A 115343-nucleotide genomic window follows, 5' to 3' on the forward strand; every position below is an offset into this window, starting at 1 on the left:
ACGAAATTAACTCAATTAAGTTATTCTAAGGATAAAGTCGAAATCCAGGCTGAAAACTTGAGAAAAATGTTTTTGGCAATGGCAAAAGATATCCGCGTTATTTTAATAAAATTAGCGGATCGTCTGCACAATATGCGGACACTTCAATATCAAACTCCCATTAAACAAAAAGAAAAAGCAAGGGAAACCATGGACATCTATGCACCTATAGCACAGAGACTTGGTATATCCAAAATTAAAATAGAATTAGATGATCTATCTTTAAAATATCTGGAACCGGAAATTTATAATGATTTAACGGAGAAAATAAACTCCAAAAAAGGGGAAAGAGAAGAAATCATTAACGGAATTGTGGAAGAAGTCAGATACCATATTCAGGCAGCTGAAATCGATGCCAAAATTGACGGACGTGTGAAACATTTCTTCAGTATATATAAAAAGATGGTAAATCAAAATAAGACACTGGACCAGATTTTTGATTTATTTGCTGTTCGTATTATTGTGGAATCGGTGAAAGACTGTTATGCTGCACTTGGCGTTATACATGAGATGTATAAACCAATACCTGGCAGGTTTAAAGATTATATTGCCATGCCGAAGCCGAATATGTACCAGTCTCTTCATACAACATTAATCGGGCCCGGAGGACAACCGTTCGAGATACAGATTAGAACGTATGAGATGCACCGGACGGCAGAATATGGTATTGCTGCCCATTGGAAATACAAGGAAGGACAGGACGGAAAGAATACCCATGATACGGAAGAGGCTAAATTAACCTGGCTGCGCCAGATTTTAGAGTGGCAGAGGGACATGTCGGATAATAAAGAATTCTTAAGTCTGCTTAAGAGTGATTTGGATTTATTTTCCGAAAGTGTGTATTGTTTCACGCCTACCGGTGATGTCAAGAATTTGCCGAATGGATCTACTCCCATCGATTTTGCTTACAGCATTCATAGTGCAGTAGGCAACAAGATGGTTGGAGCCAGAGTAAACGGTAAATTAGTAAATATTGATTATGTCATTCAAAACGGTGACCGGATAGAAATTATTACATCCCAGAATTCCAAAGGACCCAGCAGAGACTGGTTATCTTTGGTGAAAAGTACTCAGGCGAAAAATAAAATCAACCAGTGGTTTAAAACCGAATTAAAAGAAGATAACATCATCCGCGGTAAAGATATGATTATAGCTTATTGTAAGACCAAGGGTATTAACCTCAGTGATTTATTAAAACCTGAGTTTATGAATAAGGTTATGTCTAAGTATGGTTTCCGGGATTGGGATTCTATTTACGCAGCCGTTGGTCATGGTGGTTTAAAAGAAGGCCAGGTAATTAATAAGCTCAAAGATGAGTACGATAAAAAACATAAAAAAGAAATCACCGATGAAAACGTATTAGACACCATTTCCGATATAAAGGAGAATAAACCTGCTGCTTTTACAAAATCAAGAAGCGGCATCGTAGTAGAGGGAATACATGATGTTGCAGTTCGTTTTTCCAAATGCTGCAGTCCCGTTCCCGGTGATGAAATCGTTGGCTTTGTAACCCGCGGCCGCGGTGTGTCCATCCATCGTACGGACTGTATTAATCTCATGAATTTATCCGAAGAAGACCGTGCCAGATTAATTGAAGCGGAATGGAATGTATCCCCGGATAAAATGCAGGGAGAACTTTATACTGCGGAGATCAAAATCTATGCAAATAACAGAAGCGGCGTATTGGTTGATGTGTCTAAAATCCTAACGGAAAATAAAATAGATGTTACTTCAATGACAGTCAGAACCAGTAAACAGGGAACAGCAACCATTAGTATCGGCTTTGAAATTAACGGAGTCGAACAGTTAAAATATATTGTTGCTAAATTACGAGGTATAGAAAGTGTATTGGACATTGAACGTACCACCGGCTAAAAGCAGGAAGCCGAATAACATCTATGATACCTTTTTATTAAGATAAAATAGACAATTACGAAACTATATAGTATTCTGAATATACCATAACAAATAATACTACTTTCTGGCTGCAGTTGCTTTCAGGCAGGATTCAGCTCTGGAATTGTATTATTTGCATGAAATACAATGACCTGGTTTCGCAATTACCTATGAGATAAAAGGCAGATGGAGGCAGATATGAAAATTCAGTCTTACGTATTGGGTGTAGTAAGTACCAATTGTTATATAGTATCCAATGAAAATACAAAGGAGGCTATTATTATTGACCCCGCAGACCAGGCCTCAGTTATAACGAATTTGCTAAAGGAACAGGGCTTACATCCCGTTGCCATTCTGCTGACACATGGTCACTTTGACCATATTATGGCGGCAGAAGAGGTGGCAAAGTATTATCATATCCCTGTTATAGCCGGTGAAGCAGAAAAAGAACTGCTTGCAGATCCTGATTTAAACGGCGGTTATATGATACGCAAAAATATTACTTTAAAGGCAGATCAATTGATTCAGGATAAAGATCAGATTACGTTAGCCGGTCTTAAGATACAGATGATTCATACTCCCGGACACACTGCCGGGGGTATGTGCTATTATTTTGATAAAGAGAAAATTCTAATCAGCGGGGACACTTTATTTTTAGAGTCGGTAGGAAGAACGGATCTTCCCACCGGTAATGCAAAAACTCTTATAGAATCTATTAAGCAGAAGTTAATGGTATTACCGGATGATGTTATGGTTTGTCCCGGACATGGAGACCGGACAACCATTGGTTATGAAAGAACTCATAATCCTTATGTTGGAGATAATGATTTTTGGGATTGATAGGAAGAAGATAGGAGCCGTCATGATACAGGTTTATTTATCAAAAGACGAATATGAATATGATATACATTCTTTAGTAAAGGCATTTTATCCTAATGATCAGATAAAAGTGCATAAGGAATTTCCTTCGGATCAGAACTCGAAGAAAGATTCAATAAATGGGAATCTATTATGGGATATAAAGGGGCAAAAGGACTTATATACCTCCTTGGTATGGGATAATGTGGAGATATTTATTGATTTCTTGGATCCGTTCATCGAGATAAAAGCGATTGAAAAAGAAGTTTTATTATATTCAGAAAAACGAAGTTATGCAAATCTCCAGGACAAAATTTTAATAGATTATAATAGGAAAGCCGGGCCCGGTTCAAATAAAGTTAAGCGGAATCATTTAAAAAGAATGCTGTATTGCTGCTTATCCCATATAACCGGCAGGGAATTGCCTTGGGGAACCTTAACCGGCGTTAGGCCGACAAAAATAGCTTATGAAAAGCTGGAAGAACATATCCCTGAGGAAGAGATAATTGATTATTTGAAAAAAGAGTATCTTTGCTCGGAGGAGAAAACTGCATTAAGTCTTCAGGTAGCAAAAAGGGAGATAACTCTATTAAATGAGATGGATTACAGGAAAGGATACAGTATTTATATCGGGATACCATTTTGTCCGAGCACTTGTCTGTATTGTTCTTTTACCTCTTATTCTCTGGAAAAATATGAATCTGAGGTCGAATCGTATTTAGATGCTCTATATAAAGAAATAACATATGCCGGAAGCTGTAATATAGATAAAAAATTAACGACTGTTTATCTGGGGGGAGGGACCCCAACCACTTTAACTGCCAGGCAGCTGGATGGACTGTTAACACATATAAAGAAAAATTTTGATTTTACAAGTGTTTTGGAATATACGGTGGAAGCCGGAAGACCGGACAGTATAACTTCAGAGAAATTAAAGGTATTAAAAGACCATGGTGTTACCAGAATCTCAATTAATCCTCAAACCATGAATCAGAGGACATTAGATTTAATAGGCAGAAAACATTCTGTTAAACAGGTAATAGAAGCATTTCATATGGCAAGAGATTACGGCCATACTAATATTAATATGGATATCATTATCGGACTTCCCGGTGAGAAGTCAGAAGACGTAGCTTTCACTTTAGAAGAAATGGATAAATTAACACCGGACAGTTTAACGGTCCATACACTGGCTATTAAACGGGCAGCCAGATTAAACATTCAGAAAGAAGAGTATCAGGATATGGTATCCGCAGATACTACCAACATGTTAAAATTAACATCTGATTATACGAAACAGGCAGGTTATCTGCCATATTATCTCTACAGGCAGAAGAATATGGCAGATAACCTCGAAAATATAGGATATTCTAAATTCGGAAAAGAAGGTTTATATAACATCCTGATTATGGAAGAGAAGCAGACAATACTCGCTTTAGGTGCAGGTGCACTTTCCAAGTTTGTTTTTCATAAGGAAAACCGTATAGAACGGGTCGAAAATGTAAAGAGTTTAAAAGATTATGTGGAACGTGTAGATGAGATGATAGAGAGAAAACGTATCTTCCTTAAGGAAAATTCTTGTTTTATCTAATTGGATGTTCGTGCCATAGGTGAAATACCGCGAGTGGCAGCGCATAAACGCACAAAAGATAGTAGTCTTTGGAATTATTTGGTCAGCGCAATATCTGGCTAGACTGGCTCTTTGATATAGAAAGGAAATTTGTATGCTGTTACAGGAAACTCTAGATTTATTTATACCGGAAAATGAAACTGCTATGGGAGATGATCTGGAAGAGGCAATTGACCATGGAATCCTGGTAAGTAAATTAGCTTTTCTTTTATCAAAAGAAATGAAAATGGATGCAAACTTCTGTTATTCTATGGCAATAGCAGGAATGGTACATGATATCGGAAAACTAAAATTAGGGCAATTTTTATACAAACGCAGCGATAACGCATTAACAGTGGAAGAAATGAAATATATCCGTATGCATCCTGCAATCGGTTATGAGATATTAAAAAATATAAATATGACGACACTATATTACAATCCGTTTACCATCATCATGAAAATTATGACGGGTCCGGTTATCCGGATAATCTCAAGGAAGATTCCATACCAATTGGCGGAAGAATTTTAAGGATATGCGATGTGTATGCAGCTTTAATATCAGACAGAAGATATCGGTCCGCTTTTAATCAAGAGACTGCCATAAATTTATTAATTGAAGAAGTGAAGAACTTTGATATGAGGATATTCCTTGCGTTTTTAAGAGTGGTTCATTCTGAGGAATTTTCCGATGTTAACGAGTTCGTACGACAAATAAATAAAAAAAATTATTCATGGAGAAAAATACTCCATGATGGTTATTATTAAAATATAGGATAGATGTGGAGGTATAGACATGATTACGCAAAGACCTAAAGGTACACAGGACTGGTTTGGAAGTAATATGTACAAAAGAACCCGGATAGAAGAACTTGCGAGAGAGTTATGCAGGAATTATAATATAAAAGAAGTGATAACACCTGTATTTGAACATACTGTCTTATTTCAACGGGGAGTAGGTGAAACTACAGATGTAGTACAAAAAGAAATGTACACCTTTGAAGATAAAGGAAAACGCAGTGTTACCTTAAAACCGGAGGGAACTGCAGGAGTAATACGTGCCTATCTGGAGAATAATCTGTATGCGGAAAGTCAGCCGACAAAACTGTTTTATGTAACACCTGCATTCCGCTATGAACAGCCTCAAAGCGGAAGACTTCGCCAGCATCATCAGTTTGGTGCAGAGTTTATTGGTTCTAAAAGTCCTTTGGCTGAGGTGGAATTAATCACTTTAATTACTACTTTTATAGAGAAGATAGGGCTTAAGAATGCCAAACTCCACATTAACAGCATTGGCTGCAGTACTTGCAGAAAGACTTATAACGAAGCATTGTTAGGTTATTTGAAAGAGCATGAAGAACACTTGTGCCCGACCTGCCGGGAAAGAATGCTTAAAAACCCGTTAAGAGTATTGGATTGTAAAGTTCCGACCTGTAAAGAGATAGTAAAAGATGCACCAAGAACCATACAATATCTGGATGAAGAGTGCAGAACCCATTTTGAGGAATTACAGGATTTATTAACGGAATTAAATATTCCTTTTGAAATAGATACCGGTATCGTCAGAGGTTTGGATTATTACACGAAAACCGTATTTGAATTTGTAAATGAAGAAGGCTTTACCTTATGCGGAGGCGGCCGTTATGATAATCTGATTCATGAGATTGATGAGAAGCAGGATATCCCATCCGTCGGTTTTGGTATGGGTATTGAACGTATTATTTATTTCCTTGATAAAGAAAATGTAGAACTGGAACCGGAACCAGCTATTGAATTATATGTTGGTATCTTAGGTAAGGAAGCCAAAGCGGCTGCTTATAAAGTGGTAAACCAGTTAAGAAATGCAGGAATTATTGTAGAAACGGATTATATGGACCGCAGCGTAAAAGCACAGATGAAATATGCGAATAAACTCGGAGCAAAAAATACAATTATAGTCGGTGCAGATGAATTAGCCGGTAATAAAGTTAGTATTAAGAATATGGAAAACGGGGAACAGACAGAAATTGCATTAGATAAGATTTCAGAATTTTTTATTAAATAATAAAATTTAGTTTAATAGGGGTACAAAAATCATTTTTTATATCAATTGAACGATGATAAAAGAAACCGTTTATTGGATAGTTGAAAAGCAACATGTATAAGTTATCCTGTTTAAAAAACAAAGAGCGGATGATAAGGAGCGTATGAAAGGTTCTTATAATTACAAGTTAAAACAATAAGTCAAAATAGAAATTAATTTTTATATAACGGAGGATTATAATTATGGTAAAGCATATCGTTATGTGGAAGCACGGAGATAATTTTACAAAAGATGAAAAAAAAGAACATGCAAAAATTATTAAAGAAAGTCTGGAGGCTTTAAAGGATAAAGTGCCAGGTGTTATTTCCATAAAGGTAATTACGGAACCCCTGCCGTCCGGTTCCGGTGATGCGGATCTTATTTTAGACAGTTCCTTTGAGAGCGTGGAAGCATTAAATAATTATCAGGTTCACCCGGAACATGTAAAAGCCGCAACCTTTGTAAGATCTGTTGTGAAAGACCGGAAATGTATTGACTATTATGAATAATCAGTGATATGATAGCAGAGGAGTTTTGGCGTATCATTTGATACGTAAAAATAGGAGGTCAAAATGGCAGAATCAATGAAGGGCTTGCACAGAAGCCACAGATGTACAGAAGTAACCGGTTCCAATATCGGAGAAGTAGTAACCGTTATGGGTTGGGTTCAAAAAAGCAGAAATAAAGGCGGAATTATCTTCGTAGATTTAAGAGACCGTTCCGGGCTTTTACAGGTTATATTTGAAGAAGGAGATATAGGTGCAGAAGGATTTGCGAAAGCTGAAAAATTAAGAAGTGAATTTGTTATCGCGGTAGTAGGTAAGATTGAAGCACGTTCCGGAGCTGCCAATGAAAATCTTGCAACCGGCAGTATTGAACTTAGAGCTACCGAACTTCGTATTCTTTCCGAAGCAGAGACACCGCCGTTCCCAATAGAAGAAGAGAGCAAAACCAAAGAAGAATTAAGACTAAAATACAGATATCTGGATTTAAGAAGACCGGATTTACAGAAAAATCTGATTATGAGAAGTAAGGTTGCTACGTTAACCCGTCAGTTCTTAGCAGAAGAAGGATTCTTGGAAATAGAAACCCCGATGCTTACGAAGAGTACTCCGGAAGGCGCAAGGGATTATCTGGTTCCAAGCCGTGTTCATCCGGGTAACTTTTATGCACTTCCCCAGTCACCGCAGATTTTTAAGCAGTTATTAATGTGTTCCGGTTATGACCGTTATTTCCAAATCGTAAAATGCTTCCGTGATGAAGATTTACGTGCGGACAGACAGCCGGAATTTACCCAGATCGATATGGAATTATCCTTTGTGGATGTAGATGATGTAATTGGTGTTAATGAAAGATTACTCCAGAAATTATTTAAAGAAACCATTGGTGTTAAGGTATCACTTCCTATCCAGAGGATGACCTACGCCGAAGCAATGGACCGTTTTGGTTCCGATAAACCGGATATCCGCTTTGGAATGGAATTAAAAAATGTATCCGAAGTTGTTAAAAACTGTGGTTTTTCCGTATTTACAGGAGCTTTGGAAAAGGGCGGATCCGTTCGTGGTATCAATGCAGAGGGACAAGCTGAGATGCCAAGAAAGAAAATCGATGCGTTAGTTGAATTTGCCAAAGGATTTGGTGCAAAAGGCTTAGCTTACCTTGCTGTTAACAGTGACGGTACTTATAAATCTTCTTTCTCTAAATTTATGACGGAAGAAGAACTGGCAGCTTTGGTAGCCGCAATGGCAGGTAAACCAGGCGACTTATTATTATTTGCCGCAGATGAAGATGATATTGTATTTGATGTGTTAGGAAACTTACGTTTAGAGATTGCAAGAAATCTTGATTTATTAAAGAAAGACGAGTATAAATTCCTTTGGGTAACGGAGTTCCCGTTATTGGAATACTCCAAAGAAGAAGGAAGATTTACCGCAAAACATCATCCGTTCACCATGCCTATGGAAGAAGATCTGGATTTATTAGATACTGACCCTGTAAAAGTAAGAGCGAAAGCTTATGATATCGTATTAAACGGAACTGAAATCGGCGGCGGCAGCGTGAGAATTTTCCAGAACCATGTTCAGGAGAAAATGTTTGAAGTATTAGGCTTCACCAAAGAAGATGCCTATGACCGTTTCGGATTCTTATTAAATGCATTTAAATATGGTGTTCCGCCCCATGCAGGTCTTGCTTATGGTTTAGACCGCCTGATTATGCTTATGGCAAAAGAAGACAGTATCCGTGATGTAATTGCTTTCCCTAAAGTAAAAGATGCTTCCTGTTTAATGACGGAAGCCCCGAATGTAGTAGAACAAAAACAATTAGATGAGCTTGGAATCGGAGTAGTATCCCAAGAGTGCTAGTTAATAAACCAAAAGAGGTAATAAAGTCTTAATATTGGGCCTTATTACCTTTTGCTTTATCTTATTGGAAATTGCGTCCTACCGGATAAAACACTCTGCTTAGGATCCCACTGCGGCGGTACTTTTTTAACGACTAGATATATTATGTTATTAACTACAGAATCGAATTAGTCATTTTTATATTAATTATAGAATTGAATTACATTTTGATTTATCCTATAATAGTATTGTTAAATCATTTACTTAAAGCAGAGGTGTTTATGAATCGAATACCAAACAATTTTGAAACCAAACGTAGGAACAAGATAAAAATAGTCAAGTTTATATATAAAAAAGGTGAAACGTCCAAACAGGAGATTTCCAGAGAGTTGGGCCTTAGTATGCCCACCGTATTGCAGAATGTGAAAGAACTGCTGGAGAATGGTATCATAATAGAAGTCGGAAAATATCAATCTACCGGCGGAAGAAAAGCCGGTGCCCTGGCATTGGCAAAAGGTCACAAATATGCGGTAGGTATTGATATTACAAGTAATCATATCAGTATGGTTCTTGTCGATACCAGCGGAACTGTTTCCGTTAATAAAAGAATAAAAAGTTTTTATGAGGACACGATTGGATATAACGAAGAGTTAGGTGTAGAATTAGAAGCATTTTTAACGGAAAATCAGATAGATAAAAATAAGGTCCTTGGGGTAGGAATATCCATACCCGGAATAGTAGACACATCAAATTCCATTTTACTGCGAACCCATGTTTTTAAAGTTAGTAATTTAAGTCTTAAAAAGTTCAGCCAATTTCTGAAATATGATGTTGCATTCAGTAACGATGCCAATAGTGCGGCATATGCCGAGCTTAGAGAATCAGCTAAGAACAGCATATATTTATCCTTGAGTAATACGGTCGGCGGTGCTATATACGTTAACGATGAAATATATATGGGAGATAATTTTAAAAGCGCTGAGTTTGGGCATATGGTAATAGAACCTAATGGCAGAACCTGTTACTGCGGTAAATGCGGCTGTATGGATGTTTATTGTTCTGCATTGAATTTATCGAAATATACCGATGAAAATCTGGATTTATTTTTTGATAAATTAAAAGAAAACGACAAAGAATGTAAGAATGCTTGGAATGAATATATCAAATATCTTGCAATAGCAGTATCCAACTTAAGAATGGCATTTGATTGTGACATAATATTAGGCGGATATGTTGGCGGTTACATGGAGGAATATTTGATTGAACTGGGACAGACAGTTTTGCAGTATAATAATTTTGATTTAGATTCCACCTATATCAAAAGCAGCAAATATAAAAAAGAAGCAGCTGCAGTAGGAGCAGGTATACAATTTATAGAAAAATATTTTAATTCCATCTATTAAATGAAATAACTTATGACTTAATATAGAGTCATAAGGCTTTTTTGAAGGGAAGCGTCATCTCTAGAGTCTGGTAAGTCAGACTCTTTTTTATTTCCGCGAAAGCAAAGTGAGAATTAGCAAACTTGTTTGCAATAATTCGAACGCGCACGCGAACATAAGAAACACGCAAAGGGTGTTTCTTATGTCATAATAAGCCCAACCGTGCGGGAAGAAATTATATTACCATGCAATTCGTTTGGAACGAAAGTATCGGAATGCTGACACCATGCCTGGCAATAAATAAATAAATAAAAGTCTAAATTGACTTGACTTTTTATCATAAGAATGCAATAATATAATAACTTTAATAAAACATTTTATAAAAGTAGTGTATTAATATTTAGGAGGTTACTATTATGGACGGAATGATGAAAGTCGCGGTAATGAATGGTATTGGAGAAATGGGCTTTGAACAAAGACCGATCCCAAGCCCTAAAAACAATGAGGTACTTGTTAAACTGGAATATGTGGGAATCTGCGGATCGGATCTGCATTATTATGAAACAGGAAGAATCGGGAATTACATAGTAGAACCGCCCTTTGTACTGGGACATGAGCCAGGCGGTGTTGTAGTAGAAGTCGGTGCGGATGTAAAACATTTAAAAGCAGGAGACCGCGTAGCGCTGGAGCCGGGTAAAACATGCGGGCATTGTGAGTTCTGCAAAACAGGAAGATATAATTTATGCCCTGATGTCGTTTTCTTTGCTACCCCGCCGGTAGACGGAGTTTTTCAGGAATATGTGGCTCACGAAGCTGATTTATGTTTTAAACTTCCGGATAATGTAAGTACCTTAGAAGGTGCTTTAATAGAACCTTTGGCTGTGGGATTCCATGCGGCTATTCAGGGAAATGCCAGAGCTGGTCAGACAGCAGTTGTTTTGGGGGCAGGATGTATCGGTCTGGTTTGTATGATGGCATTAAAAGCTATGGGAGTAATGAATGTATATGTAGTAGATATTATGGAAAAAAGATTAGAAAAAGCGCTGGAGCTGGGAGCTACTGCCGTAATCAATGCGGGTAAAACAGATGCCGTTAAAGCTATATTAGAGTTGACTGCCGGTGAAGGTTGTGATTTGGCAGTCGAAGCAGCAGGTACTGAGATCACTACAAAACAAGCTGTTTCTATGACAAAGAAAGGTTCCAATATAGTATTGGTAGGTTACAGCAAGAGCGGTGAGATGACACTTCCAATGAGTCTTATCTTAGATAAAGAACTTACCATAAAAACCGTATTCCGTTATCGTCATATTTATCCCATGGCAATTGAAGCAGTGGCAGCAGGCAAGGTAAATCTGAAAGGAATTGTTACCAATGAATTTTCTTTGGATGAAGCACAAAAAGCCATGGATTACAGTGTTAATAATAAGGCGGAGATCGTAAAAGCAGTTATTAAAATAGGATAAGAAATACGTCTTTTCTTACATAAAGATATAATAAAAAAATTATTATATTTGATAAAAAATGCGGATGAAATATGGCTATCCGCATTTTTTGTATGAAAAGCTACTGCCATAATAAAACAGATAATACGATTACATAATTTAAATATTTATTGACATAATTTAAATTACCTTGTAAAATAAATTTAAATAATTTAAAAGTTTAAATTTATTTTACAAGGTGGGGTATAATGAAACTAAAAGCAAAAGATATTGCAAGAGAACTGGGCATCTCCACAGCTACCGTATCACTGGCACTGAATAATAAGCCTGGTGTAAATGAGCTGACAAGGAATAAAATACTGAATTATATAAAGGAATCGCAGGAAAACGGAGATAGTACAATAGAGCGAAAAGAAAAGACCATCCGCATGTATAATTTTTTGCAAAAGAGCGGATTAATTGATGCGGATGAAAATGCCTTGTTTTATATGGGATACTCGGAAGCTTCAAGAAGAGCCAGGTCGGCAGGGTACAAAATGGATGTGGTATTTGTAGACCATAGCAAAGATGACTTCGTAAAATTACTGAAAGAATGTGAAGAAGAAGATGATGTTGCAGGGGTCTTTCTAGGTGCTACTTATATGACGAAAGAAGACTATCAATGTCTGCGCGGTTTTAAAATTCCATATATAGTATGCGGACATAATTTTGAAGATATGCGCACCGATAGTATCGCATTGAATAACCGGCAGGGCGTTAAAACAGGATTAACGTACCTTTACGAAAGCGGACACAGAGATATCATGTATCTGCGAAATTCCAAGGACTTTTATAATATGTATGAAAGAAGAAGTGCCTGCAATTCCTTTATGAATGAAAAAAGACTGCAGCAGGCTGAGAATGAACGAATTCTGGATATTGGCGATACTACTCAGGAAATATATGATAATATGTACACTTATATAAAAAATAAAGGGCATATTCCCAGTGCCATCTTTGCTGAAAATTACGAAGTAACCATAGGAGTATCCAGAGCATTGCAAAGTTTCGGATATCGGATTCCGGAGGACGTATCCATTGTAGGATTTGATGAAATTCCCGGTGCCGCCATATTGGGATTTCAACCTACCTTTCTTAGGGCATTACATGGTAATGTCGCAAATATAGCGGTTGGAAGATTATTGGAACGTATCAAAAGAAGAGCAAAAGAATCCATACAGATATTGGTCAATACAGAATTTGTTATTGGGAACAGCGTTATAAATAAAAAGTAAGGTATCAAAATAAAGAAATTTTTTTAATAAGATTAAGTTTAATAAGAATAAATTTAAAAAGATGAATCTGTTTAAAATGGTTTCGTCTTTTTTTAATATTAAAATTTAAAAAATAAATAGTATATCATTAATAAGATATAATTTATGCACAAATCAATTTATTTAATTGTGAAAATAATAATAAAATTATATAAAATACTTGAAATCTGGTTTAAAATATGTTAAATTAAATTTAGATAAAGTTTAAATTATTAAATTAATTGGGGGAATTAATTTAAATTTAAACCGAGTCAATTGAATGTGCGCACAAAACTGTAGGAAAGTAATTTATCATTAACCAAGGGAGGATAACCATGAAATTCAAAAAATTAACAGCATTATTATTGACGTCTACAATGTTACTGGCAACTTTTTTATCCGGTTGCGGTAAAGATGGTGCAACTACGGCTGGGAACACCAATACCGGTGAAACCGGAACAGCCAAAACAGAGGGGACCAAAACAGAAGCGGAAGAAACAAGTTCCGGAGAACCTGTAGAAGTATCATTCTGGACGTTATCTACCAGACAGGCAGCAGTAGATCCCATCGTTGAAGCTTTTAATTCAGAGAACAGCAATATAAAAGTTACAGTTTCCTATTATGATACAGATGGAATTAAAGATGCCTGTAAAGTAGCAGCTACAGCTAATACCTTACCCGATATGTGGTTTAACTGGGGTGGAAGTTTAGGCGGTTTTTATGCTCAGAACGGACTTACATATGATTTAACGAATTATGCAAAAGAACATGATTGGGCAAATAAATTCAGCGCAGGTGCATTAAATCTCTGTCAGTTAAACGGCACCTTAGCAGGATATCCTACCAGTTATAATGTTTTGGATGTTTATTACCGCAAAGATATCTTTGAGAAATATAACATTGCTGTTCCTGCTACATTTGAAGAGTTTGAACAGGCCTGTGCTACGTTAAAAGAAAACGGCATCGTGCCTATTTCTACTGCAGGGTTAAATGGATGGCATGTAATGAGATTTGTTGAACTATTAATTGAACATTATGCAGGTGCTGAACTTCATGATAAATTAAATACATTTGAAGAAAGCTGGAATAATGACGCGGTTATTAAAGCACTTACAAAATATAAGGAATTCTGCGATAAAGGTTACTTCCCGGAGGGTTTTGTAACGGCAGATCCTAATGACACTCTTATGAATATGGCATCAGGAGTAACTGCAATGGATATTCAGGGACAGTGGTATGACGGCACCATTGAACAAAATGATGTAGATATTAATTTATTTTCTACCTTTGCATTCCCATCAGGAGGTACAAACAGATTATCTTCTTTTGCTGAGATGACTCAGTTTAATAAAAATCTCACAGATGAAAAATTAGACGCATGTATTAAATTTATGGATTATTACTATAGTGAAGAGAATGCCAAGAAGTATGCAGAATATTATAATTTACCGCTTCCTTTCAATAACACAGCTATGCCGGAAGGAAAACCGAATGTTGAGCAAATGATTAAAACAAGTAATGATAATGGTACCTTTACCATCACAGATCAGGCGCTTCCTACAGAAGTTGCAGATGTTTTATTCGATGCCCAGGATGCAATTGCATACGGAGAAATGACTCCGGAAGAGGGAGCCGCCAATATTCAGGCAGCAATCGAAGCTTACAACAATAAATAACGGGTTTTTGTGCTTTAGCGCAATAGCTGGGTAATTAGCTATTGTGCAAAGCCATACTGACTGGAGAAGTAAGGTTGAAAGAAAATAGTATAAGTGAAAGGAAGCCACAAAAGTGATTCTTTCAGCCTGTTTTATTTTTGTCACTAAAATGCAATCCTGCCGGCATTCTAGTGTAAGTGGCAGTGGGGTTGCTGCATTTTCTTTACATAAATTTTGCGAAAGCGCAGATTAAAAACTTGAAATCATGCAGCAGCCCCATATAATGGGTAAAGATATGAAAAAAGAGAATAAATTTGATTTTAGTGCATATGCCTTTTTGATTCCGGCAGGTATTATATATCTTTCCGTAATCGTTGTTCCGGTCTTTTATTCTTTATATATCAGTTTATTTAATTGGAACGGTATTGGGAAAATGAAGTTTATAGGACTGGAAAATTACCTGAAGCTGTTTACTGAAGATAAAGTTTTCTTCACTGCACTGAAAAATAATTTAATCTGGATTGTGTTAACCATTTTAATGACTATGACAGTCTCTCTTGGACTGGCGTTGCTCCTAAATAATAAATTTTTGGGAAGAACGTTTTTTCGAGGATTTTTTTATTTTCCGTGTGTCATTGCTCCCATTGCAGTAGCAATCATCTGGAGATGGATTTATAACCCAAACGTAGGATTTATTAATCAATTATTTAAGGTATTGGGCAGTGATTTTTCACAAAGCTGGATTTCCAATCCAAAGTATAGTTTATATGCAGTATTTGCCGCATCCCTCTGGCAGGCTGTGGGGCAGCCCACACTTCTTTTTTTAGCGGGATTGCAGTCCGTATCAATCGATGTGTTAGAGGCAGCAACGATTGACGGTGCAGGGGCTGTTAAAAAATTCTTTTATATTACGGTGCCTTTAATGAAAGAAACATTCGTAATAGTCATTGCAACATTAATTGTATCAGCGATGAAAGTTTTTGATGTTGTACAAGGGCTAACAGGAGGCGGTCCTAATAATTCCACCCAGATGTTATCCACCTATATGTATTCTCAGACGTTCCAGTATAATAACGTAGGGATTGGAACTGCAGTGGCCTGCATCATGGTTATTATGATGCTTGTAGTAATCGTTCCGTATGTAACATTTACGGCAAAAGAAAATTAAGGAGGACAAGATAATGGAAGGAAAACAGAAAAAAACAGCAAAAAAGATTTTACATTATTTGGTTCTGATAATTTTAGCCTTAATTTGGATTGTACCTATGTTTACTTTAGTTGCTACGGCACTAAAAAGTAAACAGGATTTTTACAGCGGAATCAGTCTTTTTAAACTGCCGGATAAGATTGCCTGGAGCAATTTTATTAACGCTATGGTGAAAGGACGTTTATTCACCTATATGAAAAATGACCTGATTGTTACCTGTTTAAAGGTACCTTTAGGTATTTTTATTGGTGCATTGGCATCCTTTGCTTTAACACGGTTAAAAATTAAGCATAGAACAGGACTTTTTATATTTTTCCTGATTGGTATGATGCTGCCGATGCAGGCGGCTTTGGTACCCATTAACGTAATATACAGTAAGCTAAAACTTCTTAATACCTATTTTGGTTTATTTTATGTATACGTAGGTTTTGGTATTTCCTATGCCATATTGATTTTAAGAGGATTCATGAACGGAATCCCAAAAGATATTGATGAAGCTGCCTATATTGACGGGTGTAATAAGTGGCAGCTTTTTATCCGGATTATTTTCCCGATTTCCAAACCGGCAGTCGCGACTCTTTTGATTACCGATTTCTTGGCAACCTGGAATGAATATCTGTTAGCCAGTGTTATTATCAATGATAATGCGAAAAAAACGATACCGGTAGGATTAATGACATTTGTTGGAGAACATGGAACGGATTATGGATATTTGTGTGCGGGGGTTCTCATATCCGTAATTCCCGTAATAATTGTATACTTGGTATTCCAGCGGTATTTTGTGGAGGGTATGGCAGGAGCGGTAAAATCATAATGAATTACTAGGAAGGATGAGACAATGAGAGAGATAATTTATGCAAAAACGGTAGAAAAGTGGGATGTTTTTGAAGTGACTGTACCAGGTTACACTGAAAATAATCCATTTACCGATTATAAGATTCAGGGAAGATTCTGCAGTAAAAATGAAGAAAAGTGTGTTGACGGCTTTTATGACGGTGGCGGTATCTATAAAGTAAGATTTATGCCGTCCTTTGAAGAAGCTTATACATTTGAGATAAAAGGAAGTTTTTCAGAGGAAATATATAAAGGAGCCTTTCAGGTAACAGTACCAGGTAAAAATAATCATGGACCGGTCAGAGTGGCGAATACCTATCATTTTGCATATGAAGACGGTACTCCGTATTACCCAGTGGGAACAACCTGTTATGTATGGAGTCTTCAATCGGAAGAGTTACAGGAATTGACCTTACAAACGCTGGCAGACAGTGCATTTAACAAAATACGGTTTTGTATTTTTCCAAAACATTATGATTATAATTTTAATGAACCAATCAGTTATCCATATGAGGGAACTCCATGTGATAACTCGGTTTTAACGAAAGATAATTTTCATGAATTTGTGGGAACTGCTCCCGGCAACAACTGGGATTACAAGCGTTTTAACCCGAAACACTTCCAATTGTTTGAAAAACGGATAAAAGATTTAATGGAACTGGGCATTGAGGCAGATATTATTGTCATGCACCCTTATGACCGCTGGGGATTTAGTATGATGGCTAAGGATGAGGACGATTTATACTGGAATTACGTGATAGCAAGATTCAGTGCTTACCGGAATGTCTGGTGGTCCCTTGCCAACGAATACGATTTGATGTTCTGTAAAAAATTAGAAGATTGGGAACGTTATGCAAAAATAATCTGCCAAAAAGATGTCTATAACCATTTACGCTCCATTCATAATTGTAAATCATTTTATGATTATGCAAGGCCATGGATTACCCATTGCAGCATACAACGTCAGGATACCTACAAATCAGCGGAATATGTGGACGAATGGAGAACCCGCTATAAAAAACCTGTTGTGTTGGATGAGATTGCCTATGAGGGTAATATCCAGCATGGATGGGGAAATATCAGCGGACAGGAGCTGGTACGAAGATTTTGGGAAGCATCCTTAAGGGGCGGATACGCCGGACATGGAGAAACTTTTATGGATGAGAATGATATTTTATGGTGGTCCCATGGCGGAAAACTACATGGTGAGAGTCCCGAAAGGTTTCAATTTTTATTAAATATTTTAAAAGAAACGCCTGGTCTGGGCTTAGCACCCATGGAAGCTAAGTGGGATGAAGTGGCTGCTAAGGTTGAAAGTGTTCCATTCCATGATGGGGGCTACTACTTATACTATTATGGATTTAACAGACCGTCTTTCCGTGAATATTATTATGATGATATTCATATGTATGAGGCAGAAGTCATTGATACCTGGAATATGACCATAACCAAAGCGGGAATATTTAAAGGTAAATTTATTCTTGATTTACCAGGAAGAGAATATATGGCTGTTCGTATCCGGCGTATAGAAAGTAAATAAATTTGTGGATAAAACTCCTCTCCGCTTATGTTGATATATAATAATTTTCGTGTTAAAATTAACATATTTATTCTGTTAATTTTACTATAATATAAGTTAATACAAGTAATTTTATATTTTGGGGAGGTTATATGCAGCAAATTTATCAGACAGAAAGACTTTACTTAAAGGTACTGGACAAATCAAATGCAGACCAGGTATTGGATTACTATAGGAGAAATAAAGATTTCCTGGAAGAATGGGAAGCTGTGAGAGATGAATCTTTTTATACATTAGCTTGTCAGGAAAAACTGTTGGAAAAAGATTTAATGGACATGGATCAAAATGTATCCCTGAGGCTCTGGATATATAAAAAGAAGAGCCGGATAAAGTGGTCGGAACAATTGCATTTACCAACATTGTAAGGGGAGTTTTTTTATCCTGTTTTCTTGGGTACAAACTGGATAGATTCGAGATTAATAAAGGATATATGACAGAAGCCGTAAGCCGGGGAATTGAAATTATGTTTCAAGATTACAGACTTCACAGGATTGAAGCCAACATAATGCCTAAAAATGTGCGTTCCTTAAAGGTAGTAGCAAAACTGGGATTTTATAATGAAGGGATAGCACGTAATTATTTAAAAATCAATGGAAAATGGGAAGATCATATACATATGGTTTTATTAAATGAAAAGGATGAGATTAAATAAGGAAGAAATGAAGTTAAACAATAAAATTATTTTAAGGTAGTAATTTAATAATGGGCCATTGAGAAAATAATATTTTTTTCAATGGCCCATTTTACGTTAACAAAGCATATTTTATAATTTATTTATGCTTTTTGAGAGGAACACAATTAATTTGTCGGGAATATATTATAGTACAATATAAATAAAAACTTGGTTTTGTTTCATTATAAAAATTCTATTTTAATATATTTTACTGGAGAGGAGGGTGAGTAATGGGTATAGAAGGAATCCAGAAAACTATAGCAGAGCAGAAAAAGCAGCTTGAGAAAACTGCTGAAGAATTAAAAACGGTTCCGGAAGATATAAAGTCAAGACAGGAGAAAATACTTGATCTTGTGAAAGAAGAATTAACAGCCATAGAAAAAGAATTGGATAAATATTCTGATAAAAAATAAGGATTAATCAGTTTATGTGAGTTTCAGGAGTTATTGCAAAATGTAGCAGCTTTTGCAATAACTCCTTATTATGTCCATTCCCTGCGGAATACATTAGGGGTTACCCCTTCCCGTTCTTTAAATAAGTTAATAAAATGACTGACATTATTGATACCACAATGATAGGCAATTTCAGAAACGGCTAATTCCGAATATTTCAGTAATTCTTTTGCATGACTGATTCTCCGGTCGATTAAATATTCATTGATTGTAATACCGGTATACTTTTTAAATTCTTTCGACATATGAAATTTACTGATATTAAACTCAAGAGCTAAATCGTCCAGACGAATTGGATTAATGTACTCTCTATTTATCTTGTTTTTTATCAGGTTGATGTACTTGGGAATATTATAACTGAAATAATCCTTGGGCATGCTAAGTAATACCAATTCCGTTAACAAACTGACAATTAAATGATTGGTTATCAGTTCACGGTGGACATCCTTCCTTTGATGCAGGGAAATAATACGTCGAAGAGTACTCTCCAACATAAAAGTGTCGGTAAGGTTAATAAGGCCAAAACCATATTTCGTTAATTCTTCATAAAAAACAGAAGCATTGAAACCGTTAAAGTGAATCCATAAGATTTCCCAGGGTTCATCCTTAGAGGATTCATAATAATGATGATTCATACAATTAAGAAGAAATACGGTTCCTTTACCTAAAATATACTCCTTTTCTTCATAAAGCAGACGTCCATTACCGGATAGGGTATAAACCAGCAGAAAGGAATTCAAATTCTGCCGCTCTGTAAAATAAGGGTATCTTGTTTGAAAATATCCGGCTTCCTGTATATACAGATAATTATTTTTAGCTGTCTGGCTGGCTGTTTCGATTAAACGTATTGAATTTTCGGATAAGGTAAGTGAGATACGTTCTAAATAATCTTTCATATTACACCCCATGTATTTTCCAATTTTATTAATTTAATTAAACAAGATACTATTATTTTTAGCCAATATACTTGGATGTATATTTCTTAATATGCTGATATAATCAGTATATCAGCAATCAGTAACATTTACAAGATAATATGAAAAACAGGAGGATATCATATGTCAAAAATGATGCATATAAAAGAAACAAAAAAGCCGAGAATCGGATTATATACCGTAGGGCTAAAAACTTATTGGAGCCAGTTTCCCGGATTAAAAGAAAGAATGATGGAATACGGAAAATTTATTGAAAATAAAATGGCCGGATTCGCCAATGCGGAAATTTTTAACTATGGGTTAGTGGATACCGCAGATTCCGGAAGAAATGCCGGTGATTATTTTAATGAAAACAAGGTGGACTTGATCTTTTGTCACAGTGGTACTTATGTTACCAGTGACTGTGTACTTCCGGTACATCAGGCTTCAAAGGCACCGGTTGTTGTACTTAATTTACAGCCTACAGCACGAATTAATTATGAAAAAACAACCACCGGAGAATGGCTCGCTTTTTGCGGAGCCTGTGTGGTACCGGAAATTTCCAATGCATTTAACCGTGCAGGTATAAAATATCGTGTTATAAATGGTTTACTAGGTCTTAATTATACAACTGATATTTCTCTGACCGATGAAGTAACAGAAAATAGACCGGAAGCAGTACGTGCATGGAGAGAGATAGAAGAATGGATAAAAGCCGCAGGCGTAAAAAGTGCATTAAGCCATGCCAGATTTGGTTTCCTAGGTAATACTTACAGCGGAATGCTTGATATGTACAGCGATTTTACTATGGTACAAGCCCAGACAGGTGTTCATATTGAAGTATTGGAGATGTGCGATTTAGACCGTCAGATGAAACTGGTAACAGAGGAGGAAATTAAAGATAAAATATCGGAAATATATAATATGTTTGAAATCAGTGAAGATTCTGCGGCGGATCCCATTGCAAAAAAACCTACCGAGGAACAGCTTTATTGGTCAGCTAAAGTTGCTGCTGCTCAGGAAAGATTGGTAAAAGAATATAATCTGGATTCATTAACCTATTATTACCACGGCGCACCCGAAGGTGAATATGAAAAATTACAGGGTGGTTTTATTGTTGGACATTCCTTATTAACAGCAAAAGGGATACCTTGCTCCGGTGAGGGTGATTTAAAAACAGCCCTTGCTATGAAAATTTGTGATATTTTAGGTGTCGGCGGAAGTTTCTGTGAAATAGTTGTTACTGACTATGTGGACGGAACGATACTTTTAGGACATGACGGACCATTCCATCTGGAGATTGCTAAAGGAAAACCGATTTTAAGAGGAATGGGGCTTTATCATGGGAAACAGGGCACAGGCGTTTCCGTGGAAGCAAAGGTAAGAACAGGAAATATTACAACTTTAAATATGACACAAACCGGTGACGGCAAATTAAAGATGATATCCAGTGAAGCAGAATCTACCGATGGTACGATTATGACCATTGGAAATACACAAACTCCGGTTAAATTCAAAAAAGATCCGGATACCTATATGGAACAGTGGTTTACTGAAGCGCCGACCCATCATTTTGCGATGTCAGTTGGCCATAATGCCTCACTTTTCCGAAAGGTTGCTGATCTTTTAAATATAAATCATATAGAACTCAAATAACTATTCTATACTTCTGTTTCTGCTATATAAAATATGGAACTCTTTAAGGGGCTGCCTAAAAATCTTACTACAGCTTAACTTGCATAAGATTTAAGCAGCCCTGGAATTTAAATAAATCTCTTGTTTTAATTTTGATTCCATTCTTCAGATAGAATTGCGTATTCATAAGCATCTATCCAGATGGGAAGATTCTCTTTATCCATTTTAAAATATCTTAGTTTACGGTAATGACCTTCCCTCCTCATATGTAGACGTTCCAGAAGTTTCCATGATGCCGTATTCTTCGTATCGCATCTTGCGACAATACGTCTTGCATTAAGATTATAAAAGGCATAATCCATAATAGCCCGTGCACTTTCCGTAGCGTAACCAAACTTCTGGTAAGCGGTATGAAAGACATAACCGATTTCCCAAGTTTCAAATTCCTGTTTTTCAAAATAAATATTTCCGATTAATTTATTATTTTCTTTTAATATAACAGCCCAAAAAGCGTCGTTGCCGGAACGGTTAATAGCTTCCTGCCTGCTTTCTTCTTCCGTATATGTTTCATAAGGTTCGAATTTTACCACATCTTCATCGGAAAGATATTCATGTAAATCTTTCCAGTCTTCAGGTCTGAAGCTGCGGAGACGTAACCTTTGCGTTTCTATTTCTTTCATGCTATCTCCTTTATGCTTTTATTATGATTTCAATTGTATGGCTCAGAATACCGCCTTTATCTGAAATCAAAAAAACTATTTCCAATAAGATTATATTCTGTAAAATTATAACAAGCAACGGAAATAATAATTATAGTAATTTTTGCCTGGACTTTATTTCCACACCAATGTAAAATAATTAATGGATTGGTAAGTTAATAGAAGAACTATAAAATATAAAGAGATAGCGGTAAGAAAGGAATAAAGTAATAAATGAAACTACTTTTTTTAATTTGTATCGTATATTTAACTGTAATTAATCTCGCAGGTTTCCTGGTTATGGGTATTGATAAGCAGAAAGCTAAGAAAAATCAATGGCGGATAAAGGAGAAAACACTTTTTACTTTTGCAATAATCGGAGGAAGTGTCGGATCCATCTTAGGTATGTTCCTCTTTCATCATAAAACGAAACATTACCGTTTTATGATTGGTATGCCGGCAATCTTGATTATACAGGTAATACTGATTATTTTTTTGCTCACATTATAAGAATGGAGTTTTTTTAAAGCCTAAATCTTTCTGTATAAGGAAGAAATGACTTACATAAAAATATATATGGCAGATTTTAAATGTCTCATTGAAAACAAAACTTATCTAGAGTATAATAAATTTAACGCACTAAAGCTGTGATGTTTAAACGCTTTAAACCGTAACACAGCAAAGCGCAACAATTTATTATATAAGGAGAAGGTATATGGAGTACATAATCTGCTTAGTTGTTTATTTAGCAATCATGATGGGGGTTAGTTTCTATTCGAAAGCCCGTACGAAAAATGTCAATGATTACGCTTTAGGGGGGCGTTCCATTCCGTCATGGATGTCGGCATTTTCTTATGGTACGGCTTATTTTTCTGCGGTTATTTTAATCGGACATGCAGGTAAAAACGGATGGACCTTTGGACTTGGAGCATTTTGGATAGTAATCGGTAATTCACTGTTAGGTACATATTTAGCATGGAAAGTACTAGGAGCAAGGACAAGAGAAATGACACAAAGGCTGGGAGCAGCCACCATGCCTCAGTTTTTTGGTATTCGTTATAAAGATCCGAAACTTAAGATTATCTCTTCCCTGATTATTTTTGTCTTTTTAGTTCCGTATGCAGCGTCTGTATACAAAGGACTGGGATATCTGTTTCAAATTACGTTTAATATGAATGAAAGAGTAATTATGTTAATTATGACAGTAATCACAGCCTTATATTTATTTACAGGGGGATTTATAGCCGCATCCATAGCTGATTTTATACAAGGTGTTATTATGATAATTGGTGTTTGCCTTTTAATATATTTTATCGTGGCAGCTCCTGAAGTAAATGGAATTACCCACGGTATCGAGGGTCTAAAGAATATTGACCCGGATTTAATTAAACCATTAACGAAAGATACCGCGTTGCCTATTTTATCCCTGGTAATAATGACCAGCTTAGGAACCTGGGGACTGCCGCAGATGGTTAGTAAATTCTATACCATAAAAAGCGAAAAATCCATTCCTACTGCAAAAATCGTTTCCACTCTATTTGCGGTAATTATTACAACGGGAGCATATACAATGGGCACCATGAGCCGTTTAATTCTCAATAATGACGAAAATAAATTTACAGTAGATGGTAAATTGGTTTATGATAAGATTGTACCAATGGTAATTAACCAAACGCTTCCAAAGATTGTTATCGGAATCTTATTAGTTGTTATTCTGGCAGCGTCCATGTCAACCCTGGCATCCATAGTGCTTGCGTCCAGTACGACTTTTGTAATGGATTTGGTAAAACCTATAACCGGTGATAAATTAAACGATAAAAATACAGTTACCCTGCTTCGGATATGCTGTATCGTATTTGTAGCTGCTGCTTATTTTCTGGCTACGGGTAACAGCCCTATATTAAGTCTGAATTCCCTTTCCTGGGGAGTGGTGTCCGGCTGTATGCTGGCTCCGTATTTAATGGGTCTGTATTGGAAAAACGCAACGAAAACTGGTGTGTATGCAAGTATAATATCCGCAATAATAATAATGGCAGTGGGTGTTATGAAATATTCCATCAACAGTCCTATGATTACGACGGTAAGTGCCTGTGCAATGATAATACCGATTCTGGTATTATATGTTGTAAGCCTGGTAACAAGGCTTTATGAACAAGCACATATTGAATATATATTTAACAAAACCGAAAATATGGAGGCTGATTTATGATTTGGGCAAAAGAAGAAAGTTTGCCGAGAGCTGAACTGGAACAACTTCAGCTGGCAAGATTAAAAGAAACGGTAAAGCGTGTATATGATAAGGTTCCGGCTTATCGTATAAAGATGGAAGAAAACGGGATAAAACCGGAACATGTTCAATCACTGGAAGATTTAAAGAATCTACCATTCACTAATAAAAAGGATTTAAGAGATAATTATCCCTTTGGCTTATTTACAGTACCAAAAAGTGAGTTGGTGCGTATACATGCTTCTTCCGGTACAACCGGGAAACCTACCGTAGTTGGTTATACCAGAAAAGATTTAAAAGTCTGGACCGAATTAGTCACCAGAATAGCGGTATTAGGCGGTGCCACAAAAGAAGATGTGGCGCAGATCTGTTTTGGCTACGGGATGTTCACAGGAGCTTTGGGACTTCATTATGGTTTGGAGAATTTAGGTGCCAGCGTCTGTCCTACTTCATCCGGTAATACACAAAAACAGATTATGTATATGAAAGATTTTGAAACCACATTATTGGTTGCCACTCCCTCCTATGCCTTACATATCGCAGAAGTTGCAAAAAATATGGGGATTGATCCGGCAACGGATCTAAAGGTTAAAATAGGTTTATTTGGTGGTGAGGGTATGACGGAACCTATGAGAGAAGAGATGTATAAACTTTGGGGAAGAAATATGAAGGTAACCCAAAACTATGGTATGAGTGAGTTAATGGGTCCGGGTGTTTCCGGAGAATGTCTGGAACTAAAGGGAATGCATATTAACGAAGATCATTTCATTCCTGAAATAATTGATCCGGCAACCGGTGAAGTATTACCTCAAGGTTTCAAGGGCGAATTAGTTATTACCTGTATCACCAAAGAAGCTCTCCCATTAATCCGTTATAGGACAAAGGATATCACAAGACTTATGTATGAACCCTGCAAATGCGGAAGAACTACGGTAAGAATGGAGAACTTATCCGGCCGTTCCGACGATATGCTGATTATAAGAGGAGTTAATGTATTTCCTTCCCAGATAGAAGAAGTATTATTAAAAACTTCTGAAATCGGTCCTCATTATGAAATTATTGTAGATAGAAAAAACCATCTTGATACAATGGAAATTAAGGTAGAATTAGTAGACGATACCTTACTAGAATCCTATGCCAGATTAGAAGAGTTAAATAAAAAAATTCACGGTAACTTAAAAGTTGTTCTGGGTCTGGATGCTAATATTAAACTGGTAGCGCCAAGAAGCCTGCAGCGATTTGAAGGTAAAGCCAAGCGAGTCACAGATCTGCGAAACTTAAGTTAAAGAGCTTGGCTTTGCCAAGCGGGTCACAGATCTGCGAAACTTAAGTTAAAGAGCTTGGCTTTGCCAAGCGAGTCACAGATCTGCGAAACTTAAGTTAAAGAGCTTGGCTTTGCCAAGCGAGTCACAGATCTAAGAAATTTGAGTTAAAGAGCTTGGCTTTGCCAAGCGGGTTTCATTAATATACACATGAAAGGCAGATTGAGGCTATAAGAATTCGTATCAGTTGGTATATTCGAAAAATTACATAGTTTTGCAATTACCAATAAAGCCTCATTAAATGAAAGGAGACATTATAGTGAAAGACAAAGTAATCATGTTGGGAAATGAAGCATTTGCCAGGGGTGCCTATGAAGCAGGAGTTAAAGTTTCCGCGGCTTATCCCGGGACACCAAGTACAGAAATAAGTGAAAACATTATTAAATATAAGGAGATTTATGCTGAGTGGTCACCCAATGAAAAAGTGGCTATGGAGGTAGCCATAGGAGCCTCCATGAGCGGTGTCCGTGCCATGGCTTCTATGAAACATGTTGGGTTAAATGTAGCGGCAGATCCCTTATTTACCGTTTCCTATATTGGTGTTACAGGTGGATTGGTTGCAGTAGTTGCCGATGACCCCGGTCTTTATAGTTCCCAGAATGAACAGGATACCAGAGCAGTTGCCAGAGCTGCCAAAGTACCGGTCTTAGAGCCGTCCGACAGTGCGGAAGCAAAAGAATTTATGAAATATGCTTTTGATTTAAGTGAAAAATATGATACGCCGGTAATCGTACGCAGTACTACAAGATTATCCCATTCCCAGGGTATGGTGGAATTAGATGACAGGTTTGAACCGGAGGATAAACCCTATGAAAGGAACACTGCAAAAAATGTTATGATGCCGGGAAATGCAAAAAACAGGCATGTGGTGGTGGAACAAAGGGAGATTGCATTAGCGGAAGATGGGTGCGGTTTTCCGATTAACAAAGTAGAATATCAGGATACCGGAATCGGCATCATTACCTCTGGAATTCCGTATCAATATGTAAAAGAAGCATTGCCGGATGCTTCCGTATTAAAATTAGGTTTAGTGAATCCTCTTCCAAAAAAATTAATTGAAGAATTTGCAGCTAAAGTTGATAAATTATACATAGTGGAAGAATTAGATCCAATAATTGAAGAGCAGGTTAAATCCTGGGGAATTAAAGCAATCGGTAAGGAAATCTTTACGCTTCAGGGTGAATACAGTGCCAATTTACTGAGGACAGCCATACTTGGAGAAAAACTAAAATTAAATAAACCGGAAGAAGTACCACAACGGCCGCCGATTCTGTGTCCGGGATGTCCGCACAGAAGCGTTTATTCTATATTAAATAAATTAAAAATACATGCGGCAGGAGATATCGGCTGTTATACTCTTGGTGCAGTAGCTCCGTTAAGTGTAGTAGATACCACGGTATGTATGGGAGCAAGTATCAGTACCTTACATGGAATGGAAAAAGCAAAGGGTAAGGATTATATCAAAAACTGGGTGGCTGTTATCGGTGATTCCACTTTTCTTCATACAGGTATTAATTCATTAATGAATATGGTATACAACCAAAGTACCGGAACCGTATTAATTCTGGATAATTCAACCACAGGTATGACCGGTCATCAGGATCATGCTGCCACCGGTAAAACTTTAATGGGAGATGTAACCTATTCTATTGATATTCCAGGACTTTGCAGGTCCATAGGAATTAACCATGTGGTAGTGGTTCCGGCATTTGACACGGATCAGCTAACAAAGGTTATAAAAGAAGAGACTGCCAGAGATGAGATTTCTGTCATTATCACAAAAGCACCTTGTGTGTTATTAAATAAGAAAAAAATAAGCAGTCAGTACAGAGTAAAAGCTGAAGCATGTAAAAAATGCGGAATGTGCTTAAAACCCGGTTGTCCGGCCATTACGAAAAAAGAAGACGGTACTACCGGAATAAATGAAACCATGTGTAACGGTTGCGGATTATGTTATGGCTTATGTAAATTTAATGCGATAGAGAAAGTAGAGGTGTAATGACATGAAAACTAAGAATATTATGATTGTTGGTGTCGGTGGTCAGGGAACTCTGCTTACAAGCCGTATATTAGGCGGTATTACCATGCAGGCAGGTTATGACGTAAAATTATCCGAGGTACACGGTATGGCTCAAAGAGGCGGAAGTGTTGTTACTTTCGTGCGTTTCGGGGATAAAGTTGCAGAACCGATTGTAGAAGCCGGTCAGGCAGATGTGTTAATCGCTTTTGAAAGGCTGGAAGCTTTAAGATATGCTCATTTTCTGAAAGAAGACGGTGTTTTAATCATAAATGATCAAAGAATCGATCCCATGCCTGTGGTTATCGGAGCTACAGAATATCCGGAAAATATTATAGAGAATCTTTCCAAGAAATTTAAGGTGATTCAGGTAGATGCCATTAATGAAGCCAAGAGATTGGGTAATACAAAAACGTTTAACATAATCATACTGGGTATAGCAGCTCAGCACATGAACTTTACGAAAGAAGAATGGCTGAAAGTAATTGAAAATACCGTACCGCCGAAAACAATAGATATTAACAAACAGGCTTTTGAAGCAGGATATAATCTTCAAACCCTTTCATAAAAGGAGGAAATCATGCTGAAACAACTCTCGGTTTTTGTAGAAAATGAAATTGGCAGTCTGGCGAAGATAACAACAGTATTAAGAGAGAATGGAATTAATTTAAGAGCCATATCTTCCTTTGATTCTCCTGAATTTGGTATTATGCGTATGATTGTGGATAAACCGGAATATACGAAGGAGATTTTAACCAGTAAAGGGTTTGTAGTTAAGATTACGGATGTATTAGCAGTAGAATTGGAAGATAAACCGGGGGATCTTGACAGGGTACTGAATATTATTTCAATTGCCGGTTTAACTATCAACTACATATATTCCTTTGTAATCAGGGACGGCAAGTCTCCGCTTATGGTAATTCATTTGGATAATATGGAAAAAGGTTATTTAACCTTAAAGGCAAATGGGGTTAAAGTGATAGACCAGGAAGAAATAGTGTGAATAGTCTCGCCAACAACATGCGAGCCATTAAAAGAATAGCAAAAGACGCTATTCTTCACGATTTTTGCCCAAAGGGCATGGGCGTTAGTGTGAATGAACCAAAAAGCATAATTATGTTAGGCAGTAATACATCTGCCAACAGATGCGTTATGTATGAGAGTTAGGTAGCTAGGTTGAAGAAAATATAAGAAAAGAAAGGAATGCCATAAATAGATTCTTTCAACCTGTGAAACTTGTTGTTTCACATTTTATGGCAGTAACACATCTGTGAGCAGATGTGTTATGCAATGGGTTTAATTATGATATGGAATGAAACAAAAGAATGTATGGGCCGCGATGAAATGAGAAATCTTCAAAGTGCCAGACTTGTTAAAATGGTAGACAGAGTTTATCATAATGTTGAATTTTATCGTAAAAAAATGCAGCAGTTAGGTTTGGAACCCGGTGATATCAGGGGTATTGAAGATTTAAATAAACTTCCCTTTACTACAAAAAATGATTTAAGAGATAATTATCCGTTTGGTTTATTTGCAATTCCACAGTCTGAAATTGTAAGAGTACATGCATCTTCCGGTACAACGGGTAAAGCTACTGTTGTAGGGTATTCCAGAAGGGATATTGAAATCTGGCAGGAATGTGTTGCAAGAGTATTAGCTATGGCGGGCGTCGGAAAGAGTGATAAGATACAGGTATCCTATGGATATGGTTTATTTACAGGCGGACTAGGGGTACATTATGGTGCGGAAAATCTGGGAGCAACCGTAATACCCATGTCTTCCGGAAATACAAAAAAACAGATAACCATGATGGAAGACTTTGGATGTACGGTTATTGCCTGTACCCCGTCATATTTACTCCATATAGCAGAAACGTTACAGGAAGCAGGCAAAATTGATAAAATTAAACTAAAAGCGGCTATTCTCGGCGCTGAACCCTGGACTGAGAACATGCGTAAAGAGATTGAAACGAAACTGAATATTAAGGCTTATGATATCTATGGATTAAGTGAGATTATGGGACCGGGTGTTGCAGCTGACTGTGAATACCATAATGGACTTCATGTCTATGAAGATCATTTTATACCGGAAGTTATTAACCCGGAGACATTGGAACCCGTTGCAGAAGGTGAAACAGGAGAGCTGGTATTTACCACTGTTACCAAAGAGGCGCTGCCCTTATTCCGTTACCGTACCAAGGATTTAACCAGCATAACTTATGATAAATGTGAATGTGGGCGGACATTAGCCAGAATCTCCAGATTTAAAGGACGTTCCGATGATATGTTAATAATTCGAGGAGTTAATGTATTTCCATCCCAGGTGGAAGCAGCACTTTTGGAAATCGGAGAGACCAGCCCTCATTACCTGCTTATCGTTGACAGGATAAATAATTTGGATGTTTTGGAAGTATGGGTAGAGGTAGAAGAGAGATTCTTCTCAGATGAAATTAAAATTCTGGAAGACTTAACAAAAAAGATTGCACATGTACTCCAGGCCGCGCTTGGTCTGGCAGTTAAAGTTAAACTGGTGGAGCCGAAAACCATTGAGAGAAGTGAAGGAAAAGCCAAACGTGTAATCGACAAGCGTAAATTGATATAAAATTATATAGTACAAATACCCGCATTTCCTTGAAACCAAATTGAACTTTTCACACTCAACCCTTAATAAAATTATAAAAGAGGTGTTATATGTTGATTAAACAGTTATCAGTATTCATTGAAAACAGAGAAGGCAGACTGGAGAAAGTAACGGAAACTATTAATGAGAACAATATTAATATTATTTCAGCCAGTTTAGCGGATACGTCCGAGTATGGAATGTTTCGAATGATTGTATCAGAGCCGGAAAAAGCCAGAACAGTATTAAAAGAAGCAGGTTTCTCAGCAAGTTTGACGGAAGTCATAGCAGTTAAACTTCCCCACAAAGTCGGGATGCTTCACCAATTATTTAAGGTACTGGCGGAAGCCGGTATCAGCGTAGAATATATGTATGCATTATCCTCCAGTGAAATCGGTTCCATGGTACTAAAAGTATCCAATAGCAAGACGGCTCTGGAAGCATTACATAAGAATAACTTTGAAATGTTAACTACAGAAGAAGCTTATCATATAGATTAAGTTAATAAAATATTTAAAAAGTAAGCTGCTGCTTATTCCGGTTTATCCATAAATAACATTTTGTAAATAGTTTACAAGTAATATTTATGTTTGAAATAACTTGAATGAGCAACAGCTTTTTCATTTATATATTTTATTATTGAATAATCGATATCATTTATTATTTTTTTTGGTTTCATTTACTTTTAACTCCAACGTAGCTAATAACTCTTTTTTTTCAGCAGAACTTAATTTACTATAAAGGTTAAATAGTTTTTTTTCATCACTGGTTAATTGAATTACACGTGATGGTGTGTTATTTGGTTTCAGGTTACCAGGCTTTATGGTATAATCTACATTTTCATGAAGAGTTTCATGTATAATCGGCGTAGTTTGGTTATTGATTAAATCTCCGATATCTACTTGATATAACTTGGAAAGTTTTAAAAGTGTATGATAATCGGGATTTCGTAAGCCTGCTTCATAATGGGCATAACCCTGTCGTGTCATATTCAGGTATTGGCCGACTTTACTTTGGGTTAAATGCATTCTGGTACGCAATTCGCGTAATTTGTCTTTCAATAATAATTCAGACATGCCAAACCCCCTTGCGAATTTATATACTTTTCTTTTAATTGAAAGTTGATATTACATTAAGTATTCAATTATAATATATTCTAGTGTTTATATGGCATTATCTCTTTCATCAGTAGTATTAAGTACTTATTAAATTATACCAATCTATCTATTATATCAAGTTGATTACAAAATATCTGATAAAGCAACAAAATGTAGCTTTAGTACAATCGTATACTGTTTATCCTAGAGAAATTATGTTATAATAACTCATTTAATTATTATAATCTATTTCAATAATATATAAAAAAACAAAAAAATTCAAACAAAAAATATTTGAAAAAGGTATAATTTCGCATGAAAATCTACAAAATAATATTTGACAGAACAAGTAATAAGTGATATGATTAATGTGTTGCAGTAGATGCAATTCGATTATAGCTGTCACTATTATGTAACAGTAATTTTAATTTATTTGGAGGAATTAACATGAACAAAGGTACAGTAAAATGGTTTAACAATCAAAAAGGTTTTGGATTTATCTCTGATGAACAAGGCAATGATGTATTCGTACATTATTCAGGTCTTAACATGGAAGGATTCAAGTCTTTAGAAGAAGGACAAGAAGTTGCTTTCGATGTTGTTCAAGGAGCAAAAGGTCCTCAAGCTACTAACGTAACTAAATTATAATCAACATAGTTTTCAGTGTACCTTTTTCTATATATATAAATTTTAAGAATTATTATTTTTAACATTTTTATACAGAAATAAGCTATATTGTTAGGAACGAAATTGATTAAAGGTTATCCCTTGGGATAACCTTTTTTAATTTGTTATTATATTATTGCCTCTCCTTGTCAGCTGCTCTACAATCTTATAAACCGGTTTAAACAGTACTAAAGCCACTGCAAAATTAACAATGCCATGTGCAATATCAAAAGGAATTCCGGCTATCCAATAAGCAAAAGCAGATTGAAAGCCATTTCTTATCGTACCTCCCGATAATCCCATAAAAAAATATGGGATAGAGCATAATGCACCAAATGAAAGTCCATAACCACCGGAGATAATTGCCCACTGTAAGGAAGAACTTTTTTTTTGGAAAAATGCAACTAATAAGTACAGGATAAACCATACATAAAGATAATTTATCCACCATAACCCAATACCGTAGAGAAATCCCTCCAAAATAATAAATACGGTAATGATATAAAGGGCTTTTTTATGCAATGTCAATGTAAATACGATTATTAATAAGGAGACCAGTTCAATATTAGGAAGGAAAGCCAGGCTGTACTGTACGGTAACTAGTAAAGCACTGAACATACCTATTATAGCGATATCTTTTATTTTCATCTTTATACCCATTCATATCGCAAGCCAGCTTACGATAATGCCCAAATAAGGAGTGTGAAAGGGGCTGTTGCAAAATTCAAAATATAAAGCATATTCTAGACACAAGTTTAGTAAATTGACTATTTTGAAACAGCCCCTTTTAGACTACCAACCTACTGTTAAAGTAATTTCATAATGATCTCCGTCTTTTATTGGAGTTGCATCCACACTGGTATTAATGGTTCCGCCATTTAAGGTAAAACACCACCATTCCTGCTTTGATTCATCTGTAGTTTTACCATCCACTGTAGTTACATAAAGACCATATTCGGATTCTGTTCCTGAAATAAGTCCGTTTTTTTCCAAGGCACCTCTAAGATATTTCTCATCTGTATTTATATCATAGGATTTACTTGTACCGTCATCAAGTATAACTTCTGCAACGATATGTTTTGTACCTTCTACCGATTTTAATTTAAAGTGGTTATAAATTAAAAACATAACGGCAGCGATTATTACCAAGCCCAGTAAACCTAATATTACATTTCTTATATTCTTTTTATTCTCCATATTTTCTCCCTTTCTTATTATTAATTGGATTTGAGGGTCAAAAGGTCTCTCGTATCGAATTTCATAGCTTCAGCTGCTTTATGGGCAGGATTCAGTTCCCAAATTGCATTAAATGCATAATAGTTTGTTTCGAAAGTATCTATTATTAATTAAAATAGATACAATAAAAAAAGCTCCTATGCCAGGAGGGTTAGGAACTGATAACAGATACAATACGATTGGAGAATATTAATGTTCGGGTAAAGGAGATAACAACAGAATTACAGAAATAACAAAATAAAAAATCCATTTACAGGTAACAAAAATAAAATACCAATATATTATTGTACTTTTTCCCAAATCCTCGTGGATAAATCAGTACGATTATCAAGCAGGTATTCTGACTCATGTATCAACATTTACTGTGGATCTTCCCAAGTAAAAATACTCAGTGATTTTTACAGTTATATACTGCCTCAGTAAACTCCTCATATACAGCGGCGAGACCGTACAGGCTTTCAACCTGTTTCCCTATTATGTCACTTACCTGTCATTAATACGGATATGTCAGATAAGCAACCACTTGAAATACATTATATTCAAAATTTTCATATAAACCGTTATGAAAATTTTATATAATTATTCTAATTCTATAGATGCTTATTTGGATAGTTGAAGTATAACATTACCTATTTTACTTGTCAATCCTGATTAAAAAATACTTGATTTTTATACAAAATTATCTTGCACTTTTTTTCAAAGTGGATTATTCTAGTAATTAAATAAATGTTTGTTCGCAGAAGGAGAAATTACCATGAGTATACAGAAACAGTCATTTGGAAAAACCAAAGAGGGAGTAGAAGCTTCTCTTTTTATTTTAAAAAATAAAAATGGCATGACGGTCAGCTTTACCAATTTTGGTGCTAATATCGTAAATATCAACGTTCCCGATAAAAACGGTAATTTTGATGATGTAGTTTTAGGATATGATGATGTAACCGGTTATGAAATGAATAAACCAGGATTTGGTTCTTTTATCGGACGTCATGCTAACCGTATTGGCGGAGCCGCTTTTGAATTAAATGGTAAAAAGTATGAACTGGAGAAAAATGACGGACCGAATAACTTACACGGTGGTTCCAAAGGATATAATAAATTTATTTATGAGGTTGAGACTTTTGAAGAGGAAGATTCAGATTCCATTGAATTCTCAAGACTAAGTCCTCATATGGAACAAGGTTTTCCTGGAAACCTGGATATCAGTGTAACATATACCTTAACGGATGATAATGAATTAGTGATTGAATATCTTGCAGTTTCCGATAAGGATACCATAGTAAATTTGACCAACCATTCCTATTTTAATTTAGCAGGACATAAATCCGGTTCCGTATTGGATCAGCTGGTTATGCTGGATGCGGACAAATTTACCCCTACGGATGATGTACTTATCCCTACCGGTGAATTAAGTGATGTTACAGGAACACCTATGGATTTTAGAAAGTTAAAACCTATCGGACAAGATATCGATGCAAATTATGGCCCTTTAAAGCAAGCCGGAGGATATGATCATAATTTTGTTCTGAATATCAGCGGAAGTGAAGTGGAAAAAGTCGGCGAATTAGTCGATGAGAAGAGTAAAAGGAAGATGGAAGTATTTACGAATATGCCGGGAATCCAATTCTACACTGCGAATTTCCTGAGTGCGGAAACCGGTAAAGGTGGTTTTGTATATGAAAAACGTGCCGGAGCATGCTTTGAAACTCAGTATTTCCCTGATTCCTGCAATAAACCGGAATTCCCATCCTGTGCATTAAAAGCAGGTAACGAATATGATTTTGTTACAGTTTTCAAATTTTCAACCATATAAATAAGTAGATTTATTATAATTTATCAGAAACTAAAAGTGCTTATCGTCCATTTTACCTGGAGATAAGCACTTTTTTAATATTAATGGTATATAATTATTTAGTACCGTAGATTCTGTCACCAGCATCACCAAGTCCGGGAAGGATATAACCATGCTCGTTTAATCTTTCATCCAAAGCACCAATATAAACATCAACATCCGGATGAAGTTCAGTTAATCGTTTTACACCCTCCGGTGCAGCAATCAGACACAAGAAATGTATTTTGCTGATTCCTTTATTTTTTAATAATGTAATCGCGGCACTTGCTGAACCACCGGTTGCCAGCATAGGATCCACAACGAAAATCTCTCTTTCATCAGCATCTACTGGAAGCTTACAGAAATATTCTACTGGTTCAAGGGTTTCTTCATTACGATATAAACCAATATGACCAACCTTAGCATTAGGAATCAGGTTCAATATACCATCGGCCATATGAAGGCCTGCTCTTAAAATCGGTACAATACAGAGTTTCTTTCCTGCTATCTCATGTGCTATGGTTTTAACGAGAGGTGTTTCTATCTCGATATCAGCAAGAGGAAGTTCTCTCGTTGCCTCATAGCAAATCAACATGGCAACCTCGGAAACCAAATCGCGAAACTCTTTTGTTGAAGTAGTTTTGCGCCTCATAATGCCGATTTTGTGCTGAATTAATGGGTGATCCATAATAATAACTTTAGACATAACATTGCCTCCAAAAATTTTTGACTTAATATACTTTTGTTCCTATAAATGAACAGAATTATTTACTTTAAAAATCATTATAACAAAGTTTAATGTCTAAGAAAAGTGCAAATTTAAATTTATTGTAATTTTTAAAATATCAATGTAATCGTAACATATGGAATGAGTAAATTTGTAATAATATTAAATATATTAAAATTATTTTAATTATTTTGATATTTAAAGACAGTTATTATGGGAACTCACCGTTGAAATTTAGGGAAAAAATACCGCAAGACAGAGGAGAAGCCCGGTAGAGGGGGAGGGTAACTACCAGGCTTTGTTTTATGAAAAAAATTATCTTATTAGCATTATTATGTGTAACTCAATTACCATATTTCTATTATAATAGACATATATGTTTATTGTATGGATGATTTATGAACATTTTGTGAATATTTAAATTTAAAAATTTTCTTATAAAAGGCAGAATTCTCAGGATTTACAGAGGCTACTTTTCACGAAGATACAAATACTATGAGAAACATCTAATATCTAAAGCATAAAAAAATATTTGTGTGAGTCATAAAATAGATGAGAGGATGGTATCAGCATGGCAAGCATTTTTAAAAAATTAATAAGCAAAGAACTTGGCGAAAATAATTACAATAAATACTTCTTTGTCTGCCAGAAGAGTATACAAAACAAGGCTTTTGACAGTAAAGAAATATACAATGATATTTATGAACATCTGAAAAATAAAGATAGAATTGTAATTAAGAAGATGCAGGAGCGTTTAAATGATACCATGTTTTTAGCTATGCGTATCTGCAAAACGTATTTTTTTTCATTTTTATTTTTTATAGGAGCTATTTTTTATATATTAACAAAGGATATTCAACCGCTTATAACATTTTTAAGTATCCTTTTAATGAGTTTTTGTTTTATCGGTAAAACCTATCAGTTTATTGTAAATAAATATTGTTTTATCGATGCCCAGATAGTGCTGGTATACAAAACGGTTTTGGATAGAATTCTTCTCATAAACGAACGTGAGCATTCTTAGATATAAGATGTTTTGCTGATTTTAAATTCTGATGTATATGTATTATACATCAGAATTTTTGGTGTATAGACAGAGGAGAAGCCCGGTAGGGGGAGGGAAACTACCAGGCTTTATTTTATGAAAAAGTTTTCTTATTAGTAATTTTGAGTGTAACTGAATTTCTATGATTTTATTATATCAGTCATATATGTTTATTTCGTGGCTGAATCATGAACATTTCGTGAATATTTTTTACTTAAAAATTAATTGAGAATACATAAACCTGTATGGAATCCAAATACTGGATTAGACTTTTGACAATCAAATTATTAATAAATCTTAACCCAAAGAATAATCGGATTAAATTTACCAATTACGGAATCCGGGTTCGGTTCGGAAAATATTCACTTGCCAATCAGATCTATATCATGAACAATGATATAGAAATAAACGGATTAAAAATTGGTGACCCTATAAGTGGATTTGAAAAGAAATTTGGTGAACCGGTAAAAGATAACAGTGGGAATGCACACTTTAAATATAAATATATTTATCTGTCGGGTAAATTATGATACGGATACAAAAGAAATTTTCGGCATTTACATTTTGAAAGTAGATTTTTAATATATATATGATTTTAAGACAAGCTTTTTTTAACATTCTGACCAATTTCACATATAATTACATAGATTTATATAAGAATTTAACCTCCGTGAGATTAGAAGAATTAAATTTCCAGGGAATTGTTGAATTTTAAGGAAAATGAAAGGTAAATCCATGAAAAAAAATTGGTAATTTAAAAAGACAAATTAATAATAAATTTAAGATAATATCTTTCAATCATGAGAATTGTTTCGTATAAAAGTTAAAATCCTTAAATATTAAATTTTTTGTAATTTATTAAAGAAAGATGTAGAAAAAATGAAATTTTAATAAAATAAACAGTTGATTTCATAGTATTACGGATGTATAATAGTCGGAGTTGGCAAATTTTGATTACACAAATATTGAAGGCGAGGTCAAATGTATGAAGTATCTTAAAATATTATTGGTTTGTGTTCCACTTTCTTTTTTAGGCGTTTTATTCCATTGGAGTGCAAGCATTATGTTTGTCTTAACTTGTATTTCCATAGTACCATTAGCAGGATACCTAGGTAATGCCACCGAAGAAATTGCTGCATATACAGGTCCTAAATTTGGGGGCTTTTTAAATGCTACCTTTGGTAATGCAACAGAGCTTATTATTACTTTTTTTGCCATAAGAGCCGGCTTGTTTGATGTTGTAAAGGCATCTCTTGCAGGGTCTGTTTTAGGAAATATACTATTAGTTTTAGGATGCAGTATATTATTTGGTGGATTAAAACATAAAGAACTGAAATATGATGCCCAACTTGGTACTTTCACTGCTACTATGCTGTTATTTGCTGTTTTTGGTTTGGCAATACCCGCCGTATTTACTTCTAATGTACCGGAAAACCTTATTTCTTCTAAATATGAAAGTTTTAGTGTTATAACAAGTGTTATTTTACTTTGTATTTATGTAATCGGTATGATTTATTCATTCCGCTCACAAAAAGACCTTTATGGTGTAGAACATGCCGAAGATATTGATTCAAAATGGAGTTTACCTGTAAGTATTTTTGTACTTGGTGTTGCAACGGTATTAATTGCAATTCTTTCCGAATTATTGGTTGACAGTATTGAGCCTATGACACAGGCTGCCGGAATTCCTGAAATGTTTGTCGGTATTATACTTATTCCTATCGTTGGTAATGCTGCCGAACATAGTACGGCTGTAATTATGGCATTAAAGAATAAGATGGATATTGCAATAGAGATAGCAGTCGGATCCAGTTTACAGATTTCATTATTTGTAATTCCTGTAGCAGTACTTATCAGTTTATTCTTTACTCCTATGAGTATTATATTTAAACCAATTGAATTATTCTTGTTTGGTTCCAGTGTCCTTATAGCAAATCAAGTTGTTAAAGCGGGCAGAACGAACTGGATGGAAGGGCTGAAACTGATATCCGTATATATTATTGCTGCCGTTGGATTTTTCATCGTAGGTTAATAGATAGTAAGTGAATTGATATGTATTTTTAATATGAATATAGGATTGGAGAAGGTATTGGCGTTCAGTGTTCAATACCTTTTTGTTATTTTCCACCTTATTAAATCAAAACCATTAATGTAACATTTTTATATAGAAATGATACATTTTTTGCTTTATACTTAATATAAAATTAAAAAGATCTTTAATTAATTTAATAATAAAGGATGATTACACAATGACAGATATATTTATAAACTATGGTACCAATTTACAGAAAATGACATATGAGTTAATGGAAGCTGCTAATATAGCCGGCAGATTAAATACAACCATGAAAATAGGTATTAAACCTAACCTTGTCGTATCCCGCCCTGCTGATGGCGGAGCTACTACACATCCTGAAATTGTGGAAGGTATCATTCGGTATCTGCAGGCTTACGGAATAAATAATATTACCATTCTGGAAGGCTCCTGGGTGGGTGATAGTACACAACTTGCATTTAAAAACTGCGGTTATACAGCACTGGCAGAAAAGTATGGTGTAAAATTGCATGATACTAAAAAAGACAAAGCAGTTCAGGTTAAAAGTAAGGGCACTTCCCTGAATGTTTGTGAAAGTGCTCTTAATATGGATTATTTGATTAATGTTCCGGTGCTTAAGGGACATTGCCAGACCGGCATGACCTGCTGTATGAAGAATCTGAAAGGGTGTATACCTGACAGTGAAAAAAGGCGTTTTCATACCATGGGACTGGACAAACCCATAGCACTGTTAAATACGGTTCTGCGTCCGGATCTTCATATTGTGGATTCTGTCTGTGGTGACTTATCTTTTGAAGAGGGTGGAAATCCTATCGTTGCAAACCGTATTATGCTTGGATTTGATCCCTTATTACTGGATTCTTTCGGTGCGCAGTTAATGGGATTTAAACCGGATGAAATTGAATATATCCGCATTGGAAAAGCTTATGGTATTGGTAAATATGCGGATGCAGATACGAAAGAACTGGAACTTGGTACAGAGAACCGGCCAAAGACGGGTGTGAGCCACAGTAATACGGTAAAGAAATTAAGCAAATTTATTGAAGCAGACAGTGCCTGTTCAGCCTGTTATGCTGCACTTGTATATGCACTTGATAGAGCCGGTGGAATTAGAGGAGAGAGTATAAAGATTGGCCAAGGGTACCGGGGGAAAAAATGTGCCGGAATCGGTGTAGGCAACTGTACAAAAGGATGTCAGACTTATGTAATGGGCTGCCCTCCCAAGGCCAGTGATATTGTGGATTTTATTAAAAATAACCAAAATAACATATTAAAGGATTAAAACCCTGATTCTATAATCGTATGAGGGGCAAGAACAGACTCTTTTATCAGAAGTTTGAAAAGCAACATCTTATAAAATTTATTATCTGAATTCTGAAATAAGATAGAGGTATAGTTATTCACTTAAATAAATATACTAATATTGACAATATTTTCTATGGTGTAGCTATGGATAATGAACAACAAGATAAATTAAAATTCTTTATTAAAACAGGAATTGCTGTTTTATCCTTCCTTGTTCTAATGGTATTAGGCATTAAATACATACCTGCTGCAGTCACAGTTACTAATTCTGCAAATTCAGAGAGATTACCTATCAACTGCGTAGATCAGAAAGAAAATAAAGTAGCCTTAAGCTTTGATGCTGCTTATGGGAATGAGGACACTGAGGAGATTCTGGAAACACTGGCTTTACATAATGTAAAGGCTACATTCTTTTTGACCGGCGGCTGGATCGAAAAATACCCAGGGGATGTCAGAGCGATTGCCGAAGCAGGTCATGACCTGGGAAATCACAGTGAAAACCACAAACATATGTCACAGCTTACCAAAGAGGAATGTAAGGATGAAATTATAAAAACGCAAAACAAAGTTAAAGAATTAACTGGAATAGAGATGAAATTATTCCGTCCGCCATACGGCGATTTCAATAATACCTTAATTGAAACGACAGATGAACTGGGATATTACTGTATTGCGTGGGATGTGGATTCCCTGGATTGGAAAGATTATGGGGTCGAATCTATTATTGATACCGTCTTAAATCATAAACATTTAGAAAATGGATCAATTATATTGTTTCATTGTGGTTCTAAATTTACTAAGGATGCCCTGGAGGGTATTATCGTCGGTTTGGAGGATAAGGGTTATAAAATCGTACCTGTTTCCCAACTTATTTATACCGATGATTATTATCTTGATGAAGAGGGCAGACAAATTAAGAAATAAAAAGTGAAATGACTTAAGAATTTGAAACAATCCTTTTCACTATATCCGTTTTCAGGTATATTCTATTAATACTTTAATAAGATTCGCGGGTCAAAAGCCCTCAAATAAATTGGGCTTTTGACCCGCGAATCTTATTATATTTCTTACGGTTAATATTCCGGAAGGACTTTTGCAATTTCATATTGTGAATTAATTACCAGCCACATTTGGGCAAAAAAGGTCATTATATTCCAGATTCCGGCACCCTGGATACCATATTCCGGTACGAAGTTCATTAATGCATCTATACTCCTGGCATCTTTAAACCAGACAATATAATTTACTTGTGAATCGGATAAATGTTCGGTGTATTCAAAATAGGGAGCCTGGGAATTATTATCAAACATAATAGTAGCATTATTCTGAACTGCTAGTTCTATAGCTGCATTCGTAGTAAGGGAATTGGCAGTCGATATACCAAAGATATAGGGTCGCTGCCAGACATAACCGATGATTGAAAGACCGGTAAATAATTTTTCATATGGAATCATTGTTATGGCATAATCTAAAAAAGTTTGGTTCATAAAGGTAGGGGTTGTAGGGGAAGGAGGGCCTACAGTCAACCCCCATGCATACGATAAAATTAATAAATAATCTGCTGCCTGACCTAAAACAGTATAATCCACCCGTTCAAATGATATTTCATTCGAGCTGATAAAGGTTCTGGGTTAATAGTAATAAATAAAATGAAACCTTCCGATTTTAAGCGACTGGATAATCTGGTAATATAATTCTCGTGGCCCTGTCTGTTTTCCTGGTTTAAATTCGTTAAAGTAATATTTATGCCGTAATACCCTTTCGATCTCAAGATACTAAGTATGTTTTCAATATGTTGGTTTAAAATTGATTCGTTATATAATATACTGTTTACAACTTCAATATCACTGGTTCCTTGATAGGTTAACGTAGATAAAGACATGATGGGAGCCACACCATATTCTTTCGAAATCTGTATGACTTCGGTTTCATCATTTCCGACAATTTCACCGTTTTCTATAGCCCTATAGTTAAATATGGTCAGATAAGTAAGATACGGTAAAGTCTTTCTAAGTACATCTCTATTTATAAACGGATATGCATAAGCATTGATGGAAGTTCTGTTCTGAGTATCGTAGCTAATGACAATTGTTTCTCCCTGGTAAATAACATCCCGATCCGATAAAAAGGGATTATTTCTTAATAATTGCATCCTTGTCACACCAAATGCCTCTGCTATACTTGACAAAGAATCTCCCGCTTGTACTATATAAACCTGGCTGGGATAGGTTATTACAATTGTTTGCCCAACAACTAAGTTCTCGGGATTTATTAATCCGTTTTCTTCAACCAATCTTGTAACTGATACATTGTATGTTACGGCAATGCTATATATCGTTTCACCGGGCTGTACTACATGTATAATCATAGTTATCCTCGCTAATTTACTTAATTTAATATATGATTACACTATTTTAATGTTCGGTATTTAATGATTTAATCTTTTGCAATGGCTGATATATAATTACCGGTTGTACAATTCAATCCTGAATAAGATGGTAAGAAATTTATAGATAATGGATATTTTATTAAATTACAAATATATGGAAAATATGTTATGATAAAGATGTTCCAGGAAAACACATTTTGAAAGGGGGATTAGGTTGTGAAATTGAAGAAATTGGTTTCACTATTACTAATTGTTACATTGATGATTGTATCGCTTATGGCATGCAAAAAAGGTGGAGATACACAAAAAACTTCATCCACACCAACACAGGAAGCTGCAGGTGAAAAAACTGCTGAAACGAAAGAGGCCGCCACGGAGGCTGATACAACACAGGAAGCTGCGACAGAAGCACAGACGGAAGCTACGGATACCGCCGGTGGCAAGTTACAGGTTCCGGATAAGGATATAACAATAACTTTATGGGACATTGCGACAGAAGATCCGGCGAATGGAATTCAACAAGGTGCCGTAGACCGTTTTATGAAAGATCATCCTAATGTTAAAGTGAAAACAACACACATTCAGAATGATACCTACAAAGAAAAATTAATTATCGCTATGAGTTCCGGACAATGTCCCGATATGTATATGCATTGGGGCGGAGGTCCTATGAATGAGTATATTGAATCCGGTTTTGCTGTACCGTTAACCGATTTAATGAATAATTATTGTGAAATTGATTTCTTAGATGCTGCAATTGCACAGAGTTCCTATAAAGGGGATATTTATGCAGTCCCTTATGGCGGCATCGGTGGAAGCGGTATTTTCTATAATAAAACTATTTTCTCAAAATTAGGTTTACAGGTTCCTGCTACAATTTCTGAGTTAGAAACAGTTGCAAACACGTTAAAAGAAAATGATTATATTCCTTTTTCTTTAGCAAACCAGAATAAATGGACCGGTTCCATGTATTTTATGTATTTGGCAGCCCGTTATGGCGGTGTTGAAGAATTTAACGCTGCTGTTGATGGTACAGGTTCATTCGAATCTGATGCATTTCAATATGCGGCAGATACCATTCAAAAATGGGTGAAAGCAGGTTATTTCCCGGATGGTGTTAACAGTCTGAATACGGATGACGGTCAGGACAGAGGATTAATGTATACGGAGGAAGCAGCAATGATGCTTCATGGTTCCTGGCAAGCTGCATCTATGAAAAATGATAATGCAGATTGGTATACTCAGAATATTGGTTATTTTGCATTCCCTAAATTAGAAAACAGTAAAGCAGATCAAAGTATCGTAGTAGGTACCTCCATTGGTAACGGATTTTCCTTTAATACAGGAGATGACCAGGATAAGTTAAAAGCAGCTTTTGTACTTGCAACCCAATATTACAATGATGATACTTATAATAAAGCTCAATTAGCAGCCGGTACAATTCCCTCTATTAATGGAATGGGTGATACCATACAGGATCCTTGTATGCAGCAGATTTGGAAAGATTTCTCCAGTGCAAGTAACGTGCAATTATGGTATGACCAATACTTACCGCCGGCAGTCAGTGAAGCACATCAGTCAACCTGTCAGGAATTATTTGGTCTTACTATGACACCTCAGGAAGCAAATAAGACATTACAGGATGCAATGGCAAAATATCTGGCTGAGTAGATTTACCCTTACAAGCAAGTAGCGTAATGGATTGCGAAAATCCGCTTTGACGCTTAACAAAAATCTGGCATAGATTAATAGCATGTAAACAAGAAAATGGCTTAGGTAAATAATTCTGAAACAGGGGCTGCTGCAAAATTTTTAAATTCGCGGGTATGTTTATTTATAGCGAGGTTTAAGAGTGTTAATTTTGCAGCAGCCCTAAATTTAAAAGATGAAATCTTACATGCTGCCATTTCGTGTATTGCTAAAATGTATTGGAGGTAAGTATTCGTGAGAAATAATCAAAATCAATCACTCTTAAGGTATAAACAGAGAAGTACACGTGTTGCAGCAACTGTATTTCTTGCACCTGTTATATTAATGATGCTGGTATTTATTGTATACCCTATTATCTCTACTTTTAACACCAGCTTATATGAATGGAACGGGATTTCTTCCGATAAAATTTTTATTGGATTCAGTAATTGGAAAGATCTTTTTGTTGATATTAACTTTTGGGTAGCCTTTCGTAATAATCTGATCCTCATGGTATGTTCCATCTGTATTCAGATTCCGTTAGGAGTAGCTCTTGCAACTTTTTTGGATGCAGGAGGCAAGAAATTAAATGTATTTAAAGTAATCTGGTTTTTACCTCTCTTAATGTCCTCCGTGGCAATCGGTTTTTTATTTTCCTATGCATTAGCGACTACCGGCGGTATTATTACTACCATCTCAAAAGCTTTAGGGGGCGGCAAGATTGACTTGTTAGGCCGGGCTCCGCAGGCACTTTTCGCTGTTATCGGAGTTATTGCCTGGCAGTATACACCGTTTTATATGGTATATTTTATGGCTGGTTACAGCGGTATCGATTCTGATATTTATGAGGCGGCTATTATTGATGGAGCAACGAGAGGTAAATATTTTAAGTATGTAGCGCTTCCTTTATTAATGCCTATCGTTCGCACAGCGTGTATCCTGTCCTTAATTGGATCCCTCAAATATTTTGATTTAATTTATGTTATGACCGGCGGCGGTCCGGGTACGGCTACGGAATTAATGGCGACCTACATGTATAAATTATCGTTTACTCACTTTAAAATGGGTTATGGGTCCACAGTAGCCGCAGGTATGTTTATCCTGGTTACAGGGATTGCACTGATCATTCAGAAATTAATTAATAAGAAGGAAGATTATAATGGATAAATATAAGAAAGAAAAATTAAAAAGCAGAATTGCCTGGACACTGGCATTTTTATTTGCCTTAATCTGGGTTTGCATTACCGGACTTCCATTTTTGTTTATGGTACTGAATTCTTTTAAAGAACAATTTGAAATGCTGCAAAAGGGTGTATTTCAACTCCCGGATTCCTGGTATCCGGCTAACTTTATTGAGGTATTAACGAAAGGTTTTTTAAATTATTTCTTTAACAGTGTATTTGTATTGGCAATATCCCTGTCCGTCCTATTATTCATAACAGCCTGCGCATCTTATCCACTTTCCAGGATGCAGTTTAAATTAAGGAATCTGATCTATGTATTAATTGTCGCCTGTATGTCCGTTCCTATGCATGTAACTTTGATACCCGTATTTAAGATGACTACAAAACTTAAAATTTATGATACTCTTTGGTCACTCATTGGTCCGAATATTGCATTTGGAATACCTATTTCCTGCTTTATTCTGACTACTTTTATGTCAACCATCCCGAAAGAGATTGAAGAATCTGCAGAAATAGACGGCTGCGGTAAATTTAAAAACTTTTTTACAATAATATTACCCTTATCCAAAGCGGGGATATCCACTCTTGCCATATATAACGGAGTGGGAATCTGGAATGAGTTCTCTTTTGCCAATACCCTTACCCAGTCAAAAGCAGCCAAAACTCTGCCGTTAGCTATTTCGGCCTTTCAGGGAGAACATTCCTTAAATATACCGGTAATTATGGCAGTTTTAGTTTTAACTGTTCTACCTATGATTATCATGTTTATTATTTTTCAGGATAAATTAGTAAAAGGTATTATGGCAGGAGCGGTTAAAGGATAATTACCTGAAGTAAATACAATAATTTAATTAACGATAGGAACCTGCAATATGTATTTTGGCGGTTCCGGAAAAGAGGTTGGCTTGAAAGAAAATGCGAAATGCAATAAGGAATATCGCCTGTCTTTTACGGACAGAGCAAAAGAAATTGTGGAAAGTCTGACACTAAACGAAAAGGTTTCCTTAATGGGTGGAAATTGGAGCCTGGAAAAAATGATGTCGGAAGCAACAGCCAATGAATCGGATAATCATTATAATAAGGTGCCTTATCCGGCAGGAGGTATTGAGGAGAAAGGCATTCCTCCCATGCTGTTTGTGGACGGTCCCAGAGGAGTTGTTTGCGGTACCGGAGAAAGTACCTGTTTTCCTGTATCCATGTTACGGGGTGCTACTTTTGATACCGGCCTTGAAGAACGGATAGGTCAGGCAATCGGGGAAGAAGTCAGGGCATTCGGTGGAAATACGTTTGCCGGTGTCTGCATTAATCTTCCGTATAATCCGGGATGGGGACGCAGTCAGGAGACATATGGGGAAGAATCTTTCCATTTAGGACAAATGGGTGCTTCCCTGGTCAAAGGAGTGCAAAGTAAAAATGTTGCTGCCTGTGTCAAGCATTATGCTTTTAATCAAATGGAAATATCCCGGTTCAAAGTAAGTGTAGATTGCGATAAACGTACGGAACGGGAAGTATTTTTACCGCATTTTAAGGATTGTATCGATGCAGGGGCTGCCAGTATAATGAGTTCCTATAACCGGTATAAGGGTACCCAGTGCGGACATCATGATTATTTATTGAACCAGGTGTTAAAAGAGGAATGGGATTTTGACGGGTTTGTAATGAGTGACTTTATTTGGGGTGTTAAAGATACGGTAGAAGCCGCCAATGGAGGACAGAATATAGAAATGTGCTGTACCCGGTATTTTGGTGATAAACTGGTTAAAGCAGTCCAGGACGGCCTGGTTCCCGAATCCAGGATTGATGATGCTGCATTTCGAATTATCCGCACTTTGTTAGCTTTTACCGAGGCAGATAAAGAGGATTATCCCAAAGAAAAATTTGCAGGAAATAAAGAACATATTGCCCTGGCGAAAGAGGCAGCAAGAAAAGGAATTACATTACTAAAAAACGATCATCAGGTTTTACCTTTTGATAAAGCAACTGTTAAAACCATCGCTCTGATCGGCAAACTTGGAAAGAAAGAAGTGATTGGTGACTGGGGATCCAGCCGCGTATTTCCGGCCTATGTGGTAACACCTATCGAAGGACTAAAAAATGTGGCAGCAGATACACAAATTTTATATTGCAATGGGAGCAATCCGGAAGAAGCAAAAGAAATTGCGAGAAAAGCAGATGCCGTTGTTTTTGTGGTAGGTTATGATCATGATGATGAAGGTGAATATATTTCAGAGAGTGAAAACGACGGATATACCGGTGCAATAGGCGGAGACCGGTTAAATCTTGGATTACATGAGGATGAAATACGGTTAATAAAAGAAGTAGGGCCGGTAAATTCGAATTCCGCAGCTGTTTTAATGGGCGGTAATATGATAATGATGACAGAGTGGAAAGACAGTGTCAATGCTATTCTTATGGCATATTATCCGGGGATGGAGGGAGGAAATGTAATCGCCGAAATATTATTCGGTGATGTAAATCCCAGTGGAAAGCTCCCCTTTGTGATTCCATATAAGGAAAGTGATCTGCCGCAGGTAAATTGGGATACTGATTCTCAGTGGTATGATTATTATCATGGTTATACGAAACTTGAAAAAGAGGGTATCGAACCATTATTTCCTTATGGTTTTGGTCTCTCTTATACGGAATTCTCCCTAACTGACGCGGTTTTCTTTGCAGATTCCGAAAATGTATTCGCAGGTTGCAAGGTAAAAAATACTGGTCTTAAAGAAGGCAGCCAGGTAGTACAGATGTATGTGGGATTTAAAAATTCTGAAGTAAACCGGCCGGTAAAAATTCTCCGTGGATTTCTCCGGGTTGATTTAAATGCGGGGGAAGAAAAAGATGTAAGGATCTCGTGCCCGGTGGAAAAATTAAAATGGTATAACCCAGATACCTCCGGTTGGGAATTAGAACATATGGAATATGAAATATATATAGGAACCAGCAGCGATCAAAAAGATTTACTGGAGGGCACAATTAAGTTGTGAGAATTTTTCAGTCGAGTTTTGTTTAAAACACGATGCAAAAATATGGAAAATCCAGATGCCAGTTCATTTAAAATATGATACAATAAATGATAGTAAGAATATGGGCATGTATCCAAATAGTCATGCCCTATATTCTTAATCAAATATATTTTTCCTTAAAAGTTATTTTCCAAATTTGATGAAACGGATAATTAAAAATTTTATCAGTTAAAGAGGTGCCATTATGCGGCATCATAACAGGAAGGTTGAAAATAATGAAAAAATATATAAGCAGCTGGAATCTGGATAAAAAGATTTTTTTTATTATTACAAGTTTAATTTATGGTATTTCCGTAATCATGCTCGTTTTTTTTACAGCCTTTTATATTAATTCATTTATCAGGCAATCCAATAATATAACCAAAAACCAATTATCCGCACTTGCTTCTAATTATGAAAAAACATTAGACGATTATCATGAATTTGCAATCGCTATGATTATTGATGATTCTATTCAGGAATTTTTAGAAAGCACGGGAAGAGCCGATAATGATTACTTTAATCTTGTGAATAATGCGAAACAGACCCTTTTAAATGCAATAAATATGCATTCCAGTATGAACTACATAGCCATAATCAGTTACAATTTTAATGATATGGTATATAAGGGGAATATCACTAAGATTGCCAAAAATTTCAATCAGGCTTATAAAACGGATTATGCTGAAAGTCTGTTCTGTTATGAATCCGGAACAATGCGAATGAGTTTTAATGATGTCTACCTGGGAAATGGCCATAATACATTAAATATCTATTTTCCTGTTTATTCCATAACTAAGATGATTAAAGAAACCGGTCTGTTATGTATGATTTTTGAGACCAGCTTATTTGACGGACTGTCAGAAAACAGTATTACAGAATTTGATTCGGAAGTATTTATGGTAGACAGTGACTATGTGGTGGTATCCAGTACGGATGATTCTTCGATTGGAACCAGGTTTACCTATGCAGACAGATTAGACGGAGATAATGCTAATTTTAGGGTTTTGAATAACTTATACAGTTATCAGAAAATCGGAAAATGGAATTATTATCTGGTCAGCAGGATTCCATTAATAAATATGTACAGGGATAATATCATCGTAGTAGTTCTGTTATTTTTTATGACTGTGGCGATTACCTTCTTTGGACTGGCAATCTGTAAGAAAATATTGAAAAAGACTTATGAACCCTTAGATTATGTGGTAAAGGAAATGAAATATGCAGCTGAGGGTAAATTAGATGTAAGAATTAATATGGAAAATGTGGGAACCGATTTCAAGCAATTAGCGTATGGATTTAACTATATGATGAAGGAAATTAATTCCCTTATGGAGCAGGTAAAGCTGGAACAGCAGCAAATGAACCAGATTCGTTTCAATGCACTCCAATCACAGATTCAGCCGCATTTTCTGTATAATACTCTGGATTGCATTCACTGGCAGGCGATGGCTGAGGGTAATAAAGAAATATCAGTACTGGTAAAAGCATTGGCGCAATACTATCGGTTGTGTTTGAGCAGAGGAAAAGATGTAATACATTTGGAACAGGAGATGGAGCACGTTAAGAACTACCTTATTATCCAGAATATCCGTTATGACAATATTATTGAAAGTGATATCAGAGTGGATGATTCGTGCAGGAACATTCTTATACCCAAGATTACTCTGCAGCCCCTTGTGGAAAACTCGATTTATCATGGGATTAAAGTAAAGGAAGGAAAAAAAGGAAAACTTTGGATTACGGTTGAGAAGATAGAGGATGAGGTATTTATTACGGTTTCGGATAATGGAACCGGAATGACGGAAGAAGCGATTCAGGAAATGAATAATTCCATATCAGAGTATGATAAGGATTTTGGTTATGGAATCAGGAATGTAAATAAAAGAATTGAGATATTATTTGGAAAAGAATATGGAATTCATTATGAAAAAAACGACCTGGGTGGTGTTACGGTTATCATACATCTGCCATGCCGGGTTGTAATGGACTATGAAGAAGTTCTGAATTGTAAATAATTCGTAAGCAGGGGCGTATAAACTTATGTATAAGGCGATCATAGTAGATGATGAAAAAATGATAAGAATGGGTATGAGAAAAGCAATTCCCTGGAACACCCTGGGGATTGAGGAAGTTTATGTTGCAAAATCCGGTAAGGAAGCAATGGAGATGATAGAAGAAAATAAACCGGAGATTATGATTACGGATATTAATATGGATGAAATGTCCGGACTCGATTTAATTGACAGGGTGAAGAAGCTTTTGCCGGATATCAGAATTTTAGTATTAACCGGCTATGATAAATTTGAATATGCCAGGCAATGTATCAAGTTAAAGGTACATGATTTTTTCCTGAAACCGATAGATGAGACTCAGTTAATTGAGGCTGTAAAAAAGCAGGTAGCTTACCTGAATGAGAAAAAGGCAGAAAAAGTAGTTAATTTTAATATAAACAGGGCTCAGGCTGTTGCAGAGCAGATGAATATAGAGAGATTTCTCAGGTGTCTCGTTCACAGAAGAGTACAAAACCTGGAAGAGCAGATAACTGTATTCTGTAATAAATATAAATATATATATACGCAGCCGATGCAGGCAGCTATACTGGTACCAACCCTGTATATGGATAACGGAAAGTATGAAGAGAATTTTATAGCCCTTTCTGTTAAAAATATCTGTATCGGTATGGTGGATGCCCTAAACCGCGGATTGACTTTTATTGATGATTACGAGCGGATTGTTATAGCTTTTTTTCTTGATAAACAGAAAGGAAGCATTTTAGAATGGATACAGGAATTAAATGATATTTTAAGCGATGAGTATAATAAGAAACCAAAAGTGGTGGTGGGCAATCCGGTTATTGGATTTGAACACTTATATATATCTTATAATGATGCGGTTTCTTTATTAAAATATGAAAAAGATGACTTAGGTGAAATCATACAGACCCAATATGCCAAGAATCGGGATAATTTATACCGGGAAGTATTTGTGGAAATGAAAAATGCCATGTGTGTGAATATTGGGGATTCCGATAAAGTATTATATATTTTTAACCGTTTCAGACAGGCAACGGATTCTTATAATCTTTCAGATTCGTATATACGTAAAAGCTGTTTTGAACTGGCTTCCTCTATCTATTATACCTTTATATGCAATACCGGAGAAGAAGCGGACTCTCGTCTTAGTATTCTGTTAAAAAGCCTTATGAATGTGAAGGGGAATGAATTATTTGAACTGTCAAGACAATTCTTCATAAAATTACTTGCAAATAAAGAAGATCAAAATGTCCATGAAATTATAGATAAGGCAAAACATTATATTAAGGAAAATTTAGCCGATGAGTTATCGGTTTCTAATATTGCGGCTGTATTATATATTTCACCCAATTATTTTTCCAGGTTATTTAAGAAAGTAACGGGGGAGGGCTGTAATGAATATATAGTCCGCAAACGTATTGAAAAAGCAAAATTGCTGCTGGAAACCACTAATTTTAAAGCCAGTAAGATTGCTATGATGGTAGGATATAGAGATACCAATTATTTTTCGCTAGCAGTGAAAAAAAATACCGGTATGTCGCCGACTAAATACAGAGAAGAGTTTCAAAAAGTTTGAAAATAATTTATAATTATAAGATTTTAGCATATTCTTCTCAGGTTTAAGTTTAAAATCTTTAAATTCGAAAAACTAATCATCATTTATGTAAACCTTTATATAGAATGCTTTATTTTCTTGTTGTAATATATTGCTTTCCTATATTGCTTAAACTATATATCATGTGATAAAATTTGATTATAAGTCAAATTATGTGGAAAAATATAACAATTAAATAAGGTGAATTAGATAATCATGATGTTTAAAATATTAACCGCTATTTCCGCACTTATTAGTTTATTGCTTACAATCCATGCTTTTTATATGAAACATTCAAAATATACGGTTATATTTGCCATGCTTATGTCAGAGATTACAATATTCACCTTAGGTTCCAATAAAGAATTAATGGTAAATGATATCACCGGAAAAGTTTTATGGAGAACAGTTAGTCAGACAGGTTTTTTATTAGTGGTACCTACCATATTAATTCTTATCATTATTTACATAGGTAAAGAAAATAATTTAAAACCGATCATAATACTGGAAATTTATTTCTTTCCGGTTTTAGCTATTTTATTAAAATGGACGGATCCATACTATCACCTGATGAGAAAATATATTTATTTAGATAAAGGCAATTTGGTAGTTATCAGTACTCCATTTGCTTTGTTTATTATGTTATTGGAGTTAAATATAATACTGATATCATTAATTTTATTATTCCTATTTTATAAAAAAATTAATGCTCAGTATAAAAAACAAACCCTCACTATGGGAATAGGAATACTAATTCCACTAATCGCTTCTTTTATTAAAGTCGTAAGACCTGATTTAGAATTTCATGCACCGCTTATTGCCGTTACCTTTACAATAACCGGTATCATACTTTTCTGGAGTATTTTCCGGTATCAGTTATTTTCCATTGTACCAATCGCCCGGGATAAAATATTTGAAATCGTACAGGAGGGAATTATTACTGTAGATAAATATGGTGTTATTATTGATAAAAATAATGCAGCGGATAAGTTCATTTATGATACGACGGGTGAAAATCGAGATCTGATTGGTGAAAAACTGGAAGACTTTCTGATCAATTGGCCTAGATGGTATCAATCCTGTAAGAATATGATGAGGGATGAATTTGAAATAGATACACTGAAATGGGGCAGGATAAGATACTATTATGTAAAAGTATATCCTATATTTAAAAGTAACAGAAAAAAACGTGGTACGGTATCTGTTCTTATAGATATTACAGATCGTAAAATCAGAGAAGAAGAACTGCGTGATGTTTCGGAATTAAATAAATTACAACTTGCCAATCTTTCCGGAGAGTTAAGCTCTCAGAAAGTGCAGATGGGTAATTTATTATCTGACACAGAACAGTTGAAATCAATGAATGCATTAAAAGATAAACTTTTTACCGTATTTACTCATGATATAAGAAATCCGATTGCTACCATGGTAAGTCTGGTGGACATTCTGGAGCAGGATAATGATTGGTATAATACAGATTGCAAGGAAATATTAGAAGAAGTGAAAAAGCAGATAAACTATACATATAACATTATTGAAAATTTATTGGAATGGCTGAACAGTCAAAGGGAGGGGCTGGTTATCAAACCATCACTTTGGAATCTAACTGAAATTTTAGAGGAAACTATCTCCATGTACCTGGTTAGTGCAGGGGTAAAGAAGATAAGCATATCCTGTAATGTGGATGACAAGCTGACAATATTTGCTGATAAGGAGGTACTGGAACTGGTACTCCGTAATCTATTATCTAATGCGATAAAATTTACGGAATCCGGAGGAAATATATGGGTAGAGGCGCATTTTACAACAGAAGAAACAATTATTTCAGTAAAAGACTCAGGCATTGGTATGGATAAAGATAAAGTAAGTCAACTTTTTGATGAAGGGTATGTAAATTCTACTTTAGGAACGGCGGGTGAAAAGGGAATCGGCTTGGGGCTTTTAATTTGCAAAGAGTTTATTATGAAAGGCGGAGGAAAAATATGGGCGGAGAGTAAACAAGGAGTGGGAAGCACATTTTATATTTCATTATTAAATTCCAATAAAAAATTATCGTAAATACTATTATATTAAGTCAGTTATTTTTTATCTAATAGGAAATTACATCCTATAAGATAAAAAAGCCCTACCGGGCAGGATGCACACCTCGCGGAAAGGAAGTATATTGCTGCAGCGTCCGCTGGGGTGCAAAAGTGTCAGCGCGCTGACACTTTGTTAAATTCGATTATATATAAGTTATTTACCAACGAGGGTACATATATATGCTTAAGAATTATTATTTAAGTACAGCTTGTTTCCTTATCATGTGTCTTATCAATAATTCCTTTATTTCGTTAGCTTCTTTAAAAATAGGACCGTGGTATATAAGTTATATCATTTATTTTAGCTTTGTAATTGTAATTTGTTTCGTTGTTTTTTGGATAATATTTATAAAAGCGGGAAGTTTTTTACGAAAACAAATCATTGTTCTGGGTATAGGTATAAGTAATTCCTGGATTTTAAATATTATATATATATGGAACAGTACAAAATTATCTTTAATTTTAACCCTCGTAGGTTTAACGATTACCGGTATCTTAATCATTTGGGTGTTTTATCAGTATAAGCATAATATTTTTCATATTACACCTATAGAAATTGATAAAATACTTGAATCAATATCCGACGGGGCAGTCGTATTTAACGACAAGAATCAGATCATTTTATATAATAAGCCGGCGGGTATATTAATTCCTGAATTAAATGAAATAACACCCCGTAATAATGATATTGAAATAATATTTACCAGTTATCCGGTAGTGATTGAAACCTTAAAAAGTAATGAATTAAAGGAGATACAATTCCATGTACCTAAGGAAGATATTGTAAAGGTTTACAAAATGAAATTAACCTTTATTAATAACAAAAAGGCTTATTTAGGGAAAGTTCTGATATTATCAGATATAACTACAAATAAAAAGAATCTCGAAGATTTAACTTCTACATCAGCCCAATTGGCAACCCTTAATACATTAAAAGACAGGCTGATAAACATAGTGGCAAATGATATTAGGGAGCCTTTGGATATGCTTATTAATCTGACGGATTTTTTGGACAAGCAGCAAATAAATCAGTACGATAACAAATTATTGGTAAGGGAGATACAGAAACAGGTAAAAAATATCTTTTTAATAGTCGATAGTATGTTGGAATATTTTCAAAGCAAGCAGACCAGTAATATATTTTTGCCTATGAAATGGAAATTAGCTGTGTTGGTACAGGAAACAGTTAATAGTATAGCAGCTAAAGCTGATAATAAAAAAATTACAATTGATACCAGTATACAGGGTGATCTTTTCGTATATGCAGATAAGGGGATGTTACAGATAGTCTTGAGGAATCTTCTTTCCAATGCAGTTAAATTTACAAATCGAAATGGAAAGATAATAATAACAGCACAAAAAGAGAACGATTCTGTAATTATATCGGTAAGAGACACTGGGATAGGTATGAAATCAGAAAAAGTACAACTGCTTTTTCAGGATGTGGAGAGCACTCCAACCATCGGCACAGAGGGAGAATTAGGTATTGGTCTTGGATTATTATTCTGCAGGCAAATCATTCAACGTAATCATGGGGATATATGGGTGGATAGTACATTAGGTGAAGGGAGTAATTTCTACGTTTCAGTGCCTTCAGGGAATGAAGGGTACAGATAAGAAAGAAAAAATACAAGGTGATAAAATGAAAGTAATTCTTTTAGATGATGAGAAATCAATGTTAATCATTATGAAAAAATGCTGTCAAAAATTAAAGATATCGAATTAGTAGGAAGCTTCCAAAGTCCAAGTGAAGCATATGCGTATATACAAGAAAATAAGGTGGATATGGCATTTGTAGATATTAATATGCGGGAAGAAAACGGTCTTGATTTTGTCAGAAGAGTAACAGCGCAGTATAAGGAAATTGCTATATTTTTTCTGACCGCTTATAAAGAATATGCGCTGGAAGCCTACGGAATGCATGCATTTGATTATATCGTAAAACCAATTACATTCGAGAGACTTGAAAATTCCATTCAAAAAGCAAAAGATACTTTAATTTTTTTACAACCGTCTAACCGGAATAATAAAAATAAAATATTATTTAATTGTTTAGGTGGTTTGGATGTAAAAAGTACAAGTGGCGGCAGTATACAATTCACCTCATCAAAAAGTTCGGAATTAATGGCTTATTTAGTAATGCACAGGGGGAGATTAGTTTCAAAATGGAGAATTATGGAGGATGTTTTTAATGGTATGGCGCAGTCAAATGCAGAAACTTATTTAAATACCACTGTATATAAGTTAAGAAAAGCTTTGGAACCCCACGGTATGAAATCGGCAATCATTTCAGCGGAAGAAAGTTATAAGATAGACTTAAACGAAGTTTACGCAGATATCATTGATTTTGAAGACCGCATCACATCCATTTATCAACTGGATGAATCCAATCTGGAAAAAGCTATTCAAACTGAAAAGCTTTATTCAGGAGAACTTTTTGGGGAAAAAGATTATAGCTGGTCATTACCGGAAAAAGAACGAATATCCGAAGTATATTTTAGTTTTGCAAAAAAGCTGGTAAATTATTTAATCGATAATATGAAGTTAACAGTTGCATTACACATAACAAAAAAACTAAATAATTTTAATGAATTAGATGAAGAAATCAATTATCTATTAATGAAAATTTATTCATTACAAAAAAACAGGAGCCTGTTGGAACGGCAATATGAAAGATACAAAAAAATATTAAAAAGTGAACTTGGGCTTTCACCGGATAATTCAATGGTGGAGTTATATCACCTATTGATTAAATCTTTTGGGTAATTAGTCTCACTTTTACCTGCATTAGTTAACTTGTGCAGGTTTTTTTTGTATTTTGTCAGAATTCCGTCAGTAATGTCGTATATGATATATATAAATAATTTGTCTTTATATTATACTACTGCAGTGGTAAAGGCTTTACGAATAAAGGTAAATTAATTAACTAAAAATTTATTTTATTCATTTTTTACAAGGAGGATAAGATATGAATAACGAGAATTTGACTGAATTTTATGATTGGCAAGAGGTGGAGGGGAGAATTTCTAAGCCAAAAATACAATTATTAACTTTAGAAAAACTAAGATTAGATATAAATAAAATGATTAACAATAGTGAGGATTTGCATATGAATCCGGGTATTGAGGAAATGGGAAAAAACTTTGATAGTCTGTTAAATACATATTACGATTTAGGAGATCTATAAGATTATAAGCTATTATCAATAAGCCCTTTCATAAATTTATATAAAAAAAGCTGCTGCATTATAATTTGCATATATAATGCGCAGCTTTTTTCTATTGTTTATTTTTTATTCAATTAACTGTTTTTAAAAGCAACATTGGTATTCTTTCTCTTCTTCCACATAACCCAAAGCGGCCCGGCAATGCAGATTGTTGAATAACATCCGCTTATGGAACCAATCGCCATAGGGAGTGCAAAACTTTGAATAGAGTCTATACTGTTTAAGTGTGCTAAGATATAAATTAAACTGACACTTAATAATACGGCAACGTTAGTATTGACCGATCTCGTAATGGACTGGGAAATGGAAAGGTTTGTTAAGGTATCCACAGGTGTCTTAGGATGCAGTTTTGTATTTTCACGGATACGGTCATAGATAACGATAGTATCATTTACCGAATAACCGATAATACTCAGTGTTACGGCAACAAAGGAATCCCCGATTGGAATCTGGAAAATAACGCAGGTGAAAAATACGACCAAAACGTCATGGAACAGTGCGATCAGAGCCATAACACCGGCGGAAAGACCACCCATTCTGCTGAAACGAATCCATACATAAATCATAACTAATACAGCGGAAAGAAGAATAGCTGTAATACCGTTGGTTAAAAACTTCTTACCGAAAAATGGCTCAACCATGGAGGATTCGGAAAGATTTAATTTTGCATCCGGAAATTTTTCTTTTAATGCTGCGTCAAATTTATCCTGATCTTTCGTATCAACTCCATAATTGCCGGAAATATTAATGATAAGCCTCTTATCACCGGTTGCGATATCGGAGGTAAGCTGTGTTGTTACCGGTCTGTTCAAAGATGTGGATACCACATCGGCAGCCGCATCGGCATCCAAATCACCAACATAAGAATATTTTAAGAGGGAACCACCCTTAAACTGGATATCCAATTGTACGCCGTTAATGAATGCTGATATTATGCCAATTAACATAATTGCTATGGATATTCCAAAAAATACCCAACGTTTTTTATAAAAATCAATTATTTTTCCCATTATAGTGTTACCCTCCTTGATCTACATTTGAAAAGCGCAGGCTGACGCAAGGCTTTAAATTCACTTAAGGACCGGATCATCAAACGGGAAGCAGTAACACCTGCTACGAAGTTGAAGAAAATACCGGTAAGCAAGGAATATGCAAAGGATAATAACGAACCCGAACCAAAAATCATTAATATGATTGCAACGATTAATACGGTGATATTACCATCAAATACGGATGAAAAAGCATCTTTAAAACCGGAAGAGATAGCGGATGGAATACTCTTGCCGGATTTAATTTCTTCATTGATACGTTCTGAAATAATAACGTTAGCATCCACGCCCATACCAATGGAAAGGATAATACTTGCGATACCTGTTAAGGTAAGGGTTACCTGCGGAATGGAAAGTGCTAATAACTGGCCGGAAACCTGAATTAAAAGTGCGATGCAGGCAACAAAACCAGGTAAACGGTAATACAGAATTAAAAGTAAGCAGATAATGCAGAAAGCGATTACACCTGCTTGTACCATAACATCTAAGGCACCGGCACCAAGAGTTGGACTGATGGTAGAGTGATTTTTTGTAGTCATGGAAAATGGCAGGGAACCGGCATTGATTTTATCGGAAAGTGCTTTTGCTTCATCATACGTTCCGATGTGGTCAATCTGTGCTTTACCGCCTCCGATGTGTTCATTAACCGTAGCTCTTTGGATTAAATTTTTATCCATGTATATATCTATTTCTTTACCAATCAGTTTTTGTGTTGCTTTACTGAAGAGTTTAGTTCCTTCTTCATCAAAGGTAAGGCTTACTGCATATTGTCCTGTAGTTCTGTCCATTTCCGGTGAGCTGTTGGTAACGTGGGAACCTTCTACTAAAACATTACCATCTGCATCCTGGAAAGTAAGCTGTGCGGTTTCACCGAGCTCCGCCATAGCTTCCTGGGGATTAAAATCTTTTTCGTCAGCTTTCCAAGGAAAACGAACGATGATATATCCGTTATCCTTATCAACAGTAACATCACGGTCTAATATGTTTTGCTGGTCAAGACGGGTTTCAATAATGGATCTTGCAGCTTCCAGCTCTTTCCCGGTAGGTTTTCTGTCAAGTCCAACGGGTTCAAATGCTGCATCAACACCTCCGCGAATATCAATACCATAACGCATTTCCGGTGCTCCGGCGATTGTAAAAGCTTTACCGGAACCAAAGGGGATAGAAACGCCAAAAATTGCGGTATATGCCATAAGCAGCGCAACAATTAAAATTATAAAAAATACTGGTTTTCTATTTTTTCTCATTTTTATACCAAAACATATCGCAAGATTACTTGCGATACTGCCACAAATAAAGTGAAACTCGTGTCTCACAGGTTGAGAGAATCATTATGTGGCATCCTTTCTTTAATTAATATTTTCTTCAACCTTTATCTTTCTTTATTATTCGTAAAGTCAGGTAATAGCTAAGCAAAATTATGGTATATTCAGAAAACTTTATAGTTTCGCAATTACCTAATTAGGAAAGCATACAGGGGGGAGCATGTCCGCCTATATGTACCGCTAATTCTGATGTATCATTAATTTGTTTCTTAAATAGAATTAAAACCAGATAAGAAAACAGGGATACATTTAAAAGAGATAATACTGACGAATAAAGATCATAGTAAAAAAAACGTTGGGGATATTGGAAATATCTGGTTGCAGCTCTTATAAAATGTGTTGCAACGCTTTCCTCTTCCGGAAGCAGTGCTATGGAAGTGAAATAATTCAGATAATAGAATGGCTTATTTATATTATTGAGAGAATTAAAAGAGTTTCTATCACTATATTCATAGTTGTCTTCGGTTACAGTTGTATTTAAATTAAGGTTCAACACTAAAGTTGGAAGCAGAACAACCAAAATACGCAGTACATATTTATTATATTGTCTGTTGGAACTCATATGCTCACCCCTCTAAAAATAATCTATATTATAACATAACATATTTTTTGATTTTTGCATATATCTATGAGTAAAATTTTATTGGAAAAATTAAAAAAGTTCTCTGATAAACGATTAGGAAATGTAATTGACATAAAAGCCATCTAATGCTACACTTATATAACAATCTAATATGAAAAGGTGCTTGGAGCATTAAACAATGCAGACAAGATAATAGGGAAATGGGTGAAAAGCCCATACGGTCCCGCCGCTGTAAAGGATGAGTAACAACCAGTCAGTGAAACATTTTTTTACTAAAATGAATTGCTGCAAATCACTGTGATAAACGGGAAGAGTGGTTGTTTATTATGATACCTGAGTCAGAAGACCTGCCTTTTGATATGAAGCTATACACAGTTACGAACGATGGCTGTGTGTATTAAGTATAGTTCCTAATAGAAGCAGGATTATATTTAGTAAGGCCTTTTTGTTTGCCGGAATCGTTCGTATTGTAAAGATTCCCGTTAACAAAAAGGCTTTTTTATTTTGTATAGGAAAGTGCTACGAATTTTCCTATACGAAATAAAAATGTCCTCCGGGGGTATGTTCATCAGTTATAAGGAAAGGAGTCAAGTATGTCAAAATTACAAAAAATTGTAATAGTTATTTCCTTTGGTTTTTCGTTAAGCTTTGGTATTTCACCCGTAGCAGAAGCCATGCACATTATGGAAGGATATTTGCCGGTCCGTTATTGCATAACCTGGGGAGTACTTTGTGTTCCTTTTTTAATAGCAGGTTATTTATCAATCAAAAAGTCTGTTTCGGAGCATAGGAAAACATTGGTAATTCTTGCAATGTGCGGTGCTTATGCATTTGTTCTTTCAGCGCTTAAGTTACCGTCAGTAACAGGAAGCAGTTCCCATCCTACGGGTACGGGACTTGGAGCAATTTTATTCGGACCTGGTGTCATGAGTCTCCTTGGTATGTTTGTCTTACTTTTTCAGGCAGTATTACTGGCTCACGGAGGTCTTACCACCCTTGGTGCCAATACCTTTTCCATGGCAATAGCAGGGCCTTTTATCACCTATGGGTTATATAAGCTGTCCTTAAAACTGAGAGTACCAAAAATGGGAGCAGTATTTTTGTCTGCAATGATAGGAGATTTATTTACCTACACAGTAACTTCTTTTCAGCTTGCACTTGCCTATCCGTCTGAGGTTGGGGGCATTGGCCGCTCCATGGTTAAATTCATGGGCATTTTTGCAGTGACCCAGGTACCGATTGCCATAATTGAAGGAATCGTAACAACTATGGTGGTTATGGCACTTGAAACTTATGCGAGGACGGAACTGGCTGAAATTGGATTTATGAAAGGCGGCTTTAAGCATGACAGGTAAAATGAAAACAGGCATTGTCCTTTTATTGATTTGTATTCTAATTGCTGTAATACCTTTGGCGGTAATAAAAGATTCGGATTTTGGCGGTTCGGATGATGCAGCCGGTAAAACAATCAGTGAGATTTTAAATGTAGATGAATATAAACCCTGGGTATCTCCGGTTTTTGAGCCACCGGGAGGGGAGACAGAATCCCTCCTTTTTTGCCTCCAGGCTGCTTTAGGAGCCGGTGTATTTGGTTATGGAATCGGAGTATTAAAAGAGAGGAACAGGAACAGAAAAGAGAGTAAGCCGGAATGAGGATGATAGATCAGATTGCATACAGATCAGGATTACGATATGTAAATCCGTGCATAAAAACTTTTTTGGCAGTTGCTACATTACTTATTTGTGTTTCCGCGCATTCTGTTTTTATATCTCTTATTACTCTATTTGTGATGGGAATACTGGCAGTTTATAAAGGAAAGGTTCCGCTTGCCTATTTTATAAAGCTGTATCGGATACCTGTGCTTTTTTTAGTGTTAAGCACATTTAGTATTGTAATCAGCCTGTCAGAGAAACCTTTGCCGGGGATAGTAATCCCTTTCTTCCACCAATATCTGATTTTTAAAGAAAATGCGATATATACAGCAGTAAATCTAATTATAACTGCTTTGGGAGCAGTTTCCTGCCTGTATTTTTTATCACTGACAACGCCGGTTATTGATTTATTATACGTTTTGGATTTTATTCATTGCCCTGCTGTTTTATCAGAATTGCTTTTATTGATTTACCGTTTTATATTTGTCCTTTATGAGATAGCTGCAGCAATTACCACATCTCAAAAAAGCAGATTGGGAAATAAGAATATTAAGACTTCCATCTTTTCCATGAGTGGTATGCTTTTTATACTTTTAATAAATGGAATAAGGAAATCTTCTGTCCTCTATGATGCTATGGAAGCAAGGTGTTATGACGGTAAAATCTTGGTACTGCGTGAAGTTACCAAAGCAACAAAACAGGAGATTGTGATGGCTGCAGCTTTTGTAACTTTTATGATAGGAATTAGCCTGCTTCAAAGGAGCTTATTTTGAATGTATTAAAAACAGAAAATTTAACATATACATATGAGGATGGTACGAAGGCTTTAAATAATGTAAGTATTTCAATTGAAAAAGGGGACAAAACCGCCTTTTTAGGGGCTAATGGTTCCGGTAAATCAACTCTTTTTCTATGCTTAAACGGAATCTTAAAACCTCAGCACGGAAGAATACTATTTAAGGACCAACCGATTGAATATTCAAGAAAAGGTTTGCTTGGACTAAGAAGTAAAGTAGGTATAGTATTTCAGGATCCGGACAACCAGCTTTTTTCTGCCAGTGTATACCAGGAAATTTCCTTTGGATTAATGAATTTGGGGATATCGGGGCAGGATGCGGTAAAAAAGGTGGAAACAATTATGGAAGAAATGAAGATTCAGCCATTTCGCCATAAACCGACCCATTTATTAAGCGGCGGGCAGAAAAAACAGGTATCTCTTGCCGATATCCTGGTTATGGAGCCGGAGGTTATCATTCTGGATGAACCCTCATCCGCCCTTGACCCCAAACATACGAAAATGATTAATGACAAATTAAATTCCCTGCCGGATTCGGGAGTTACCGTAATTATTTCAACACATGATGTTGATTACGCTCTGGAATGGGCTGATAAGGTTATTGTATTTAAGGATGGAGAAGTGTTTGCGGAAGGAAAAACGGAAGATATTTTTATGAACAAAGAACTGTTAAAGCAAACTAATTTAAGACAGCCGTCAGTTATAAAGCTTTTTATTCATTTGTGTGAACGCGGCATTTTAAGCAGAAATCTTCCGGTGCCCCAAAATTTTGATACCTTGGAAAGATATATCATAGGAACATGAACCATGTTCCTATCATCAGATGCACGGCGGAAAAGCACCGCCTTTTATCAGAAGTATATTACAGTGTCAGGAGCAGGAATATGTGTAAAAAAGCAATTCTGGTTGTCAGTTTTGGTACAAGCCATAATGAAACGAGGAAGAAAACCATTGAACAAATTGAAAAGGATATAGGTGAAACTTATCCGGAATTTAAGATATACCGTGCATTTACAAGCAATATGATAATAAATATCTTAAAAAGAAGAGACGGTATGATTGTAAATACCGTCACTGAAGCCATGGAGCAAATGTATATGGATGGAATCGATGAGGTTATTGTACAACCCACGCATATTATAAACGGTATTGAGAATGACAATATGATTGTAGCAATACAGAATTGGAGGAGCCGATTTCGGTCCGTTAAAATCGGTACTCCTTTGTTGACCTCTATGCAAGATTACTACGAAGTGATAACAGGGCTTGTAAGTGAGCTGCCTGTTATACAAAAGGATGAGGCAGTTGTGTATATGGGGCACGGGACCACTCACTACTCCAATACCAGTTATGCGGCACTAGAATATATGTTTCGGGATTACGGACATGAGGATATTTATGTAGCTACGGTAGAGGCCTATCCGGCTTTGGAGAATGTAATAAAACAGCTAAAGAAAAAAAATTACAAAAAGGTAATCTTAATACCATTTATGATCGTATCAGGAGATCATGCCCAAAATGATATGGCAGGAAGCGAAGAGAGTTCCTGGAAAACCAGGTTAGAGAGTCAGGGATATGAAGTTCGCTGTTCCTTAAAAGGCCTTGGTGAATACAAAAGTATCAGGAATATTTTTACCGGACATGTTGCCAAAGCTAACTAATTAGGAAATGTCAGTAATGGTACATCTTATACAACTACAGAGCCCAAAGCGCCCACCGGAGGAATTTGAAAAAGGTGTATCAAATGGCTTTTGATGTTCGAATCATTATATTAATTTAAATTGGAGGAATCTACATGAAAGGTATTTTGTTCGGTGTGGGAGTAGGACCGGGTGATCCGGAATTACTTACATTAAAGGCGGTCCGGATTATTAAAGAGTGTGACGTAATTGCAGTTCCGGCGAAAGATTTACAGACCTGTACGGCTTACAATATTGTAAAACAGGCTTTGCCGGAGATTGAGAATAAAGAAGTGATTACCGTTTTAATGCCTATGACCAAAGACAGAGAGAAGTTAGAAGAAAGTCACAAAAATGGTGCGGATTTAATAAGAAGCTATTTGGAAAAAGGTCTTAAGGTAGCATTTCTGACCTTGGGGGATCCGACCGTATATTCTACTTATATTTATATTCATAAACGTATTTTAGCAGAGGGTTTTGAAGCAGAAATAATTAACGGTATTCCCTCCTTTTGTGCCGTAGCCGCCAGGTTACAGGAAGGGCTTGTGGAAAATTCAGAACAGCTTCATATCATACCGGGTTCTTATTCTATTTCAGATGCTATAAATCTTCCGGGTACCAAGGTACTTATGAAAGCAGGAAAAAAATTTGGTGAAGTTAAGGAACAAATAAGAGCGCTGGGACTTCGCGCGGCCATGATAGAAAACTGTGGAATGGAACAGGAAAAGGTTTATCCCACCCTTGATGAAATTCCGGAGGAAGCGGGATATTATTCCCTCATTATTGTAAAGTAAAAGGGACGGTCAAATATGTTAGAGCGTTATGTCTATAAAGGAAACCAGAAATTACGATGCGGTTACACTACAGGTTCCTGTGCAGCTGCCGCAGCGAAAGCAGCATCGTTCATGTTATTTACAGATAAATCTCTGGAATGGATTTCCATCACAACACCCAAAGGAATAATCCTTAATCTGGAAGTAAAAGAGATTACCCGTGGAGATGGTTTTGTTACCTGCGGAATACAAAAAGACAGCGGGGATGATGCGGATGTAACCAATGGAATATTAGTATTTGCGACAGTCAGAAAAGCGGATAAGGATATTGTGATTGATGGTGGAACCGGAGTTGGAAGGGTCACCAGATTAGGATTAAATCAGGATATCGGGCAGGCTGCCATCAATACTGTTCCCAGAAAAATGATTTATGATGAGGTTATGGAAGTCTGTGAAGAGGCAGAATACACAGGAGGGTTATCCATTATTATTTCCATACCTCAGGGAGAAGAACTTGCAAGAAAGACTTTTAACCCAAGGCTTGGAATTGATGGCGGTCTTTCCATACTGGGAACCAGCGGTATCGTGGAACCAATGAGTGAAAGTGCTCTTATTGATACGATTAGAACGGAGATGAGTTCACTTTCGGCAGAGGGGGCCAAATACCTAATAACAGCTCCGGGAAACTATGGGGAAGCCTTTATAGGCAGCAACTTTGCCTTTTCTGAAGACAAAACGGTAAAATGCAGTAACTTTATCGGTGAAACCATTGATATGGCATTTGAATTTAAATTAAAGGGATTATTGCTGGTAGGACATATCGGTAAATTAGTTAAGCTTGGCGGTGGTATCATGAATACTCATTCCAAATGGGCGGATGGGCGGATGGAGATACTGTGCAGCTGCGGCTTGCTGGCAGGGGGAGATACTTATTTATTAAAAAGAGTTTTAGATTGTATTACCACCGATGAAGCCCTGGAATTGTTTAAAGAAGCGGGATTATTGGAAGCGGTTATGAAAGTTCTGATGGAAAAAATTGAATACCATTTGGAGCACAGAGCATATGAGGGGTTAACCATTGGGGCGGTGATATTTTCCAATAAATTTGGAATATTAGGAGAGACTAAAAAGGTTCAGTATCTTTTAGATCAACTTAAAAACAATTGATTGAAATAAATTACGATAGGAGAATATATGGTACATTTTGTAGGGGCCGGCTGCGGTGCGGTGGATTTAATTACTGTCAGAGGCCAAAAATTATTAAGTGAAGCGGATATTGTAGTGTATGCAGGTTCCCTGGTTAATCCGGACCTGCTTAAGTATACGAAAGAAAACTGTCAAACTTTTAACAGTGCCCGTATGACACTGGAACAGGTAATGGATGTCCTGATAAAAGGCAGTAAAGACGGAAAAAATGTTGTCAGACTTCATACCGGTGATCCAAGTATCTACGGAGCCATCAGGGAACAGATGGATTGTCTGAATAAAGAAAATATCGAGTATGAGATATGTCCCGGTGTCAGCAGTTTGTTTGGAGCAGCGGCAGCGTTAAAAGCGGAATATACCTTGCCGGGAGTATCCCAGACAGTGATTATTACACGAATGGCAGGGTTTACACCGGTACCTTTAAAGGAACAAATTGCATCCCTTGCATCGCATCAGGCTACCATGGTTATATTTTTAAGTACCGGTCTTTTAGGAGAACTGAAAGAAGAACTGCAAAATGGTGGATATAAACCCTTTACACCCTGTGCAATTGTGTATAAAGCAAGCTGGGATGATGAACAGGTGGTACGGGGTATGGTAGCTGATCTTCCAGAAATGGCCGTTAGGAATAACATAACCAAAACCGCCCTGATCGTAGTTGGTGAATTTCTGGGAGATGATTATGAACTGTCAAAATTGTATGATTCATCCTTTTCCACCGGCTACCGTGAAGCTTTCAAAGGCTAATGAAAAATAGTCTCACAGTAAGCATCAGGCACTGTAATATAACGTAAGGAGGTTTTATGGAGCTTATGAGGATAGGCATCATTTCCTTTACCGTAAAGGGCGGAAATTTAAATATAAAAATCTGCCAAGGATTACAATCCGGTGGTATGACGGCGGTGGGTTATGGACTCGTCAAACATATTCAAGAAACAGAATTAAATCCTTTTCATAACCTGCATGAATTAATGAATGAATTATTCAAAAGCATGGATGGAATCATAGTTATCGGGGCTTGTGGTATAGCAGTTCGGGCAATTGCACCTTTAATTAAAAGCAAAGGAACAGACCCGGCTGTAATCGTGATAGGGGAAGACGGGAAATATGTGATCTCTCTTTTATCTGGTCATATCGGCGGGGCAAACGAACTAAGCAGAAACATAGCAGGGCTGATTGGAGCGCAGCCGGTCATAACCACTGCAACCGATATTAATCATAAATTTGCGGTGGATAATTGGGCAGTTAAAAACAGCTTAATTATAACCGATTTGACTTTCATAAAAGAAATATCAGGTACTATATTAGACAATAATAAAGTGGGACTTTGCAGTGAATATCCCATACATGGGGACATACCTTGCGAGCTTACGTTAAAAGCATCCGATGTAGGTATCTGTATAGCAGGAAATACGCTGGTTAATCCTTTTCCAAAGACATTGCATCTGTTGCCGCGAAATATTGTATTGGGAATCGGATGCAGAAAAGATACTAAAATAACCTCCATTATTGATGCCGTAAGGAATACCTTCCGTAAATATAATCTGGATGAAAAACGTATCTGCCGTATATGTTCCATTGACTTAAAAGCGAAGGAAGAAGGAATCCTGAAACTCTCAGAGTATTTACAGGCGGAATATAGTACTTTTACTGCAGAAGAACTTAACAATGCTCCCGGTGATTTTAATGCATCTGAATTTGTTGAAAAAACGGTTGGTGTGGACAACGTATGTGAAAGGAGTGCCTTCCTTGGAAGCAGTTACGGAAAAATGCTGATACCAAAAACAGCTGACTCCGGTATCACCCTTTCCGCCTATGAAAAGGATTATGCGGTAACTTTTAAATTTTCATCCTAATGCAGCATAGCTGTCCAAATGAAAGAAGCAGCATCATGATGAAAAGGTTAAAGGAAAATATTACGAAAGAAAGGATATGCAATAGGTGTAAACATGAAATTATACATAGTAGGATTCGGAGCAGGCGGTTATCAATATATGACCATACAGGCTAAAGAGGCATTAGAGGATAGCGAAGTGATCGTAGGTTATTCCGTTTACGTGGACTTGGTTCGGAATTATTTTATAGATAAAGAGTTTTACAGTACTTCCATGAAAAAAGAAGAAGACCGGTGCAGGTGGGCCATTGAAAAAACTCTGCAGGGGAAAAAGGTAGCAATCATATGCAGCGGTGACAGCGGCGTCTATGGCCTTGCCAGCTTAGTTTACGAACTGGCAGCTGATTACGAGCCTTTTGAAATAGAAGTAATATCCGGTGTAACAGCCGCATTAAGCGGCGGAGCCGTATTAGGAGCTCCATTGACGCATGACTTTGCTGTTATCAGCCTGAGTGATTTGCTGACTCCCTGGGAGCTGATTGAGAAAAGGCTGAACTGTTCCGCCATGTGTGATATGGTAATCTGTCTTTATAACCCTTCCAGTAAAAAGAGGATTGATTATCTAAAAAAAGCCTGTGAGATCATCCTGAAATACCGGAGTGAAGCAACGGTATGCGGTTATGTCCGTAATATCGGGCGGGAAGGTGAGTATGGAAAAGTAATGAATTTGGGTGATTTAAAGGATTTATCGGTAGATATGTTTACAACTGTATTTATAGGCAATTCCACTACGAAAAACCTGAATAATAAAATGGTAACGCCCAGGGGATATAAAATTACGACAGATTTTAGCCGGAACGTTGAGCCAAGTAAAACTGACCACTAAAACAGACTTGTCCGTTTCACTAAGCAAGATAAGAAAGGGAGAGGACAATGGATAAAATACTTTTATTTGCAGGAACAACGGAGGGAAGACTTGTTTGGAATCACTGTAATGAATATAAAATTCCAGTAACAGCCGCTGTTGCAACTGAATACGGGGAAGCGTTGCTGCTCCCAAGTGAAATATCTGACATACTGGTAGGAAGAATGGAGGAACAGCAGATGGAGGAAATAATCGCAAGCCGTGAATACGGTCTTGTGATTGATGCAACCCACCCCTATGCTAAAGAAGTCACTAAAAATATAAAAACTGCCTGTAATAAGCAGAATACACCGTATATCCGGGTCCTTCGGGAAAGCTTATTTATACCGGGTGTCATACAGGTTGATACCATAAATGAGGCTGCGGATTATCTCAAAACCCATGACGGGGTTGCCCTGATTACCACCGGAAGTAAGGAACTGCAAGTATTTACCCGGATTAAGGATTTTACGAAAAGACTTATGGTAAGAATACTTCCGGATTATGAAAATGTGAAACAATGTATGGAATTGGGATTTACAGGCCGCAATATAATCTGTATGCAGGGACCATTTTCGGAAGAATTTAATTTAGCTCTTTTAAAGGAAATAAAGGCATCTTACCTGGTGACCAAGGAAGCCGGCTCCTATGGAGGGTTTATGGAAAAAGTACATGCGGCAGAAAAAGCAGAAGTTCAGGTTATCGTAATTAAACGGCCTGAAACAGAAGTGGGATGTACCTTACAGGAGGTTAAAGAGATGTTAAGGGAGTTTATACCGCTGCCCGTGCAGATTGAGAGGTGATTATGAAAGACATATTTATAGTCGGAGTAGGTATGGGAAATATAAATACCCTGACAATAGAGGGAAAAAACTATATTGATAAGGCAGAGGTGTTAATTGGTGCAAAACGTATGGTTAAAGCTGTAAATGCAGGAAATAAGCCATTCTTTCATTCCTTTGACGGTAATGAAATTGTAAACTTTATACAATCCTCGAACTATCAAAATTATGTGGTTCTCATGTCAGGTGACACCGGTTTTTACAGCGGAACAGCCTCGCTTCTTCCTATGCTGAAAGAATATGAAGTTAAGGTTATCCCAGGTATTACAACCGTATCCTATTTTTGCTCCAAGATAAAATTTTCCTGGGAGGATGCCTGCCTGTTAAGTCTTCACGGCCGGGAGGAGAATATTGTACTGGCAGTAAGACAGCATATAAAAACCTTTGCACTCACCGACGGAAGAATCGATATGATGTGCCGAAAGCTCACTCAGGCCGGACTTGGATTCGTACAGGTATATGTGGGAGAAAACCTTTCCTATGAAAATGAAAGAATCATAAAAGGAACGGCAGTAGAATTTCAGAATTCGGATTTTGCCCCCTTAAGTGCCGTTTTTATTGTAAATCCGGATTATGAAACACAATACCATATTGGAATTCCTGATGATGAATTTATACGGGGCATGGTTCCCATGACCAAAAGTGAAATTCGTGCAATCATCCTGAGCAAATTAAAACTTAAGGAAGATTCCATCCTTTATGATATCGGGGCAGGTACCGGTTCTGTTTCTATTGAAATGGCTTTTCTTGCGAAGAAAGGGCGAGTATATGCAATTGAGCAGAAGGAAGAAGCAATCCAGCTGATTAAGAAGAATCAAGATAAGTTTCAAATAGATAACCTAAGGGTAATACCAGGAACCGCTCCGGAAGTTATGGAAAAATTAGAAAAACCGGATATGGCATTTATCGGAGGCAGCAAGGGAAATATGGAGGATATCATACAATCGTTGCTTAATAAAAATCCTGGTATTCGTCTGGTTATAAGTGCCATTGCTTTAGAAACCCTAACGGAGGTTTTAAGGCTTATGAAAGAGTTTGAATTTGAAGAAGTTGACGTAGTACAGGCTGCCATATCAAAAACTAAGGAAGCCGGAAGTTATCATATGCTGATGGGGCAAAATCCTGTATTTATTATCAGCGGCAGGGGGAAGACATCTTGAAACAGATAAATCGGATTATGTTAGCAGGAACAAAAAGCGGTGCAGGGAAAACTACTATAACCTTAAGTATATTACAGGGTTTAGTGGACAGAGGTTACGCAGTCAGTTCTTTTAAATGCGGCCCCGATTATATAGACCCTATGTTTCACAGTAAAGTAATCGGAACAAATTCCGGTAATCTGGACAGCTTTTTCTGTGAAGATGATATCTTAAAGAATTTGTTGTATCAAAATTCAAGGAATACGGATATCAGTGTAATGGAAGGGGTTATGGGTTATTATGATGGTATCGGTTTTTCCGATACCGGAAGCACTTATTCCATTGCGGCTATAACTAAAACTCCGGTGATTTTAATTGTGGATGCCAAGGGAATCAGCGGTTCTTTAGGAGCAATATTGCATGGCTTTTCTGACTATAAAAAAGATAGTTACATAAAAGGGGTTATCTTTAACAGGCTGCCTGACAGATTATATGACAGTGCCAGGAAGCTTGCAGAAGATATGGGAATGCAATCAATTGGTTATGTACCTGTTTTACCAGAATGGAATCTTGAAAGCAGACATCTCGGACTGGTAACTGCGGATGAAATTAAAGATATTAAAGACAGAATAAAGAGATTAGCAGATAAACTTTCAGATACCATTGATTTTGATAAGATCCTTTTGTTGGCGGGACAGGCAGAGCCTCTTTCTGTTTCAGAAGAATCCTCCTATCTAGATAAAAAAGGGAAAATTTCCATAGCTGTGGCTCAGGATGAAGCCTTTTGTTTTATTTATAAGGATAATTTGGAACTGTTAAAAAAAGCAGGAGCAGAGCTTTATTCTTTTAGTCCTTTAAGGGACAGGTTTTTGCCTGAGAATATGGATGGATTACTGCTTTACGGAGGATATCCGGAACTATATGCGAAGAAATTATCTCAAAATACCTCCCTGCTCTGTGATATTAAAAAGGCAATCGAGGGTGGAATGCCAACGATTGCCGAATGCGGCGGTTTTATGTATCTTCATGAAACTATGGAAGATATGGAGGGAATAGACTATCCCATGGTCGGAGTAATCCCAGGCAGATGTTTTAAAACAAAACATCTGCAGAGGTTCGGATATGTTTACTTAGAAGGCAGGGAAGAAAGCTTAATAGCCGGAAAACAAGAGGTTATTAAAGCTCATGAATTTCATTACTGGGACAGCGAAAGCGCCGGTCAGGATTTTCATGCAGTAAAACCGGACGGCAGCAGGGAATGGGACTGTGTCCACGCAAATAAAAATCTATATGCAGGATTTCCCCACCTTTATTTCTCAGGTAATAATTCCATTACAAAACGGTTTGTAGACCGCTGTATTCATCACAGGCTTAGCAAACATAGTAGGTAATTGGCGAATTTATTAATATTCTGAATATACTGGTGTTCCGCCATTAGCAATAATCAGGAATAAAAGAAAGGAGTGAAAGGATGCTTGAAATTAGAGAACGAAATTTAGACCATTCAGCTATGATTGACAGTAAAAAACACTGGGATAATATTGCAAAACCCATAGGGAGCCTGGGAGTGTTTGAAGATTTGATCATTAAAATAGCGGGTATTCAAGGCAGTAAAAACGTTGACATCGGCAAAAAGGCTGTTGTAATCATGTGCAGTGATAATGGAGTGGTAAAGGAAAACGTGACCCAGACAGACAGCTCCGTTACAGCTATAGTTACTGAAAACTTTGCAAAAGGGATTGCAAGTATTAATCAGATGGCAGCGGCTGCCGGTGCCAAGGTAATACCGGTTGACATTGGTATTAACAGAGATTTAACAGTCCCTGGAATTATGAATAGAAAAATCAGTTATGGAACAGGAAATATTGCAAAAGAGGCGGCAATGACCATGGAACAGGTTTTAAAGGCAGTTGAAACCGGTATGGAAATTGTCAAAGATTTAAAAGATGAGGGTTATAAAATAATCGGAACCGGCGAAATGGGGATTGGCAATACCACTACCAGCAGCGCTGTTGCCAGTGTTCTGTTAAATCTTCCGGTAAGGGAAGTCACCGGTAAAGGAGCCGGCTTATCGGAAGTGGGGCTTAAGAATAAAATTCGTGTCATAGAAGAAGCAATCCGTTTTAACAGGCCGGATCCCGGCAAACCTTTGGAGGTTCTGGCTAAACTTGGCGGTTATGATATTGCAGGAATGGTCGGCCTTTATCTAGGAGGTTTAGAGCATAGTATTCCTGTGGTCATTGACGGGGTGATATCTTCCGTAGCAGCACTTTTAGCAGCCAGAATTAACAGGGAAGCAGTCAATTATATGATTCCCTCCCATATGAGTAAAGAACCCGCCAGCATAAAAATTATGGAAGAATTAGGACTTACACCTGTCGTTTACGGTAATCTGGCATTGGGAGAAGGTACGGGTGCAGCCCTTTTATTTCCTTTGTTAGATATGGTATTAAAAGTTTATCATTTTAATTCTACCTTTGAAAATATTAATGTTAAGGCTTATGAGCGGTTTGATACGAAATAAAGAACAGTCTAAAAGTATTTATTTAGTACTAGAGAGAGGTTGTTATGATAATATTAGTTACCGGCGGCAGCGGCAGCGGAAAATCAAAATTTGCGGAAAACTTGGCTGTAAAGCTTAATAAAAATGGTTTGCTTTATATCGCCACCATGATTCCTATGGATGAGGAAAGTGTAAACAGAATAAAAAGACACCAAAACCAAAGGAAAGAAAAAGGATTTCAAACACTGGAATGTTATACGAATCTAAAGAATCTGGAGATAAAAAATTCTCCTACCGTATTATTAGAATGTATGTCCAACTTATTGGCAAATGAAATGTACAGTGATGATGGAATATTGAATTCGCCGGTAAAAGTACCCGTAAAAGAGGAAATCCTAAAGGGTATCACCCATTTAACTGCAGTATGTGAGCGAGTCATAATCGTATCCAATGAAGTATTTTCTGATAATGGATCTCTATATGAAGAAACAACTGAATACATAAAAATTTTAGGTGAAATAAATTGCAGTATTGCCAAGATAGCTTCAAACGTTTACGAAGTCGTATGCGGTATACCGGTTCTCCAGAAAGGAGTGGCTATTGTATGACCACTTTTAAAAACAGACTAGTATCCCTATTAACTTCTATTTTGTCATCCATGATTATATCTTTTTCGACATATTCCAAAATACCTATGCCAAGAGTGGAATGGGACGAAAAAAACAGAAAATATTCTTTGATTTTTTTCCCTTTCATTGGAGCTGTAATCGGTGGATTACTTTGCGGATGGTGGTGGCTCTCTGAGGTTTTAGGTTTTGGGATTATTATGAAATCAGCGGTTGCACTGGTTATTCCCGTCTTTATAACAGGAGGTATTCATTTAGACGGTTTTATCGATACGGTAGATGCGCTAAGTTCCTATCAGCCGAAAGAGAGAAAATTGGAAATATTAAAAGATCCCCATACGGGAGCTTTCGCATTAATTGGCTGTTGTACCTATTTTATCCTGTATTTTGGGGCTCTTACCGAACTAAAAAGTTTGAAGGCTTATCTATTGGTCAGTTTGGGATTTATTCTGTCCAGGGCGTTAAGCGGGTTAGGCTTGGTACTGTTTCGCTCTGCCAGAAAGCAAGGTTTATTATACGCTTTTTCCTCCTCTGCCCATAGGGGGATTACAGGTTTTTCCTTAGGCGTAATTATTTTACTCTGCCTGGGTTTTTTACTTTCCGTAGATATAATCGGCGGCAGCGTACTTTTTTTCACAGCACTTCTAATTTTCTGGTATTACAGAAGGATTTCTTACAGCCAGTTTGGTGGAATTACAGGAGATCTGGCCGGATTTTTCCTGCAGATCTGCGAATTGGCTATGGTGATCGTAATAACGGTAGTTTTGTAAAGAAAGAATTATAAATGGTGTTTGGCAGTATATATAGGATAATACCATGAATGAATATCAGTTTACTATCCGGAGGTAGAACATAATGGAATTATATATCGGCGGTATCAGCCAGGGAAAACTTCAGTTTGTCTGTAACAAAAAGAATATCTCTGAGGACAGTGTAGAAATCTGTGATGGAGCAGATTGTTCCCCGGAGGAAGTCTTTTCCAAGCAAATTATTAACCATTTTCATTTAATGATCAAGCGTTTATGGACGGATGGAATGATGGCGGTTATAAATAAGGATAGTAAGGACACCCTGGCGGACCCGCAGGATAAAGCTGCGGCATTGATTGAAGAGCTGATTGCAAAGAATCCATCCGCCGTCATAATCTGCAATGAAGTCGGATATGGAATTGTTCCCATGGATAAAACGGACCGGATTTACCGGGAAACGGTGGGTCGTTGTTTATGCAGGCTGGCGGAATATTCCACAAGTGTAGAAAGAATAGTGTGCGGATTGGGGATGAAACTAAAATGAAGGTAGTACTAATCAGACATGGTAAGACAGAAGGAAATCTTAAAAAACGGTATATCGGAGTAACGGATGAGCCTTTATGTGTAGAGGGTACGGAACAAATTTTAAATAATATAAAAGAAAACAGGTATCCGGCAGTTGACCTGGTTTATACAAGCCTTTTAAAACGCTGTATTCAAACAGCAGAACGAATCTATCCGGATATAAAATATATTCCTTATGATAACTTAAGAGAGTGTGACTTTGGCGAACTGGAAAATAAAAATTACCTGGAGTTATCGGATCATGAGAAGTATCAAAAATGGCTTGCCAGTAATGGAACGCTGGAATTTCCATCTGCGGAAAAACAAGAGGATTTTAAAAAGAGGTGCCAGGAAGCATATAAATTAATTATCCAAAAAAGTTTCAATCAGGATATCGCTTTTGTTGTCCATGGAGGTACGATTATGGCTATTTTAGAAAAATACGGAGTACCTGAAAAAAGCTTTTATGACTGGCAGTTAAAAAATGGTGAGGGTTATCTGTGTGAATTGGAGAATGACAGAGTCACTTTAAAGGTAATTAAAAAATTAACAGGTAATTTCGAAACTATATAGGAGAAAAATTATGATTTATTATTCCATAACCGCATTTATAACGGGATATCTATTGGATTTACTCTTCGGCGATCCCTATTGGCTTCCCCATCCCATCCGCCTGATAGGAGCCCTGATTACTAAGACAGAAAAGCTGGTTCGAAGATTCTTAAATAAAACCCCTAAAAGTCAGCTGATAGGTGGAGGGGTACTGGTAATCCTGGTTCTGGCCTTTTCAACCCTTATCCCTTTTATCCTGTTGTATATATTGTACCATTACATTCCTCTTCTGGGGTTTTTAGCGGAAAGTATTATGTGTTATCAGATACTGGCTACCAAATGCCTTAAGGTGGAAAGTATGCGGGTCTACCAATCGCTGATAAAAGGTGATTTAAAAGAAGCCAGATATAATATATCCATGATAGTTGGAAGAGATACTGCTGATTTAAATGAAGCGGGAGTAACCAGAGCAGCGGTTGAGACCGTTGCGGAAAACACTTCGGATGGTGTTATTGCACCTATGATTTATCTGGTAATCGGGGGTCCGGTGCTGGGTTTTTTCTATAAAGCAATTAATACCATGGATTCTATGATCGGATATAAAAATGAAACCTACCTCTATTTTGGCAGGATCGCAGCCAAATTAGATGATTTCGTTAATTATCTGCCCTCCAGAATATCCGCTTTACTAATGATATTAACCTGTCCATTTGTGGGATTAGATTTCAAATCGGCAATTCGGATCTACCGGAGAGATAACCGAAACCACACCAGTCCCAATTCAGCCCAGACGGAAGCAGTATGTGCTGGGGCTATGGGCCTTCAGCTTGCAGGAGATGCTTATTATTTTGGAAAACTGTATCATAAGCCAACGATAGGGGATAATACCAGGCCGATTGAAGCAGAGGATATTAAAAAGGTGAATAAACTCCTGTATGCCGTATCTTTTCTTGCGGTTATTTTATTTACCATATTAAAATTGGCTGCAGTTTTGTTTATAAAGTTGGCTTAATTTTATTAGGCTGAGGTCGATCAATATGATTTTTACCGGTTTACCGAACCGGAAGAGAAGGAGAGAAGAATGGAGCAATACCGTCATGGCGGTGAAGTTTATGACAAAAAAATAAGGTGGGACTTTTCCGTTAATACTAACCCCCTTGGTTTACCAGAGGGTGTTAAAAAGACACTTATTGAACAAGTAGATACTTTTACCTTGTATCCGGATAACCGCTGCAGCAGATTGATAACAGCCATAGCGGATTATGAAGAAGTTAACAGAGATACTATAATCTGCGGAAACGGCGCTTCCGATATTATATTTCGTTTGTGTTACGCTCTAAAACCAAAAAAAGCAATGGTTATGGCACCCTCCTTTTCGGAATATGAGAAAGCTTTAACGGAAGCGGGAGGTCAGATTACTTACTGTTTATTAACGGAAGGGGAAGAATTTAATGTAACGGAACTGTTGTTAAATCAATTAGATGAAACCATAGACCTGTTATTTTTGTGTAATCCCAATAATCCGGTGGGAAACCTTATATCTCCCCCCCTTTTAGAAAAAATTATGGAACAATGTCTTAAGTATAATATTTTCCTGGTTATGGATGAATGTTTTATTGAATTTACAGACAATATGGAAAGCTATTCAATAAAAAAGTACATCATTGATAATGATAAAATTTTTCTACTAAAAGCTTTCACCAAACTATATGCTATGGCAGGTTTAAGGCTGGGGTACGGCATTTGCAGTGATCTGCAACTGGTTAACAGGATGTCTGCCATCGGACCTGCCTGGAATGTGTCCGTACCTGCCCAGCTTGCAGGAATCGAAGCCTTAAAGGAAGAAACCTACCGTCTTAAAACCAGAGATATCATAAGGGCAGAACGGGAGTATCTGTATAACAGCCTGAAAATATTAGGAATCAAGGTATTTAAACCCACTGCTAATTATATTTTCTTTAAATGCAGGGAAAACCTGTACGAATTTATGATGGCCAGAGGAATCCTGGTGCGGCAGTGTGACAATTACAATCAGCTAAACAAAGAATACTACCGGATTGCCGTAAAAAATCATGAAGAAAATGAAATTCTGATTAAGAAAATAACTGAATTTTTAGAAAGGGTCTGAATTATGGCAAAAGCAATTATGATACAAGGAACCATGTCCAATGTAGGTAAAAGCCTGCTGGTGGCAGGACTTTGCAGGGTATTGAAACAGGACGGGTATAGGGTGGCTCCCTTTAAATCCCAAAATATGGCACTGAATTCCTTTATTACCGAGGAAGGTCTGGAAATGGGACGTGCCCAGGTAATGCAGGCAGAAGCCTGTGGGATTAAGCCCAGTGTGCTAATGAATCCTATCCTTTTAAAACCAACCACAGACGTAGGTTCTCAGGTTATTGTTAATGGTGAAGTATTGGGCAACATGAAAGCTATGGATTACTTTAAATATAAAAAATCCCTTATCCCGGACATAATGAAAGCGTATCATAAACTGGAGGAAGAATATGATATTATTGTAATCGAAGGTGCCGGAAGTCCTGCGGAAATTAACTTGAAAAGTGATGACATCGTCAATATGGGTATGGCAAAACTTGTGGATGCTCCGGTACTCTTAGTTGGCGATATCGACAGGGGCGGTGTATTTGCTCAGCTAGTGGGAACTCTGATGTTATTGGAGGAAGAAGAAAAAGCAAGGGTGAAAGGCACTATAATTAATAAATTCAGGGGAGATAAAACCATACTGGAACCCGGACTTGCCATGTTAAAGGAGATAAGCGGCAAAGAAGTGGCAGGCGTAATACCTTATCTGTATCTGGATATTGACGACGAGGATAGTTTATCCGAACGTTTTATAAGCAATAAAGCTGCCGGACTGGTAGATATTGCTGTTATAAAATTACCCCGTATCTCAAACTTTACGGATTTTAATTCTCTGGAACATATGGAGGGAGTTACCCTGCGTTATGTAACGAATGCAGCTGACTTAAAAGATGCGGATATGATTATTCTGCCCGGAACCAAAAGTACTATGTCAGACCTTAACTGGATGAGGCAAAACGGTCTGGAAGCAGCAATTAAAAAACAGGCGGCAAAAGGTAAAATAATCTTCGGCATTTGCGGCGGATACCAGATGCTTGGCGAAAAATTAAGCGATCCCTATGATGTGGAAGCCTCAGGCAGTATGGAGGGGATCGGACTCCTGCCAATTGAAACCGTATTTGATAAAGAGAAGGTTCGTACCAGGGTATCGGGTAATATTGCTGATATGGATGGAATTTTTCGGTTATTAAGCGGTATCCGTATCGAAGGTTATGAAATCCATATGGGAGTATCCAATAAGACAGGGGGCGGCAGCGGTAATTATTTTTCTTTGATCACTGATAGTGTAACAGAAAAAACGGATCAGACTTTAGAAGAAAATAATTATAAATCTGATGGTTTTGTATCTGAAAATGTACTGGGGACTTATGTACACGGAATCTTTGACAGGGAAGAATTTTTAGAGGGAATTATTAAAACCCTATTCAAGTGCAAGGGTTTGGAATATAATCAGGTTAAATCCGTTGATTTAAAAGCCTATAAGGAAATGCAATATGATAAGTTAGCGGATTCTGTGAGAAAAAATATGGATATGGATTTTATTTATAAAATTTTGGAGGAAGCTAAATGAATCAGGGTTTAATACATGTTTACTGCGGAGACGGAAAAGGCAAAACAACCGCAGCAATCGGGCTTGCCATACGCGCTGCCGGCAGCGGGATGAGAGTAGTATTGCTGCAGTTTCTAAAAGGAAGGCTGGTAAGTGAACTGGAAAGTTTAAAACTGATTCCGGGTATCACCGTAATACGGAATGATAAAGATTTTGGATTTTATCATACTATGTCTTCTCAGGATAAAATGGATATTACCGCATACCACAATGAAAACTTAAGAAAAGCATTAGATATGGTGGAAGATAACTCCTGCGACCTTTTGATTTTAGATGAAATTATGGCTGCATACAAGTATCAGCTGGTAGACTGCCAGGTAATTGATAACCTTTTACAAAACAAAAAGAAAGAACTGGAACTGGTACTTACCGGACGGGATCCTGCTCCCTTATTTCTGGAAAAGGCAGATTATATATCGGAAATAAAGAAAATAAAACATCCCTACGATAAAAATATTACAGCCAGAAAGGGAATTGAATTATGAAAATACAGGCAGATACCTTATCCCCGAGGAAATTGAAAAAAGAAGTTTTGAACTGATAGAAGCGGAATTAAAAACACAACCGGATGAAGAGCTGAAACCCATTATAAAACGGGTAATCCATACGACGGCAGACTTTGATTATGCAGAAAATCTCTGTTTTTCAGATGAGGTAGTAAAAAAAGCATTGGAAGCGATAAAAAACGGTGCGGACATTGTAACAGATACTAATATGGCTAAGGCAGGAATCAATAAAAAATCCCTGGCCAGATTTGGCGGAGAAGTACACTGCTTTATGGCTGATGAGGATGTTGCCTTAAAAGCGAAAGAAAGAGGGGTAACAAGAGCAGTTATCAGTATGGAAAAAGCGGCAGAACTAAATAAAAGTATTATATTTGCCATCGGCAATGCTCCCACTGCACTGATACGTTTACATGAACTCCTACAGTACAGAAAAATAAAACCGGAGCTAATTATTGGAGTTCCGGTGGGATTTGTTAATGTAGTGGAAGCCAAAGAGTTGATTATGGAAACAGAGGTACCTTATATCGTAGCCAGGGGACGAAAAGGCGGAAGTAATGTAGCGGCATGTATCTGCAACGCTCTTCTATATATGATACCGTAATCATTATCAAGTAATTTAGCTAATAAGCCGCATAAAACAATAAAGAAAAATAACTACTGTGCAAAAGTTCAATAAACTTAATTTTACAGCAGCGTACATTAAAAATAGAGTTGTTATAAATTCTTAGAATACATACTTGCGGATAAAATAATAATAATATATCCGTAAGTGTATTTTAAGGATGATATAACAACCCTATCAGTCAGAACTTTCTTCATTTTTCTCCTTTATCTGATTTTAAATATAACTGAATCATTTGACCTTTAATATAATCTTTATATTCATCCGTAAGACGGTTATAATAATTCAGTACATTCTGTTCATCTTTGGTTAAAACAGTACTGTTAGAAGAAGTGTAATCTGAATTTTCTTTTACTAACTCAAACTTATGTCTGCTGTCTTCATAATCAAACAGATAATCAACGCTGACGCCAAAATATTCGGCCAGTTTAACTAAGATATCAGGATCAGGAGTGCTATAATTTCGTTCATAATTGGACATAGTTGATTTACTAACCCCAAGGATCTGAGCTAAGTCATTCTGCGGAATATTTTTTTGCTGTCTTAAATTTCGAATTTTTTTCCCAATATCCAAGATAACACTCCCTTTTTTAAATAAATACTAACATAAATTATATTTTTTAACATATGAGTACAAAAATACTGGAAATAATTTAAATATATTTGACAAATCCAATAAAATTGGATATAATATAGAAAAGTGATACAACAATAAAAAACCAGTTAAACCAGTTTGCCATATTAACTTTCAATAAAGCATAAGGCTTTTATGAAACAAACATATAAAAATAGAATCCCCTCATATTTTTATATACCTTACGCCTTATGCTTTATTGAAAATTAATATGGTTATTTTTTAGTCTGTCAAAGGTATTAATAATTATTGCTATAATTTAATTCTTACCCGCAATAGTACTGGTAATTCCTTAATTGATAATATTTATAGGATGAATTGACAGTATTTTAAATTGGATAAAATAAAAATACTAATTCTTATCATATTTACTAATATTATGCAAGCATAATGTGATATAATAGAAGTACCAGGATAGATTAGAATCCGGCAGGAATCCTATCAGGGAAACAAATGAAAGGATAGTGAAAATATGTTAAATCAAGAAGTTGTAAAATTACTAAACGAACAGATTAATAAAGAATTTTATTCAGCCTATCTTTATATGGATATGGCTAATTATTACGCGGATCAAAGTTTAAGTGGATTTGAAAACTGGTTTTTTGTTCAAATGCAGGAAGAAAGGGATCATGCAATGCTGTTTCGCCAATACCTGCTAAATAATAGTGAAACCGTTTTGCTGGCAGCAATTTCCGCTCCTGATAAAAAATATGAAAATTTCCGTGAACCATTAGTATTAGCTCTGGAACATGAAGAGTTTGTGACCGCATCCATAAATACTATATATGAAGCAGCTTATAAAAATAAAGATTTCAGGACAATGCAGTTTTTGGATTGGTTTATTAAGGAACAAGGCGAGGAAGAAAAAAATGCAGATGATAATATTAAGAAATATGATTTGTTTGCAGGAGATCCGAAAGGTTTATACATGTTGGATAATGAACTGAAAGCAAGAATCTATACGGCTCCTTCCCTGGTTTTATAAAATTTATTAAAGTCGGCCTATTAAGTTTATATAATTTATAGAAAATAAAGAAGGCTACGCAATAAAATGGGGTTGTCGCACTAAATGCGGCGCCCTTTTTCACTAGAGATATTTATCACATTCTGCCACAACCTAAGTACCGATGGCGGCAAACGTCCTCTTAATGGATTAATAAACACACGCTATTCTTGTGAGAAACATTCAAGATTTCTGAGGCGCCGTCCTACTTTTTCGACAACAAACAAATCCCAAACTTCGAAAAGTAAGGGATTTAAGATAAAATATTGTATGCGATTACAAAATATATATCTTTATGACATAGGTATGTCTTTATGGCATAGGCATATCTTTACGACACAGGGTTATATTTTATTATATAACTATACCTGGATCAGAATGCTAAAAAGTTGATTTCTGCATATTAGTATAAATTTCATTAAATGTAAAAGTCATATTTTCAAAATCTTCGTTGCTTATTAATTGGCGTTTTGCAGCATATTCGCATAAGAAACAGGTAAATGCGGTAAATTTAATATGCTGGATTAAAACGGTAAAGTTACCGGCATCAAAATATTTTTTTATGATTTCATAATTAAATAAAGTAATTTCTATTACAATATCATCTGCTGTCTCCTCTAAAGTTACAAGTAACTCCTCTAATTTATTTTCAACAAATAATTCTTTTAAATCCGTGTTTCTATTATTCATTTCGTCTGTCATGATAAATCCTTTCTTTCATGGTTTATATAGGATTGGAGTGTTAAAAGCCATACAAATAATCTACAATTCGTCAGTTAGCACATCTACACCTCTACATTAGTCTGATGTTTCATAAGTTCGCTGGCAGCTGTATGAAGTCGTTGCTGCTTAGGTCCTGTATTTTAGAACTTATGTACCACTACGTACTTCATCTGCGCGAGAGCATACCTGGAAAGAATTACGTTCTGTATCAAGCAATTATGCAAATTAACGAACTAATTTATTAACTTAATTATTATAATTTAATAATGAATCATAGTCAATTTTTAAAATTAATATATATTGATAATGTGAATTTTATATTTACAGGGAAAGATGGAACCAAGTGGTATAAGAAATTAGTACTAGTGTGTTTTTTGGTCAAAAAATCAATCCCAGTAAATAAGCAGAAAAGCTTGTTTTTACAGTAAATTTAATAAGGATTTCGGCCTGGTTTCATAATGTAAAAATATGTTGACAAATAAATTAATTTGTCTAAAATGATAGTAGATATATTGTTAAATTTTACAAGAATTATAGATAAATATGTAAATTTTTGTGCGTCTATATACTTAAATCATTCACTAAATTTCGACAAACTTAATATGAGATTAATTGTTGGAAGGTGTATATGCATAAAAAAGATTAAACATAAAAATATTAAAAAGTTGAAGGTTTAAAGAATAGCATTATGCTTTATGTAAGTATAAGTGAATCGTAGGAGGACCTGTATATGGATATTACCATGATAATTAGTATTATATTTGCTTTCACATCCCTGATATTGGCTTTTGTTTTGGATGGTGGACATGTTCATTCCTTATTGGAACCAACAGCCGCAATGATTGTATTCGGCGGTACTTTTGGTGCGGTGGGAATATCGTTTAAGTCATCAGTTCTGGTGAAATTGCCTAAGATAATAGCGATAGCTTTTAAAAATCAAAAACAGGACAGGCAAGCAATTGTAGATACATTTTATAAAATATCCAATCTGGCCAGAACAAGTGGATTATTATCCCTGGAAACCGAAATACAGAATAATACATATGATAAATTTATTGTAGAGGGTATTCAGTTAGTTATGGATGGTACGGATCCGGAAATTATTAAAAAGACTTTGGAGAATAAGGTTGATAATATGGAGTACCGGCATTCAAAAGGAATCGCCGTATTTGAAGCAGCAGGCGGATTTGCCCCGACAATGGGTATTATCGGTACGGTTATGGGATTGGTACATGTTTTAGGTAATTTAGGTGGTGACGCAAATTCACTGGGTCCTCAGATTGCCATAGCTTTTATAGCTACTCTTTATGGTATATCATCTGCTAACCTTTTATGGCTGCCAATCGCAAATAAATTAAAAGAGCTTGATACGGATGAAATAGTAACCAAAAACATGATGATGGATGGAATTTTAATGGTACAGGAAGGCGGTAATCCGGCGTTAATCGTAGAAAGGCTGAAAGGGTACTTAGATGATGAAAAAGAAAAAAGAGAAGAAGGAGAACGGTGAAAGATGGCTGTTAACCTACTCGGATTTGATCACGTTATTAATGGTATTTTTTGTTATGCTTTATTCAATCAGCAATGTAAATCAGAAAGAATATGAAGCTCTTTCCCAGTCATTAAGTGAAGCTTTCGGCACTTCAGGAAAGAGCGTAAATGGTTCTATTATACCAAAAGGTGCAGGAATTTTAGACGGTGGTACCGGCCTTACGTCTAAAGATATTAAAGAAAGTGGAGATTCCGAAACGGCACAGACCGGAGAAGGTTATAATATTGATACCAGTGACGGTATTAGTAAAGAGGAGTTTGCCACGCTAAGAAACAATCTTAATAATGCACTGAAAGACAGTAAATTAAAAGATAAACTCCGTATTACAGTGGAAGATAAAGGTATGGTTATTTCTTTGCCGAATGATATTCTATTCGATAGCGGTGAAGCGGATGTAAAACCGGAGATGAAACCAATCCTGGATCAGGTTGCAGTATTATTAAACAGTATTGACAGCCCTATCCAAGTAGAGGGTCATACGGATAATGTACCGGTTAATAATAAGGAATACAGATCTAATTGGCAGTTATCTGCAGATAGAGCAGCCAATGTGGTACAATATTTAATCGAAAATTATAAAATTAAACCGGAACGTTTGGTTGCAATTGGATACGGTGAATATAAACCGGTAGCTTCTAACAAAACCAATGAAGGCAGAATGAAAAACAGACGTATCAGTATAACCTTACTTTATAATGAAGAAGCAGCTCAGGCACAAAATGAATAGAATTGTAAATTATGGGCAGGAAGCCATTGGTTTTATGAAAAAATCAGTGGCTTCCTATTTATTGTGGTATAAAATCTTCCAAATAGTAAAATAAAGTCATAAAAAAATAATTGACAAAAGTGTAAAATCAGGGTAGACTTTATCCATTAAAAGTGTTAAACTTTAATGCTTTAAAGCAATTTTGTGTTGAAGTAAAGCATTACGGTTTAAAAGGAGGAAGTTATGAAAAAATCAAAAAAAGCGATCTCTATTATTTTAACCGCATTGCTAGTTACGGCGTCCTTAACCGGATGTGGTAAGAAAGACAGCGCTTCAGGAGGAGATGTATTTCGTATTGGTGTTGATCAATTAGTAGAACATGCCGCACTAGATGCTTCTTATAAGGGTTTTGTAGATGCTCTGGCGGAAGCAGGGTATGTAGACGGAGAGAAAATAACCATTGATTACCAGAATGCGCAGGGTGATCAGGCTAATGCCAATACCATTGCATCAAAATTAGTAAATGATAATGATGATTTAATCTTAGCTATTGCGACTCCGGCCTCTCAGGCTGTTGCCAATGCAACAAAAGATATTCCTATACTGGTGACTGCAGTTACCGATCCTGCTGCTGCCGGTTTAGTAGCATCCAATGAAGCACCGGGCGGTAATGTTTCAGGAACCTCTGATTTAACTCCGGTTAAGGAACAAATTGATTTATTAAAACAATTAGTACCTGATGCGAAAAAAATCGCCATTCTTTATTGCTCCAGTGAAGTAAACTCAAAAATTCAGGCTGATATGGCTATTGAAGCTGCTACAAAATTGGGAATAGAATCAGAGGAGGCAACGGTTTCCAATACTAATGAAATTCAGCAGGTGGTAGAATCATTAATCGGTAAAGTGGATGCAATCTATGCTCCAACCGATAATGTTATAGCAAAAGCAATGCCAACAGTTTCCCAGGTTGCCAATGCCAACAATCTTCCTATCATCTGTGGTGAAGAGGGTATGGTGGATGCAGGTGGTTTAGCTACATATGGAATCGATTATTACGAACTTGGTAAATTAACCGGAAAACAAGCAGTAAAGATTATAGAAGGAACAGCTACTGTGGCAGAAATGCCCATTGAATATCTTTCAGCAGATCAATGTAAATTATCCATCAATGAGGATGTTGCAGCTCAGTTAGGAATTGAAATTCCGTCTGATTTAGTAGAAGATAAAGAATAAATTTAAGTTTTATAATAACAGAAAAGCTGTCCCAAAGTAGGATTCTTGCATCTGTTTACTTACATGAACAAGAATTATATAAGGGACAGTTTTTATTTTAAGGGAAGGTAAGGAATGATTATGAGTATAAAAGCAGTATTGGCAAATTTAATACTATTATTGCCGGCAATATTACTGGCTGTTGTTGGTGCCCTGTCACAAGGGCTTTTTTGGGCAATATTAGCCATTGGTGTTTATATTTCATTTCGTATATTGGATATTGCAGATATGACCAGTGAGGGAAGCTTTGCATTGGGAGGGTGTGTCAGTGCAACTGTTATTGTAGCTTTGGGATGGAATCCTTTCATAAGTCTAATCATAGCGATAATTGCTGGAATGTTATCAGGAGTTGTAACAGGCCTTTTACATACAAAACTAAAAATACCTGCGATTCTTTCCGGTATTCTATCTATGATAGCATTATACTCCGTTAATTTAAGAATAATGGGGCAGGCCAATACTCCGCTTCTTGGACAGAAAACAGTAATATCGGAGATAAAAGGAGTGCTGCCTTCGGCACAAGAACTTGGAATGAAAGATTCTCTCTTACAGACGTTGGTTTCAATTGGTATAGGATTAGCTTTTGCTATATTAGTAATTGGCTTTTTGTATTGGTTTTTCGGCACGGAAATCGGATGTACCATTCGTGCTACGGGTAATAATGAAGCTATGGTTAGGGCACAGGGGTCCAATACAGACTTAATGAAAATAATCGGTCTGGCGTTAGGAAATGGTTTAATTGCTTTATCCGGTGGTCTTGTAGCACAGAGTCAGGGGTATGCAGATGTAAGTATGGGTGTTGGTGCAATCGTAGTAGGCCTTGCTTCTATCGTAATTGGAGAGGTAGTATTTCACAAGAGGCGTTCTTTTGCTTATAAGCTTAGGGCAATTATAATTGGTGCCGTTATCTATCGTATCATTATCGCTATCGTATTGCAATTTGGTCTAAATACCAATGATTTAAAACTTCTGACTGCGGTTCTTGTTGCAGTTGCATTATCCGTACCGGTTTTAAAGAAACAAAAAGTGGCAATACGTAAGGAGGTGCAATAATATGCTATCATTAAATAATTTATATAAGACCTTTAACCCGGGAACGATCAATGAAAAAAGAGTATTAAACGGTCTAGAGCTTAAGTTAAATCCATCAGATTTTGTTACTATTATCGGCGGCAACGGTGCCGGTAAATCCACCATGCTTAATATGATAGCAGGAGTACATTTTCCGGATGAAGGAACAATAACACTTGACGGTATTAATATAACCAGGCTGCCGGAATATGAGAGGGCAAAGTATCTTGGGAGAGTTTTTCAGGACCCTATGATGGGAACTGCAGCCGATATGGAAATTGAAGAAAATCTGGCGTTGGCATATCGAAGAGGTAAAAGGCGAGGCTTAAGCTGGGGTATCACAAAATCAGAGAAAGAGTTATATGTGGAACTTTTAAAAACCTTGGATTTAGGATTAGAAACCAGGCTAACCTCTAAAGTTGGACTTCTCTCCGGTGGTCAGAGGCAGGCACTTACTCTTCTTATGGCAACCTTAAAAAATCCTAAGCTGCTTCTTTTAGACGAACATACTGCGGCATTAGATCCCAAAACAGCCAGAAAAGTATTGGAATTGACAGAACAAATCGTAACTAAAAATTCCCTTACAGCCCTAATGGTAACCCATAATATGAAAAATGCCATCCAGTACGGAAACCGACTGATTATGATGTTTGAAGGCAAAATTATATATGATGTATCAGGAGAAGAAAAAAAGAAACTTCAGGTAAGTGATCTGTTAGCAAGATTTGAAAGTGTCAGCGGCGGTGAATTTGCTAACGACAGAATGATGCTGGCATGAATTGATATAATATGATAAGTTAATACAACAAATTTTGAAATGGGTATACCAATATCTGACATAATATGCTATAATATGAGCCTAGTGTATTGTATGGTAATAAAATACTATATTTAATTTCAGGCGAATTTAACTGTAAACCGCCTTATATCGGAAGATGTACTTTATCTTCCGATAAATTTTGTAATGGAACAGCATGTCTTTCATTATAAGATTTTAGAAAGCGCTTTTATCAGAAGTTTAAAAAACAACTTCTGATAAATTATATTATAGGAACAAAAATCATGTTCCTATAATCAGATGCACGGCGGAAAAACATCGCCTTTTATCAGAAGTTTAAAACAACTTCTGATAAATTATATTATAGGAACAAAAATCATGTTCCTATAATCGGATGCACGGCGGAAAAACATCGCCTTTTATCAGAAGTTTATAAGGCAACTTCTGATAAATTATATTATACATACTTGGAGGATTCAGGGGAATGAGATTTCTTACTATCGATAAAGTGGTTCCAGGTTCTCGTTTAGCAAAACCGTTATATGGTGCTCAGGGTGTAATTTTATTAAGGGAAAATGTAGAATTAACGGAAGCTATTCTTGCCAGATTAATCTCCCATGGTTTTACCGGTCTGTACATTGAAGACGAGATATCGGAAGGTATTGTTATTCAAGATGTTGTTGACGAAGGATTACGATTACAAACTGCTTCGCGTCTGGAAACCATAGTAAACCAAAACGGAAACATCGCAGAAATGATGCCCTTAATATCTGAGATTGTGGATAATATTCTTGCAAACGGTGATGTTGAAATTAATATGCATCATCTGTGGGGACACCATGAATATACGTATCTTCATTGTGTAAATGTAGGGATTTTAGCTGTCAGTATTGGTATAAAACTAAACTTAAGCCGTGATAACTTAATTTATTTGGGCACTGCCGGTATTCTACATGATATCGGTAAAAAGAATGTACCAATAGAGATATTAGATAAACAAGGGAAACTTTCAGGCGAAGAATATGAACTAATACAAAAGCACCCGGAAATGGGATTTCAAATCCTGGCAGAATCAATTGAACTTAATAGCGTTACCAAAGCCGGTGTGCTGCAGCATCATGAAAGGTATGACGGATCCGGGTATCCAAGAGGTTTAAAAGGAAATGAAATAACTATATTCGGACGAATCCTGGCTGTTGCGGATACTTATGATGCCATGACTTCTGACCGGGCATACCGAAACGCTTTTTCTCCATCTGAAACAGTGGAATATTTAATGGGAACTGGTAACCAATTATATGATTCCGAAGTAATAGAAGTTTTTATGAAATGTGTTACGATATATCCGGTAGGAACCAGTGTAGAATTAAGTGACGGAACGAAAGGAATAATTATGCAGAATCATTCGGATTGCGTCTTAAGACCGTTAATCCGCAATATTGAAACTAAGGAATTGATCGATTTAAAAAATGATCCCCAATTTTATAGTGTATGCATTTCTAAAATTATTATGTAAACTTACGTATTTAAGTAGTGGATTTTAATTAAAGGGTATAAGTATATAACAATTTAATATAATAAACTGTGTTGGTAAATGGTTATGCTAATTTATTATAAGAGCTGGAGAACGGACCAATACGGCATGTATAATCATGATTGAACATGAATTAAGAATGTGTACTATGTTATATTTAGTATATTGACAAATAATATTCAGACTGTTATCATGGTATCAGCGAGGCGAAGGTGTTCTTATGGAATGCTTTCGCCCTTTTTTGAATAAATATAGAATAATTATAAAAGGGAGAGACGAAGATATGAATCACTACACAAAACAAGATATTATCAGAATAGTTGAAGAAGAGGATGTAGAATTTATAAGACTTCAGTTTACTGATATTTTCGGAAATCTGAAAAATGTTGCTGTAACAACCAGCCAGTTGGATAAAGTATTAGCTAATAAATGTATGTTTGACGGTTCTTCCATCGAAGGTTTTGTGCGTATTGAAGAATCAGACATGTATTTGTACCCCGATCTAGATACTTTTAAAATCTTCCCTTGGAGACCTCAGCAGGGTAAAGTTGCCAGATTTATTTGTGATGTTTACAGACCGGATGGCACACCTTTTGAAGGCGATCCAAGATATATACTGAAAAAGGTAATTAACGAGGCAAAAGAGATGGGTTACACATTTAATGTTGGCCCCGAATGTGAATTTTTCTTATTTAATGCGGAAGATAGCGGGGAACCTACCAATACTACCTTAGAGCGCGGCGGATATTTTGATGTGGGACCTTTGGATGCAGGCGAAAATGCCAGACGTGAGATGGTTTTAACCTTGGAGGATATGGGATTTATTATCGAAGCTTCCCACCATGAGGTAGCACCGGCCCAACATGAAATTGACTTCCAATATGATAATGCCCTTACAACTGCGGATAATATTATGACCTTTAAACTGGTAGTAAGAACCATAGCAAAAAGACATGGGTTGCATGCTACTTTTATGCCGAAACCGAAATTCGGTGTAAATGGTTCCGGTATGCATATTAATATGTCCCTTAGTAAAGACGGAAAAAATATCTTTGACGACCCAAACGGTAAACTAGGGTTAAGTGAAGACGCCTACCACTTTATAGCAGGTTTAATGAAGCATATGGAGGGTATGGCAGCCGTAACCAATCCACTGGTTAATTCTTATAAGAGATTGGTGCCTGGTTATGAAGCACCCGTTTACATTGCGTGGTCAGCTACTAACAGAAGCCCGTTAATCCGTATTCCTGCAGCCAGAGGTGCCAGTGCCAGGGTCGAACTTAGATGTCCTGATCCGGCAGCAAATCCTTATCTTGCTTTAGCCGTGTGCCTTGCGGCAGGACTTGATGGAATTAAAAATAAATTAACTCCGCCGGATAGCGTGGATATGAATATCTTTACCATGACAGAGGAAGAAAAAGCGGATAAAGGCATTAAAAATCTCCCGAGTAATTTGAAAGAAGCTTTAGTTGCATTTGAAAAAAATGAATTAGTAAAAATTGTATTGGGAGAACATACGACCAGTAAATATTTAGAAGCCAAGAACGCAGAGTGGAATCAATATACCATACAGGTATCTCAGTGGGAATTAGATCAATACTTACATCGCATATAAGGAATCAGCATAGTGGACATATACCACTAAGTGAAATATCAAAGCGATGGAGGTGATCAGATGTGCCTGATATTATTATAGCTTTTCCCAAGATAGAAGATGCAATGAGTATAAAAAATGCATTAGTCAGAAACGGTTTTGAAGTGAATGCCACCTGCACTACAGGCGCGCAGGTAGTAGGAATAGCAAATGAATTAGATGATGGAATCGTAATATGCGGGTACCGTTTTTCGGATATGCATTATAGTGAGTTAAATAATTATCTTCCGAAAGGGTTTGAAATGCTTTTGATTGCTTCTGCTGCGAAACTGGAAGAATGTACGGATAATAATATTGTCTGTCTTAGTATGCCGATAAAAATGCAAGACCTATTGAATACTGTGCAGATGATGAGTTATAATTATTCGAAGAAGAAGAAAAAGTTAAAAGATAAACCTAAACCAAGGTCAGAAGAGGATAAAGCTATTATCACCAAAGCAAAGCTTGTTCTAATGGAACGTAATAATATGACGGAAGAGGAAGCTCACCGGTACATACAGAAAAACAGTATGGATACCGGAACAAATATGGTTGAGATGGCGGAGATGATTTTAAGTTTAATATAAAAATTATGATTTGGTTTAAAAGGGAAAGGTATTAAAGGTTGATGGTATGAAGTTTACAAAAATGCAAGGTTGTGGAAATGATTATGTATACGTTAACTGTTTTAAAGAAAAAGTTGATAACGCTCCTGAGATATCTAAGCTAGTCAGTGACCGGCATTTTGGTATCGGATCGGATGGTTTAATTTTAATTAAACCATCCGATAAAGCGGATTTTTATATGGATATGTATAACTCTGACGGAACAAAATCCCAGATGTGCGGAAACGGAATCCGTTGCGTGGCAAAATATGTCTATGATTACGGCCTTACGGATAAACACAATATTTCCATAGAAACAGGAGCAGGTATAAAATATCTGGATTTAAAAATCAAGGAAAACAAAGTTTTTGAAGTAACGGTTGATATGGGAAGTCCAATCACGAAAGCCAGCCAGATACCGGTTATCAGTGACAGCGAGGAGGTTATTGCTAAACCTGTCAGAGTAATGGATACCGAATATTCAGTAACCTGCGTATCCATGGGAAACCCACATGCTATTATATTTGTTGATGATACTAAATCAATTGATATAGAGAAAATTGGTCCGCTATTCGAATATCACAACATGTTTCCGGAAAGAACCAATACGGAATTTATACATGTAATAGATAAAAACACCATTGATATGAGAGTATGGGAACGTGGTTCCGGTGAAACCTTAGCCTGCGGAACAGGAGCCTGCGCCAGTGTATATGCCTGCATATGGAACGGATTTACCGAGGATAATGTTACCGTGAGACTCTTAGGCGGTGAACTAAAAATAAAATATGACAGGGATAAGAATACAATCTTTATGACAGGTCCGGCAGCAACGGTTTTTGATGGAGAAATCAACTTAAACATTTGATTGTTATACGGTATTATTTAAAATATACCAGTTATTAATAAAAACGAAAGGTTAGACCTGAACGGCCAGTTTTAGCTTTTGATTTTGTATTTGAGATATGGTATATTATAACTAGAATGTAGTTTACACTTATCTAAGTGATACAAAACAAAAAAGGAGCAAAATATATGTTTAAAATTAATGAAAATTACTTGAAATTACCCGGAAGCTATTTATTTTCGGATATTGGAAAGAAAGTAAAAGCATTTACGGAAGCCAATCCGGATAAAAAAATAATCCGTTTGGGAATCGGAGATGTTACACTGCCGTTAGCTCCCGCTGTAATCGATGCCTTGCACAAAGCAACCGATGAAATGGCTGTTAAGGAGACTTTTAAAGGTTATGCACCGGATCTTGGTTATGAGTTTTTAAGAACTGCCATAGCGGAAAATGATTATAAAACCAGAGGTGTAGACATAACAATTGATGAAATCTTCATTAGTGACGGTGCTAAAAGTGATTCCGGTAATATCCAGGAAATTTTCGATTTAAACAATAAAATAGCAGTATGTGATCCGGTATATCCTGTTTATGTAGACAGTAATGCCATGGCGGGAAGAACAGGGGAATTTTTACCGGAACTTGGAAGATGGAGTGAAGTAATTTACATGCCATGTACAGAAGAAAGTAATTTTGCTCCCGAATTACCAAAAGTTGAACCGGATATTATTTATTTATGTTTTCCCAATAATCCTACCGGTTCTACGATTAATAAAGCCGAACTTCAGAAATGGGTGGATTATGCCAATAAAGCAGGTGCAGTGATTATATATGACGCTGCATATGAAGCATATATATCCGAGGAGGATGTACCTCATAGTATCTATGAGTGTCAGGGTGCTAAGACCTGTGCCATAGAACTTAGAAGTTTCTCTAAAAATGCAGGTTTTACCGGTACCAGATTAGCTTTTACGGTTATTCCGAAAGAATTAAAATGCGGTGATGTAATGTTAAACAGTTTATGGGCAAGACGTCACGGAACAAAATTCAATGGTACTCCTTATATCATTCAGGCTGCCGGTGCGGCAGTATACACGGAAGAAGGGAAAAGGCAGACTAAGGAACAGATTGCTTATTACATGAATAATGCAAAAGTAATAAGAGAAGGATTGGCAGCTGCCGGATATCACGTTTCCGGTGGTGTAAATGCACCTTATATCTGGTTAAAAACCCCTGGTAAGATGACCTCCTGGGAATTCTTTGACTATCTTTTAAAGGAAGCCAATGTAGTAGGAACTCCCGGTTCCGGTTTCGGACCTCACGGGGAGGGATATTTCCGTCTTACGGCTTTTGGTACTTACGAAAATACCCTGGAAGCAATTGAGAGAATAAAAAAATTATAAATTCATTAAACCTTCAAACCGGACTAATAAATTTCCCGGTTTGGAGGTTTTTTTTGTAACGACCAATCAACATATTCTTGCTGATTATTTCCATTGAGGTGAGTGAGTGGGTAAGTAGAAGAAACCAGCCCTGAATGGTTTATGTTGGCTTGGAATAATAGGATACTATAGAATATATTTTATATATGATGTATAATACTGTTATTAAATTTTTGTTAACTGAAAGAGTAATTTATTCAGTTATATAGTGGGTATAAAAACAGGAAATCAAGAAAGGAATTTTAGATTATGATTTTTCCGGCATTTATAAAAAAAGGATGTACTATTGGTATTACGGCACTTTCTGACGGAAATAAAAAAGAGACGGATTTTGTTCGCTTGGATTCCGGTAAGAAACAGTTGGCAGCTAAAGGGTATAAACTTCTGGAAACAACCCATGTACGCTCCAGTAATAAGGGAAGAAGTACGGACGGAGAAACCCGGGCGGAAGAGTTTTTGGAACTTATTAAAAATGAGGATGTTATGTGGATAATTTCTGCAAAAGGTGGAGATTATCTAATGGAAATGCTTCCGTATGTGGATTTCAACGAAATTTCATTAAATCCTAAATGGATTCAGGGCTATTCGGATAATACAGGTATAACTTTTACCGTGACAACGAATTGTGATATGGCAACGGTTTATGGTTGTAATTTTAATGATTTTGGAATGGAACCCTGGCATAGGGCAATAAAAGCTAACCTTAATATGATAGAGGGAAATGATATAGTTCAGACAAGTTTTGATTTTTATGAAGATGGGTTTTATGACAGAATTACCGGACTGGAAAGTTATAATACGGACAAAGAAGTTTATTGGAGAAATATAACCGGACAGGAAGAAATTAAGTTAAATGGCAGGCTTTTAGGTGGATGCCTGGATGTATTACTTAACCTGGTAGGAACGAAATATGATAAAACAGTCCGCTTTATAGAGAAATATAAGGATGACGGAATCATATGGTATCTGGAAAGTTTTTCACTAAACAGTGAAGCATTGACCAGGGGGTTGTGGCAGTTAAGGGAAGCAGGATGGTTTCAGACGGCAAAAGGATTTGTATTCGGAAGACCTGCATTTTATGATGAGCAAGGTGAAATATCCTATGAAGAAGCGGTTTTATCCGTTCTTGGCGGATTGGAGGTACCGGTAATATTAGATGCCGATATTGGACATAAGGCCCCCGCTATGGCTGTTATTAACGGATCACTTGGTTTTATATCCTGTAAGAATGGAAAAGGTTCCTTAAAAATGATGTTCCTGTAATTTAAAATTTACCCTTGCTATATTAAAAATTCTGTGTTAATATAAGTCAATAATGAAAAAATACACAATGTAATGTATTAATATAATTGGAATAAAGCGATGAAAGAGACTAACCTGTGTGGATTGCATCGATAAACAGGAATGGCGTGTCACCGACTGAGAGCATGCCTTGGATGATAGATACGGGAAGGAACACTCCGGAGCTCATGGATTGAATGGATAATATCTTAATTTTTGGTATTGCTGTAGTAGGTTTATGCGTGACACGCGTTAAGTGTAAGAGAGGAAAGCCTAAAACTTTCAATGCGGGTGGTACCGCGGGTAAAATTCAATATCCCGTCCCGAGTATATATGATTTTGAAATCATATATGCTCGGGATTTTTTAATGTATAGAAATATCATTCCATACATTAAAAAACGATCCTTAAAAACCGTTTAATTAAAACGTCTGCCACATATATAAATGGGAATGCGGACGAACCGGAGAAGATTGTATAACATTTGAGTTGAATATTTTTATAAGGAAAATTTAAGAAGTACAAGGAGGAATGTACATGGATTTTGTAAATGGTTTAAAGCAGAAAGATACGGTAGAAATCGGAGATATTCTTACCGGTGATTTTAAAGGGAAAGAAATAAAAATAAAAGGTGCTGTTCATACCGTCAGGGACATGAGCGAATTCTCTTTTGTTGTATTAAGAAGATACGATGGTTTAGTACAATGTGTTTATGAAGAAAGTAAAATACCGGAATTTAACAGTAAAGTTTTAAGAGAAGGCGCTACGGTAGAAGTAACCGGTACGGTAAACAGTGAAGAACGTGCACCGGGAGGATTTGAGATCCGTATTAATGCAATCCGTTTATTATCCGAACCTGCGAAGGATTCTACTATGCCGATACCCATCAGCAAGTGGAAATTAAAGACTTCCCTGGAAACCAAATTATCCTTAAGACCCATATCCCTTAGAAATGTCAGAGAGAGAGCAATCTTTAAAATTCAGGAAGGACTTGTAAGAGGTTTTCGTGATTTTATGTTTTCACAGCATTTTACCGAGATCAGAACTCCTAAGATTGTTGCAGGTAATGCAGAAGGCGGAGCAAATGTATTTAAACTTGAGTACTTCGGCAAAAAGGCATTTTTGGCACAAAGCCCGCAGTTTTATAAACAAACCATGGTTGGAGTATATGACAGGGTTTTTGAAGCTTCTCCCGTATTCCGTGCAGAAAAACATAATACAACAAGACATTTAAATGAATATACAAGTCTTGATTTTGAAATGGGATACATCGATGGTTTTGAAGATATTATGGATATGGAAGCTGCCATGTTAAAATATACGTTTCAGTTTTTAGAAGAAGAATACGCAAAAGAAATCAAACTGTTAGGAATTACACTTCCTGATGTTACAAACATCCCGGCGGTTCGTTTTGATGAAGCGAAGAGGTTAGTGTCAGAAAAATATGAACGTAAGATTCGTAATCCATATGATTTAGAGCCGGAGGAAGAAATACTGATCGGCAGATACTTTAAAGAGGAATATAACAGCGATTTCGTATTTGTAACACATTATCCGTCAAAGAAGAGACCTTTTTATGCAATGGATGACCCGGCAGATACAAAGTTTACCTTAAGTTTTGACTTATTATTTAAAGGTATGGAAATAACAACCGGCGGGCAAAGAATTCATTCCTATGAAGATCAGGTTGCAAAAATGGTTGCCAGAGGTATGGATCCCAATGATTTTACTAATTTCTTAATGATTCATAAACATGGAATGCCTCCTCACGGAGGATTGGGAATCGGTTTGGAACGACTTACCATGAGGCTTCTCGATGAACAGAACGTAAGGGAAACAACTCTCTTTCCAAGGGATGTATCCAGACTGGAACCTTAAATCCAATAAATAAATATAGGTAATAGCGAAACACGGTTATTGTATTTATTTACCATGCAAATAATACAATTTCAGAGCTGAATCTTGCCAGGAGGGCAACTGAAGCTCTGAAATTCGTATTAATTGTATAGTGTATTCAGATTAAATAGTTTCGCAATTGCCTAAAACTAAACAGATTAAAAGGAGAATATTATGGCGATAACCGATGAAACGATAGAATATGTAGCTGCCCTTGCTAAACTGGATTTAAGCGGGGAAGAGAAAGAAAAGGCCAAAAAAGATTTAGGCAGTATTTTAGCTTATATGGATACCATGAACGAACTTAATACGGATCATATTGAACCTATGTCCCATGTTTTCCCGATTCGTAATGTATTTCGTGAAGATGTTGTGGTCAATGAACCAAACAGGGATATATTACTTAGCAATGCACCGGCAAGTAAAGACGGCTGTTTCATGGTTCCAAAAACTGTGGAATAATTTGTACTTGCTTATTTTAAGAAATTGTTTAAGCTAGGTTTTACTATGGAATACACTTATTTTGTTTCTTAAATTGACGGAACTTACGGTAAAACAAGTTTTGGATAACTTATTATTGGGTATTTGATTAACATAAATATCCAGAAAAGAGGTTGAAATGGATATAACAGCATTATCCGCCCTGGAACTGGGCAGGAAAATCAAAGAAAAAGAAATATCAGTAGTTGAAGCGACAAAAGCTCAATTAGATATAATAAAAGCAAAGGATGCTTCCTATCATTGTTATATTACCGTTATGGAAAAGGAAGCACTATTAAGAGCTGAGGAAATACAGAAACGAATCGATGCCGGGGAATTCAAAGATTCGCCCCTTGCCGGAGTTCCGGTAGCGATAAAAGATAATATTTGCACCAAAGGGGTAAAGACAACCTGCGGTTCCAAAATTTTATATAATTTTAATCCGCCTTATAACGCAACGGTTATAGATAAACTGGAAAATGCCGGAGCTGTTATGATTGGTAAAACCAATATGGATGAGTTCGCTATGGGCAGTACCACCGAGACCTCTTATTTTGGAGTTACCAACAATCCTAAGAATACAGAACATGTACCCGGAGGTTCCAGTGGCGGTTCAGCAGCAGCAGTAGCAGCAAATGAAGCCTTTTATGCATTAGGATCGGATACAGGCGGTTCCATCCGTCAGCCAAGTTCATTCTGCGGTGTGACAGGAATTAAACCTACTTATGGTACCGTATCCCGTTATGGGTTAGTGGCTTATGCATCCTCCCTGGATCAGATCGGGCCAATTGCAAGAACCGTATCGGATTGTGCCGTAGCCTTAGATATAATATCAGGACACGATAAAAAGGATTCTACCTCCGTTGCACAGGATAATTACCAGTATAGCAAGGCGTTGGTTGATGATGTCAAGGGTATGAAAATAGGCATTCCGAGGGGTTATTTAGGTAAAGGACTGGATGAGGAAGTCAAGAAAAGTATCTTAGCGGCAGCGAAAAGTTTAAAGAATAAGGGAGCAATTGTAGAAGAGTTTGATTTAGATGCAGTAGATTATGCAATACCTGCTTATTATGTTATCGCTTCTGCGGAAGCAAGTTCAAACTTATCCAGATATGATGGTGTAAAATATGGGTTCCGTACTGAAAACTTTGAAGGTCTTCAGGATGTATATAAGAAGAGCAGAAGTGAGGGTTTTGGCAACGAAGTAAAGCGAAGAATGATGATAGGTGCTTTCGTTTTAAGCTCCGGATATTATGATGCTTATTATAACAAAGCTCTGAAAGTAAAAGCAATTATTAAAGAAGGTTTTGATAAGGCTTTTCAAAAGTATGATGTCCTGTTAGGGCCTACGGCTCCTTCCACAGCTCCCAAATTAGGTGAAAGTTTATCCGATCCATTAAAGATGTATCTGGGCGATATCTATACCGTATCCGTAAACCTGACAGGTTTGCCCGCAATCAGTTTACCATGCGGAACAGATTCCAAAGGATTGCCTATCGGTATGCAGTTAATCGGTAAACCTTTTGGCGAAAAAGATATTATCCGTGTTGCATACAGCTATGAACAAACCCAAGATGGCAGTCAATAGTTTGTGAAATAGATGTATGCGGCTGCCGAGGCAGCCATGCCGCGAAGTGTGAAAGAAAAAGACTTTCACTCGGAAAGAACCTGAAAAAGGGCTTCATTCAACAGATTTTATGCCGCCATTGGCGGCGGAATGCGAGGAAAACATGAAATCATATGAAACTGTCATTGGGTTGGAAGTACATGTGGAATTAGCTACGGAAACAAAGATATTTTGTGGATGTACCACCCAGTTCGGTGGTGAACCGAATACACATTGCTGCCCGGTATGTACCGGTATGCCGGGGACCCTTCCCGTTTTAAATAAAAAAGTAGTAGAATTTGCCATGGCCGCCGGCTTGGCAACCAATTGCACCATTACCCAGAATTGTAAATTTGACCGTAAAAATTATTTTTATCCCGATCTTCCAAAGGCTTATCAGGTTTCTCAGCTTTATCTTCCGATTTGCAGGAACGGCGGTATTGAGATAGAAGTCGGAGGACTAAAAAAAGTAATTGGTATCCATGAAATCCATATGGAGGAAGATGCGGGTAAATTAGTTCATGATCCCTGGGAAGATTGTACACTGGTAGATTATAACCGCTGCGGTGTTCCCCTCATTGAAATTGTAAGTGAACCGGATATGAGATCTGCAGAGGAAGTAATAGCTTACCTGGAAAAATTAAAATTAATACTTCAATATCTTGGGGTATCAGACTGTAAGATGCAGGAGGGTTCCCTTCGTGCAGACATTAACCTTTCCGTAAGAGAAGTTGGTGCCAAAGAATTTGGTACCCGTACGGAGATGAAGAATATGAACTCCTTTAAAGCGATAGCCAGGGCAATTGAAGGAGAAAGAAAAAGACAGATAGAATTATTGGAATATGGAAAGGCAGTTACTCAGGAGACCAGGCGCTGGGATGATAACAAGGATACCAGTTTTGCCATGCGTTCCAAAGAAGATGCTCAGGATTACCGCTATTTTCCTGAACCGGACTTAGTCCCTATCGAAATCAGTGATGAATGGTTAGCTGAAATTAGAAGCCGTCAGCCGGAGCTGCGTGATGCGAAAATGCTTCGTTATGAAACAGAATATGATATTCCCGCATATGATGCCGGAATCATAACCGGTTCGAAGAAACTGGCTGATATATTTGAAGAGACTGTTGCTATCTGCGGTAAACCAAAAGAAGTTTCAAACTGGTTAATGGTGGAAACCATGCGCCTTTTAAAAGAAAGTGAGATGGAACCGGAGAATATAGCTTTCTCAGCGGATAATTTAGCAAAATTAATCGGATTAATCGGGGATGGTAAAATTAACAGAACCGTAGCAAAAGAAGTATTTGAAGAAGTCTTTAAGACTAACATTAATCCGGTACAATATGTGGAAGAACGCGGCTTATCCATGGTAAGTGATGAGGGTGTATTACGCTCTACGATTGAAAAAATCCTTGCAGCAAATCAGACATCCGTGGATGATTATCACAACGGAAAAGAAAAGGCCCTTGGATTCTTAGTCGGTCAGACAATGAAAGAAATGAAAGGCAAAGCAGATCCGGGTATGATTAACCGAATTTTAAAAGAACTCCTGTAAAAATTAACCTTTATTATTGATTTATATCATTATTAAGAATATAATGAAAACAGTAAAAAGCAGATGAATAGTATAAACCAGGAGGAAACAGTAATGGAAGATAAAAGACGCAGTAAAAGGCTGCAGGTTAACCTGAACTTGGATATTTCCAGCCTTTTTAAGCAGGATAATGTACGTGTTGATCATATTGATGCCCCGATAGAGGTAATTAATATATCAAAAGATGGCATCGGTTTTAAATCAAAAAGTGTTTTACCGGTAGATTATTATTTTAATGCAAAACTTGAATTAGGCGACGTAAGTTCCTGTCTGTACAGTGTGGTAAAGATTATCAGACAGGATGCAGAAAATGTCGGAACGTATACTTACGGTGCAGAATTTGTAGGAATGCCATCCGTTCTTCAATATATCTTTGATGAATATGAGGAACGGGAATCCAAATAAGATAATATAAGTTCTTTATTATAATAGGAAGAAGGGGCTGCTGTAAATAAGATTGATTCCTTATAAACAAGGTTAAATCTTAATTACAGCAGCCCTAAATTTTCCATAAGAGTGGTTTTATTTTATGCCCGTAAATCAAAATTAAACCGGGTGTAAGAGGGTGTTGTCTGTGTTTCGGCTTTCAGAAAATCCTCAACAATATTTAGCTCTTTTTCCCGTTTCAGAATTTCAGTATGGAGGGTATAACCTTTGGATTTCAGAGCTTCTTCTAATAAATATCTATGGGATATAAGTAATTTTTCAACGTCCGAATTATCAATATAAAACTTACTGTTTAAATATTTATCATGCAAGTCCAGATAAATATCCAGTGGTCCAAGATGCTCCATATCAAGGTGGAGTAAAACACTGATACCGTCAGCGGCTGTCCTCCCTGCTTTCTTTTTGGAATAAACATATAATTCACTGTTAGCCAACTGGCTTTTTAATTTCAGTGGAAGTGGAACATAGGTTAAAAATGCATTCAGGTTATTGATAAAATTTATGTTTTCCTGAAAATGATTTGCCTGGTTTAGAATCTGGTTATTTCCCGTTTGGGCAGATTGTTCCATATATTCTTTTAGCTGAGTCAGCTGATTCAGTATGCTGTCAAAATGTTTGTTAATATCTTCATTTTTTCTTAATTCAGCAGGTTCCAGGGTCCACTGGTCTAAGAGTTCATTTTTAACCAGAAGGCGAAATTCTTTGGAGGATAATAATGCCTTATTCGATTCTTCGGAACTGTCTTTTAGATTAGCATTTATCCAGGTTAATAAATCTTTAGCGGTTAGGGTTCCTTTCATAATATTTTCTTTTAATAAGAAAATACTCTCGTCTGTTAGAGGCTGTTTTATGTCCATACCCTGAATGAATGTATCAATGGAATTTAAGAGGTTCATACGGGCAGAAGAGTTCAGAAAGGTTCCTATCTGACGGCCGGTATATGCGGCTTCTGCATTCCCGCTCAAGATTGTCTGGACTGCTGGGGAATTCATAAGCGCAGACTTTATACCGGGTGCTGTTAATTCTCCGGCAGGATTATTTAAGGTATTATATAGTTTCTGCGTTATTTCCTTTAAATCAGCCGTACCTTCTAACAGGCCGTTTATTAACCTGTCTCCGAATAAGTTTCTGGTCATCGTATCGGAATTCAATATATTAACCAGCTCCATAACCTCTGGTCCGGATAAAAGATTACCGGTTATGTTACTATTAGTAATACCTGGATTTCCATCCGTAGTCATACTATTGTTAAATGGGATGAATTCGTTGCTATACGTATTCCCAGAATCAGAAACAGCAGAAGCTGCAGCATTATTTTGCATAATATCCCCTGAAATTACTCCGTTTCGGTTTAGTAGCAGATTCAGCAGGTTCGAACAATGTGCCATATAATTGGAATCAGGTTTGTCACCTTGTATTTGAAATAAATCAGAGACGGATTCCGCTAAGGATTTTATTTCTCCGAGAACATTTTGCCCAGAGTTTTGATAGGCACTAAACTGACGGATATTTGCTTCATTCACCGGAATATGAAATTTATTCATAAGAACCAGAGTTTGTATATCGGTTTCTTTGTATAAAGCAGACTGTTTAATCAGCATGGATATGGTACTTTTATCAATTGACATCTGTTGTTCTAACAGTTCTTTTACCACACTTAAGTTGCGGTTTGTTTTCCCAAAACCGGCTGCTTCTAATGCTTTTTCAATCGTATTTTTTTCGGTAGTAAAATCAGTCTTTGCAATAATTTTTAAGGCGAGGCTTTTTATTGAAACATCCTCCACGCGAAAAGTTACTTTGTCACCGATTGCAAGATTACCGGATTCCTCCAGCCTTCCGTTTAAAATCCTTCCGTCTTCTAATTTTACTGTTACCTCATTACTTCTAAGATCCGTCACTTCACCGCGAATGAGCTGCCCTTTTTCTAAACCGGCAGTTGAATTTACGGCAGATGAGGAGTTCGAACTTACGGATGATGTAACAGCAGGGTTAACGGACCCATTAATACTTGTATTTGATTGCGAGATTTTATTACTTAACATAGTTTTCTCCCATGTTCATTTTAATTGTTATTTTGTATATTTATGTTATATGGGTTATTCAGCTTCTGAGGTTCCAGCACATATTGCACAGTGGTACTGTACGCGGATTAACTTCTTATTCCACGAATTTCCCTTATATTTGAATAGTTTCATTATACTATATATATCGGTAAAAAACAGGTTTACTTTATTTAAAAAATGGCCGGTTTAGTCTTGGAATTTTAGCAATTTACCTAATTAAAGGGATAAATCGTTTTTAAAATTATACATTATCTAAAAAGAAAAAAAATCAAACAAAAAAAAGATTGCCATTATAATTATTCTGTATTATAATATCAAATGAACAAAGGCGTTCTTGTGTACTCTAAAAATGCACAAGAACGCCTTTTTTATACCTAAAATTTGTAAATAAAGTTAAGAATTATCAAATTATTTGAATTATTATACAATTTGATATGGTCAAAAATAAAGAAAAGAGGCGTGCTGATGAACAAACATAGTTTAGAAGAAGCGAAACGTGTGAAACAGGGATTGTATGATCCCAGATTTGAACATGATAACTGTGGTATTGGAGCCGTTGTTAATATCAAAGGTATCAAAACACATGAGACAGTAGCAAACGCATTAAAGATTGTGGAAAATCTTGAGCATCGTGCAGGGAAAGATGCGGAAGGCAAAACCGGTGACGGTGTTGGTATTTTATTACAGATATCTCACAAATTCTTTTCAAAAGAAGTACAGTCTTTAGGAATTACTTTAGGCGGTGAGAGAGATTATGGCATTGGCATGTTCTTCTTTCCTCAGGATGAATTAATGAGAAATCAGGCAAAGAAAATGTTTGAGATTATCGTTGAAAAAGAAGGTATGGAATTTCTTGGCTGGAGAAAGGTACCCATCAGCCCGGATATTTTAGGACATAAAGCAGTTGAATGTATGCCTTATATTATGCAGGGGTTTGTAAAAAGACCGCAAGGCGTTAAAAAAGGATTGGAATTTGACCGTAAATTATATATAGCAAGAAGAACCTTTGAACAAAGTAATGATAATACTTATGTGGTTTCTTTATCAAGCCGTACGATTGTGTATAAGGGTATGTTTTTGGTAAAACAGCTTCGTATGTTTTTTGTGGATCTGCAGAATGAGAACTATGAATCCGCTATAGCGATAGTACATTCCCGTTTCAGTACCAATACCAATCCAAGCTGGCACAGAGCACATCCGAACCGTTTAATCGTTCATAACGGTGAAATCAATACAATCCGCGGTAATGTAGATAAAATGCTTGCCAGAGAAGAGACAATGGAATCAAAGTATTTACAAGGTGAATTACACAAAGTTCTCCCTGTAATCAATACGGAGGGTTCCGATTCGGCAATGCTGGATAACGCATTGGAATTTTTAGTAATGAGTGGTATGGAACTGCCGCTGGCTGTTATGATCACAATTCCTGAACCATGGAGTAATGATCAGAATATAAGTCCGGAAAAGAGAGATTTTTATCAATATTATGCAACCATGATGGAACCATGGGACGGACCTGCATCCATTCTCTTCAGTGATGGAGATATTATGGGTGCTGTACTTGACCGTAACGGTTTAAGACCTTCCCGTTATTATATAACGGACGATGATCACGTAATCTTATCTTCCGAAGTTGGTGTACTTGAATTTCCTGCTGAAAAGATCGTGAAAAAGGAAAGACTTCGTCCGGGTAAAATGTTATTGGTTGATACGGTAAAGGGTTGTTTAATCGATGACGAAGATCTGAAGAACAGCTATGCAAAACGCAGTCCTTATGGCGAATGGCTGGATCGTAATCTGGTTAAATTGAAGGATCTTCATATACCGAATAAGAAGGTATGGGAATATGATGATGAAGAAAGAGCAAAATTACAGAAAGCCTTTGGATATACTTATGAGGATTATAAGACCTGCATCTTACCAATGGCTAAAACAGGAGCAGAACCGGTAGAAGCCATGGGTGTTGACAGTCCGCTTCCTATCCTGTCCAAGAGTAATCCGCCTTTATTCGGATATTTTAAACAGCTCTTTGCCCAGGTAACCAATCCTCCCATTGACGCAATCCGTGAAGAAATCGTTACTTCCACCGATGTGTATATCGGGGAAGACGGTAATCTCTTAGAAGAACATGCGGAAAACTGCAAGGTATTGAAAATCCATAATCCTATTTTAACAAGTACGGACCTGTTAAAGATTAAATCCATGAAAATAGCGGGATTTAAGGTGGAAACCATACCGATCATCTATTATAAAAATACGTCTTTGGAACGTGCAATTGACCATATCTTCGTAGAAGCGGACCGTGCCTATAAAGAAGGAGCAAATATATTAATTCTTTCCGACCGCGGTGTGGATGAGAATCATGTTGCCATCCCTTCCCTGTTAGCGGTATCTGCAATGCAGCAGCATTTGGTAAGAACCAAGAAGAGAACAGCAGTTGCCATGATTTTGGAAAGTGCTGAACCGAGAGAAGTACATCACTTTGCAACCCTTTTAGGTTATGGTGCCTGTGCGGTTAATCCATATCTGGCACAGGAAACCATTAAACAGTTAATTAACAACAATATGCTGGATAAAGATTATTATGCGGCAGTAAATGATTATAATAAAGCAATCCTTAAAGGTATTGTTAAGATTGCTTCCAAGATGGGTATATCAACAATCCAGTCCTATCAGGGATCTAAAATATTTGAAGCCATCGGTATCGGAGGGGAAGTCGTTGATAAGTATTTTACGGATACCGTAAGCCGTATCGGTGGAATTACTATTAAAGATATTGAAAAACAGGTGGATGAACTTCATACCAAAGCCTTTGATCCTTTGGGACTTAATATAGACTTAACTTTGGATAACAGTGGTACTCATAAGTTAAGAAGCGGAAAGGATGAACATTTATATAATCCGAAAACGATTCATATGCTGCAGAAAGCCACCCGTACCGGAGATTACAGTGCATTTAAGCAATATACCGGTTTTATTGAAGCAGAAGAAGAGGGTATTAATTTAAGAGGTCTTTTAGATATAAAATATCCGGAAAAGGGAATTTCCATTGATGAAGTAGAAAGTGTTGACTCCATTGTTAAGAGGTTTAAAACCGGTGCTATGTCTTATGGCTCTATTTCCCAGGAGGCTCATGAAACTTTAGCCATTGCCATGAACATGTTAGGCGGTAAATCCAACAGCGGTGAGGGCGGTGAAAGTTTAGAGCGTCTCTCCCTTGGGAAGGATGGTTTAAACCGCTGTTCCGCCATTAAGCAGGTGGCTTCCGGCAGGTTCGGTGTAACTTCCCAATACCTTGTAAGTGCAAAAGAAATTCAGATCAAGATGGCACAGGGAGCAAAACCCGGTGAAGGAGGACAATTGCCGGCAGGAAAAGTCTACCCATGGGTTGCCAAAACGAGGCATTCAACCCCCGGTGTAGGATTAATATCTCCGCCGCCCCATCATGATATCTATTCCATCGAAGATTTAGCACAATTAATATATGACTTAAAGAATTCCAACAAGAATGCAAGAATATCCGTTAAATTAGTTTCAGAGGCAGGGGTAGGCACCGTAGCTGCCGGTGTTGCGAAAGCCGGTGCGGGAGTAATCTTAATCTCCGGTTTTGATGGCGGAACAGGTGCTGCTCCCCGGAACTCCATCCATAATGCAGGGCTTCCATGGGAATTAGGTCTTGCGGAAACCCATCAAACCTTGATTATGAACGGACTTAGAAATAAAGTGGTGATTGAAACAGACGGTAAGCTGATGACCGGCCGTGATGTATTAATCGCAGCACTTTTAGGTGCGGAAGAATTCGGTTTTGCAACTGCTCCGTTGGTAACTATGGGCTGTGTTATGATGAGGGTATGTAATCTGGATACCTGTCCGGTTGGTGTAGCTACCCAGAATCCGGAACTTCGTAAGAACTTCAAAGGGAAACCGGAATATGTAGTTAACTTTATGCATTTTATAGCGCAAGAGCTTCGTGAATATATGGCTAAACTTGGTATAAGATCTTTGGATGAATTGGTAGGCCGCTCGGATTTACTACAAGTGAAAGCGGATGTGAAAAATGAAAGAGTAAGCAGGATTGATTTATCCAGGATATTAAACAATCCTTATGCAGGGAATCCATCCGAGTCCCGCTTTGATCCGAAACAGGTTTATGATTTTGAATTAGAGAAAACCATTGATGAACGTATTCTCTTAAAGAAATTAAAACAGGCGATAGCAAGTAAACAGTCAAAAACAATAGAGGTGGAAGTAACGAATATTGACAGAACTTTTGGTACTATTTTAGGTTCTGAAATAACGAAAGCATACGGAACAACCTTAGAAGAAGATACTTACGTAGTTAAATGTGCCGGAAGCGGCGGACAAAGCTTTGGTGCCTTTATACCAAAAGGACTTACTTTAGTCTTAAGCGGTGACAGCAATGACTATTTCGGTAAAGGCCTTTCAGGCGGTAAGTTAGTGGTATTTCCGCCAAAAGGAAGTAAATTTGCCGCAGAAGATAATATTATTATCGGTAATGTTGCTTTATATGGCGCAACCAGCGGTAAGGTTTTCATTAATGGTGTTGCCGGCGAACGTTTCTGTGTACGTAATTCCGGTGCAACTGCGGTAGTGGAAGGTGTTGGCGATCACGGCTGTGAATACATGACCGGAGGACGTGTTGTTGTTCTTGGCAGGACCGGCAAAAACTTTGCTGCAGGTATGAGCGGCGGTATTGCTTATGTACTCGACCAGGATACGGATTTATATAAGAAATTAAATAAAGAATTAGTATCCATGGAAGCAGTTGCGGAGAAATATGATGTTCTTGAATTAAAGAGTATGATAGAAGAACATGTAAAACATACCGGTTCAGATAAGGGTAAGGAAATTCTGGAACATTTTGGAGATTATCTGCCCAAATTTAAGAAGATTATACCACATGATTACAGACGTATGCTGTTAACCATTGTTCAGATGGAGGAAAAAGGGTTAAGCAGCGAACAGGCACAGATTGAAGCATTCTTTGCCAACACCAGAGGCTAAGGAGGTACGAGATGGGAAAACCAACAGGATTTATGGATTATGAAAGAAAAGAAAGCCGTGCTGAAAAGCCGAAAGATAGAATTAAGAACTTTAATGAATTTCATATACCTTTACCAAAAGAAGAACGTAAAATTCAGGGAGCCAGATGTATGGATTGCGGTGTACCTTTCTGTCAATCCGGTATTATGATAGGTGGAATGACTTCCGGATGTCCTTTAAATAATTTAATTCCGGAATGGAATGATTTAATCTATAACGGCAATATGCAGATGGCCCTAAACCGCCTGTTTAAAACAAATAATTTTCCTGAATTTACAGGAAGAGTATGTCCGGCGCCCTGTGAGCCTGCATGTACCTGTAATGTAGCTACCAACCCGGTAGCCATAAAAGAAAATGAATTGGGTATCATTGAAAACGGATACGAAGCAGGTTTCATTAAACCGGAACCACCAAAGGTCAGAACCGGTAAGAAAATAGCTGTAATCGGATCCGGTCCCTCCGGACTTGCGGCCGCGGACCAGTTAAATAAACGCGGACACTCCGTAACCGTATTTGAACGTTCCGATCGTATCGGCGGGTTATTAATGTATGGTATACCAAATATGAAATTAGAGAAACACATTATTGACCGTAAGATTGACCTTATGAAACAAGAAGGTGTAACTTTTGTAACCAATGCCGATGTGGGTAAGAATTATAATGCTTCAAAAATGAAAAAAGAATATGACCGTATTATCCTAGCCTGCGGTGCATCCAATCCAAGAGATATTAAAGTGCCCGGCAGAGATTCCAAGGGAATCTATTTTGCGGTAGATTTTCTTAAGGGAGTTACCAAAAGCTTACTCGACTCTAATTTTGAAGACAAGACTTTCGTCAATGCAAAAGATAAGAATGTACTTGTAATCGGCGGCGGTGATACCGGTAATGACTGTGTCGGTACTTCCGTAAGACAGGGAGCAAAATCAGTCGTTCAATTGGAAATGATGCCGAAACTTCCGAATACAAGAAGCGAAGACAATCCATGGCCGGAATGGCCGAAAGTCTGCAAGACGGATTACGGACAGGAAGAAGCAATAGCCGTATTCGGCCATGACCCGAGAGTATATCAGTCAACGGTTAAGGAGTTCATTGCTGATAAAGACGGCAATCTGATCAAAGCCAAAATTGTTAAGCTGGAAAGTAAATACCATGAAGATACAAAGAGATATCAAATGGACGAAATCCCGGCAGTGAATATGAAATAGATGTGGATTTAGTATTTATAGCAGCCGGATTCTTAGGAACAGAGAATTATGTTGCCAAAGCATTTGGCGTTGAATTAAATACCAGAACGAATGTACAGACGGAAGAAGGCAAATATCAGACCAGCGCAGAGCATATCTTTGTAACCGGAGATATGCACAGAGGCCAGTCACTGGTAGTATGGGCTATCAGAGAAGGCCGTGAGGTAGCTAAAGCGGTGGATGAACATTTGATGGGATATACCAATCTGGAATAATAACCGGATAAACGAATAAAAAAACGGAGTATGGCTCACCGGCCATGCTCCGTTTTTACACCTGCCGCTAGAACCCAAAAGGGTTTAGGAAAACCGGCTGCATTTTCATTAACTACAAAAAGGAGTACAGGAAAAACATGAAATCGGCGAGAAACGAGAATCATAAAAAATGAAATATATAATTGTTGAGTTTGAAAATACATGATAATATAAGAATAATAATAGAGAGTACTCAATAGAGCAAAGGAGGACAAAACTATGGCACTAATACATGTTAATTTTTATTCTCAGACATTGGGAATGCAGCGTTCCATGGATGTCATAATGCCTCAGAAATCCAATGGCATAGGGCAGGAAGGAATGGAAAGGGAAGAAAAGATTCCGGTACTTTATCTTTTACACGGAGCAAGCGATGATCATACCATCTGGCAACGCAGAACTTCCATAGAACGGTATGCGGTAGAAAAAGGACTGGCAGTTGTTATGCCGGCTACGGATTTGGGTTTTTATGCAGATATGAAATATGGGTATGACTTTTGGCAGTTTTTCAGTAAAGAAATATTTGAATTAGTTCATGAATTTTTCCCGGGGTTAAGTACGCAAAGAAAAGATACCTTTGTGGCAGGTCTGTCCATGGGAGGTTTTGGCACTATGAAATTAGGTATTATGTGTCCGAGCGCTTTGCGGCAGCAGCCAGTCTGTCCGGTATGGTAGATCCCGTATCCTGGTATGACCAGGATTTAAATGAGCAGTTTCAGTTAATTTATGGTACGAAAGAGGAAGTGACCGGAAGTATCAATGATCTTCCCTTTCAGATGGAACAGTTAATAGCCTCCGGTAAACAGATGCCAAAATTTTATATGACCTGCGGTACTGAAGATTTTCTCTATCCCATGAATGTTGCATTCAGAGACAGATTCAGAGACCGGATTGATTTAACCTATCATGAAGAGCCGGGGATCCATGAATGGGCTTACTGGGACCGGAATATCAGGAGGATTATAGAGTGGCTTCCGATTAAGGCAAATGAAAAAGGAGGTAAATAGTTATGGCATTAATGCATGTTGATTTTTTCTCTAATGTATTAGGACTTTGCTGTGAAGCAGATGTTATCCTGCCTCAGAAAACGCAGGGAATTGGTATGGAAGGCAGTGATACCAGGTCCAAATATCCCGTACTTTGGCTGCTGCACGGAGCGAGTGACGATCATACAATCTGGCAGAGAAGAACCTCTATAGAAAGATATGTAGCAGATTTAGGTCTGGCAGTCGTGATGCCGGGGGCCGGATTAAGTTACTATACGAATATGGCTTACGGGCCACGTTATTTTGATTATATAGCGGAAGAATTACCGGAAATTATGCGGGGTTTTTTCCCGATTTCAGACCGGCGTGAAGATAACTTTGTGTGCGGCTTGTCCATGGGCGGATACGGAGCAATGAAAATTGGTTTGACAAAACCGGAAAGTTATTCGGCCATCGGTTGTTTTTCCGCCGGTAATTTCAGTTACCGGGATGTAAGGAAAGAAACAGGAACCATGTTAAGTGCTGATCGGATTAAACGAAATATGCTTATTTTTGGTGTGGAAGATATGCTGCAATTAAAAAATACGGAACATGATTTATTTTATCTGGCAGAAAAAAATATAAAAGAAGAGAAAACTCTACCGAAGATTTTCCATGCCTGCGGAAATGAAGATTTTTTAGTGGAGAATGCCAGAGTTACTGCGGATTGGTTTAAAAATACGAATTATGATTATATTTATCTGGAAGGTCCCGGAGCACATACCTGGGAATTCTGGGATGAATGGATTCAGAAATATCTGGAATGGTTAAAGCCTAACCTTAGATAATGATAAGTCTGAATTAATAATATCCTGGTCCTAATGAATTTGTTTTATAACCATTCAGAATAATGTAAGTTTATTTGTTTTATAAGTATAGCTTATCAGTGAGGGATGTGATTATAACTTTTATTATTATATATTTTGTGTTATACTACTGGTAAAATGTCAATGGAGGTAAAATAATGTATTCATTTGAAGAGATTAAGGTATTTGATCCTGAATTAGCAGAAGCGATGGAAAAAGAAATTGGAAGACAGAATGATCATATTGAATTAATTGCTTCTGAAAACTTTGTAAGTAAGGCTGTTATGGCAGCTATGGGAAGTCCTCTGACGAATAAATATGCAGAAGGTTATCCGGGTAAAAGATATTACGGCGGTTGTGAATATGTGGACATAGCTGAGAATCTGGCAATAGAACGTGCAAAACAACTGTTTGGATGTACTTATGCTAATGTTCAGCCTCATTCCGGTGCACAGGCTAATATGGCAGTCTTTTTCGCACTGGTTAAACCGGGTGAAACCGTAATGGGTATGAATCTGGCACACGGTGGCCATTTAACCCACGGAAGTCCGGTAAATATGTCAGGCAGCTATTATAAAATCGTACCTTATGGTGTAAATGAAGAAGGTTTTATTGACTATGACGAAGTAAGAAAAAAAGCCTTGGAATGTAAACCTAAATTAATTGTAGCAGGTGCAAGTGCCTATGCTAGAAAGATAGATTTTAAGAAGTTTAGAGAGATAGCAGATGAAGTCGGAGCTTTTCTCATGGTTGATATGGCTCACATTGCAGGACTGGTAGCAACCGGTTATCATGAAAGCCCAATTCCTTATGCTCATGTAACAACTACCACAACGCATAAGACTTTAAGAGGTCCCAGAGGCGGTATGATTTTATCCAGTGCTGAATTTGCGGATGAATATAAATTAAATAAAGCAATCTTCCCTGGTATTCAGGGCGGCCCTTTAATGCATGTAATTGCAGCGAAAGCGGTTTGTTTTAAGGAAGCCTTAGATCCGGAATTTAAAAAATATGCGGGTAGAATTGTGGACAATGCCCAGGCTCTTTGCAGCGGTTTAATGAAAAGAGGATTTAACATAGTATCCGGCGGAACAGATAATCACTTGATGTTAGTTGATCTTCAGAACAAAGGGGTAACCGGTAAGGAAACGGAAAAATTATTGGATGCTGCCAATATTACCTGTAATAAGAATACGGTACCTAATGATCCGGCATCTCCTTTTGTAACCAGTGGTATCCGTTTAGGAACTCCTGCAGTAACAACGAGGGGGATGAATACGGCCGATATGGATGTGATAGCGGAAGCAATTGCTATGCTGATTGAAGATGTAAATGCAAATAAAGCAAAAGCAATGGATTTAGTAAAAACATTAACCAATAATTATCCTTTGTATTAAAATGTATAGATTCCTATAAACTGTAATTACTCCCTTTGCTTTCGAATAAAAAGGACGTGTTGAAAACCAACTTGATAGGTTAGGTTACAATACGTTCTTTTTCTTTAAAGGTATCTGCCGGACACTAAAGTCATTAGTATGCAGGAATTCGTTTCTAGAGAAATAAAATACTGTGCTTGGATTACCACTGTGTTATTGTTTTCTTAATTCCGGTATAACATCATAAATATTTTCCAAGGCTGTCCGGATTTCTTTTGACCAATCAAATTTTCCCTTTTTTATGCACCAGGTAACTTCATGTCCTAAAAATGTATAAGCAGATGCTTTATATAATTCCAAGGCATCATTTTTATTTCGGATTTGTCCGGATGCCTGTCCCTTTTTTATGATCATTACGGCTATATCTGTTAATTCACTTCTTAAATCATAACTTCCATAATCTTCTTTCAAATTACTGATCATCATTTGACTTAAAAAATCGGTACCAAATTTACTGGCCTCTTTTACAAGGGATTCAAAACATATCAAAAGCTGATCCCAATAATTGTCCTTGGTTAAAATTGTCAATAGATACAGGCTTATATTATGTGTCACTGAATCATAAAAATGCAGTATTATATCCTCTTTTGATTTTAGATGATAATAAAAAGTTGTTTTTGAAATCTTACAGGCCTCACAAATATCTACAACAGTTACATTTTGATATCCTTTTTCCAAAAATAACTGATTAGCAGTTTCAATAATAAAATCTTTTGTTGTTATATTTGACATGGTTTCCTCCAGTTACATTTTATATATGTAATCATAGATACATCATAGCATAATAAATACATAAAATCTACATTGACAAGTAA

102 protein-coding genes, 2 pseudogenes and 2 riboswitches (1 of these 106 cut by a window edge) are annotated in these 115343 nt (G+C 36.7%); of the genes and pseudogenes, 89 read left to right on the top strand and 15 right to left on the bottom strand.

The genetic code is table 11. From position 1 onward, the window contains the following. The 17 genes and pseudogenes from Ana3638_RS10765 to Ana3638_RS10840 all read left to right on the top strand — a co-directional run. A protein-coding gene (locus Ana3638_RS10765) for a RelA/SpoT family protein (protein ID WP_161840519.1) crosses the window boundary here: on the top strand, positions 1-1914 show its 3' portion. The gene continues 369 nt to the left of window position 1, outside the view; only the last 1914 of its 2283 coding nucleotides appear in the window; its start codon lies off the left edge, out of view; it ends in the stop codon at positions 1912-1914. Between the two features lie 219 nt (positions 1915-2133). Then, positions 2134-2775: an MBL fold metallo-hydrolase gene (locus Ana3638_RS10770; RefSeq protein ID WP_161838025.1), complete on the top strand. Its 642-nt coding sequence runs from the start codon at positions 2134-2136 to the stop codon at positions 2773-2775. 22 nt (positions 2776-2797) lie between these two features. Then, complete coding sequence (hemZ, locus tag Ana3638_RS10775) at positions 2798-4384, top strand: coproporphyrinogen dehydrogenase HemZ (protein WP_161838026.1); 1587 nt, start codon at positions 2798-2800, stop codon at positions 4382-4384. Positions 4385-4568: 184 nt separating this feature from the next. Next, positions 4569-5170, top strand: a pseudogene (locus tag Ana3638_RS26765) (HD-GYP domain-containing protein). A 28-nt stretch (positions 5171-5198) separates the two neighbouring features. Then, positions 5199-6446: a histidine--tRNA ligase gene (gene hisS, locus Ana3638_RS10785; RefSeq protein WP_161838027.1), complete on the top strand. Its 1248-nt coding sequence runs from the start codon at positions 5199-5201 to the stop codon at positions 6444-6446. 221 nt (positions 6447-6667) lie between these two features. After that, positions 6668-6973, top strand: a complete 306-nt coding sequence (locus Ana3638_RS10790) for a Dabb family protein (protein ID WP_161838028.1) — start codon at positions 6668-6670, stop codon at positions 6971-6973. 63 nt (positions 6974-7036) lie between these two features. Beyond that, the gene (gene aspS, locus Ana3638_RS10795) at positions 7037-8827 is read left to right on the top strand and encodes an aspartate--tRNA ligase (RefSeq protein WP_161838029.1); all 1791 of its coding nucleotides are present in this window, start codon (positions 7037-7039) and stop codon (positions 8825-8827) included. 260 nt (positions 8828-9087) lie between these two features. Then, positions 9088-10209, top strand: a complete 1122-nt coding sequence (locus Ana3638_RS10800; RefSeq protein WP_161838030.1) for an ROK family transcriptional regulator — start codon at positions 9088-9090, stop codon at positions 10207-10209. A 395-nt stretch (positions 10210-10604) separates the two neighbouring features. After that, positions 10605-11651 (top strand): NAD(P)-dependent alcohol dehydrogenase, encoded by a 1047-nt coding sequence (locus Ana3638_RS10805; RefSeq protein ID WP_161838031.1) that lies wholly within the window; start codon positions 10605-10607, stop codon positions 11649-11651. A 227-nt stretch (positions 11652-11878) separates the two neighbouring features. Further along, positions 11879-12904, top strand: coding sequence for a LacI family DNA-binding transcriptional regulator (locus tag Ana3638_RS10810; protein ID WP_161838032.1), 1026 nt, complete (start codon positions 11879-11881; stop codon positions 12902-12904). A gap of 353 nt (positions 12905-13257) precedes the next feature. Next, positions 13258-14598, top strand: coding sequence for an ABC transporter substrate-binding protein (locus Ana3638_RS10815; protein ID WP_161838033.1), 1341 nt, complete (start codon positions 13258-13260; stop codon positions 14596-14598). Positions 14599-14860: 262 nt separating this feature from the next. After that, positions 14861-15745, top strand: coding sequence for a carbohydrate ABC transporter permease (locus tag Ana3638_RS10820; protein ID WP_246240995.1), 885 nt, complete (start codon positions 14861-14863; stop codon positions 15743-15745). 13 nt (positions 15746-15758) lie between these two features. Beyond that, entirely contained in the window at positions 15759-16598 is an 840-nt protein-coding gene (locus Ana3638_RS10825) for a carbohydrate ABC transporter permease (RefSeq protein ID WP_161838034.1), read from the top strand. 24 nt (positions 16599-16622) lie between these two features. Then, complete coding sequence (locus tag Ana3638_RS10830) at positions 16623-18158, top strand: DUF5605 domain-containing protein (protein WP_202621600.1); 1536 nt, start codon at positions 16623-16625, stop codon at positions 18156-18158. A gap of 131 nt (positions 18159-18289) precedes the next feature. Then, the gene (locus Ana3638_RS26215) at positions 18290-18562 is read left to right on the top strand and encodes a GNAT family protein (RefSeq protein ID WP_330587982.1); all 273 of its coding nucleotides are present in this window, start codon (positions 18290-18292) and stop codon (positions 18560-18562) included. Further along, positions 18529-18849: a GNAT family N-acetyltransferase gene (locus Ana3638_RS26220; protein WP_330587983.1), complete on the top strand. Its 321-nt coding sequence runs from the start codon at positions 18529-18531 to the stop codon at positions 18847-18849. The genes Ana3638_RS26215 and Ana3638_RS26220 overlap by 34 nt, the downstream gene beginning before the upstream one ends. 251 nt (positions 18850-19100) lie before the next feature. Continuing rightward, a complete protein-coding gene (locus tag Ana3638_RS10840; protein ID WP_161838035.1) occupies positions 19101-19283 on the top strand; it encodes a hypothetical protein in 183 nt (60 codons plus the stop codon). Positions 19284-19351: 68 nt separating this feature from the next. On the opposite strand, the gene Ana3638_RS10845 is transcribed toward Ana3638_RS10840, so the two are convergent. Next, positions 19352-20218 (bottom strand): AraC family transcriptional regulator, encoded by an 867-nt coding sequence (locus Ana3638_RS10845; RefSeq protein ID WP_246240998.1) that lies wholly within the window; start codon positions 20216-20218, stop codon positions 19352-19354. Positions 20219-20380: 162 nt separating this feature from the next. On the opposite strand from Ana3638_RS10845, the gene Ana3638_RS10850 reads away from it, so the two are divergent. Further along, complete coding sequence (locus Ana3638_RS10850; RefSeq protein WP_161838037.1) at positions 20381-21892, top strand: L-fucose/L-arabinose isomerase family protein; 1512 nt, start codon at positions 20381-20383, stop codon at positions 21890-21892. A gap of 125 nt (positions 21893-22017) precedes the next feature. Here Ana3638_RS10850 and Ana3638_RS10855 read toward each other — a convergent pair whose 3' ends face one another. Continuing rightward, complete coding sequence (locus tag Ana3638_RS10855) at positions 22018-22551, bottom strand: GNAT family N-acetyltransferase (RefSeq protein ID WP_161838038.1); 534 nt, start codon at positions 22549-22551, stop codon at positions 22018-22020. Between the two features lie 252 nt (positions 22552-22803). On the opposite strand from Ana3638_RS10855, the gene Ana3638_RS10860 reads away from it, so the two are divergent. From Ana3638_RS10860 to Ana3638_RS10895, 8 genes are all read left to right on the top strand, one after another. Continuing rightward, a complete protein-coding gene (locus Ana3638_RS10860) occupies positions 22804-23079 on the top strand; it encodes a DUF1294 domain-containing protein (RefSeq protein ID WP_161838039.1) in 276 nt (91 codons plus the stop codon). Positions 23080-23284: 205 nt separating this feature from the next. Then, positions 23285-24778: a sodium:solute symporter family protein gene (locus Ana3638_RS10865; protein WP_161838040.1), complete on the top strand. Its 1494-nt coding sequence runs from the start codon at positions 23285-23287 to the stop codon at positions 24776-24778. Further along, on the top strand, positions 24775-26082 hold the full coding sequence (locus tag Ana3638_RS10870) for a phenylacetate--CoA ligase family protein (RefSeq protein ID WP_161838041.1): 1308 nt from the start codon (positions 24775-24777) through the stop codon (positions 26080-26082). Before Ana3638_RS10865 ends, Ana3638_RS10870 begins: the two co-directional genes overlap by 4 nt. A 277-nt stretch (positions 26083-26359) precedes the next feature. Then, the gene (gene iorA, locus Ana3638_RS10875; RefSeq protein WP_408609509.1) at positions 26360-28117 is read left to right on the top strand and encodes an indolepyruvate ferredoxin oxidoreductase subunit alpha; all 1758 of its coding nucleotides are present in this window, start codon (positions 26360-26362) and stop codon (positions 28115-28117) included. A gap of 4 nt (positions 28118-28121) precedes the next feature. Then, positions 28122-28703, top strand: a complete 582-nt coding sequence (locus tag Ana3638_RS10880; protein ID WP_161838043.1) for an indolepyruvate oxidoreductase subunit beta — start codon at positions 28122-28124, stop codon at positions 28701-28703. A gap of 12 nt (positions 28704-28715) precedes the next feature. Next, positions 28716-29138: an ACT domain-containing protein gene (locus Ana3638_RS10885; RefSeq protein WP_161838044.1), complete on the top strand. Its 423-nt coding sequence runs from the start codon at positions 28716-28718 to the stop codon at positions 29136-29138. A gap of 299 nt (positions 29139-29437) precedes the next feature. Continuing rightward, the gene (locus Ana3638_RS10890) at positions 29438-30736 is read left to right on the top strand and encodes a phenylacetate--CoA ligase family protein (protein ID WP_161840522.1); all 1299 of its coding nucleotides are present in this window, start codon (positions 29438-29440) and stop codon (positions 30734-30736) included. 89 nt (positions 30737-30825) lie between these two features. Continuing rightward, positions 30826-31254, top strand: a complete 429-nt coding sequence (locus Ana3638_RS10895; protein ID WP_161838045.1) for an ACT domain-containing protein — start codon at positions 30826-30828, stop codon at positions 31252-31254. 153 nt (positions 31255-31407) lie between these two features. On the opposite strand, the gene Ana3638_RS10900 is transcribed toward Ana3638_RS10895, so the two are convergent. Continuing rightward, positions 31408-31830 carry a helix-turn-helix domain-containing protein gene (locus Ana3638_RS10900; protein WP_161838046.1) on the bottom strand — a complete coding sequence of 141 codons (423 nt, stop codon included), beginning with the start codon at positions 31828-31830 and terminating at the stop codon, positions 31408-31410. 468 nt (positions 31831-32298) lie between these two features. Between Ana3638_RS10900 and Ana3638_RS10905 the strand changes: the two genes are divergently transcribed. After that, entirely contained in the window at positions 32299-32499 is a 201-nt protein-coding gene (locus Ana3638_RS10905; RefSeq protein WP_161838047.1) for a cold-shock protein, read from the top strand. Positions 32500-32634: 135 nt separating this feature from the next. Here Ana3638_RS10905 and Ana3638_RS10910 read toward each other — a convergent pair whose 3' ends face one another. Both Ana3638_RS10910 and Ana3638_RS10915 read right to left on the bottom strand, forming a co-directional pair. Beyond that, a complete protein-coding gene (locus tag Ana3638_RS10910; protein ID WP_161838048.1) occupies positions 32635-33165 on the bottom strand; it encodes a hypothetical protein in 531 nt (176 codons plus the stop codon). A gap of 144 nt (positions 33166-33309) precedes the next feature. Beyond that, positions 33310-33714 (bottom strand): DUF4430 domain-containing protein, encoded by a 405-nt coding sequence (locus Ana3638_RS10915; protein WP_161838049.1) that lies wholly within the window; start codon positions 33712-33714, stop codon positions 33310-33312. A 352-nt stretch (positions 33715-34066) separates the two neighbouring features. Then, a riboswitch (cobalamin riboswitch) is annotated at positions 34067-34295 on the bottom strand. A gap of 212 nt (positions 34296-34507) precedes the next feature. Between Ana3638_RS10915 and Ana3638_RS10920 the strand changes: the two genes are divergently transcribed. Next, positions 34508-35563, top strand: coding sequence for an aldose epimerase family protein (locus Ana3638_RS10920; RefSeq protein WP_161838050.1), 1056 nt, complete (start codon positions 34508-34510; stop codon positions 35561-35563). A gap of 94 nt (positions 35564-35657) precedes the next feature. On the opposite strand, the gene upp is transcribed toward Ana3638_RS10920, so the two are convergent. Then, complete coding sequence (upp, locus tag Ana3638_RS10925) at positions 35658-36287, bottom strand: uracil phosphoribosyltransferase (RefSeq protein ID WP_161838051.1); 630 nt, start codon at positions 36285-36287, stop codon at positions 35658-35660. Between the two features lie 592 nt (positions 36288-36879). Here upp and Ana3638_RS10930 point away from each other — a divergent pair. From Ana3638_RS10930 to Ana3638_RS10950, 5 genes are all read left to right on the top strand, one after another. Beyond that, the gene (locus Ana3638_RS10930; RefSeq protein ID WP_161838052.1) at positions 36880-37332 is read left to right on the top strand and encodes a hypothetical protein; all 453 of its coding nucleotides are present in this window, start codon (positions 36880-36882) and stop codon (positions 37330-37332) included. 293 nt (positions 37333-37625) lie between these two features. Beyond that, positions 37626-37883, top strand: coding sequence for a hypothetical protein (locus Ana3638_RS10935; protein WP_161838053.1), 258 nt, complete (start codon positions 37626-37628; stop codon positions 37881-37883). A 455-nt stretch (positions 37884-38338) separates the two neighbouring features. Then, a complete protein-coding gene (gene cax, locus Ana3638_RS10940; protein ID WP_161838054.1) occupies positions 38339-39385 on the top strand; it encodes a calcium/proton exchanger in 1047 nt (348 codons plus the stop codon). A 217-nt stretch (positions 39386-39602) separates the two neighbouring features. Further along, the gene (locus Ana3638_RS10945) at positions 39603-40691 is read left to right on the top strand and encodes a DUF362 domain-containing protein (RefSeq protein ID WP_161838055.1); all 1089 of its coding nucleotides are present in this window, start codon (positions 39603-39605) and stop codon (positions 40689-40691) included. A gap of 167 nt (positions 40692-40858) precedes the next feature. Next, the gene (locus Ana3638_RS10950; RefSeq protein WP_161838056.1) at positions 40859-41638 is read left to right on the top strand and encodes a polysaccharide deacetylase family protein; all 780 of its coding nucleotides are present in this window, start codon (positions 40859-40861) and stop codon (positions 41636-41638) included. A gap of 149 nt (positions 41639-41787) precedes the next feature. On the opposite strand, the gene Ana3638_RS10955 is transcribed toward Ana3638_RS10950, so the two are convergent. Then, positions 41788-42303: a glycosyl hydrolase family 18 protein gene (locus tag Ana3638_RS10955; RefSeq protein ID WP_161838057.1), complete on the bottom strand. Its 516-nt coding sequence runs from the start codon at positions 42301-42303 to the stop codon at positions 41788-41790. Beyond that, entirely contained in the window at positions 42285-43082 is a 798-nt protein-coding gene (locus Ana3638_RS10960) for a LysM peptidoglycan-binding domain-containing protein (RefSeq protein WP_161838058.1), read from the bottom strand. The genes Ana3638_RS10955 and Ana3638_RS10960 overlap by 19 nt, the downstream gene beginning before the upstream one ends. Before the next feature lie 237 nt (positions 43083-43319). Here Ana3638_RS10960 and Ana3638_RS10965 point away from each other — a divergent pair, with 237 nt between their 5' ends. The 10 genes from Ana3638_RS10965 (at position 43320) to Ana3638_RS11010 (ending at position 57879) form a co-directional block, all read left to right on the top strand. Continuing rightward, positions 43320-44774, top strand: a complete 1455-nt coding sequence (locus Ana3638_RS10965) for an extracellular solute-binding protein (protein ID WP_161838059.1) — start codon at positions 43320-43322, stop codon at positions 44772-44774. A 273-nt stretch (positions 44775-45047) separates the two neighbouring features. Then, entirely contained in the window at positions 45048-45959 is a 912-nt protein-coding gene (locus Ana3638_RS10970; protein WP_246241000.1) for a carbohydrate ABC transporter permease, read from the top strand. Then, entirely contained in the window at positions 45952-46800 is an 849-nt protein-coding gene (locus Ana3638_RS10975; protein WP_161838060.1) for a carbohydrate ABC transporter permease, read from the top strand. The genes Ana3638_RS10970 and Ana3638_RS10975 overlap by 8 nt, the downstream gene beginning before the upstream one ends. Before the next feature lie 48 nt (positions 46801-46848). Then, positions 46849-48963 (top strand): beta-glucosidase family protein, encoded by a 2115-nt coding sequence (locus tag Ana3638_RS10980; protein ID WP_161838061.1) that lies wholly within the window; start codon positions 46849-46851, stop codon positions 48961-48963. Between the two features lie 254 nt (positions 48964-49217). Beyond that, positions 49218-50999: a sensor histidine kinase gene (locus tag Ana3638_RS10985; RefSeq protein WP_161838062.1), complete on the top strand. Its 1782-nt coding sequence runs from the start codon at positions 49218-49220 to the stop codon at positions 50997-50999. Between the two features lie 25 nt (positions 51000-51024). Continuing rightward, positions 51025-52593, top strand: coding sequence for a response regulator transcription factor (locus Ana3638_RS10990; protein WP_161838063.1), 1569 nt, complete (start codon positions 51025-51027; stop codon positions 52591-52593). Between the two features lie 234 nt (positions 52594-52827). Beyond that, complete coding sequence (locus Ana3638_RS10995; RefSeq protein ID WP_161838064.1) at positions 52828-54669, top strand: sensor histidine kinase; 1842 nt, start codon at positions 52828-52830, stop codon at positions 54667-54669. A 203-nt stretch (positions 54670-54872) separates the two neighbouring features. Then, the gene (locus Ana3638_RS11000; RefSeq protein ID WP_161838065.1) at positions 54873-56309 is read left to right on the top strand and encodes an ATP-binding protein; all 1437 of its coding nucleotides are present in this window, start codon (positions 54873-54875) and stop codon (positions 56307-56309) included. A 78-nt stretch (positions 56310-56387) separates the two neighbouring features. Continuing rightward, complete coding sequence (locus tag Ana3638_RS11005; RefSeq protein ID WP_161838066.1) at positions 56388-57458, top strand: response regulator; 1071 nt, start codon at positions 56388-56390, stop codon at positions 57456-57458. A gap of 202 nt (positions 57459-57660) precedes the next feature. Further along, positions 57661-57879: a hypothetical protein gene (locus Ana3638_RS11010; protein WP_161838067.1), complete on the top strand. Its 219-nt coding sequence runs from the start codon at positions 57661-57663 to the stop codon at positions 57877-57879. 113 nt (positions 57880-57992) lie between these two features. On the opposite strand, the gene secF is transcribed toward Ana3638_RS11010, so the two are convergent. The 3 genes from secF to Ana3638_RS11020 form a co-directional block, all read right to left on the bottom strand. Further along, positions 57993-58928, bottom strand: a complete 936-nt coding sequence (gene secF, locus Ana3638_RS25125; RefSeq protein ID WP_246241001.1) for a protein translocase subunit SecF — start codon at positions 58926-58928, stop codon at positions 57993-57995. Beyond that, the gene (gene secD / locus Ana3638_RS25130; protein WP_246241004.1) at positions 58928-60214 is read right to left on the bottom strand and encodes a protein translocase subunit SecD; all 1287 of its coding nucleotides are present in this window, start codon (positions 60212-60214) and stop codon (positions 58928-58930) included. Before secD ends, secF begins: the two co-directional genes overlap by 1 nt. A 214-nt stretch (positions 60215-60428) precedes the next feature. Continuing rightward, the gene (locus tag Ana3638_RS11020; RefSeq protein WP_161838068.1) at positions 60429-60854 is read right to left on the bottom strand and encodes a hypothetical protein; all 426 of its coding nucleotides are present in this window, start codon (positions 60852-60854) and stop codon (positions 60429-60431) included. A gap of 161 nt (positions 60855-61015) precedes the next feature. Beyond that, positions 61016-61244: riboswitch (cobalamin riboswitch) on the top strand. 224 nt (positions 61245-61468) lie between these two features. Between Ana3638_RS11020 and Ana3638_RS11025 the strand changes: the two genes are divergently transcribed. The 23 genes from Ana3638_RS11025 (at position 61469) to Ana3638_RS11135 (ending at position 81514) form a co-directional block, all read left to right on the top strand. Continuing rightward, the gene (locus Ana3638_RS11025) at positions 61469-62230 is read left to right on the top strand and encodes an energy-coupling factor ABC transporter permease (RefSeq protein ID WP_161838069.1); all 762 of its coding nucleotides are present in this window, start codon (positions 61469-61471) and stop codon (positions 62228-62230) included. Then, positions 62220-62528, top strand: coding sequence for an energy-coupling factor ABC transporter substrate-binding protein (locus Ana3638_RS11030; RefSeq protein WP_161838070.1), 309 nt, complete (start codon positions 62220-62222; stop codon positions 62526-62528). Before Ana3638_RS11025 ends, Ana3638_RS11030 begins: the two co-directional genes overlap by 11 nt. After that, the gene (gene cbiQ, locus Ana3638_RS11035; protein ID WP_161838071.1) at positions 62525-63301 is read left to right on the top strand and encodes a cobalt ECF transporter T component CbiQ; all 777 of its coding nucleotides are present in this window, start codon (positions 62525-62527) and stop codon (positions 63299-63301) included. The genes Ana3638_RS11030 and cbiQ overlap by 4 nt, the downstream gene beginning before the upstream one ends. Continuing rightward, on the top strand, positions 63298-64128 hold the full coding sequence (locus Ana3638_RS11040) for an energy-coupling factor ABC transporter ATP-binding protein (RefSeq protein WP_246241006.1): 831 nt from the start codon (positions 63298-63300) through the stop codon (positions 64126-64128). Before cbiQ ends, Ana3638_RS11040 begins: the two co-directional genes overlap by 4 nt. A gap of 80 nt (positions 64129-64208) precedes the next feature. Then, a complete protein-coding gene (locus tag Ana3638_RS11045; RefSeq protein ID WP_161838072.1) occupies positions 64209-64985 on the top strand; it encodes a sirohydrochlorin cobaltochelatase in 777 nt (258 codons plus the stop codon). Between the two features lie 134 nt (positions 64986-65119). After that, positions 65120-65797 carry a precorrin-2 C(20)-methyltransferase gene (gene cobI, locus Ana3638_RS11050; RefSeq protein WP_161838073.1) on the top strand — a complete coding sequence of 226 codons (678 nt, stop codon included), beginning with the start codon at positions 65120-65122 and terminating at the stop codon, positions 65795-65797. Between the two features lie 15 nt (positions 65798-65812). After that, entirely contained in the window at positions 65813-66943 is a 1131-nt protein-coding gene (gene cbiD / locus Ana3638_RS11055; RefSeq protein WP_161838074.1) for a cobalt-precorrin-5B (C(1))-methyltransferase CbiD, read from the top strand. Positions 66944-66970: 27 nt separating this feature from the next. Next, on the top strand, positions 66971-67729 hold the full coding sequence (gene cobM / locus Ana3638_RS11060; protein WP_161838075.1) for a precorrin-4 C(11)-methyltransferase: 759 nt from the start codon (positions 66971-66973) through the stop codon (positions 67727-67729). Positions 67730-67785: 56 nt separating this feature from the next. Beyond that, complete coding sequence (locus Ana3638_RS11065; protein WP_161838076.1) at positions 67786-68838, top strand: cobalt-precorrin 5A hydrolase; 1053 nt, start codon at positions 67786-67788, stop codon at positions 68836-68838. A 93-nt stretch (positions 68839-68931) separates the two neighbouring features. Further along, positions 68932-69702, top strand: coding sequence for a precorrin-3B C(17)-methyltransferase (cobJ, locus tag Ana3638_RS11070; protein WP_161838077.1), 771 nt, complete (start codon positions 68932-68934; stop codon positions 69700-69702). Positions 69703-69749: 47 nt separating this feature from the next. Then, positions 69750-70523: a precorrin-6A reductase gene (gene cobK / locus Ana3638_RS11075; protein ID WP_161838078.1), complete on the top strand. Its 774-nt coding sequence runs from the start codon at positions 69750-69752 to the stop codon at positions 70521-70523. 2 nt (positions 70524-70525) lie between these two features. After that, positions 70526-71722, top strand: a complete 1197-nt coding sequence (gene cbiE, locus Ana3638_RS11080; RefSeq protein ID WP_161838079.1) for a precorrin-6y C5,15-methyltransferase (decarboxylating) subunit CbiE — start codon at positions 70526-70528, stop codon at positions 71720-71722. Further along, on the top strand, positions 71719-73092 hold the full coding sequence (locus tag Ana3638_RS11085) for a cobyrinate a,c-diamide synthase (protein WP_330587985.1): 1374 nt from the start codon (positions 71719-71721) through the stop codon (positions 73090-73092). The genes cbiE and Ana3638_RS11085 overlap by 4 nt, the downstream gene beginning before the upstream one ends. An 80-nt stretch (positions 73093-73172) precedes the next feature. After that, positions 73173-74225, top strand: coding sequence for a nicotinate-nucleotide--dimethylbenzimidazole phosphoribosyltransferase (gene cobT / locus Ana3638_RS11090; protein WP_161838080.1), 1053 nt, complete (start codon positions 73173-73175; stop codon positions 74223-74225). A gap of 44 nt (positions 74226-74269) precedes the next feature. Then, on the top strand, positions 74270-74812 hold the full coding sequence (locus Ana3638_RS11095) for a bifunctional adenosylcobinamide kinase/adenosylcobinamide-phosphate guanylyltransferase (protein ID WP_161838081.1): 543 nt from the start codon (positions 74270-74272) through the stop codon (positions 74810-74812). Then, positions 74809-75600 carry an adenosylcobinamide-GDP ribazoletransferase gene (locus tag Ana3638_RS11100; RefSeq protein WP_246241008.1) on the top strand — a complete coding sequence of 264 codons (792 nt, stop codon included), beginning with the start codon at positions 74809-74811 and terminating at the stop codon, positions 75598-75600. Before Ana3638_RS11095 ends, Ana3638_RS11100 begins: the two co-directional genes overlap by 4 nt. Positions 75601-75685: 85 nt before the next feature. After that, the gene (locus tag Ana3638_RS11105; protein ID WP_161838082.1) at positions 75686-76123 is read left to right on the top strand and encodes a bifunctional adenosylcobinamide kinase/adenosylcobinamide-phosphate guanylyltransferase; all 438 of its coding nucleotides are present in this window, start codon (positions 75686-75688) and stop codon (positions 76121-76123) included. Then, positions 76120-76716 carry a histidine phosphatase family protein gene (locus Ana3638_RS11110; protein WP_161838083.1) on the top strand — a complete coding sequence of 199 codons (597 nt, stop codon included), beginning with the start codon at positions 76120-76122 and terminating at the stop codon, positions 76714-76716. Before Ana3638_RS11105 ends, Ana3638_RS11110 begins: the two co-directional genes overlap by 4 nt. Before the next feature lie 10 nt (positions 76717-76726). Next, positions 76727-77707 carry an adenosylcobinamide-phosphate synthase CbiB gene (gene cbiB, locus Ana3638_RS11115; protein ID WP_161838084.1) on the top strand — a complete coding sequence of 327 codons (981 nt, stop codon included), beginning with the start codon at positions 76727-76729 and terminating at the stop codon, positions 77705-77707. Positions 77708-77776: 69 nt separating this feature from the next. Then, positions 77777-78823 (top strand): pyridoxal phosphate-dependent aminotransferase, encoded by a 1047-nt coding sequence (locus tag Ana3638_RS11120; protein WP_161838085.1) that lies wholly within the window; start codon positions 77777-77779, stop codon positions 78821-78823. A 3-nt stretch (positions 78824-78826) separates the two neighbouring features. Then, on the top strand, positions 78827-80368 hold the full coding sequence (locus Ana3638_RS11125) for a cobyric acid synthase (protein WP_161838086.1): 1542 nt from the start codon (positions 78827-78829) through the stop codon (positions 80366-80368). Further along, positions 80365-80892 (top strand): cob(I)yrinic acid a,c-diamide adenosyltransferase, encoded by a 528-nt coding sequence (locus Ana3638_RS11130; RefSeq protein WP_161838087.1) that lies wholly within the window; start codon positions 80365-80367, stop codon positions 80890-80892. The genes Ana3638_RS11125 and Ana3638_RS11130 overlap by 4 nt, the downstream gene beginning before the upstream one ends. Then, a complete protein-coding gene (locus tag Ana3638_RS11135) occupies positions 80882-81514 on the top strand; it encodes a precorrin-8X methylmutase (RefSeq protein ID WP_161838088.1) in 633 nt (210 codons plus the stop codon). Before Ana3638_RS11130 ends, Ana3638_RS11135 begins: the two co-directional genes overlap by 11 nt. Before the next feature lie 214 nt (positions 81515-81728). Here the strand turns inward: Ana3638_RS11135 and Ana3638_RS11140 are convergent, their stop codons facing one another. Continuing rightward, positions 81729-82109, bottom strand: coding sequence for a helix-turn-helix domain-containing protein (locus tag Ana3638_RS11140; RefSeq protein ID WP_161838089.1), 381 nt, complete (start codon positions 82107-82109; stop codon positions 81729-81731). 532 nt (positions 82110-82641) lie between these two features. On the opposite strand from Ana3638_RS11140, the gene Ana3638_RS11145 reads away from it, so the two are divergent. Further along, positions 82642-83154 carry a ferritin gene (locus tag Ana3638_RS11145; protein WP_161838090.1) on the top strand — a complete coding sequence of 171 codons (513 nt, stop codon included), beginning with the start codon at positions 82642-82644 and terminating at the stop codon, positions 83152-83154. Positions 83155-83553: 399 nt separating this feature from the next. On the opposite strand, the gene Ana3638_RS11150 is transcribed toward Ana3638_RS11145, so the two are convergent. Further along, entirely contained in the window at positions 83554-83874 is a 321-nt protein-coding gene (locus Ana3638_RS11150; RefSeq protein ID WP_161838091.1) for a hypothetical protein, read from the bottom strand. Between the two features lie 751 nt (positions 83875-84625). Here Ana3638_RS11150 and Ana3638_RS11155 point away from each other — a divergent pair. The 16 genes from Ana3638_RS11155 to Ana3638_RS11230 all read left to right on the top strand — a co-directional run bounded on the left by Ana3638_RS11155 (position 84626) and on the right by Ana3638_RS11230 (position 102594). Continuing rightward, the gene (locus Ana3638_RS11155; RefSeq protein WP_161838092.1) at positions 84626-85405 is read left to right on the top strand and encodes a flagellar motor protein; all 780 of its coding nucleotides are present in this window, start codon (positions 84626-84628) and stop codon (positions 85403-85405) included. Further along, a complete protein-coding gene (locus Ana3638_RS11160; RefSeq protein ID WP_161838093.1) occupies positions 85368-86174 on the top strand; it encodes a flagellar motor protein MotB in 807 nt (268 codons plus the stop codon). Before Ana3638_RS11155 ends, Ana3638_RS11160 begins: the two co-directional genes overlap by 38 nt. Before the next feature lie 222 nt (positions 86175-86396). Beyond that, the gene (locus Ana3638_RS11165; RefSeq protein WP_161838094.1) at positions 86397-87386 is read left to right on the top strand and encodes an ABC transporter substrate-binding protein; all 990 of its coding nucleotides are present in this window, start codon (positions 86397-86399) and stop codon (positions 87384-87386) included. 120 nt (positions 87387-87506) lie between these two features. Beyond that, entirely contained in the window at positions 87507-88478 is a 972-nt protein-coding gene (locus Ana3638_RS11170; RefSeq protein ID WP_161840527.1) for an ABC transporter permease, read from the top strand. A gap of 1 nt (position 88479) precedes the next feature. Further along, positions 88480-89274, top strand: a complete 795-nt coding sequence (locus tag Ana3638_RS11175; RefSeq protein WP_161838095.1) for an ABC transporter ATP-binding protein — start codon at positions 88480-88482, stop codon at positions 89272-89274. Positions 89275-89758: 484 nt separating this feature from the next. Beyond that, positions 89759-90790: an HD-GYP domain-containing protein gene (locus Ana3638_RS11180; RefSeq protein ID WP_161838096.1), complete on the top strand. Its 1032-nt coding sequence runs from the start codon at positions 89759-89761 to the stop codon at positions 90788-90790. Between the two features lie 301 nt (positions 90791-91091). Further along, positions 91092-92423, top strand: a complete 1332-nt coding sequence (glnA, locus tag Ana3638_RS11185) for a type I glutamate--ammonia ligase (RefSeq protein ID WP_161838097.1) — start codon at positions 91092-91094, stop codon at positions 92421-92423. 62 nt (positions 92424-92485) lie between these two features. Next, the gene (locus Ana3638_RS11190; protein WP_161838098.1) at positions 92486-93028 is read left to right on the top strand and encodes an ANTAR domain-containing response regulator; all 543 of its coding nucleotides are present in this window, start codon (positions 92486-92488) and stop codon (positions 93026-93028) included. Positions 93029-93074: 46 nt separating this feature from the next. Continuing rightward, entirely contained in the window at positions 93075-93914 is an 840-nt protein-coding gene (gene dapF, locus Ana3638_RS11195; RefSeq protein WP_161838099.1) for a diaminopimelate epimerase, read from the top strand. Between the two features lie 167 nt (positions 93915-94081). Continuing rightward, positions 94082-95296, top strand: coding sequence for an LL-diaminopimelate aminotransferase (locus Ana3638_RS11200; protein ID WP_161838100.1), 1215 nt, complete (start codon positions 94082-94084; stop codon positions 95294-95296). A gap of 288 nt (positions 95297-95584) precedes the next feature. Further along, a complete protein-coding gene (locus tag Ana3638_RS11205; protein WP_161838101.1) occupies positions 95585-96598 on the top strand; it encodes a S66 family peptidase in 1014 nt (337 codons plus the stop codon). Positions 96599-97153: 555 nt separating this feature from the next. Then, on the top strand, positions 97154-98494 hold the full coding sequence (aspS, locus tag Ana3638_RS11210) for an aspartate--tRNA(Asn) ligase (protein ID WP_161838102.1): 1341 nt from the start codon (positions 97154-97156) through the stop codon (positions 98492-98494). A gap of 192 nt (positions 98495-98686) precedes the next feature. Continuing rightward, positions 98687-98974: an Asp-tRNA(Asn)/Glu-tRNA(Gln) amidotransferase subunit GatC gene (gene gatC / locus Ana3638_RS11215; RefSeq protein ID WP_161838103.1), complete on the top strand. Its 288-nt coding sequence runs from the start codon at positions 98687-98689 to the stop codon at positions 98972-98974. Positions 98975-99131: 157 nt separating this feature from the next. Then, positions 99132-100580 carry an Asp-tRNA(Asn)/Glu-tRNA(Gln) amidotransferase subunit GatA gene (gene gatA, locus Ana3638_RS11220; RefSeq protein ID WP_161838104.1) on the top strand — a complete coding sequence of 483 codons (1449 nt, stop codon included), beginning with the start codon at positions 99132-99134 and terminating at the stop codon, positions 100578-100580. Between the two features lie 142 nt (positions 100581-100722). Further along, positions 100723-102150, top strand: a complete 1428-nt coding sequence (gene gatB, locus Ana3638_RS11225) for an Asp-tRNA(Asn)/Glu-tRNA(Gln) amidotransferase subunit GatB (protein WP_161838105.1) — start codon at positions 100723-100725, stop codon at positions 102148-102150. A 93-nt stretch (positions 102151-102243) separates the two neighbouring features. Continuing rightward, positions 102244-102594, top strand: a complete 351-nt coding sequence (locus tag Ana3638_RS11230; protein ID WP_161838106.1) for a PilZ domain-containing protein — start codon at positions 102244-102246, stop codon at positions 102592-102594. A gap of 122 nt (positions 102595-102716) precedes the next feature. Here Ana3638_RS11230 and Ana3638_RS11235 read toward each other — a convergent pair whose 3' ends face one another. Continuing rightward, entirely contained in the window at positions 102717-104678 is a 1962-nt protein-coding gene (locus Ana3638_RS11235) for a flagellar hook-length control protein FliK (RefSeq protein WP_161838107.1), read from the bottom strand. A gap of 486 nt (positions 104679-105164) precedes the next feature. Between Ana3638_RS11235 and gltB the strand changes: the two genes are divergently transcribed. The 6 genes and pseudogenes from gltB to glyA all read left to right on the top strand — a co-directional run bounded on the left by gltB (position 105165) and on the right by glyA (position 114489). Continuing rightward, positions 105165-109724: a glutamate synthase large subunit gene (gltB, locus tag Ana3638_RS11240; RefSeq protein ID WP_161838108.1), complete on the top strand. Its 4560-nt coding sequence runs from the start codon at positions 105165-105167 to the stop codon at positions 109722-109724. An 11-nt stretch (positions 109725-109735) separates the two neighbouring features. Further along, positions 109736-111222, top strand: a pseudogene (locus tag Ana3638_RS11245) (glutamate synthase subunit beta). A 258-nt stretch (positions 111223-111480) separates the two neighbouring features. Continuing rightward, positions 111481-111936 carry an alpha/beta hydrolase gene (locus tag Ana3638_RS24680; protein WP_202621601.1) on the top strand — a complete coding sequence of 152 codons (456 nt, stop codon included), beginning with the start codon at positions 111481-111483 and terminating at the stop codon, positions 111934-111936. After that, entirely contained in the window at positions 111930-112268 is a 339-nt protein-coding gene (locus Ana3638_RS24685; protein ID WP_202621602.1) for a hypothetical protein, read from the top strand. Before Ana3638_RS24680 ends, Ana3638_RS24685 begins: the two co-directional genes overlap by 7 nt. A gap of 2 nt (positions 112269-112270) precedes the next feature. Beyond that, entirely contained in the window at positions 112271-113074 is an 804-nt protein-coding gene (locus Ana3638_RS11255; protein WP_161838109.1) for an alpha/beta hydrolase, read from the top strand. Positions 113075-113250: 176 nt separating this feature from the next. Beyond that, on the top strand, positions 113251-114489 hold the full coding sequence (glyA, locus tag Ana3638_RS11260) for a serine hydroxymethyltransferase (RefSeq protein ID WP_161838110.1): 1239 nt from the start codon (positions 113251-113253) through the stop codon (positions 114487-114489). Between the two features lie 192 nt (positions 114490-114681). Here the strand turns inward: glyA and Ana3638_RS11265 are convergent, their stop codons facing one another. Then, the gene (locus Ana3638_RS11265) at positions 114682-115260 is read right to left on the bottom strand and encodes a TetR/AcrR family transcriptional regulator (RefSeq protein WP_161838111.1); all 579 of its coding nucleotides are present in this window, start codon (positions 115258-115260) and stop codon (positions 114682-114684) included. Positions 115261-115343 lie beyond the last annotated feature (83 nt).

The organism is Anaerocolumna sedimenticola (assembly GCF_009931695.1).
GTDB lineage: Bacteria > Bacillota > Clostridia > Lachnospirales > Lachnospiraceae > Anaerocolumna > Anaerocolumna sedimenticola.

Bases quoted from the DNA above. Each gene is read 5' to 3' on its own strand.
- Ana3638_RS10770 (WP_161838025.1), top strand. From the start codon at position 2,134: ATGAAAATTCAGTCTTACGTATTGGGTGTAGTAAGTACCAATTGTTAT.
- hemZ (WP_161838026.1), top strand. From the start codon at position 2,798: ATGATACAGGTTTATTTATCAAAAGACGAATATGAATATGATATACAT.
- hisS (WP_161838027.1), top strand. From the start codon at position 5,199: ATGATTACGCAAAGACCTAAAGGTACACAGGACTGGTTTGGAAGTAAT.
- Ana3638_RS10790 (WP_161838028.1), top strand. From the start codon at position 6,668: ATGGTAAAGCATATCGTTATGTGGAAGCACGGAGATAATTTTACAAAA.
- aspS (WP_161838029.1), top strand. From the start codon at position 7,037: ATGGCAGAATCAATGAAGGGCTTGCACAGAAGCCACAGATGTACAGAA.
- Ana3638_RS10800 (WP_161838030.1), top strand. From the start codon at position 9,088: ATGAATCGAATACCAAACAATTTTGAAACCAAACGTAGGAACAAGATA.
- Ana3638_RS10805 (WP_161838031.1), top strand. From the start codon at position 10,605: ATGGACGGAATGATGAAAGTCGCGGTAATGAATGGTATTGGAGAAATG.
- Ana3638_RS10810 (WP_161838032.1), top strand. From the start codon at position 11,879: ATGAAACTAAAAGCAAAAGATATTGCAAGAGAACTGGGCATCTCCACA.
- Ana3638_RS10815 (WP_161838033.1), top strand. From the start codon at position 13,258: ATGAAATTCAAAAAATTAACAGCATTATTATTGACGTCTACAATGTTA.
- Ana3638_RS10820 (WP_246240995.1), top strand. From the start codon at position 14,861: ATGGGTAAAGATATGAAAAAAGAGAATAAATTTGATTTTAGTGCATAT.
- Ana3638_RS10825 (WP_161838034.1), top strand. From the start codon at position 15,759: ATGGAAGGAAAACAGAAAAAAACAGCAAAAAAGATTTTACATTATTTG.
- Ana3638_RS10830 (WP_202621600.1), top strand. From the start codon at position 16,623: ATGAGAGAGATAATTTATGCAAAAACGGTAGAAAAGTGGGATGTTTTT.
- Ana3638_RS26215 (WP_330587982.1), top strand. From the start codon at position 18,290: ATGCAGCAAATTTATCAGACAGAAAGACTTTACTTAAAGGTACTGGAC.
- Ana3638_RS10840 (WP_161838035.1), top strand. From the start codon at position 19,101: ATGGGTATAGAAGGAATCCAGAAAACTATAGCAGAGCAGAAAAAGCAG.
- Ana3638_RS10845 (WP_246240998.1), bottom strand. From the start codon at position 20,218: ATGAAAGATTATTTAGAACGTATCTCACTTACCTTATCCGAAAATTCA.
- Ana3638_RS10850 (WP_161838037.1), top strand. From the start codon at position 20,381: ATGTCAAAAATGATGCATATAAAAGAAACAAAAAAGCCGAGAATCGGA.
- Ana3638_RS10855 (WP_161838038.1), bottom strand. From the start codon at position 22,551: ATGAAAGAAATAGAAACGCAAAGGTTACGTCTCCGCAGCTTCAGACCT.
- Ana3638_RS10860 (WP_161838039.1), top strand. From the start codon at position 22,804: ATGAAACTACTTTTTTTAATTTGTATCGTATATTTAACTGTAATTAAT.
- Ana3638_RS10865 (WP_161838040.1), top strand. From the start codon at position 23,285: ATGGAGTACATAATCTGCTTAGTTGTTTATTTAGCAATCATGATGGGG.
- Ana3638_RS10870 (WP_161838041.1), top strand. From the start codon at position 24,775: ATGATTTGGGCAAAAGAAGAAAGTTTGCCGAGAGCTGAACTGGAACAA.
- iorA (WP_408609509.1), top strand. From the start codon at position 26,360: ATGAAAGGAGACATTATAGTGAAAGACAAAGTAATCATGTTGGGAAAT.
- Ana3638_RS10880 (WP_161838043.1), top strand. From the start codon at position 28,122: ATGAAAACTAAGAATATTATGATTGTTGGTGTCGGTGGTCAGGGAACT.
- Ana3638_RS10885 (WP_161838044.1), top strand. From the start codon at position 28,716: ATGCTGAAACAACTCTCGGTTTTTGTAGAAAATGAAATTGGCAGTCTG.
- Ana3638_RS10890 (WP_161840522.1), top strand. From the start codon at position 29,438: ATGATATGGAATGAAACAAAAGAATGTATGGGCCGCGATGAAATGAGA.
- Ana3638_RS10895 (WP_161838045.1), top strand. From the start codon at position 30,826: ATGTTGATTAAACAGTTATCAGTATTCATTGAAAACAGAGAAGGCAGA.
- Ana3638_RS10900 (WP_161838046.1), bottom strand. From the start codon at position 31,830: ATGTCTGAATTATTATTGAAAGACAAATTACGCGAATTGCGTACCAGA.
- Ana3638_RS10905 (WP_161838047.1), top strand. From the start codon at position 32,299: ATGAACAAAGGTACAGTAAAATGGTTTAACAATCAAAAAGGTTTTGGA.
- Ana3638_RS10910 (WP_161838048.1), bottom strand. From the start codon at position 33,165: ATGAAAATAAAAGATATCGCTATAATAGGTATGTTCAGTGCTTTACTA.
- Ana3638_RS10915 (WP_161838049.1), bottom strand. From the start codon at position 33,714: ATGGAGAATAAAAAGAATATAAGAAATGTAATATTAGGTTTACTGGGC.
- Ana3638_RS10920 (WP_161838050.1), top strand. From the start codon at position 34,508: ATGAGTATACAGAAACAGTCATTTGGAAAAACCAAAGAGGGAGTAGAA.
- upp (WP_161838051.1), bottom strand. From the start codon at position 36,287: ATGTCTAAAGTTATTATTATGGATCACCCATTAATTCAGCACAAAATC.
- Ana3638_RS10930 (WP_161838052.1), top strand. From the start codon at position 36,880: ATGGCAAGCATTTTTAAAAAATTAATAAGCAAAGAACTTGGCGAAAAT.
- cax (WP_161838054.1), top strand. From the start codon at position 38,339: ATGAAGTATCTTAAAATATTATTGGTTTGTGTTCCACTTTCTTTTTTA.
- Ana3638_RS10945 (WP_161838055.1), top strand. From the start codon at position 39,603: ATGACAGATATATTTATAAACTATGGTACCAATTTACAGAAAATGACA.
- Ana3638_RS10950 (WP_161838056.1), top strand. From the start codon at position 40,859: ATGGATAATGAACAACAAGATAAATTAAAATTCTTTATTAAAACAGGA.
- Ana3638_RS10960 (WP_161838058.1), bottom strand. From the start codon at position 43,082: ATGATTATACATGTAGTACAGCCCGGTGAAACGATATATAGCATTGCC.
- Ana3638_RS10975 (WP_161838060.1), top strand. From the start codon at position 45,952: ATGGATAAATATAAGAAAGAAAAATTAAAAAGCAGAATTGCCTGGACA.
- Ana3638_RS10980 (WP_161838061.1), top strand. From the start codon at position 46,849: ATGTATTTTGGCGGTTCCGGAAAAGAGGTTGGCTTGAAAGAAAATGCG.
- Ana3638_RS10985 (WP_161838062.1), top strand. From the start codon at position 49,218: ATGAAAAAATATATAAGCAGCTGGAATCTGGATAAAAAGATTTTTTTT.
- Ana3638_RS10990 (WP_161838063.1), top strand. From the start codon at position 51,025: ATGTATAAGGCGATCATAGTAGATGATGAAAAAATGATAAGAATGGGT.
- Ana3638_RS10995 (WP_161838064.1), top strand. From the start codon at position 52,828: ATGATGTTTAAAATATTAACCGCTATTTCCGCACTTATTAGTTTATTG.
- Ana3638_RS11000 (WP_161838065.1), top strand. From the start codon at position 54,873: ATGCTTAAGAATTATTATTTAAGTACAGCTTGTTTCCTTATCATGTGT.
- Ana3638_RS11005 (WP_161838066.1), top strand. From the start codon at position 56,388: ATGCTGTCAAAAATTAAAGATATCGAATTAGTAGGAAGCTTCCAAAGT.
- Ana3638_RS11010 (WP_161838067.1), top strand. From the start codon at position 57,661: ATGAATAACGAGAATTTGACTGAATTTTATGATTGGCAAGAGGTGGAG.
- secF (WP_246241001.1), bottom strand. From the start codon at position 58,928: ATGGGAAAAATAATTGATTTTTATAAAAAACGTTGGGTATTTTTTGGA.
- secD (WP_246241004.1), bottom strand. From the start codon at position 60,214: ATGAGAAAAAATAGAAAACCAGTATTTTTTATAATTTTAATTGTTGCG.
- Ana3638_RS11020 (WP_161838068.1), bottom strand. From the start codon at position 60,854: ATGAGTTCCAACAGACAATATAATAAATATGTACTGCGTATTTTGGTT.
- Ana3638_RS11025 (WP_161838069.1), top strand. From the start codon at position 61,469: ATGTCAAAATTACAAAAAATTGTAATAGTTATTTCCTTTGGTTTTTCG.
- Ana3638_RS11030 (WP_161838070.1), top strand. From the start codon at position 62,220: ATGACAGGTAAAATGAAAACAGGCATTGTCCTTTTATTGATTTGTATT.
- cbiQ (WP_161838071.1), top strand. From the start codon at position 62,525: ATGAGGATGATAGATCAGATTGCATACAGATCAGGATTACGATATGTA.
- Ana3638_RS11045 (WP_161838072.1), top strand. From the start codon at position 64,209: ATGTGTAAAAAAGCAATTCTGGTTGTCAGTTTTGGTACAAGCCATAAT.
- cobI (WP_161838073.1), top strand. From the start codon at position 65,120: ATGAAAGGTATTTTGTTCGGTGTGGGAGTAGGACCGGGTGATCCGGAA.
- cbiD (WP_161838074.1), top strand. From the start codon at position 65,813: ATGTTAGAGCGTTATGTCTATAAAGGAAACCAGAAATTACGATGCGGT.
- cobM (WP_161838075.1), top strand. From the start codon at position 66,971: ATGGTACATTTTGTAGGGGCCGGCTGCGGTGCGGTGGATTTAATTACT.
- Ana3638_RS11065 (WP_161838076.1), top strand. From the start codon at position 67,786: ATGGAGCTTATGAGGATAGGCATCATTTCCTTTACCGTAAAGGGCGGA.
- cobJ (WP_161838077.1), top strand. From the start codon at position 68,932: ATGAAATTATACATAGTAGGATTCGGAGCAGGCGGTTATCAATATATG.
- cobK (WP_161838078.1), top strand. From the start codon at position 69,750: ATGGATAAAATACTTTTATTTGCAGGAACAACGGAGGGAAGACTTGTT.
- cbiE (WP_161838079.1), top strand. From the start codon at position 70,526: ATGAAAGACATATTTATAGTCGGAGTAGGTATGGGAAATATAAATACC.
- cobT (WP_161838080.1), top strand. From the start codon at position 73,173: ATGCTTGAAATTAGAGAACGAAATTTAGACCATTCAGCTATGATTGAC.
- Ana3638_RS11095 (WP_161838081.1), top strand. From the start codon at position 74,270: ATGATAATATTAGTTACCGGCGGCAGCGGCAGCGGAAAATCAAAATTT.
- Ana3638_RS11100 (WP_246241008.1), top strand. From the start codon at position 74,809: ATGACCACTTTTAAAAACAGACTAGTATCCCTATTAACTTCTATTTTG.
- Ana3638_RS11105 (WP_161838082.1), top strand. From the start codon at position 75,686: ATGGAATTATATATCGGCGGTATCAGCCAGGGAAAACTTCAGTTTGTC.
- Ana3638_RS11110 (WP_161838083.1), top strand. From the start codon at position 76,120: ATGAAGGTAGTACTAATCAGACATGGTAAGACAGAAGGAAATCTTAAA.
- cbiB (WP_161838084.1), top strand. From the start codon at position 76,727: ATGATTTATTATTCCATAACCGCATTTATAACGGGATATCTATTGGAT.
- Ana3638_RS11120 (WP_161838085.1), top strand. From the start codon at position 77,777: ATGGAGCAATACCGTCATGGCGGTGAAGTTTATGACAAAAAAATAAGG.
- Ana3638_RS11125 (WP_161838086.1), top strand. From the start codon at position 78,827: ATGGCAAAAGCAATTATGATACAAGGAACCATGTCCAATGTAGGTAAA.
- Ana3638_RS11130 (WP_161838087.1), top strand. From the start codon at position 80,365: ATGAATCAGGGTTTAATACATGTTTACTGCGGAGACGGAAAAGGCAAA.
- Ana3638_RS11145 (WP_161838090.1), top strand. From the start codon at position 82,642: ATGTTAAATCAAGAAGTTGTAAAATTACTAAACGAACAGATTAATAAA.
- Ana3638_RS11150 (WP_161838091.1), bottom strand. From the start codon at position 83,874: ATGACAGACGAAATGAATAATAGAAACACGGATTTAAAAGAATTATTT.
- Ana3638_RS11155 (WP_161838092.1), top strand. From the start codon at position 84,626: ATGGATATTACCATGATAATTAGTATTATATTTGCTTTCACATCCCTG.
- Ana3638_RS11160 (WP_161838093.1), top strand. From the start codon at position 85,368: ATGATGAAAAAGAAAAAAGAGAAGAAGGAGAACGGTGAAAGATGGCTG.
- Ana3638_RS11165 (WP_161838094.1), top strand. From the start codon at position 86,397: ATGAAAAAATCAAAAAAAGCGATCTCTATTATTTTAACCGCATTGCTA.
- Ana3638_RS11170 (WP_161840527.1), top strand. From the start codon at position 87,507: ATGAGTATAAAAGCAGTATTGGCAAATTTAATACTATTATTGCCGGCA.
- Ana3638_RS11175 (WP_161838095.1), top strand. From the start codon at position 88,480: ATGCTATCATTAAATAATTTATATAAGACCTTTAACCCGGGAACGATC.
- Ana3638_RS11180 (WP_161838096.1), top strand. From the start codon at position 89,759: ATGAGATTTCTTACTATCGATAAAGTGGTTCCAGGTTCTCGTTTAGCA.
- glnA (WP_161838097.1), top strand. From the start codon at position 91,092: ATGAATCACTACACAAAACAAGATATTATCAGAATAGTTGAAGAAGAG.
- dapF (WP_161838099.1), top strand. From the start codon at position 93,075: ATGAAGTTTACAAAAATGCAAGGTTGTGGAAATGATTATGTATACGTT.
- Ana3638_RS11200 (WP_161838100.1), top strand. From the start codon at position 94,082: ATGTTTAAAATTAATGAAAATTACTTGAAATTACCCGGAAGCTATTTA.
- Ana3638_RS11205 (WP_161838101.1), top strand. From the start codon at position 95,585: ATGATTTTTCCGGCATTTATAAAAAAAGGATGTACTATTGGTATTACG.
- aspS (WP_161838102.1), top strand. From the start codon at position 97,154: ATGGATTTTGTAAATGGTTTAAAGCAGAAAGATACGGTAGAAATCGGA.
- gatC (WP_161838103.1), top strand. From the start codon at position 98,687: ATGGCGATAACCGATGAAACGATAGAATATGTAGCTGCCCTTGCTAAA.
- gatA (WP_161838104.1), top strand. From the start codon at position 99,132: ATGGATATAACAGCATTATCCGCCCTGGAACTGGGCAGGAAAATCAAA.
- gatB (WP_161838105.1), top strand. From the start codon at position 100,723: ATGAAATCATATGAAACTGTCATTGGGTTGGAAGTACATGTGGAATTA.
- Ana3638_RS11230 (WP_161838106.1), top strand. From the start codon at position 102,244: ATGGAAGATAAAAGACGCAGTAAAAGGCTGCAGGTTAACCTGAACTTG.
- Ana3638_RS11235 (WP_161838107.1), bottom strand. From the start codon at position 104,678: ATGTTAAGTAATAAAATCTCGCAATCAAATACAAGTATTAATGGGTCC.
- gltB (WP_161838108.1), top strand. From the start codon at position 105,165: ATGAACAAACATAGTTTAGAAGAAGCGAAACGTGTGAAACAGGGATTG.
- Ana3638_RS24680 (WP_202621601.1), top strand. From the start codon at position 111,481: ATGGCACTAATACATGTTAATTTTTATTCTCAGACATTGGGAATGCAG.
- Ana3638_RS24685 (WP_202621602.1), top strand. From the start codon at position 111,930: ATGGTAGATCCCGTATCCTGGTATGACCAGGATTTAAATGAGCAGTTT.
- Ana3638_RS11255 (WP_161838109.1), top strand. From the start codon at position 112,271: ATGGCATTAATGCATGTTGATTTTTTCTCTAATGTATTAGGACTTTGC.
- glyA (WP_161838110.1), top strand. From the start codon at position 113,251: ATGTATTCATTTGAAGAGATTAAGGTATTTGATCCTGAATTAGCAGAA.
- Ana3638_RS11265 (WP_161838111.1), bottom strand. From the start codon at position 115,260: ATGTCAAATATAACAACAAAAGATTTTATTATTGAAACTGCTAATCAG.